Raw genomic sequence first — 113,750 nt, 5'->3', positions numbered from 1 at the left:
CTCTGCTTTAGCATGTATATCCAAATGAGCCATTTATTTAATTAACCTTATATTGACTAATACGCTTTGCAAGCATGAAAATAGTATGAAATCGTGATCGATGCGCTATACAGGTATCGAGCATCTTTTAACAATTACAAAGGTAGTAAAATGAATTCTAAAAACCGAAATATCGATGTTAATGCTACTCTTCGTTTGCTTAGCTCACTTAAATCTTCTGTGTATGACAGAGACCGAGATAAAGCATTAGCTATGATTAATAATATTACCAATCAATTAACTGATGAACCTCATAGTGAGCGTTGTGAGCGTTGTAATTCAGTACTTGAACACCCTCATGCTGGATGGTGTATATATTGTTGGGAGAAACTTACGAGAATTAAGTAATAATTGATGCTGATATTTATTATAAAATCCATGATGTGAAGAAGATAGGATGATGTAAATTTTTAATTTGAATTCTATTTCCTTAGCTAGTTCCAAAAGGTATACCCCAAGAGAACCATTTACTTAACCCTTTAAACCTATTAACAGACCACTTAAAACAGACCACTTAAAACAGACCGCTATAATAGAACCACTTATAACAGACTATAATTCCTATCCATTTATCAACCAGTATCATTCTTCAGCCATAGGCTTATCATTTAACTCGTATAAAAAATCAAACATAGCGCCAACACTGTCTTCGATACCTTATCTTACTTTTATGCTAATTTGTTAGTACTTACTCATATCAATTAGACCATAAAAATAAGAAAAGGTTTTGCTAATGTCTACTGCCTCATCAATTATCTTAGAGCCTGACTGGTTTACACGTCCGACCTGTGTGGTCGCTGCCGATTTGGTAGGTAAGGTGCTTTGTAGAAAGCTGATTGACAGCGACGGATCAGAAAAAGTTTTGCGAATGCGCATCTCTGAGACCGAAGCCTATATTGGTCTGGAAGATCCTGCCTGTCATTCGCATGCAGGGTCACGAACGTCGCGCACAGAGATTATGTATGAGCAAGGTGGTATGTTCTATGTCTATCTGACTTACGGTGTGCATCACATGCTAAATTTGATTAGCGGCCCTCTAGAGTCGCCTGAGTCGGTATTGATCCGCGCTGGGTTTTTGACCGATGATAGTAACCGTTTGATTAATGAGCAACAACTCAGTCCAAATAATCAGCTGACTCACCCCCAGCAGTTTGCAGGGCCGGGTAAGCTGACCAAGCGCTTGCAGATAACTCGCGACTTATATGGTAAACCTATCTCGCCAGACTCAGGCGTTTGGGTCGAAGATGATGGTTGCCAGCCACCCGTGTCAGTGCATCCACGTATCGGTATCGATTATGCCGGTGATGCCAAAGACTGGCTACTACGCTATATATGGACCGATCATCCTTCTTTATCTAAGAACTAGTAGATTGAGATTTAAACCTATTTTGTGAGGTAAGTTCATGTATAAGTTGACGGTTTTTATTCCTGATGAGGCATTAGAGCAAGTAAAATCCGCTTTGTTTGCAGCTGGTGCTGGGAGTATTGGCGATTACGAGCAGTGCTGTTGGCAAGTGCAAGGAACAGGACAGTTTATGCCGTTAGCAGGCAGTACACCGCATATCGGTAAGCAAGATAGTTTACAAACAGTCGATGAATGGCGAGTAGAGATGGTCGTCGATGACGCGTTTATTACTGCTGCTATCATCGCGTTAAAAAAGGCGCACCCGTATGAAACACCAGCGTATGATGTCATCAAAGTACTAGATTTTTGATTTTCTAGGCAAAAATATCATCTCACAATATATAAAAAACCAATTATAAAAAAGCCAAATAAATCATTGAATGACTTATTTGGCTTTGAAGATACGCGATATTTCAACTGGATATAAAAAGAGATTAAATGTATTTAAAAATACTTAATCCTTTTTAATCTTAATAACATTGTAGCTTGGATAGCCCAGTTCGATTTTATAATCGTCGCGACCACGCTCAGCTTTGACCTTGATTTTACGGTCGCCCTTTTTATATTTAACATCTTTGACACGGTATCCCATGCTGCTAACTTTATTGGCAGCTCGACGCTCGATAGCAGCTGAGTAGACGTTTTTATCCGCTTTTTTATGCTTGTCTTTGTGCTTTTTATGCTCTTTGTTATCTTTGTAGACGTCTCCATAGATATCGTCATATACGTTATAGCCGCCAGGTGTGGTGACACAGCCAGTAGTTACCGCTAATAAAGTGGCAATAATACTGCCAGACACTACATTCTTTAGTGTTGAAGATGATAAAGTTTTCATAAAAATGTCCTCATAATCTACTATCGTTGGATAAAGATAGTTTTCTAATATTTCAGTAAAAGGGCGTGTAGAACTGCTCTACTGACAGTAGTGTCAGCGTCATTAGTCTTTTTTAACACTAACAACGTCTAAATTTGGGTAACTGAGCAATATCTCATACTCCTGCGAGCCGCGTCTGGCCTCAATGTCAAAGACACCACGCTTATTCTTTTCTTCAAGATCGATATCCTCGACACGGTAACCCATAGACCTTACTTTATTGATGGCACGGCGCTTGATCGCTGGGTAACGTGACTCTCTTTTAATACTGTCCTCTATATCACCTTTTTTATAGCGCTTGTCATTCTTATATTTACCATTATCTTTATGCTTATCTTTTTTATAGCGGTCATTGTCTTTTTGATACTTGTTATCTTCCCAATTGTTCGACCATGATCTTTTATTTGAGCTGATGAGTCTTAGAGAAGGATAAATATATGTTAGCTCATAGAGCTGATTATTCTTTTTGGCAAAAGCTGTCATTGCGCGATCGCCGCGATAGCTATCAGAGCGAATGTCTATGACTTGATAGCCTTTGCGGCGTAAGTCTTGGCGTAGCTGCTGGCTGACGCGGTTGAAGCTATCGTTCTGCCGATTATTATCACCACGATATATGGGCTGGTTATCATAGCCTGGACCAACGACAGCACAACCGACAGTGGTACCCAATAGAGCAACGATAAGACCAGTAGATATGGCTGTCTTAAAGGAGAACGGTTTTAGAGTTTTCATGATGCAATATCCTATAAGGTTTTAGAGAGCTTGTGATAAGAATGCTCATATGAGTCAAAGGTAGGAGATTCTAAAATATGTTGATACAGCCATAATCAGATAGGTATTAAGAGCTACCATCACTAAAAAAACTATTTTTAGAAATGTTTTCTTACATTATCTATCATAGGATACAAAGCTTTATATTAAGTGTCATTTGCGTTAATAAGTTGTAATTATTGAGAATAATTAAATCGTTGTAAGCATATGCTTACACGCAATGACGTTTACGCGACTTAACATGAGAGTGAGAGTTAGGCATTATGGTTACACGGCATTAGGGAATGTGACTCAAGGATTGAGTTGACCGCATTAAGGATAATGATTCAACTATTAGCATCAGGATGATAATAGTAGTTGAAGTAAGGACACATACCCATTGCTGATAGCAGCAGTTAAGATTAGATGCTGTATGCAGTAATAAGGGCAGGATGCCCAGTATCACAATCACTGAATATTTGTGCAAGGATGCATAGAAGGCAGTCGTGATAGGTAACATGGATAGTTAACAATAAAACCGCATAACAATTTATTGCTATGCGGTTTTATCGTGTTTGGGCGATGCTAATTATTTTTATTAGCTGATATTAGCTTTTAACTGATACCAGATATAAAATGACAGTTATAAAGTGCTGCATCTTTAATTTATGATTTGCATAAAAAAAACCGCATAAATTTCTATGCGGTTTTTATTTTATCTGCTTTGAAAAAGACACTATTTATATTTCTCAAAGAAAATTTATTAGTAATTGTTTTCGCGGCGCCAGTCATCTACTTCGCGCTCGGCGTGGTCTTGAGCATGGCCATAACGCTCTTGTACACGGCCAACTAACTTATCGCGGCTGCCTTCAACTTGATCTAAATCATCATCGGTCAGCTCGCCCCATTTTTGTTTTACTGAGCCTTTTAGCTGCTTCCATTCGCCTTTTAGAGTATTCTCGTTCATAGTTGTATTCCTTTTTCTTTAATTAATATGTGTAATATAATTTTTTAATTACTTTTCATGGTAGTTCTGTTTGCTAATTACTAAACCTACTGATTTATTTATTTTCTTATTTTAGTAGTTCACAAGTATTATTAACTGTTGCCAATATCTTGTGGTATTAAATATAGGACGTTTTAATTCACCTGTCTGTATGTGCTATGTTTATAGTGTTACTTAATTATAGTGAGCGTGCATTATGTGTTATCTGCCGACTCGCTGTAGTAGCAAAGCGTAAATTACGTCTGCCATGCGTAATAAAAATTCTCAAATCAATGAGGATCGCTAAGTACGAATAAGATAAAAAAACCATTATTACGTAAAATAAATAGCCTACGAATAAAAAGCAGAAACCTAAAAATAGGTCATCTGCTTTTTTATTCTGCAATATAAAATAAGAGCCAGCTTATTAAGATACTCTGCTAGAGGTTAGCGAGGTAACGCTGATAACGTTTGGTCAATTTGCTGAGACGGATACGGTCACTAAGTAGTGACAATATTGGCGACGCATTTGGTTTAGGCGGCTTTGCTTTACCCATACGCTGCAGTTGGCGCTTGATGACTGCCATGGTAGCAACGGCACTTAAGGTCTTATCCTTCCACTGTACCATAGGATTATGAGCACTGAGGCTGCCATCTTTTTTCCAGTCATTGGGTAGCGCCGGGTTCATGGCTAATGCCGTTCCCATGCCAACAATATCAATACCTTGAGCCAGTACCTCTTCTGCAACGGTCAATCGTCTGACGCCACCTGTGGTCATCACAGGCATTTTGGCTACTTGTGCAATCTCCTTGGCGAAGTCCAAAAAATAGGCTTCTCGTTGCAACGTGCGACCATCTGCTGTGTTGCCTTGCATGGCTGGGCTTTCGTAACTGCCACCCGACAGTTCAACCAAATCTACTGCTAGCTCGTTCATCGCCAACACAACCACTTTGGCATCATCAGCGTCAAACCCGCCTCGCTGAAAATCTGCTGAATTTATCTTTATAGCGACCGCAAAGGTGGGCGCAACTTGAGCGCGAATGGCTTTAATGACTGCAATCAGCAATCGCATACGGTTTTCAATTGACCCGCCGTATTCGTCTTCTCGTTTATTGGTGAGCGGTGATAAAAACTGAGAAATCAGGTAACCGTGAGCCGCATGAATTTGCACGCCATCAAAACCAGCTTGCTCTACTTTGATAGCACTATCGGCAAATCGTTTTATCAGCTGATCTATATCCTGCTGCGTCATGGCGCGAGGTTTGCTAAATAAATGCGAGTGCTTACCCAAATCAATAGCCACATCAGAGGGTGACAATACATCACCACCCATCGAGGCATAAACTTGACGACCAGGATGGTTTAGCTGCATAAAAACGCGTGTGTTGTTTTGTTTGGCAGCACGTGCCCACGCTTTAAAAGGCGCTATATCGCTGTGTTTATCTAATACGACACCACCCGGACCAGTCATGGCGCGGCCATCGACCATCACGTTTCCTGTGATTAATAAACCAGTACCGCCATTCGCCCAGCTTGTATATAGGCGCAGTAAGGTAGGGCCAGGGATTTGACCAACATCAGCCATATTTTCTTCCATGGCGGCTTTGGCTAAGCGATTGGGCAAGGTGATACCACAAGGCAATATAAACGGTGAAAAAACAGGTGATGTCATGATAGCAGCCTAAAATTATTGTTTTGTGAAGCGTGCGTTCTACTATGAATTTGGCTATAGACTTATCGTTTAAATGACTATAACCTTATAGTCGAAACATAATTAGTAAAAATTGTTGTGGGTTTAAAAATGATGAGTCTAAAAATAGTGAGCGATATGTGCCTATCATCACACTTTTTTAGCACAATAGCACTTCAGGTAACTTACTGGCGTGTTGACATAATCCTTTATCGAGTAGGGATACCTCTGTATTGAATGCATTAGCGCAAAATGAAGCCGTACCTATAGAGTCAAAACGTGAGCTGGCAAAAGCCAAGACGCGGCGTGCCTTATTAAAAAGCGCGTTACGGCTCTATAGTCTAGAAGGCGCTCAAGGCATGAGCATGAATAAAGTGGCCAAAGGGGCGGGTATTGCGCAGCCTAGTTTTTATAATCATTTTGAAAGCTTAGATGCGCTACAGAACGAGCTCAGCGCTCAGTTAAAAGACAACTATCTATCGCCGATGCGGCTGGCATGGGTCAATATGCTCAAGGACTATGACGTACTGACTAAGGATGAGTTTAATCAGCAGTGTCAGCAATGTCTGGTGATGATTTTTGATTCAGCGTTTCAGAATATTGCGCTATTTCAGCATTTGCTCGAAGATCGTCCGCGATTCATTGCCGACATAGAGAACCAATCCTCACTCAATAATGGACTGGGTAATCTAGTCAGCGAAATACAGGAAGAGTGGACGGAGATATTTATTCAAGGATTGCAGCTATCCAATCGTTCTTGTGAACGCAGCGCTGTCAATCTCTGTGTGGATATGGCAGCGGCGCAAGTACATGAGCTGATATTGGGCTGTCATCAGCAGCGTTACTCGAGGGAGCAAGCGATTGCCACCTTGAATGTCAGCTTTGACGCACTGTTCGCCAATTTTTTGCAAGGAAGCAACTATAGCGACTCATGTTAAACATCATGAAAGCTAGGATTTATAAAACACAAAAGGGAGTATGATTATGGCCACCACAGCGGCTAGTACGACGGACAACGAGCAAATCCATTTTAGAACCTGTACATTGTGCGAGGCCATGTGCGGCGTCGAAATCAAGCACGACGGCGAAAAAATCTTATCGATTAAAGGGGATAAAAACGATCCTTTCTCGCAAGGCTACATTTGCCCAAAAGCCACTGCTTTGCAGGATTTGTACGAAGATCCTGATCGTTTACGAGGGCCTGTCGAGAGAACGGCGGACGGTTGGAAGTCGATCAGTTGGATTGAGGCGTTAGATAAAGTCGCTGCAGGGATTCAGTCTGTTCAGCAAAAATATGGTCAAAACGCATTTGGGGTGTATTTGGGTAACCCTAATGTACACAACATGGGCGGGATGTTGACCATCAAACAATTACTGACCAGCCTAAAGACGCGCAGTCGCTTTTCTGCAACCTCAATCGACCAACTGCCACACCATATCGTCAGCATGCATCTGTTCGGTCATATGCTGCGTATACCAGTCCCCGATGTGAATCGTACGCAGTATATGCTCATCATCGGTGGTAATCCGCTGGCCTCTAATGGCAGTATCATGACTGCGCCAAACATGCGCCAAAAGCTAAAAGATATCAAAGCTCGCGATGGTAAAGTGGTGGTGATCGACCCAAGGCGTACCGAAACGGCAGACATCGCCAGCGAACATCACTTTATTCGCCCAGCGACAGACGTATTGCTGCTACTTGCCATGCTCAATGAAATCTATGCACAAGGCTACGCCAAGGTAGATAGCCGAGTGGCAGGTTTGGCACCAGAGATTGAACGTATTGAATCATTTGCAGCAGGGTTCACACCTGAGTCAGTAGCAAATATTACAGGCATTACCGCTGTTGAAATCAAACGTATCGTCAAAGAGTTTTGTGAAGCCGAAAGCTCGGTTTGTTATGGCCGTATGGGTATCTCGGTGCAAGAGTTTGGTCTGCTGAGCCAGTATCTGTCTATGGTCATCAATATCGTCACAGGGCGCTTGGATGAAGTGGGCGGGCTTATGTTCCCGAACCCTGCTGTCGATGTTGTTAATAGCTCGGGCCCAGGCTATTTGGGCAAACGCCACAGCCGCGTGAGTAATCTGCCTGATTTTAATGGCGAGTATCCAGTGGTTGTGATGGCAGATGAGATGCTGGTCGAAGGAGAAGGGCAATTAAAAGGGTTTATGAGTGTCGCTGGTAACCCTGTTCTTAGCACGCCAAATGGCGAAAAATTGGATGAGGCATTATCAGGGCTTGAGTTTATGGTGTCGCTCGATTACTTTGTGACCGAGACCAGCCGTCATGCCAATATTATCCTGCCGCCCGTCTCGCCATTAGAGCGTGACCATTACGATGTTACGTTTAATGGTTTTGCCGTACACAATGTTGCCAAATACTCGCCTGCCTTGTTTAGCAAAACAGAGAATGAGAAGCATGACTGGGAGATTTATCTAGGGCTAGCTGATCGTTTGGATAAAGACGCGCCAGAAGCAACGCAAAAAGAACGTGCCGCGACAAAAGCCTTTGGGCCGAAGTTCTTGCTTGAGCAAGGTCTCAAATATGGACCTTATAAAGACGTTACATTGGATGTGCTGATAGAGAATCCGCACGGTATCGATTTGGGACCATTGCACCGTATGTTGCCAGAAGCTATCAAGCATGCAGATAAGCAAATCAATCTCAATGTTGATTTTTATCAGGCAGATTTGGCACGGGTCAAGGAGATGATGCAGCAGTACGATGATCAAGAGATTTTGCTTATCGGACGTCGCCATGTGCGTAGCAATAACTCATGGCTGCACAATAGCTATCGATTGGTCAAAGGCAAATCTCGTTGTACGTTGATGCTGCATCCACAAACGGCAGAAAAGCACGGTATTGAAGATGGTCAAGACGTAAAAGTAACTTCTCGAGTAAGTAGCGTGGTCATCGCAGCAGAGGTGACCGACGAGCTTATGCCTGGGGTGGTGAGTATTCCGCATGGCTTTGGTCACGGACGCAAAGGGGTGAAGCAAAAGATTGCTCAAGAGCATGCTGGTGTGAGTGTTAATGACTTAACAGACGATACCTTAATTGATCAGTTGAGTGGTAATGCCGCCGTTAATGGCGTACCTGTGCAATTAGAAGCATTGGATATGGATGTAGATAGTTTATCTACTGCTACAGAGACTGTAGCAGAAGGCGCACTAGCATAAAGTTAATCGCAAGTTCATAGATATACAAAAAGGCGCTCACATAAAGTGAGCGCCTTTTTTTTGCAATCTGAATATATTGCTGAGCCGATCAAACGCTCATGCCGATAAAGTCAAAATCAACGTTGGGCGTCTCGCCTTGTATCAATAAGCTAATCGCTTTTGCAGAGCCGCAAGCATGCGTCCAGCCTAATGTACCATGTCCTGTATTTAGCCATAGATTGTCAAAAGTGGCTGAAGTATTGTGGCTACCATGCTTGACTTGACCACAGTGTGCGCGCCCAATCAAAGGTACGTTCGAGGGGGTCATTGGGCGCAGTCCTGTCCAGTATTGCACCGAATTTGCGATGATGCCTTTGGGAAATAATTGCTGCACGCGACGAGTAATGGCCTCACAGCGTGTGGCATTTAAGTCTAAATTATAACCATTGAATTCTGCGGTGCCAGCCACTCTTAATTTGTCACCCAGCCGCGAGGTCACCAGCTTAAACTCATCATCAATCAGGCTGACAAAGGGCGCTAAATGCGGTGCTCGTGGATTGACCGTATAGGTGGCCGAATAGCCCTTTGCTGGAAAAATAGGCACGTGAATGTTCAATGGTTTTAACAGAGGGACGCTATAGCTACCTAACGCGACCACATGACTATCAGCCGTGAAAGTCTGCGCATTTTCGCCTTTTGGGCGAATGGTAATACTGTGTACATGACGACGGGTAGAATCGGTATCGACGTTAAGTGCCAAAATCTCAGTATCATATAAGAACTGTACACCCGCATCTATGCAGCGCTGTGCAAGTCTTTGCGTAAATAGATGCGCATTGCCCGATTCGTCACGGCTGGTGTAGGTCGCTCCAGTAAGTTTGTGCGCAATCGGGTAGAGGGCAGGTTCCAAGTTAACAGCATTATTGATGTCAATCACATGGCGCTCACAGCCCAGCGCTTGCATACGCTCAGTGGGTTCAATCGCTGCATCAAACTCCGCTTGGCTGGTATAAAAATGCATAATACCGCGCGTTTGCTGCTCATAATTGATACCGATGTCTGCGCGTAGTTGCTGCAATGCGTCGCGAGAATACAACCCTAAGCGTACCATTTGCACTAGATTGGCATCGGCAAGATCGGCGCGGCACTCTTGCAAAAACTGCATCGCCCATTTGAGCTGATCCTTATCCGCACGCAGACGGAATAACAGCGGCGCATCCTCTTTAAACAACCATTTGAGCGCTTTCATCGGGGTGGCAGGATTGGCCCACGGCGTCGCATGAGAGACCGATATTTGACCACCATTGGCAAAGGACGTCTGCATCCCTGCCGCCGATTCGCGCTCGATTACAGTCACATCATAGCCTGCTTGACGTAGATACCATGCGGTGGTCACGCCCACCACGCCTGCTCCGAGTACCGCAATATGTGTCATGGGATTCTCTATGCTCATGTTAATCATGATGGTAGCCGTATTTTAGCTTGCCATCACCGTTGCTGCGTCGCCTATTTGTTTCAGCTTGATTTTACTTTGGGCGTGCAACATCCACCTGTAGTGCGGCTGGCAAGTCCAGTATGCTAAGCGTGCTTTCTGCCAAGTGTTCAGGACGCGCCACGACAAGGGCAGTAAAGCCGTCGTTATTTTCTATCGCATTCACCACTTGGATTTTATCGAGTTTGTCGCCTGCTGCGGGGAGCGCGCCGCTACCTTTTACATAGTGTAAAAACGCTTTTGGCGCAGATTTAAAATAAATACGGGCAATGACTTCTTGACCCAAATAGCAGCCTTTATCATAGTCCATACCGCCACGCTGATGCAGGCGCAGCTCTTGCGGCTGAAACTCACCTTGAGTCGCCGCGACAATCCAGTAATTACCAGTCACTAGGCTGCACGCCATCCAAGCCTCAGTATCTTCATTGGTATTGTGATCGTCCTTATGGCTAAAGGTTGGTTCGTCTGCTAACACGCAAGGATAAATCGCGATCGACTCGCTGGTATCAAATTTAGAAAACGCGCCAAACTTTTTTAAATGAGCCTGTAAGGCATCTGCACAATCGCGGCTGATGACCACATCATAGTGCTTTTCGGCTTGTTTCTTAATCCAAATACCAAATTCGATCCGACCTTTTAGATTACAAATAGCAGCGGCTTGATAGCTAAGCCCAAGCTTGGTGACATCACAAGTCAATTGCCCTTGCAAGAATTTTTCGGCATCCTCGCCTTGAATGGTCAGTTGTGAGAACTGCGGAAATGTTGAGGGGTTTGGAGACTGAGTCATTGTTATTATCCTTCTGCTTAATAATTAAAATATATAGATGAAATCGAAGCGATAAAAATTATAGGTGCGCTTTAATATAGACGCTGTTGTTACTGACAGAATGTGTCAGCAAAAATCTAAATAAGGTTAAGAAGAGTACCACAAAAATGGTGTCACAAAAACGTCATCCATAAGTGGGGCGCTTAAGTGTGGGTTAAGCATTAAATTGGGCGTAGCGCGGCATTTTCAACGGTACAAATTGGTTAAAAATGGCGAGTTACGGTACAATGTCCGCTCTACAATAAACCCAACGTCTGATGACTGCCGAGGATATGATGAGCTTACCAAATTGCCCTAAATGTGATGCTGAATATACGTATGAAGATGGTGCGTTACTGGTGTGTCCGATGTGCGCTCACGAGTGGACAGCAGCTGAGACGGATGCGGCGCAAGCGGAAGAGCAAGATGCTGTCATTCGCGATGCGGTTGGTAATGAGCTACAGGATGGCGATGCCGTTACCGTCATTAAAGACCTAAAGGTCAAAGGCTCTTCACTTGTCATTAAAGTCGGGACTAAAGCGAAAAGTATTCGCCTATTGCCAGACGCAACCGATGGCCATGACATTGATTGTAAACTCGACGGTTATGGCCCAATGAAGCTTAAATCTTCTGTCGTCAAAAAAGCGTAAATTGTAAAAATGTCTTGAAAGATTCGATAATAAACAAATATAAGACTGACGATATTTAGAAAACACAGAACTTACAGAATACAGAACCTATAAATAGAGAATAGCTATGAGTACTAAAAACGAACAGCTCTTTGCACAAGCCCGTAAGCATATCCCAGGCGGTGTGAATTCACCCGTCCGCGCCTTTGCAGGGGTCGGTGGTACGCCAATCTTTATGCACCGCGCCAATGGTAGCAAGATTTATGACACCGAAGACAATGCCTATATCGATTATGTTGGCTCTTGGGGCCCAATGATTTTGGGTCACGCCCATCCAAAAGTCATCGATGCAGTCAAAAAAGCGGCCGATGATGGCTTGAGCTTTGGCACACCAACCCCGTTTGAAACCACGGTCGCTGACAAGATTTGTGACATCGTCCCGAGCGTTGAGATGATTCGCATGACCAGCTCAGGAACGGAGGCGACCATGAGTGCGATTCGTTTGGCACGTGGTTATACTCAGCGTGACAAAATCGTCAAGTTTGAAGGCTGTTATCATGGTCATTCAGACAGTCTACTTGTGAAAGCAGGCTCAGGTATGCTCGATATCGGTGAGCCAACGTCGAAAGGTGTACCCGCCGATTTTGCGAAGCACACGATCACGATTCCTTATAATGATCCGCAAGCAGTCAAAGACTGCTTTGAAAAATGGGGTAATGAGATCGCTTGCGTGATCTTAGAGCCGATTGCTGGCAACATGAATATGGTCATTCCAGCGCAAGAGTTCCATGACACGTTGCGTGCACAGTGTACTGAGCATGGCGCAGTATTGATTTTTGATGAAGTCATGACAGGATTCCGCGTGGGTCTTGGCGGCGCGCAAGCACACTTCGGTATCACGCCTGATTTGACCTGTTTTGGCAAAATCATTGGTGCAGGCCTACCAGTTGGTGCGTTTGGCGGTAAAGAAGAAATCATGTCTTGTATCGCACCGCTTGGTGGCGTCTATCAAGCGGGTACGCTATCAGGTAACCCACTTGCAATGCGTGCTGGTATTGCGATGTTTGAAGACTTAACAGCAGAAGGCTTTTATGAAGACTTATCTGCCAAAGTCGATCATCTGGTCGATGGCTTTCAAGCGGCGGCGGATAAGCATGGCATTAATCTGCGCACCAATAAATTGGGCGGTATGTTTGGTATGTTCTTTGTCAAAGACGCTGATACCAAAACCCCAAGTAACTTTGATGATGTGACAGAGTGCGACATGGAGGTGTTCAATACTTTCTTCCACGGTATGTTAGATCGCGGTATCTACTTGGCGCCGTCTGCGTATGAAGCAGGCTTTATGTCAATCAAGCACAGTAATGAAGATATCGATGCATCGATTAGTGCTGCTGATGAAATATTTGCAGAGATGGCAAAGGGCTAAACCACTCTAAATCTCTAAAATCTTAGATATTTAAAAGATAAACCAGCATTCATAATAAATTATGATGCTGGTTTTTTTGTGCGTTTGTCATATTTGCGATCTTTTAGGCTTAAATTGCCACGCAAGACATCGCTATACATCCGAAAATCACTAGCAAAACTTTTTAGTGGAAATTTAAATGAGGCAGGTTTGTTTTTTTCAAAGAAAAAATGTCCGACCCAAGCACAAGCGTATCCGGCAGCAATGCCTTTTGCGAGAGGCTTTGCCGAGCCAGTTTTGATAGATTTTGCCAATCCTAACAAGCCAAAGCTGCTACCTGCGAAATGGAGACGGCGACACGCCATGTTTTGATGCTCGTCTAAATAAAAATCATAAAACGCCTGTTTGGGTGACGCTTCAGTTTTTATCATATCCGTTCTGGTGCTGTTATGGGTATTGGCGGTTTCGGTCGCATTTTTTTCGGTTGTTTGATTCATGCGGTTAGCTTCCTTGCTAGTGGGTTTATCGACTATCCATCGTCGGCAGTTTTTAGGTAAATAACTGATGGGTTTCGATGTGATTTATACCGATGTAAAAGCAGTAAATAACGGTTTTTTATCACAATATTACGAGCTTTCAATGTAGCAAACCGATATGGCTAACACAAGCGCTAGATGTAGGCTTGGTCATTAGCCTTTGATAGAGTGGTTTTACACTTTTGCTATGATTTTACGGCGCTTGCGCGTATTTGGTATAAATGCTTTAATGGCAAAATGGCCCAGATTTGTGTGGCGGCTGCTTTTTCTATACCTATGATTTTATATCTATGTCGTACCTGATTTTGTTAAACTACACACTCTCTCTAACACGGTGACAACTTGCCTTATGCCTACTGACTATCTTACGAACCCGCCACTCGGCGATGATGAAATGATGGCAGCCATTGATATTGGTTCCAACAGTTTTCACTTAGCCATTGCCCGTCTTGATCATGGGGAAGTGCGCAAAGTAGTCTCTATGTCTGAAAAGGTACAGCTCGCTGCTGGACTGGATGAGCATAAAATCTTGAGCGAGACAGCTGAACAGCGTGGTCTGGATTGTTTGAGTCGGTTTGTGGCGCGTTTGGATTCTGTACCGCCAGAGCGTATTCGTGTGGTTGCGACCAATGCCTTGCGCCAAGCCAAAAATGCCAATGATTTTATTTCTCGTGCCAATAAGATTTTGCCCAAGCCCATTGAGATTATCGCTGGTCGCGAAGAGGCACGATTGATTTATTTGGGCGTCTCGCATACCAATGAGAGTAGCGACAAGCGCTTGGTCATTGATATTGGTGGTGGTTCGACGGAGTTTATCATCGGTCAAGAGTTTGATCCTTTATTGACTGAAAGCTTACAAATGGGCTGCGTTGCATTCACGCAGAAGTACTTTGCTGATGGCCTCATTACCAAAGAGGCTTTTAACAATGCGATTTCAGGCGCGCGCAAAGAAGTACTGGCAATCAATGGTCGTTACCAAAAGACTGGTTGGAGCAGTGTGGTCGGCTCAAGTGGCACGATCAAAGCGGTGCGCAACGTCCTTGTGTCCAAAGGCTGGGCCGATGAGCAAGAACGCATTACTTATAAAGGCGTCAAAAAACTAGAGCGATTGCTGCTTAAGATTGGCAATATTGATGATATCGAGCTAGAAGGCGTCAAAGACCATCGTAAAGCCGTATTTCCGGCAGGTGTGGCAGTGTTGCGTGCGGTGATGAAGGTACTAGGCGTTGAAACCATTACCTACTCAGATGGGGCGTTACGTGAAGGCGTGATGTATGACATGCTCGGGCGTTTTGCGAGCGAAGATGTGCGTGACCGCAGTGTGCTTGCGCTCATCAAGCGTTATTCAGGCGACAAAAAGCAAGCCAAACAAGTGGTAAAAACCAGTCGTAACCTGTTTGAGCAAGTAAAAGATAAGCTTGCCCTAACAAGCGATGACTGTGATTTACTCAGACGTGCCGCGTTCTTGCATGAGATTGGCCTTGCAATCAGTCATAGCAGTTATCATAAGCACAGCGCCTATTTGCTTGAGTATTCTGACATTCCAGGGTTCTCGCAAGTGGATCAAAAGCGCATGGCGCAGTTGATGCTTAACCATCGCCGTAAGCTCAAAGCCGATATGTTTGAGCAGACCTGTCAGATTGGCGGAAACCAGCTCGTCTATCTGTGCTTGCTATTGCGTCTTGCCGTACTCGCGCATCATAGCCGTAGTGATTATAAACTGCCAGAGCTGGAATTAAAGGTCATCAGTGATAGCGACTGGCAAATCACGGTTGCTGACAGCAGTGAGCATTATGCGTTTTTGGTTGCTGATTTGCGCACAGAGATTGAGCAGTTTGCCAAATGGGGCGTACAGCTGAGCGTGATGGAGACGCATGAGGCTGAGCCGTTACCATTGTCAGTATCGAGTTAAAGATTAACGTAACAAAAGCAGTGCTGTCGATAATGTCATGCCATATAAGATGTGCTACTATAGCTTCTATTGAGTTTACAACTGTACTTTCATTATCTGAACACCGATAACGATATTATTCTTAAACATAAATACATTAAGTATAATGATTAAAGGGAAGCGTCTATGAGCACTGTCTGGGATAGTGTGCAGCTTGCACGACATGCCAAGCGTCCATTATTTATGGACTATGTTAATCAGCTTTTTACCGAATTTGATGAGTTGCACGGCGATCGTGCTTTTGCCGATGACAAAGCCATTTTGGGCGGTCTGGCACGGTTCAATGATCAACCTGTAATGGTCATCGGTCAGCATCGTGGTCGCAGTACTCGTGAGCGTATCGAGCATAATTTTGGTATGGCCAACCCTGAAGGCTATCGCAAAGTGATTCGCTTAGTCAAAATGGCCGAGCGCTTTAATATTCCTGTGATGACCTTTGTCGATACACAAGGTGCCTATCCTGGTGTTGGCGCAGAAGAGCGCGGTCAAGCACAGGCGATTGCAGAGAGTATCGCGGTATTCTCTAGTCTAAGAGTACCTATCATCGTGACTATCATTGGTGAAGGCGGTTCAGGTGGTGCATTGGCAATTGGCGTTGGTGATAAAGTCAACATGCTACAAAATAGCATCTATTCGGTCATTTCTCCTGAAGGCTGTGCTTCTATCTTATGGAAAACTGCTGAAAAAGCACCAGACGCCAGTGAAGCACTGAAGTTAAACGCCATTAATCTATATCAAATGGGTTTGATCGATGCTGTTATTGATGAAGGTGAGGGCGCACATGTGCAGCCACAACCCGTTATGGAAGCTTTAAAATCACTGATCACTGAGCAGCTTGATGAAATCAAAGATTTGGATGCTCAAGAGCGTTGTGAGCTCCGCTACGAAAAACTAAAGACGTTTAACTCAGAAGTGATGCTGCCTGCTTAAGGCTAAGCATGTGCTAAGCTTTTCATATTAGAGACTGAGTCTTAATGTTAAAATAAAACGTGTCATTTAATGGCGCGTTTTTTTATGTCTATTATGTCTATTAATTTGCTCATGAATTTATCTATCTAAAACTAAGGCTGATTATGACCAGCAGTGCCATCCTCACGCATCCTATTAGACCAGTCAACGATTTGCCGATTGATGAGACGTTGGCAGATGCATTATTGAATAGTATGAAGGAATATAGTGATCAGCTGCATGGTCGTCGCCTGTGGCTAGCCTGTAGTGGTGGGCGTGATTCATTGGCGCTTGCAGCGTTGTGTGTACAGCTCTACCGACAAGGGCGATTGCCCTGCTTACCGCAGCTCCTACATGTCGATCATGGTTTGCAAGCCGATAGTCAGCATTGGGCTGCGCATGTCGCGAATTGGGCTAAGATGCAGCAGATACCTTGTCATATCCTAAGAGCACAAGTGCCAGGTCATGATGAGCAAGCCGCGCGGCAAGCCCGCTATAACGTCATGCGTGCGCATATCAATCAAGACGATGTATTGCTATTAGGACATCACGCCGACGACCAAGCCGAAACGGTGCTGATGCGCTTAATCCAAGGCGCTGGCGTGAATGGTCTGTCAGGCATGCAGCCATGGCGAGTACAAACCCAGCACGGACGACGCAATGTATTATGGCGGCCTTGGCTCACGGTAAAGCGCGCCACGATTAGTAATTATGCCAAGCGCTTAGCATTGCCTTATATCGATGATCCGACTAATGACAGTGGTGATAATGTCCGTAGCGGACTGCGCCGCGATATCATGCCAGTACTGGCAACTTATAACCCAAATGTCATCGATAATATTGCCCGTAGTGCGCAGCTATTAGGCGATGCACAAGCCACTGTCAATGCTCAAGCTGAGCAAGATATGTTGCAGACAGCTGATGAAAATCTACAGCTACCAGCCGCACAGCGCGTGCTCAATATCGATGCATTGCAAGCATTACCTCTGTATCGCCAGCGGCAACTACTGCATCATTGGTTGGGTCAAGACGAGCCGTTACCACCTGCTAAGCAGCTTGTCGATGACGTATGGAACCTTACTCAGCGCAGCGACCATGATCATCAAACTGAACTGTTTTGGCAAGGTCGCACGCATTCCTATACTGTTCGCCGCTATCGTCAGCAGCTCTACCGGCTAAGCAATGAATGGTTGTCTTGGTTAGATAGACCATTGATGGTGCAAGCGCAGCCATTATCGCGTTTGGATTTGACAACAAATGACTCAGTAGACGGTGATTTTTTACTACTGACTGTTTGTCGCAATGAAGACTATATCTGGCAGCTGCAAGTGTATCCAGATGCGCTGGTAAGACTGATAGAAAGTCAGATAGGTGAGACAGTACTCAATGCAGTATTAAAGATAAAGCCATTAGATCGCAAACAGAGTGTGCAGACGGCATTGGCGACACGTCCACAATCAGGCAAAAAGCTGTATCAAACGCTTGGTATTCCATTATGGCTGCGAGAAAGCTTGGTTGTGGTTAGCGTAGCGTTTCTAGATAAAGAACACGCTAAAAATGAGATACCCATCCTATTATTATCGCCTTTTAACAGTTGGGTATTGAAAAATGACTTTTCGATCAATACCAAAAATCTAGGTAGTGATATCGATGATGTTTTTAAGAATGTGCTAAGACAAGCTGAGTAGATGAAACAAAATATTTAGGTAGTTAGAGGGTCGGTATTTTTTATCATTTTAATATCTATTATTTTAGTGTTTTCATATATCTCCTCATGACGCTCTGCGCTCTGCTCAAAGCCGTATTTTTTATAAAAGTTAATGGCGTTGGTGTTGGTTTCTAAAACCCATAGATGAAAGCGAGCCGCGGCATTAGCGGCTGTTATATCTTGCAATGATGCTTGCATAAGTGCGCTGCCCATACCTTGATGTTGATAAGTAGGTAAAATATATAGCGTGGTGATTTCATAGCGCTCATCTTGAGAATAGTAACTGATGAAACCTACGATGGTATTACCATCCTGTGCTACCCAAACCTCTACTTCGGGCTGACGCAATATCTGCTCCCACATGGCTGTTTTTTTAGCTAGATTATTCATCTCATTGATATAAGAGATGGGCAAAAGGCCTAGGTAAGTATCATGCCAACTGTGGACATGTACTTTTGCAATATCTGAGAAGTCTTTTTGAACGGCTTTACGAATAAAAAACATAGTTAACACCTCAAAATATTTTATAAAAATTATTTCTCAATCTAACAGCTAAACCATGTCATAGTCGACGTCAGTTGTGTGTTTTAACTAGGTTTACTACCGTTGTAGACGGCAGGAATTTATCAAACGATACTAAGAGCAGTATGATAAACTGAGTGTCGTTTTATATATCAGTATGTTACGTTGAATACTTTTGAATGTTGTGACTAGGAGACAAATATGTCGGTATTAGATAATAAGAAAATCAGTTTTATTGGTGGCGGAAACATGGCACAAGCGCTCATTAGCGGGCTTGTGGGCTGCGGCATTAAGCCAAACCTTATCACGGTCGCCGATCCTAGCAGCGATATTCGTGAGCAACTAGCGGCTAAAGGGCTAAACACTGTTGATCCAATGGCAGATGCCAAATCTGCTGTGGTCGGTGCTGATATCGTGGTATTGGCAGTAAAACCACAAATGATGAAAGTGGTGGTTGGTGCTTTTGCTGATGCATTGGACAATCAGCTGGTCATCTCGGTTGCCGCAGGTCTGTCAACTGACCTTTTATCTAGCATGCTGGGTGGCTATAGTAATATCGTGCGCGCCATGCCAAACACGCCTTCGATGATTCAGATGGGTGCGACTGGCCTCTACGGTACAGATAATATCTCAGCTGAACAAAAAGCGTTGGCAACCGCGGTGATGGAAGCGTCAGGATTGGTCATGTGGGTCGATAACGAAGAACATATGCATGCTGTTACTGCCGTGTCAGGCTCAGCGCCAGCGTACATGTTTTACTTCATCGAATCGATGGTCGATAAAGGCATTGCGCTAGGACTAGATACCGAGCAGGCGTCGGCACTGGCACTGCAAACCATGATAGGTGCGGCAAAAATGGCGATGAATAGTGAAGATGCGCCTGCTGAATTGCGCCGCAAAGTGACGTCTCCAAACGGTACTACCCAAGCAGCCGTTGAATCCATGCAAGCCAATGAGATTGGTCGCCAAATCGGTGAAGCCATGCAAGCTTGCTATGATCGTAGCCAAGCGCTTAGTGAAGAGATGAGTAAATAGTTATTGATTAGTAATTAGTAATTAATAAGTAACGTCACAAAAAGTAGGTCAGGCTAAACAGCTGACCTACATTGCATGATGATTCGCATCTGATAATGACAGTTGTCATCCTAAAATCTGTCAATAATGTCCCATTGAGTAGCCCTTCATGAACAACATGTTATTTCAAGTTTTTGATCTGGTCACCACATTCGCTATGATGCTGGTGTTTATTCGTTTTATGCTGCAATTTGCAGGGATGGATGCGCGCAACCCGATGATTGCACCTGCCTATAAAGCGACCCATATCGTCGATGTGTTTGGGCGTATCTTCCCAACGGTCGGACAGGGACGTATTAGCATTGCGGCTATCGTTTTGATGTTTTTGATTCGTCTGATTGACATCTCTGGAAAAGCAGCATTGACGCATCAAGGGATTGCCCCTGTGCCGCTATTTTTTACGGGTACGATCAGCCTAGTGTTAGACTTTTTACGCATGTGTCGCTACTTGGTGATTGGGTCGATTATCGTCAGCTGGATCGTGGTGTTTACCCAATCACAGCATCCTATTATTGGTATTATTATGAGCTTAGCGGAGCCGATACTAGAGCCGTTTCGTCGTATTACGCCAAACTTAGGGATGCTTGATTTGTCACCGATGGTTGCTTTCTTTGTGTTTTATTTACTTGAGATATTCATCGGTGGGTTGGCGGCAAACTTCATGCCTATGTTGGGTTAAGCGATATTTTGCAACAGTGAATAAACTATGCATATTGTCAGATCTTTGACTAAAAAGGCGCTTTATACTTTATAGAGCGCCTTTTGTATGTTTGCTGTTAGGACATGTCTCTAATTCAAGCATTTATCACTAAATGTGCTAAAAATGGCTAAATCTTTGACAAACAGCGTCAAATAGCTGGTCAATATCTCGATATTGTCTGCACTATTTTCCTTGTTTGCCTGCGATTTATCTCATTTTTATCACCATTTTTAAAATAGAGACACGCCCTAATGAATGTCTGATAAATATAAGATTACTATTTTATAAACATATCAGGCGCGGACAAAGCGATTGGGTATCAATTGAGCTTGAGCATCTTCAGGGTGCGGCACGTCAGCTGCGCGCAGTGTCTGGGTAATCCAACTATCTGCAGATTTTACCGCATCAATCAAATCATCTCCCATCGCCAGACGCCCAGCGATAAAACTGGCAAGCGAACATCCTGAGCCGTGAAATTCACCCTCTAGGCGCGGTAAGATGCTCTTATGTAACGTCTCTCCTTCTATATATAAATACTGCTCGATATCACCGCTATCAAAATCATGAGAGGTTTTTACCAACACCGCATGAGCGCCTTGCGCGCATAGTTTTTTCGCACCACTGTGCAAATCCTGCTCGCCGCTGAGCGCGCGCAATTCATGCGTATTGGGTGTGATCAAGGTGGCGTAGGGTAGCAGCTGCCTAAACGCGCTCACCAGCGTCTTCTCATCGCCCAAGCTGCCACCGCTATTGGCGACCAATACAGGGTCCAATACAAACGGGGTATCAGTGCTTATTACTTGCTCAGCAAACAAATGCGTCAACATTGCAATATTGTCAGTGGTGCCGAGCATACCTGATTTAATGGCTTTAACGGGTAGATCACCCAGCACCGCAGTGGCTTGAGCCTTAACTAACGCTGCGTTACAAGCTTCAAAGCCAAATACCTGCTGTGAGCTTTGAATCGTGACTGCCGTACAAGCAATGGCAGCATGCGCACCAGATTGACCGATGGCTTCGATATCCGCTTGTAATCCAGCGCCGCCTGAAGGATCCAATCCTGAAAAACACAGTACGACAGGTCGCATAACCGCTCCTTTGAGGTATTTTATAATCAATGATAAATACTATAGCTACCTACTGCCAAAAAATCTATCTCAGTCTAGTACCTGTAGATTAAGTATAAAATATCAAAACACATGAGACTGTTTTGACTCATCAATTTAGCAGTGGCATTTTTTTGCGATATGGCGTAATTTTAAGTATTAAAAGGCGAGAAAAGCATTTATATCGATAATTATGAGAAAAGCTGGATTAAATCGGTAGACAAGGCTTGCAATTCGTTTTGGCTTTGCTATAATACTCGCCCACGGCATAAGACGTATTGTTAGCATCAATACTATGTTTATAGATTTTTTATAGATGTTTTAAATCGTTAGGTGAAGTGGGTGAGTGGCTGAAACCAGTTCCCTGCTAAGGAACCATACGTGTAAGCGTATCGAGGGTTCGAATCCCTCCTTCACCGCCATTTATTCAGTTATTATTAGAGTAGTAACGCAGCATATTGCGTTAAACATTCTTAATAATTAAATCAAAAAATATTTTGTTTTTAATTAAAAAAGATGTTGACACAAGCGATATTATCTATATAATAGCCAACCTAATTTACTGAAATTGTTTTTAACAACTCGGTAAATGATTTGCAAAGTACGCGCTTGTAGCTCAGTTGGATAGAGCACTTGGCTACGAACTAAGGGGTCGGGAGTTCGAATCTCTCCAAGCGCACCATTTGCATAATCAATTAAATCAATCGCCTGTCTTATGACAATTGGCGATTTTTTTATGTCTGCAATTTTTGTTATCTAGCACTGCCTTTTATTTAGTGACTTTAAGGGTTTTGGTTTCGTGATTTTATATTGGCCAAATCATAGCTATCCTATGTGATTAGGATGATTAGACAGTCATTTAGGATAATGTACGATAGGCCAGTCATTTACGGTACAATAGCGTTACTATTCACTGCTTGCTACGAGCTTGTACCATGTCAAAAAGTTTACCTAAACGCCCGTCAAAATCTACTGGCAAATCAAAGCCACAACCCAGCGCTTTTGCGCAGCAAGATCCTAATGAAGAGCCCACCATTGCCAAACCCATGGTTCGAGTCGTGGCTATCCTTTATGATGGCATGTTGATTCTGGCTTTGCTGTTTTTGGTGGGTACGATATTGACCGTAATTGGCACGCTGCTAACGATGGAGACGGGTACCGAGTCTTCACAGGCCCAGTCGCTACCGCTTTGGTATCAAAATGCCATTATGACGCCGTCGTTTGTTCTGACACTGGTGGCATTCTATGGGATATTTTGGCGCCGTGGTGGTCAGACATTGGGGATGCAAACGTGGCGGTTAAAAACCATCAATGATGCTGGTCAGTGGCTCACGTGGGGACAGTCGTTTAAGCGTATCTTGGCTGCTTGTCTGATGCCGTTACTCTTTGGCATTATCGGTAGTCTTATTGATGGGTCACGCGCCGCCTTATTGGCCAGCGCATTTCTTGGATTGGTATTCAACTATGTTTTTTGTCTGTTTAACCCTCGCGGTCTCGCAGTACAGGACATGCTATCCAACACCATTACCCTAAAAATGCCAAAAGTAGCACATGAAGGGTTATGGCGTGGCTTTAGAAATCGTAAGAAAAAGTCTTAGGATTATAAAATAGCCAGCAATGCTCAAAACATACCAGAGTGAAAAATTATATACTAACGCTTTGAATCAGCCATGCCGTATAGCCGACAAAGAAAAGTACCAACGTAGCGCCCGACGTACGACCGAACTGGCGCTTTGTTGTAAAGGCAAACACACACAGAGCAACGAGTAATATCGTCAGTAGCCCCATTGCCATCACATCGCGCGATAAAATCACCGGATCAGCAGAGATAGGGGCAATGACCGTTGCTAGGCCTACGACCGCTAAAGTATTAAAAACATTCGAACCAATGATATTACCTAGTGCCATATCGTGTTCGCCTTTACGTGCTGCTGACAAGCTCGATACCAGCTCAGGCAGTGATGTACCAACCGCCACAATCGTCAAGCCAATGATGAGCTCGCTGAGCCCCCATAGCGTTGCCAATTCAACAGCGCCCCAGACGATCGCCCGCGAGCTGATTACCAGCATCAGCATACCAAGTAGCAAGCTACCAAGTCCACGCGCTATGCTTAGCTCTGTCTCATCTGAATCCGCACTATCAGCAATATCATCTTCGTGCTCATGATAGCCTTCACGGATGCTTAGCACGATCTGTAGCCCTAATACAGCAAACAATAACACCAGTAACACGAGACCATCCGCTTGGCTCAACATGCCATCACGTAGCTGCCATGCGGCGATGGCGGTAATTAGCAGTAGTAGCGGCAGGTCGCGCTTTACGATGCCCTTACGGATGATAATAGGGCTGATCAGTACGGTTGCGCCGAGTACTAAAGCAATATTAATAATATTAGAGCCATAAGCATTGCCCAAAGCCAGCTCAGGGCTACCTTCTAGCGCTGCTAATACTGACACCACCATTTCAGGCGCTGACGTGCCGATACCTAATATCAAAACACCGATTAAGAAACTCGGTACACTAAACTTTTTTGCCAGTGCTGTCGCCCCATCAATAAAGACATCGGCACTCCAAACCAAAATTGCTAACCCAATCAGTATTGCAATCACTGCCAACCACATCGGTATGTTTCCTTGTATATGATGAAAAATATGAGTTTAATAGAGAAAAATCGCATAAAAAAAGCCGAATCTTGATTTAGATTCAGCTTTCCCTTTGGCATCGAGATTTTTAGTAATAATAGCAGTTAATTCAAAGATGTAACTTTGTGTTTATCTTAAATTTACCAAAACCTCACCATCCTGTCATATTAAGCAACTTGTACAGGAATGATATTTGCTGTGTCTTTAACTGTGTTGTCTTCGTTGCAATAGACCAGTTTTGGCTGATAGGTTGACGCTTCGACTTCGTCAAAATGCGCGTAAGCACAAATAATGACGATATCGCCCAAATCTGCCATATGAGCCGCAGCACCATTTAATGAGATAATACCAGAGCCCGCCTCAGCACGGATAGCATAGGTGCGAAAGCGCTTGCCATTGGTCACATTATAGATATCGATAGATTCGTTTTCACGTAGACCAGCTAGGTCTAGTAGATCACCATCGATACCGCATGAGCCTTCATAGTGAAGCTCAGCATGGGTAACGCGAGCACGGTGTAATTTGCATTTAAGCATATTAAGTAGCATAGGTTGCTTCCTTAGCGTAACTGATATTAAATAACTAAATCAAAAGGTTAATGGGGACAAACCTGCCAAAATAAAAGGCTATTACCATAGAGGCAATATTTTATTCAGGTAATTTAAAGCCATTGATTTGTGAACGTGCTTTTTCGATATCACCATCTAGCAATAGTGGGAGCGCGTCAAAAGCCGCCGTCAATGCGCTATCAATGGCGATTTGCTCATCGGGAGACGCTTTTGAGAGGACATGTCCACTGACTTTAGATTTGTGACCAGGATGGCCGATACCCACACGCAGACGATGAAAGTCATTACCGATATGTGGCGTAATATCACGCAGGCCATTGTGACCACCGTGACCGCCGTCGGTTTTGAGTTTGATGCTACCAGCGGGAATATCGAGCTCATCATGAGCAATCAATAACTCGTCGTTTTTGATGCCATAAAAATTTACCATAGGCACGACTGACTGACCAGATTTATTCATAAACGTGAGAGGCATAAGTAAACGCACATCAGAGCCATGAATGTGCCCACGTCCTGTCACCCCATGAAATTTTTTGTCAGGGGAGAGTGTAATGTTGAACTGCTGCGCCAAATGATGGACAAACCAAAATCCGGCATTATGACGCGTAAACATATACTGCTGACCAGGATTACCAAGACCGACAATAAGCTTTATGGCCATAAAAACACCCTGCTTAAATTTGATAAATAAGGATAAGGTTTAAAATATCGATAGATAGTATATTCTCAAACCTTACTTACAAAAACAGCAGGAGATTTCAAATCACCTGCTGTCTTCTTAACTAAACGAGTCTGTTACTAAGTAGCACAAAATAAAGTGCTACCTAGACATAGTATATTACTCGTCGTCTTTGCTTTCTTCAGCATCAGCGTCGTCGTTTTGCTCAGTTGCTGGTACTTCATCAGCATCAACGTCGTCAGCATCTTCATCAACTTCTTCAACCGTTGGTGGCTGCATGTTAACGATAGTACGGTCATGGCCGTCTTCTAGCTCAAGCTCATGAATCACAACGCCTTCAGGAAGTTTGATGTCTGATAGACGGAACAAATCACCGATTTCCATACCAGATACATCTACTTCTAGATATTCAGGTAACTGTGATGGTAAGCAGATAACTTCGATATCAGATACTAGGGTAGATAGTACACCAGCAGCAGCAGTACCTGGCGCTTCTTCACGACCAACAAAATGCACAGGAACGTTCATGTGGATTTTTTGACCTTTTACAACGCGCTGGAAGTCAGCATGCATTGGGAAGCCTTTAGCAGGATGACGCTGCAAGTCTTTGATAACGGCTTGATGCTCGGTACCGTCAACATTGATGGTCAAGATGTGTGAGAAAAATGCTTCAAACTCAAGTGCTTTTACTAGCTCGTTGATTTTGATAGAGATCGCTGTTGGCTCTTCATTACCACCATAGATGATAGCAGGAACTAGGTTCTGCTTACGTAGGCGGCGGCTCGCACCTTTACCTTGGATTTCAGCAGAACGATCAGTAGCGTTTAGTTCAAAATGATTATTGCTCATGGATATAATCCTATAAAAAGAATGATGAAGTGTCTGGTCATAAAAAAGTGGATTTGCGACCAATCCACTAATACGTGATGAGAGCTAATATCTATCGTTGCGTATAAATGACACAACTATCGATGTTAGCCATTTGCTTATAATAATGATTTTTATAGTAAAAATTACCACAATAGCCATTATTGTTCAGCATGATCAGCACTTTTGATAATGCCAACCTGATTGAATAAAACAAAAGGTCAGCACAGGCGCGCATTATACGGGATTTTGTAGTAATAATAAAGACCTACGCAAAGTACCTACATAAAAATAGCGCCAAGTACTGATACTTGACGCTATTATTTTTATTACTAAATTTTTATTGTCACCACAATGCTATTAAAATTTATAGCAATGACTGTCTCATATTAGGCATCAAACATCGCACTAATAGATTCTTCATTATTAATACGGCGTAAGCTTTCAGCAAGCATTGGCGCGATACTCACCTGACGGATTTTGCTACAGGCTTTTGCTTCAGCTGATAATGGAATCGTATCGGTCACGACCACTTCGTCTAACGCAGATTCGCTGATGTTTTTGAGTGCATTACCCGATAGGACAGGGTGAGTGATGTAAGCTAAGACGCGGCGTGCACCATTTTCTTTCAATGCTTCGGCAGCTTTACACAAGGTACCTGCCGTATCGACCATATCATCAACGATAACGCAATCACGGTCACGAACATCACCGATGATGTGCATGACTTGTGACTCATTGGCACGAGCACGGCGCTTGTCGATAATCGCCATGTCGGTATCACCCAACTGCTTAGCCATTGCACGGGCACGAACCACACCGCCAACATCAGGTGAAACCACCATGATATTGTCATAGTCTTGCTTTTGTAGGTCGTTTAGCAATACAGGTGTGCCGTAGATATTGTCTACAGGAATATCAAAGAAACCCTGAATCTGATCTGAGTGCAAATCAACAGTCATGACGCGATCGATACTGACGATGTTTAGCATGTCAGCGACGACTTTAGCCGAGATAGGCACACGAGCTGAACGTGGACGACGATCCTGACGAGCATAACCAAAGTACGGCATAACAGCCGTGATACGACCAGCACTAGAGCGACGCAGGGCGTCTGCCATCATCATGATTTCCATTAAGTTGTCGTTGGTCGGTGCACAAGTAGGCTGCATGATAAACACATCTTTACCACGTACGTGTTCTTTGATTTCCACGGCAATTTCGCCATCAGAAAAACGCGTGATGTCAGCTTTACCAAGAGGTATATGAAGATGATCGGCTACGGTTTTTGCTAATTCTGGGTGGGCATTACCCGTAAAAATCGCCAAATAAGGCATGACAGAAGTCCTATTGATTGACTCAAGCAGCGACCGCTAAGCAGTGACAAACTGCTCAAATTAAGAAAAGAATGGTGAAAAGGGTTGATGACTACTATTACAGTAAAAAATGGCAGGGGTAGCTGGACTCGAACCAACGGATGTCAGGATCAAAACCTGATGCCTTACCAACTTGGCTATACCCCTGTAATGTCTAGGCTATGAACAACCGAAAGCTAATAGCGACTAATAGTCATTCTTAGAATGGTGTCATGACCTGTCAGTTATCTTATAAACGATTGAGCCGTCTAAAACATAACTTTTCCCTAGCGGTGTTCATTGCGAACTATACCGAAACTGGGATAACGTTGTCAATGACAATAGTATAAGAGGTTATCTATAAACCGCTTATACTCAGTGTATTTCTAACGCTTCGTACTAAAAAATGGCAGGGGTAGCTGGACTCGAACCAACGGATGTCAGGATCAAAACCTGATGCCTTACCAACTTGGCTATACCCCTATTGTGGCGACCTATTATAAGTAAATTTTCAGATTTTGCAAGTCATTTGCGGGTTTTTCTGGTATTTATTCATCATAGGTTGTTGCTGGCGCTATTTTAGCAAATTAAAATAGGCAATCCTACCTTTGTCCTTATGCAGATGATAAGAAATCTAAAGGCTATATGTTCTATTTTAAGTTTCTAACAACATACCCCGAACAAGGCGCACTTTCAATCCATGTTACCAACAGCGCTTTATCAGAGGTAATACTCGCATCTAAGGGTAAAAATACTGCACTACCTGAGCCAGTCATGCGTGCGGTACTCATTGCCTGCGTCTCCAACCCTTGCAAATAATTCAAAGCCTCTGCAACAGCAGGAGCGAGGCTCGTCACTACTGGAGTAAAGACATTGTGATAAGGCGTATTCAAATTTTGAACATAATCATTGGATTGATTTTTAATCGTATCAATCGATATAGGAGCGATATCTCGCTGTAGTTTGGGGTGGGCGAATAGTTTGGCAGTATTGACATGCGCCTCAGGCGTTAAGACTAAATACTGCTGGTCAGGTAAATTGATGGCAGTTAATTCTTCACCGATACCCATGGCAAAGGCATCTTGACCAAAGATAAAGATTGGCACATCTGCGCCTACCTTTGCACCAATTTTTATCAGCTCATCGCGAGTAAAGTTAAGCTGCCAAAGCTCATTGAGCATCAGCATAGTCGTTGCGGCATTGGATGAGCCACCGCCCAATCCTGCACCCATAGGCAAATGCTTGTCTAACGTGACATGAACTGGCACTAATTGACTTGGCAATTTATTTGACTCTATGGCAAACGCTAGCAATGCGCGCGCGGCTTTAAAGATTAAGTTGTCTTCTATGTCGGTAGTTATCACCTCGGCACCAGCTAATACCAATAGCTGATGACAGAGGGTGTTGGCATCTGCTTTATTATCAGCCGTTGGTACCAAAGCATTATCCATGAGTGAAAAATGCAAATAATCACCCCAATCAAGCAGGCGAAACACGGTTTGCAAATCATGATAGCCGTCAGCACGCTTGCCAGTAATATGCAAAAATAGATTGATTTTTGCAGGGGACAAACGAGTAATAGTAGTGTCAGATACTTCGGCTATGTTTTTCATCATATTTTTCATCATATACAGCTAGTGCAGTGAGCAATAGGGGCTAATTTTTCAGTGGTGATACACTAGTAATGACGGACTAGTGATTGATCGTCATCACAACTTTATTGCCTTGTGGCTGCACAGCACTGATTTTACTCGGGAGTTTGTCATTCCCTTTGTAAGTAAAGCTGGCACTCCAGTCGCCATTGACTGAGCTTACCAATCGGTTTTGAGCATCAAGCTGCGGGGCGCTATCTGAGGGCGCTGGGCGACCAGAGATCCAATAAGGCATTTGAGAGATGGGCGCTTGCCAGCCAGTGGCTTTTTGTAATAGTTCCTCAGGATCATCGGCGGTCAGTGTGCCTGTTTTCTCACTGACTAACGTCGCGGTTTGACCATTATATTCAATGTTGGTTTTACCAATACCAAGTGCGCCAATCAATTCAATGGCAAAGCGATCGTTCTCTTGTCCCCATGCATAAAACGCACTACCGCCTTGGGTACCTGAGGTGTCATTAGCAGGTGCTGTCACCCCAATTTTACCCGTGATGTTAAAGCTCTCTAGCTTTTTGGGCTGATCAGCGTTTTGACCTTGCATCGTGGTTGGTTGATTGGTCGCGTTGGCTGTTTTTAATGACTGACAGCCAGAGGTAATCACCATTGTAGTAGCTATCGCAGTAAGCAAAGCCAGTTTATTTGGTTTATAAGACATCGTTGATGCTGACATAATGTTTTCTCAAAATGGGAAAATGGACAGGTTAACAAAGATATTAGCTTAAGGGCTATTTGTTGCTCGGTTATGCACGGCTGTTAGCTTCTTATACGTCCCTTGTAATTGATAAGTGCTTTGTCATTTACCAAGCCTGATGGCATCACGCCGCAACAGTTATTTTGAAAAAACAATATCAATATAGCTGTATGCTGTCATTGATATTATGTTGTCCAAAGGAGAATCGCTGTTGCAAGTCTGCAAGTAGTGCTTCGACTTTTTCGTTATTGCCGAGACCTTGATAAGCACGCAGTAATAGAGTGCCTGAGCGCAGAGTTGGGAGCACATCGTAAGGCGTTTGTAGATAGTCGATGACTTGCTTATAGTTTTCTTTGGCCAATGCATTACCCGCCAGTACATTGAGAGCTTGTAGATGAAGGTCATTATCATAGCGCGGATCGTCATAGCGAATCTGAATAATTGCGGTGGCAAGCGCCAGACCTTGCTCAGAGCTACGCTCGTTGGCCAATAGCAACTGTGCATAACTGAGCTGATAGGATAAATTGGTAGGATCGAGCGCCTGTAAATGGTTAAGGAGCGTACGTTTGACGACATAGTCGCTTTTGTCATCTAACAGTTGGACACGGGCAAAGAGTAACATCTCATTGTCAGGATATTTACGAGCGGCCCGCGTCAACAGTCGTAAGGCTTCTTCTGATTCATTTTGCTGCCACAAAATATCGGCTTGCATCACAAAGGTGTCAGGGGCGAATACGGTAAAGTCTTTGCGTAGCTTTTCTAAAGTAGCAATGGCGGCGTCGACGTCGTCATTGAGCAATTCAAACGCGACTACCTTGCGACGTGCTTCTAATACTAAGTCTTCTTGCATCACGCCATTGAGATAGTATTTGGCCTTATCAAACTGTTGCTGACGCTCGGCACTGATACCGAGATAGTAATAAGCTTGGTCAAGGTAAGCGGGGTTTTTGGCAAGCATATTGAGTAGATCATCTGCACTCGCATATTCTTCGATATCCAAGCTCACTAATGCTGCTAGCAAGGTAATTTCAGCATCATCGTTAAAGCGGCTGTGGGCCTCAAGCAATAGTTTCCAAGCTTGCTCGCTTTGTTTTAAGTCTAATAAGTAGCGAATCTCGTACAGGTACAAACTTTTGCTATCAGGATTGCGCAAGCGTGCTTGGCTTATATAGTTGACCACGGTTTCTGCTGTAACGATTTTGCGCAAGATATCAGCCTTTAGGGTGATAAAAGGCACATAATCAGGCTGGCGCTCTAGCGCACGGTTGATATGTACGATAGCGATTTCGGGCTCATTAAATTGGTAAAGTAAACCAGCTTTTAATACGGATAATGAGGCGTTTTGCTCACTATCTAGTGGCTGCAAAGCGGCAAGCAGCTCGCGTTTGTCATCGTCATTATTGGGATAAATACCGATAAGGATTTCGCTCAAATCTGCACGCGGATCGTAGCGCAAGATGCGGTTTAAGGTCTCGCCAGCTAAGATATAGTCGTGTGCCCGTAGTGCCAAATGCGCCACATAGAACCAAGCAGGTACATGATCAGGATTCTGATCTTGCCATGATTTGGCAAATGCTAATGAATCCTCAACCCTTTCATTACGCAGTGATAGAGTCAGTGCCCTCTCAAAGACCGCTGTGGCATCTTCTTTAAAAGATTGTTGTTTATAGATCGTAATCGCACGTTGTTTGTCATCACGATCCGCAGCAAATTCTGCATCTAATAGAGCATATAAACTGGGTTCATTGAGTTCAGGCTGCCATAAGCTAGCTGGCGCTAGACCATCAATGTTGGTCACGCTATCTGTCATTTGGCTGTTTTTATGAACAGTCGTGCTGATAGAGGTGCTAGAAATAACGTTGTTATTTACCCCATTATCGCTAGTAATGACTGATGCTCGTGGCGTTTTTGCGGCCAACTCTGTATCAGCATGGCTGGCATGCGCAGGTACGGCAAGGCATAAACAGACGGCCAATGACAACGCTAGCTTATAACGCTGGCACAAACGATCGATAACGACCTGCAATAAAGCGCGGAGGCTAGATTGCTCGTTATAAAGAGGTTGTGATCTAGATAATGATCCAAAAAACATCATAGATAGCCGTGTTCGCCCATGGTTTACCTACATAGCTGAGGCAATTTTATTTTAATCATTTCAAATCAAATAGTGGTAACGAGTACCCATGACAAACATTATAAGAGCAGATGAACAGTATAAACAATAGCATCCGTGTTACTCATATCTGAGCAATCATCATTCTATTGATACGCTATGACTGATACTTGTTTTAAGCATGAGTTATTTTGCTAATATTTTTATTCAAATAGGTGTATTGATCAGAATACTGTGAAAATATAACAAGTTAGGAGAGACTAAGCGAATGATTTATGGTGGTCTTAGCGACCATTTGCCAAAACACATCCATTGATTTTATCAATCATATCGGTAGTTGATTTGTTACATTTGCGACCAGATACAGAGATATAGCTATCATAGATGGGTGAGTGTTAATTAACGCCAGCAATAATGATATAATAAGCGGTTTTTAGGGTCTTCCTTTCAGCGCTGTCGTCAAAAACTGTCTTTTAAAAATAATGAGATAGCGTGAGTGAGCAGCTGAGCGGCATGTTTATGGTCTATCAATAATGAGATTAGTGGTCATTGGGGTCAATCACAAAACTGCACCAGTCGCTCTGCGAGAGCGCTTGGCGCTGGTGGGTGACGATGTGAATGTTGCGCTTGAGCAAATAGAATCCTTCACTGATGGCAGCGTGATTGTCTCTACTTGCAACCGTACTGAGATTTATGCGCTTGTGCCCCATACGTTGACGCCGCACCACTCACACGCATCAAGCTCGGCAGTCAATGAGCAGACAGACCACGCCATCTCTCATAATGATTTTAGTAGCAGTGCTCATGTCACATCAAGCATGATCAGCGCTCATATCCTCAAGATTAAGACGTGGCTTGCTGAATTCAAACAGCTGCCACTCGATGATATCGACCCTTATCTCTATGTGCACCGCGACACGCACGCATTGACCCACTGGCTAAGAGTCGCAGCGGGGCTGGATTCTATGATACTGGGTGAGCCGCAGATACTTGGTCAAATCAAGCGCTCTGTGCATTTGGCACAAGAGCAAAAAGTATTGAGCAATCAGCTCGGTTGGATCGTTGATCAAGTGTTTGCCGCTGCCAAACGAGTACGTAATGAGACGCAAGTGGGTGCTCAAGCAGTATCGCTGAGTTTTGCGGCGGCTAAATTGGTCACGCAAATATTTGATGACTTGCCCAGTCGGACGCTATTGGTCGTCGCGGCAGGTGAGATGAATCGCTTGGTTGCTACCCATATCGCTGGTCTTGGCGTCGGACGAGTGATTATTTGCAATCGTAATCCTGAGCGTGCTGAGGCATTGGCGGCGGAGTTGCGTAGTCCCAATCGCCGTATAGACGTAAGACCCTTGCAAGAGTTGCCGCAAGTATTGGCAGAAGCCGATATTGTCAGCAGCTGTAGTGGCAGTATGGATTTATTAATTGATAAAACCATGACCATGCAAGCGCTCAAGCGTCGCCGTTATCAGCCAATGTTGATGATAGATTTGGCCGTACCGCGCGATATTGACTCAACCATCAGTCGCATTGATGATGTCTATCTGTATTCTGTCGATGATTTGCAGCATGTGATTGCCGGTAATATTGAGCAGCGTCGGCAAGCGGCGGTCGATGCGGAACTTTTAGTCAGTCAATTAGTCGTTGAAATAGATCGTCGCTTTCAAGTTCGGCAAGTGGGTAAAGACATCCAGCAATACCGTACCTGTACTCAAAATCAAGTAGATAAGCTACTGCATGAGTCCATTACCAAGCTGCAACAAGATGATGTCAGTCCAGAAGACATTCTCATTGAACTGTCACGGCGCCTGACCCAAACACTGACGCACGCACCATCCAAGCTGATGCGCAAAGCCGCCCGCGAAGGTGATAGCGATTTGCTAGATTTTGTGGTCTCTGGACTGCAGGATGCCCATCGCGGGCGTTAAGATTCTCACAGTGTCGATCAATGAATACTTACCAATAAAACTCTAATTGCGCAAGCCGTATCAGTGCCTGAGCGTATCGTTGTCAACCTCTGGTATCAGTGCTACTATCAAATTTTATGGATGATTTGGGTCAAGGCAGTTTGGCTTAAAATAGGGTGCTGGTACTCGCTTATAATGTGACTAGAAATAGTTTCGCTTAATGTTTATGGGCACTATCAGTCTTCATTGTAGTCAGTGCGTTTGCATATCATAAATCTTAAGCATTGATATCAAAACAGCACATGACCTCATCATCAGAGACAATAGCGCTGGGTTAAAGGGCTATCTTGTCTATCCTATATCTTCTTCATTTTGTTCGATATGAGTATTCGGTTGATACCAATCATCTATGGTACTTAACGATATTAGTATCTATATTATTTCCTATCCCGATATTACGGTACAAAGAATTAAGAGATAGTCATCATCTAATCATATACTAGGAGTGTTCAATGCCTGCATTACGTCAAGATATCGATCCAAACGGCTTATTAGAGTATTCAGTGGTTTACACCGATCGCGCGCTGAACCATATGTCAAAGGCCTTTCAGCAAGTGATGAACGACTTATCTAGTGATCTAAAATCTGTCTACAACGCGGATGCCGTGGTGATTGTGCCGGGTTCTGGTACTTATGGTATGGAAGCGGTCGCTCGACAACTGGCAAATGACGAAGATTGCCTCATCATTCGTAATGGTTGGTTCAGCTATCGTTGGACGCAAATCTTAGAAAAAGGTAAAATTGCCAAATCATCAACCGTACTCACCGCCAATCGTGCGGACGATAGCGAGTCACCAAAGCCGTTTGCACCAGTCGATATCGACACGGCGGTGGCTAAGATTAAAGAAGAGCAACCAGCAGTGGTATTTGCGCCGCATGTCGAGACTTCATCAGGGATGATTTTGTCAGATGACTATATCAAAGCATTAAGCGCGGCTGTGCATAGCGTCGGCGGCTTACTGGTTATCGACTGTATCGCGTCAGGCTGTGTCTGGTTAGACATGAAAGACTTGGGTATCGATGTGCTTATCAGCGCCCCACAAAAAGGTTGGAGCAGTACGCCGGGCGCTGGTCTTGTAATGCTAAGCGATGCCGCTGTCAAAAAAGTAGACAGCACCGAGTCTGATAGCTTCAGTATCGATCTAAAGCAATGGCTAAACATCATGCGCGCTTACGAAAATGGTGGTCATGCCTACCATGCGACGATGCCGACAGACAGCTTACGCCAGTTCCGTGATGCGGTTAATGAAGCCAAAGTCGTTGGTTTTGATAAGCTATGTGAGGCGCAGTGGACACTTGGCAAACGTATCCGCGAAGTATTAGAGGCTAAAGGCATCGAGAGCGTTGCGGCTGAAGGCTTTCAAGCGCCTGGCGTTGTCGTGTCTTATACCGATCGTGATGATATGCATAAAGGCAGCGCTTTTGCGGCAGCGGGTGTACAAATTGCCGCTGGCGTACCCTTAAAAGTAGGTGAGCCTGATAGCTTCAAGACGTTCCGTTTGGGTCTGTTTGGCTTGGATAAATTGACCGATATCGATGGTACCGTAGCGCGTTTTGAGTCCGCACTGGATGAAGTACTAAGCCAGTAGAAATATTAATTAAGAAACCTTTTAAAATGATATCGCTACTTTTATAAGTCGTTCTTAAGACGCTTTTATCATCATAAAATACTGAGCCGTTATTATAATCATACGTGCTCAGTATTTTTTTACCCTTTTATTATATTTTATAATATAATATATTTATATAAATCGAAAGTTAAGCAAATACTTAATAAACCTAAATGGGTAGTCCGTTATGAGTATACAAATAGACTGGCAGGCATTTACACCGATATCTTTAGTAGGTGGTCTGATGCTAGGGGTGGCGACAGTTATCTTACTGCTCGGCATCGGGCGTATAGCCGGTATCAGTGGTATTTTTTCAAGCTTGCTAAAACCCAAGCGTGTAGAGATGTGGCAGGTACTGTTTATACTGGGTTTGGTCATATCGCCCGTGCTGTACGGGCTGGCAAGACCGCTACCTGATGTAGAGATCAGCACTTCTTTGCCGCTGTTGATTGTCGCAGGGCTATTGGTTGGCTTTGGCACGCGTCTTGGCTCAGGATGCACGAGTGGTCATGGTATTTGCGGTAATGCCCGCCTATCTCCACGCTCATTGGTAGCGACCGTGACCTTTATGCTGTTTGGTATTGTGACCGTGTATATCGGTCGTCATGTACTAGGGCTACTATAAATGCTTAATGGCAGATTGTTATGAGATTGCTAGTAGCACTAAAGCGCGCACGACATATGATAGTTAATAGAAGATAATAATAGCGAGATACGACGATGCTAAAAAATATAATTGGATTGCTGGCAGGGTTACTGTTTGGATTTGGGTTACTGGTGTCAGGTATGACCGACCCTGTAAAAGTACAAGGGTTTTTGGACATATTTGGCGCATGGGATATCTCCCTTGCACTGGTGATGGGTGGTGGTTTGTTCGTTGCATTTTTTGGTGTGCTGTTGGCCAAGCGTCAACAGAGTAGCTGGATTGGCACGCCAATTGACATGCCAAGTAAAACCATCATCACCAAACAACTGATTATCGGGGCCATATTGTTTGGTATCGGCTGGGGTTTGGTGGGTATTTGCCCAGGGCCAGGCATCGTTTTACTTGGGACGGGTCAATGGCAAGCGTATGTGTTTATCCCTGCGATGATCATAGGGATGCTGGTCTATCAGTGGCTTGAGCCTAAACTTGGCTGATATAGTTAGTTCTCTATAAATTGGATACGGTGTCAGCCTCGCTTAGTCTACTATTTGTAGTACTTTTACTTGGCTTCCTTGTCTCCAAATTATATTGAACCAACTATAGTATAAATAGGCTAGCACTCGAAAAAAGGTCAGCCACGTATATGTGATTGACCTTTTTTATGAATGTTAGTTGATGACATGATTTAATGTATTTTCAGGTCACTTAGCACTGGCGGTTACTTTGGGCATTTCATGTGCCAAGGATTTGGCCGCTTGGCGTAGCTCAAACTTTTGTACTTTACCCGTACTGGTTTTTGGGATTTCAGCAAAGACGATATATTTTGGCACTTTAAAACCTGCTAAATGCTGGCTACAATGCGCCATCACCGTATCGCGTTGCAAGGTACTACCAGCATGAATCTCGATAAAGGCAACGGGCACTTCGCCCCATTTATCATGTGGCGCGGCGACGACCGCACAGCTCTCAATCGCAGGTAGTTTGTATAAGACGTTTTCTACCTCAATGCTAGAGATATTCTCACCGCCTGAGATGATGATGTCTTTGAGCCTGTCCATAATTTTGATATAGCCGTCAGGGTATTTGACACCCAAATCACCCGTGCGGAACCAGCCATCAGCGAAGGCTTCTTCGGTGGCTTTACGACTTTTTAGATAGCCTTTCATCACCATATTGCCACGTAGTGCCAGCTCACCCATCTCTTCGCCATCGGCAGCAACAGGCTCGGTAGTACCTTGTTTAAATACCTCAAATCCTGTCATCAAGTGAGAAGTCATACCTTGACGTGATTTCTTTTGGGCGCGACTGGCGACATCAAGATCATTCCATTCTTCTTGCTCAGCGCAGACGGTCACTGGCCCATAGACTTCAGTGAGACCGTAGACGTGAGAGATATGAAAGCCCATCGCTTCCATTGCTGCTAGCATGGTTTCAGATGGCGGTGCGCCAGCGACCCAGCCTTTGACGGTATGAGTGATGGCTTCTTTGTACTCAGGTTTGCCGCCAGCAATCATATTGTGCACGACTGGCGCAGAGCAATAATGAGTCACTTGATGCTTGGCAATCAGCTGCAATATCAAATCCGCGTCAATTTTACGTAAGCACACATTCACCCCAGCGCGCTCGGCGATGGTCCACGGGAAGCACCAACCGTTACAATGAAATAGCGGCAATGTCCATAAGTACATGGGGTGCTTTGGCATGTCCCAATCTAAAATGTTCGACACCGCATTGAGCGTAGCACCGCGATGATGATAAACGACGCCTTTGGGTTTGCCAGTCGTGCCAGAGGTGTAATTCAGAGCAATGGCATCCCATTCGTCTGCTGGCATCTCCCAATTATCCAAGCTGTCTGAACTGGCAACCAATGCTTCATAGCTCATCTGTCCAAACGGCTCGACATCGATAGCATGATCGGTCGCGTGAATGACAATGAGGTTTGGGAAAGTCTCATCGATGATCTCGGCGTGCTCCGCAAACTCACTGTCCAAGATAAGAACCTTGGCCTCTGAATGCTGCAAACAAAAGGTCAGGGCGTTGATATCAAGGCGCGTGTTCAATGTACAGAGTACGCCGCCTGACATGGGTACGCCAAAGGCGCATTCGACCATTGCAGGTGTGTTTGGCAGCATGACGGCGACTGTGTCATTTTTATCAATACCCAGTTTGCGTAAGCCATCCGCCAATTGACGGCAGCGCGTATAAGTTTGTTGCCACGTCTGGATGAGGTTGTTGTGCGCAAGGTCATCATAAATGATCGCAGTCTTATCGGGATAAACCTGAGCGCTACGGATAATAAAATCAATAGGAGTAAGTGGTTGATAATTGGCGGCGTTTTTGCCGAGACCAGTATGAAAATCTGTCATGATGATAATCCTTTATCGTATTTTTATAACGCGTCAATAGGGTAACGCAGCACCGTAATTTAATACAGAAAGGGTTTAGAATAGTCGATGTTTATCGATTAATCCATTATTCTGTGAGGAGTAATTTATAAAATACCTGTCTTATTATAAAAAGCCATTATAGACAGTCGTTTTAGAAATTTAGAGCGGTTTAATGATACTCACCTAACCATACGCCACAAGTCAACGTTATAGCCAGCGCCTTTCATTATAATTATTCATATAGTGCTCACTCATCAGTCGTTTGTCTGCATAGCTGACGATAATAGCGGTGTGTTACGATACCAGTAACGCTAAATCCCGTAGCACCACTATTTCTACAAAGCCATTTTTAAGAAGCCGTCTCAAAAGACATTCATAAGGAAAATGATATGACCGCCAGCCGTTCTGCCAATACGATCGCAACTGCCAGCACTAACGAATATTATCCGCATTTATTTGAGCCATTGGACTTGGGTTTTACCACGCTAAAAAACCGCATGGTTATGGGCTCTATGCACACAGGGCTTGAAGACCGTTTTTATAATTATGGCAAGCTAGCGGCGTATTTTGCAGAGCGTGCCCGTGGCGGCGTGGCAATGATGATCACAGGCGGTATCTCGCCCAATCGCGAAGGGTGGTTGTTGCCTGCTGGCGGCACGATGAATACCAAAGCTGACGTTATCAATCATCAGCGCGTCACTCGTGCTGTGCATAAGCATGACAGCAAAATCATCATGCAGATATTGCACAGTGGTCGCTATGGCTATCATCCTTTTGCAGTATCCTCTAGCCCAATCAAATCACCAATCTCACCGTTTAAACCGCGCAAGATGAGCATCAAAAATATTGAGCAGACGGTCAAAGACTATGCTCGTTCAGCGCGTCTTGCTAAGCAAGCAGGCTATGACGGTGTCGAAATCATGGGTTCAGAGGGCTATCTGCTTAATCAGTTTTTATCCAGTCATGTGAACAAGCGCAAAGACAGTTATGGTGGTGATATTCAAGGTCGCATGAAGTTTGCCGTTGATGTGGTCAAAGCCGTTCGTGAAGCCGTTGGTGAAGACTTTATTATCCTATTCCGCCTGTCGGTGATCGACTTGGTTAAAGACGGTAACGTTATGGATGAAGTCATCACCGTGGCCAAAGCGCTAGAAGCAGCAGGCGTGACCATTATGAACACGGGCATCGGCTGGCATGAAGCGCGTGTCCCAACTATCGTGACCAGCGTACCACGCGCCGCTTTCGTTGATTTCACCGCTGAGATCAAAAAACATATCAGCATCCCGATGATGGCGGCCAACCGTATCAATATGCCAGACACGGCAGAAGAAATCGTTGCTACTGGTCAAGCTGACATGATTCAAATGGCGCGTCCATTCTTGGCGGATGCACACTGGGTCAATAAAGCCAAAAACGGTCAGACAGACCGCATTAATACCTGTATCGCTTGTAACCAAGCGTGCCTCGACCATACGTTTGAAAACAAACGCTCAACCTGTCTCGTCAATCCGCAAGCGTGCTATGAGACAGAGCTGGTCTACAAAAAAGCGAAAAAGCCGAAAAAAGTCGCCGTTATCGGTGGCGGTGTCGCTGGTATGTCAGCCGCTCATGTCGCAGCCTTACGTGGTCATGACGTGACTTTGTTTGAAGCAAAAGACGTATTGGGTGGACAGTTTAACTACGCCAAAGTCATCCCTGGCAAAGAAGAGTTCTTTGAGACCGTTCGCTACTATATCAATGAGCTTGAGCATTTAGGCGTTGAGATCAAAATCAATACCTTTGTCGATAAAGAGATGCTGGAAAAAGCCAAGTTCCATCATGTCATTGTCGCCACTGGCGTCGTACCTAGAAGTCTCGCAGGTAAGCTTGAAGGGGCTGATCTGCCACAAGTGATCAGCTATGCAGAATTGCTCTCTGGCGAAAAAGCCGTGGGCAACACCGTAGCGGTTATCGGTGCGGGCGGTATTGGCTTTGATGTCAGTGAATATCTGACCGCCAATCATGGTAAATCGCTCGATGAGATCGGGCCTGAAGGTCTAAAAGATCCAGATTATCGCCCTGAACCGCAGTCCATCAGTGAGTGGCGCGAAGAGTGGGGTGTGACCAATGATACTGACTATCAAAGTGATGGCGGACTGGTCAGACCCAAAGCCATCAAGCCTATTCGCCAAGTGTATTTAATGCAGCGTAGCAAAGGTCGTCTGGGTAGTGGTCTGAACAAAACCTCAGGCTGGGTACATCGCGCGCATATCAAATCGCACGGCGTCATCCAAGTCGCTGGCGTGCAGTATGACAAAATCACCAACGAAGGTATTTGGGTGACCAACTCGCAAGGTCAAAGCCAGCTACTCCGTGTCGATAGTGTCGTCGTCTGCGCAGGTCAAGAGTCCGTGGTCGAGCTAATGCCAAATGTCGGCGATGCGCCAGATGCGCAATATCACCTCATCGGCGGTGCCAAACTGGCAGCTGAGCTAGATGCCAAACGCGCGATTCGTGATGGGGCTGAGGTTGCGGCTCAGATCTAAAATTTTTAGCATGAGTGTTAAATAATGGACGGCGAAGGGATATTCCTTGCCGTCCTTTTTTCTTTAGAATGAAAATTTAACTTATTAAATTAGATCTTCAGTTCAGCTTATGTTTATTCTGAGACAATCAAGAGATTTTGTTCACTTACTCTCGTTCTAATATAATCCCGTCAAAATATCCTCGCATACCACAATGCAGTTCTCTATACTGGTTATCAATGTCTCTCAATAACAACTGAGTCCTACCTTTATAAAATGCTGGATATAAACGTAGCTCAACATCTTTGTTTGACTGTTCATCATTAATGACCCAATGATTCTGTGACCATATGGCTTTACTCTCTCCCAAATCACAGGTATGAGCATTGGTAAAAATCAAAACGCCATCGATAATGGAAAGATAAGGCTTATTAGCGACACTATGAATCGATACCGTGTTTTTTGCCTCTCCCGTATCTTCCCAGCGCTGAGTACCTGAATTATATATTGAGATTTGAGAGGTTTGAGAAAACTTACCAAAGGCACTTTTACTCGGTAAATCAGAAGGACTTAATTCATCTGAAAAATTCCGAGCCATACCGTAATTGGTTTGCTCTTCGATATACTCTTTATACTCACGTATCAGACACTCTTCACTTTTACAGGTATTACGCTGAAAATTCAGCCATGTGCGTTGATTAGCAATGAACCTATCTTTAAAAGCTTTGCTGTCTTCATAGTTAGGAGCAGCGTCAAGATCGCTTTTATATTTTTTTGCCATTGTGTCATCAAGCTTAGAGAGCTCAGAGCTTTCGCAAACTGTTTTTTCTACCCACGTAGCAGCCTTGTTGCAATCAAAACTTGCTGAATTTGCATAAGTGGAAAGTAGGCAAGTGCCTAAAATACCGATTGTAGTGATGCATAACTTTTTCATATTGTCCTCAATTTTTAGAGCTTGGTTATATTTTAAGAAAGATATAACTGTGATATACGTGTCATCATCACTTTCTGCAAAAAAAATCAGCCTAGTTAGCCTTACTCACCTACCAACTGCCAATATTTTCCATCGAAATCCAGGGCTCAATAGGTTCTAAGTCTTCACCATTTTGTAGCAGCTCAATTGAGATATTATTAGGGTCTTTAACAAAAGCCATATGGCCATCTCTAGGTGGTCTTAATATCTCGATCCCTGCCTGTATAAAGGTGTCGCACTGCGCGTATATGTTGTCGACTCTAAAGGCAAAGTGCCCAAAATTATCGCCATTGGTATATTCTCTTTCATCCCAGTTGTGCGTTACCTCAATCTCCGGCGCACCCTCATGCGTTGCTAAAAAATATAAGCTGAATCTGCCTGATTCAGAGTCTCTCTTTCTTAGCAGTTGTAAGCCCATAAGGTCACAATAGAAAAACAACGTTTCTTCTAGTTTGTTGGTTCTAATCATTGCATGTAAGTACTTCATGAAAATACCTTAATATTGATTATTCATAAAAAATCGAGTAATAGCAGAGTGCTGGTTATGCATCATTAATATACAAAAGCTCAAATGGCGTATGTATGATATCCATACCATTAACTATATAGAGCGCATTTGTGTCAGTAACTTTTTATCAAGCAGTGCAAGTGACATACCCTGCAATACTTACTAGATTAAATCTGACGTCGCAAAATCTAACCCTCTATCTCCCCAACCAACCACTGCTCAAAATCATTCACCTGTGCTGCCAACTCAGGTTGCGCGTTTGCTAATTCAGCAAGCATATTTTTTATCTCATGCTTATTATATTTCACACCAGTCAATGTCTCTTTGAACAAATCAATCAGCTCAACATTTAGAGCATCGGAAAAGATGACAACTTCTGTAATCACAGCTTGCTTGACATCCATATGCACATCTATCATGCCCCAATCAAAGCGCGTCTCGATATGATGGCTAAACTCAGGTGTCTTGCCAAAACGCCAATCCCAGTCAGCCATCTGCTGATAGTAAGCGTTTAGCGTTGGCTGCTTGGCAAGGCTGGCTTCATCCAACTGCTCAACTGGCGCAGTCTCTCCATAGTATTCACAAAACGCCTCAATAATCGCCTCAGACAACGTCTCATGATTGATGGCATCATTGAACTCCACTAAGTTTGCCACACGTGCGCGTACAGATTTGATGCCTTTGGCTTTAAGCTTTAGCGGATGCGGATTGAGATAGTCGCCAAGCTTTTGCATGTTGGCATTGACCAGTAATGTCCCGTGATGAAAGCTGCGATCGGCGGCGTGTTTAAAGGCGCTGCCCGATATTTTTCTGTCGCCCACTTGCATGTCATTACGACCAGATAAGGTGGCATCTATACCCAGTTTTTTCAGCGCATTGATGATAATGGTAAAATTAGCCGTTTGGTCATAAGAATTTTTTGGGGATAAAAAAGTAAAATTGGTGTTGCCTAAATCATGAAATACCGCGCCGCCGCCACTCTGCCGCCGCGCCAAAAACACATCGTCTGCCGCCATCTTATCCGTCTTGCACTCGACCCATGGGTTTTGCGAGCGACCAATGACTACGGTCTCAGAGTTGCGCCACAAAAATAATGTATGCGAGTCGGCATCGAGTGTATTAAATATCCAATCCTCGGTGGCAAGATTGAACCAAGGATTGGTCACCGCAGACTTTAAGATGCGCAGTTTCATGATGGATCCTTTTTTAATAGTTTTTATAGGGTGAGTGTTATAAATAGGTACAGACATTCTTACCGATGCAGCGTTGGAATTCAATGAGTGTGTGGTAGGGAGGATGGCTTGAGCTTTGAGTAAGATAACGTGATTCGGTAGATTATTTGAATGATTCTTATGTTAGAGCTAAGGCTGATAGAGATAGCTTGTTAGGTTTTGACAACGTTTACTAAAAAGCTGAGTAAAATACTTAGCTTTATGATCTTTTAAGTATCAATACTATCTCATCCTACTCAGCACAGATTTCCCACTGCGATTTGGTACTGAGATAACACTGCATAACCGCTTTGCCAGATTGCGCATAGGCATCACTGACGATACGCTGATTGGTTGGCAGACGATATCTGATGATCGCGGGCTCGTCATTGACTGTGGTCGTCCATCCAGTGATCTCATTACGGTCATTGTAGTTTGCTTGATTAGATGTGGCCATTTTGCCAAATCCTGGCAAGGTATAAGAAACTTGCCTAAAACTATAACTCATCGCTGCACCCTCAACGACATTGTATCGACAAGTCAGCTTTTTTTGTAATGTGTCTTGCTTATAGACGTAACAAATAGTCGCGTCTGAATATTGACCGACGCCGCAAAAACCAGCCGTTGCAACTGTCATACTCCCTATCAAAAAAGCGATTTTCTTCATAATTATTCCTCAATAAATAGTAATGACTGCTCATCCTGTTTGTCAGTTATTTTCTTGACACGGTTAACATCGACTAGCATTACAAATACTAGATAATTAGTAAACAAATATCAGATATTATATTTTTAATGCAGATTGGGATTTGTTAGATAAATTCTGCTCTAATATTGGTGTTATTAAGATTATCTTTTATAGCACCTTGTTGTGATGAGCGTTTGATATCAAAGTGAGTTTGATTTTTATACCTACTAACATAACAGATTACTCAAGGGTGACTTCGGAGTTTGCGAGTATATGAATAGAGAGTCGCTAAAATAAGCTAAAGTAGGCAAGGTAAAGAATAAGAGCTTCTGACGGTGTGGGGCTCAACGAAATGCTAGGCTTAATTTATGTGCATATAGAGCAGCTAGAAACCTGAAAACGGCTTTAAATAAATGAAAAAATAAGAAGAAAACTTACCATAATTTTTATAAAAATCACTCACCAAACCATCAAAAATTTATCGTGATATATTTTGATAGCATGATAATTTCTACCATATATCAGACACTTATGACCGACACGAGTTGGTAAATGCAGTCTACGCGCTTAATAGGATTATCCGATGACCAACCGTGATCTCATCATCTTTGTGACCCTCTCTTTTATGTGGTCACTCTCTTTTGTGTTTTATCGGATCGGCGTGCCTGAGTTCGGTTCATTAGCATTTGCCAGTCTACGAGTGATATTTGCCGGATTGGTCATGCTCGTCTTTGTATTGTTAAAGAAGAAAAACAGAGTCGGTATCAAAGCGCATTGGAAAATGCTCGCGCTGGTTGGTTTGTTCTCGGCAGCGCTGCCATTCGTGTTGTTTTCTTTTTCTGCGCAATCAGTGAACGCAGGCGTACTCGCCGTACTAAACGCTTCTGTACCGATGATGAGCGGCTTTATCGCTCGCGTTTTCTTTAAAGACAGACTGTCCAAAAAACAAGCGCTTGGTTTGGTGATTGGGGTAGTTGGGGTAATTATATTGATGAGCGAAAGCTTATTCGGTGGCGGCGAGCAGGGTAAAGGCTTGGTCGAGGGTTTATTACCAATGGGCTATGCCTTGTTTGCTTGTGTGGGTTATGCGCTTGGCGCGAACATCACCAAAAACTACTTATACAACGTCTCACCCGTTGCCATTACAGCAGGCTCACTCATCATCGGTAGCATCATCATGTTGCCAGTGGCCTTTACTGAGTTTCCTTATGGCAAAGAGATCAGTATAAAAGCATGGGTATCGGTCATTTGTATCGGCGTGTTTTCAACAGCCATTGCTCTTATTTTTATGAATCAGTTGATCAAAAACATTGGGCCGACGCGCGCCACGAGTATTACGTTAGTCATCCCAATTTTTGCGATTATTTTGGGTTATTTATTGCTTGGCGAGGCGCTAAATATACAGGCCATCATTGGTTCAGTCGTGATATTGTTCGGCACATATCTGTCATTAGAGCTGTCTATTAAGAAGATGCTAAAGCCAAAAAGCAAGACTCAGACGAGTAGTATTTAAGGCTTAGTAAACAGTCTTCGTAGTAACCAAACACAAAGATTTGTATAGGTGAATATTGCTGTATCTGTTTGTAAATATTGCTTGGAATAATAAGATCTATCCCCTATAAAGATAGGCGTTAAACGTAGATTTTCTAATAATATCATAAGTATTTCTAAACAGAGTTTGATAGTTCTTACTACCGCTCAATACAATAACGAACAGGATATATCATGGCACACGATAACTTATTTGAACCCGTTAAAATGGGCACCCAAACCCTAAAAAATCGCATCATTATGGCACCGCTCACGCGTCTGCGCTCAGTTGAGCCAGGTGATGTACCGACTGCATTGGCAAGTGAATACTATTCACAGCGCGCAGGGTCTGGTTTGGTCATTACTGAGGCGACACAAATTTCATTTCAGGCAAAAGGCTACGCTGGCGCGCCTGGTGTACACACTCAAGACCAAACCACTGCATGGAAAACGATTGTTGACAATGTCCATGCTAAAGGCGGCAAGATCGTCGTACAGTTATGGCATACCGGTCTTGTCTCGCATGAGAGCGTACAGCCTGAACGTCGCGCACCGATTTCAGCATCAGATGTCGATGTTGGTATCCGCACCTCACTACGTGATAGCGACAACCAAGCGATTCGCGTGGATGCCACGCCACCACGTCCAGCCACGCTTGATGAAATCAAACAAGTTATTGCTGATTTTGCGCAAGCGACTAAGAATGCCAAAGAAGTCGGCTTTGATGGGGTAGAAATCCATGGTGCTCACGGCTATCTGTTACATCAGTTCTGGGTTGAGCAAACCAACCAGCGCGATGATGAGTACGGTGGTAGCCGCGAAAATCGTGCGCGTTTGACCTTAGATGTCATCGATGCGTGTGTGGATGCTTGGGATGCAGACCATGTCGGTATCCGTATCTCACCACTTGGTACATTCAACAATGTAGAAGCGGGCTATAACGAAGATGAAAACGTTTGGATGATTGAGCAAATCAACAAACGCGGTCTAATGTATCTACATTTATCTGAGCCAGATTGGGCAGGTGGTACGCCTTATAGCGACGAGTTCCGTCAGCGCGTCCGTGATGCGTTCGATCAGACCATCATCGCAGCGGGTGGCTACGATGCCGATAAAGCAGAAAGAAATATCAAAGCTGGTTATATCGATGCGGTTGCTTTCGGTCGTGACTATATCGCCAACCCTGATTTGGCTGAGCGTATCCAAAAAGGCGCACCGCTCAATGAGCAGCACCCAGAGTCTTTCTATGGTGGCAGCTCTGAAGGCTATACTGACTATCCGTTTATGGATCAGGCGCAGTAGTTCGTTTATTAGTCGGTTTTGCTGACTAAATAGCTAAATTATGCTTCATAAAAGCCCTCTGACTATTGATAGTTAGAGGGCTTTTTTTACGCATTCATTTTGATTAATGTCCAAAATTCCCTGTTTGGTAATCACGAAAAGTTTGTCTTAGCTCATCTTGGGTATTCATAACAAAAGGGCCATGTCCTGCGACTGGTTCGCCAATAGGCTCTCCACTTAGCAGCAGTAGCTTGGCCGGAGAGTGTTCAGCGTTATCGGTAGAATAGGTAAGCTCAATAGTATCGGTAGCAGCATCAGATAAAGGTACAGGTTGAGAATCTACAGATAGTTTAGTCGGCGCTGCAAACTGAATCAGATTGCCCGCATTGATAGATGTGCCATTGACCAGTACTTGACCTTCTTGTACGAGCAGTAACGTATTGTGCGTGCTAGGTACTTCGAGTATCGTTGTGCCTGCGGTATGTAGCGCGATATCCCACATATTGACTGGGGTAAAGGTCACCGCACTACCTGTGACGCCATGCCAATCACCTGCAATAATGGCAACTTGACCGATGACCGTTTGTTTGTCAGTATTTTGAGCAACAGTATCTTTAGCAACAGTGCCTTGAGAGTCGTCATCGCGATTGTCCATCAATTCTATGATAGGCATCTCACCACGTTTGATAAACTGATATTTAGGATCAGTCAGCTTGTGCGCGCTTGGCAGATTGACCCACATTTGCACCATACTGAACACACCACCGCGCTGCCCAAAGCTTTCAGAATGAAACTCTTCGTGCAGAATGCCGCGACCAGCGGTCATCCATTGCACATCGCCTTCCAAAATATCCCCACGCCCACCGATTGAGTCAGCATGACTGATCTCACCCGAGTACGCGAGGGTGACGGTCTCAAAACCTTTATGAGGGTGTTTGCCAATGCCATGTGGCTGCGTCTGATAATCAGGATTTGGTGCAAACGTCGTCGGCTCACCATAATCAAATAATAAAAATGGATCGGTATGACTGTAATTAAAATCTGGTTGGTCATCGACATAATTGATTAATGTTTTCACAAAAAATCCGTCACCGACCCAATGTGGTGCTTTATCACCATGAATCTGTTTGATTGGGCGCATCGAGTACCTCGCAATTCTATCTAGCATAAATAACAGTAAGTGAATATTATACTATAATTCTATAGTAAAATGAACTTATGTCGTGTTTATTTTATACTATCAAATGCGACTGCTTCTTAAACGACCTCGCCACTGACGAAACCACTGGCCCATGCCCACTGGAAATTATAGCCGCCAAGCCAGCCTGTCACATCAAGTACCTCACCGATAAAGTACAAGCCTTCTTGCAAATTGCTTTGCATGGTTTTTGAAGATACTTCGTCAGTTTTTACTCCGCCGCGTGTGACCTCAGCGGTACGATAACCTTCAGTACCAGACGGCTTGAGCTGCCAGCCGTTGAGGGTAGCGCCAAGCTCTGTGAGTCGCTCATCTTTAATATTGGCAAGCTCGGTATCTTTGATATCGTCCCACAGCTGGGTTTGTAGTGCTGCCAGTAGTTTTTTGGGTAGTGCATTGTCTGTGTTTTCTGCCAATACAGTACGGATCAGTTGGCGTGGATGTGACTTTTTGCGGGCGAGCAAAATCTCGGTGACATCCACATCGGGCAGTAGGTTAATGCTGATGGTCTCACCGCTGTGCCAATAGTTCGATAGCTGTAGCATGGCAGGGCCAGAGAGCCCGCGATGGGTAAACAGTACAGGCAGTTTAAAAGAGATACGCTCGTTACTGGCAATGACTGGCAGGCTGATACCCGCTAAATTACGAATCAGCTCACCTGTTTTGTCCGTGAAGGTAAATGGTACGAGACTGGCATCGGTTGCTATCAGTGTGTGCCCAAACTGCTGCGCTAGCTCATAGCCGATGCCGCTTGCGCCCATCGTTGGAATAGACAAACCACCAGTTGCCACGACTAGCGACTCACAGCTATAGCGCGTCTGCGCAAGTTGACTCTCGCTGGCGACGTCTTTTTTGCCAAGTTTTTTGCTGGTCATTAGCTCAAACCGTTTTGCTTTATCATGGTCAGTCGTCTGTACATGATTGATTTGGGTGTTGAGCTTGACTTGCACACCGACAGCCGTACATTCATCAAGAAGCATGGTGAGGATATCTTGGGCAGAATCATCACAAAATAGCTGACCGTGCTCGCGCTCATGGTAGGGAATCTGATGCGCCTCTACCATGCCGATAAACTCCCAGCTTGGATAGCGACTCAGTGCCGACTTACAAAAGTGAGGGTTGGCACCGATGAAATGCTCAGGCTCGACGAAATAATTGGTAAAATTACAACGACCACCACCGGACATCAAAATCTTTTTGCCCGCTTTATTGGCGTGATCTATGACCAAAACGCGGCGACCACGGCGACCTGCGGTGAGCGCACAATACAATCCTGAAGCGCCAGCGCCGACGATGATGACGTCATAGTGAGTAGAGGGTTGTGCATTGCGGTGATTAGTCATTGTGGTCTCGTAAAACAATAATTTTAAAAAAGGTGATAACAAAACCAATCGTATGTGTTAATAATACAGATCGGCGGTGTTGTCTAAAGCAGTATCGGTAGGGTAGCTATTGTCCATATTTCATTTGAGGTTACAAGGATTAAATGTGATATACGATGAGCTGTGACATGACATCTGCATATCAACAGCACTCTTGATTACGATGTTGCAATAATCCTTACCAATAATTCTTTAATAACCGCTGCTATCAATCACCAAGTATACAGATGTACAGCGAAATTGTTATGATTGGCTGTTGATGCCTTGCAACCGACACGCTTATTTGTCAAACTATCGCTGAGTGTCACGCATTATGGAAGATGACTCTTATTGCCTACATAGGTAGTCGTTATAGACGATTATCTGTATAGGTCATAATAATTAAAAAGGACCAATACTATGACCCAGAAATCATTTCCAATCTCAGCCGAGTTTATGGCTGCTGCCAATACCACCCCTGAAAAGTATCTCGAAGACTACAACCAATCTATCGAATCAACCGAAGCAAATGATGCGTTTTGGGCGAAGCGTGCTGAGCTGATCGACTGGATAAAGAAACCGACTAAAGTCAGCAATGTCAATTATGATTTAGACAATTTTAATATTAAATGGTTTGAAGATGGTGAGCTGAATATCTCAGTAAACTGTCTTGATCGCCATCTTGAAGACAATCCCTATAAGCCTGCCATTATCTGGGAAGGGGATCACCCTTCACTACACAAGATCATCTCTTTCAAAGAATTACATGAAGCCGTTTGTCGTCTGGGTAACTCGCTACGCAAGCTTGGCGTTGAGAAAGGCGATCGTGTCACGTTATACATGCCGATGATACCAGAAGCTATGGTGTCAATGCTGGCATGTGCGCGTATTGGCGCAGTGCATTCTGTGGTATTTGGTGGGTTTTCTGCCGAGAGTCTAGGCAACCGCTTGATAGATAGCCGCTCAAAAGTCGTTATCACGGCTGATGAAGGTTTACGTGGCGGCAAACATACCCCGCTCAAAGCCAATGTCGATCACGCACTAGAGATGGATGGCACTGATAGTGTCGAAAAAGTCATCGTCGTTCACCGCACAGGCAACTCCATCCCAATGAGTGGTCGCCGCGATGTCTGGTATCACAATCTCGTTGATGGGCAATCAGAGATCTGTGAGCCTGAAGTGATGAATGCCGAAGACCCATTATTCTTACTGTATACCTCTGGCTCAACGGGCAAACCCAAAGGCGTGGTGCATACCACAGGGGGTTATATTACTTATGCCTTGTCTACCTTCCGTGATGTCTTTGATGTCAAAGAAGATGACGTCTATTGGTGTACCGCAGATGTCGGCTGGATCACCGGTCATACCTACTCAACGTATGCACCGCTCGCGAATGGTACAACCACAGTTATGTTTGAAGGCGTACCAGAGCACCCAACATGGGCACGTATTGGACATATCATCGACAAGCATGACGTGACTATTTTATATACCGCCCCGACCGCCATTCGAGCGATGATGAAAGAGGGTGATGCCTTTGTACGCGAGTCGGATCGCTCAAGCCTACGCTTGCTTGGCTCGGTCGGTGAGCCGATCAATCCAGAAGCCTGGGACTGGTACTATCATGTCGTCGGTGATGGTAAGTGTCCTATTGTCGATACGTGGTGGCAGACCGAGACAGGCGGTATTTTGATGGCACCTATCCCAGGTACTGTTGATCTTAAGCCGGGCGCCGCGATGACGCCACTATATGGTATTAAACCTGAAGTCGTAAATGCTGAAGGCGCAATCATAGAAGGCGCTGCCGAAGGCAACTTGGTCATCAGTAGTGGTTGGCCTGGGCAAATGCGTACGATCTACAATGACCATCCGCGCTTTTTGAAAACCTATTTTAGCGATTATCCTGGCCATTATTTCACAGGTGATGGTGCGCAGCGTGATGAAGATGGACATTATTGGATCACAGGCCGCGTGGATGATGTGCTAAACGTCTCAGGGCACCGCTTAGGAACTGCGGAGATTGAGAGCGCATTGGTTGCCCATCCGGCTACTGCCGAGGCCGCGATTGTCGGTATGCCGCATGAGATTCGCGGAACTGGCATCTGTGCCTTCATCATTCTAAAATCTGGTGAAGAAAAAACAGACGATCTAAAAGCGGAGCTAAAACGTCATGTGCGTTCTGAGATTGGGCCGATTGCGACCTTAGATGCTATTTATATGGTTGAGGCGCTACCGAAAACTCGCTCAGGAAAAATCATGCGCCGTATCTTGCGTAAGCTGGCAGAAGGTCAGTATGTCGGACTGGGCGACTTATCCACGTTGGCAGATAGCTCAGTGATTAATGATCTGGTCGAACAGGTTAAAGCTAGTCGCGGAGATTAGCTTGCTAAGTAAGTGCGCTTATTAAAGACGTGATTTAAATCCAACCTTTAGTATTTGCCTACCATTAGTACCTGCCATCAAAGTAGAATAAAAGCCATGTTATCGTGAATAGCATGGCTTTTTTACGTAGACGATATTGATATTGCGGCGTTTTGACGGTTCAATATCAATGGTTAATTAACATCGCTACCTACTAGTTGCCTGCCATATAACAATCGTCTTGCCGTTTATAAATGGTAGCGACTCATAAATACTCGATAAGGTTTACTGTCATTATGACTGATCACACTTTGCTATCAACGGATAAATCCTCGCCAAAAATCGCTATCATTGGTGGCGGTCTGACAGGACTGCTAACCGCGACACTACTAGAGCGCGCCTCAAATCAGACACACGGACTATCCAATACACCGCAAATCACTATCTTTGAAAAATCACGCAGTGTTGGCCGGTTAGCGACGCGCTATCGTACCGATAGTGACACAGGTAAAAACTGGCAATGGGCATTTGGCGCACAGTTCTTTACGGCAAAGACTGATAGTTTTCAGCAGTTTATTGCCCCTTGGCTAGATACTGGGCTGCTACAGCCATGGTGTGCCAACGTGGTCGAGTTAACGCCCGCGAATGATCATGGCCAATCACCCGATATCCAAAGTAAAGAGCAATGGGATACCGTGCATGCGCGCTATATCAGCACACCAAAAATGACCAGTTGGGGACGTGAGTTAGCCGCTGGGCTCAAGAATACAAACATAATGTTTAAAACGCGTGTGGCTCCGCTTGATGAGCATACCACTCACTCAAATGATAAAAAAACTGAGCTATTTAATGAAACAGGGGAGAGCCTCGGTTGGTTTGATTGGGTTATTTGTACTGCACCAAACGGTCAGGCAGTAGAGCTGATGGCAGACAGTGGGTTTAGTCAGCAAGATAACATCACCCAGCCGCAAATGCAGGCCTGCTATACGCTGATGCTCGGCTGGGCCAATGTCCAAGAATTACCTGAGACATTGAACTCTCAAACAGCACCGCAGTGGGATGTTGCTTATTTGAATAGTGATGTACTCGATAGGATATTTATTGAACATCATAAACCTGCTCATGATGAGCTATTACCAAGCATTACCATTCATGCACGCAATAACTGGTCAGAAGCCCACGTTGATGAGGATTTGGAGACAGTCAAAGCCGCGTTATTAATGGCAGCGCAGAAAGCCTTAAACTGGAATGACGACCGCGCCCCTAGCCAAACAGATTGTCATCGCTGGCGCTATGCGGCTACTATAATAGATACAGATACTAAAGAGCTAGGTATCTTAGTCGATGAAATCAGACAGTGGATTGTCAGTGGCGACTGGTGCGCTCGCGGCAATATCGAAAGCTGCTATCAGGTGGCGCAGCAAACCGTTGAGGCGATCTATAAGACAAGATAACGGTGCTGTGATGGTCTGTTAGCATCGCTGGTTTATAACTGAGATCTAAAGATACTTTTTATTATATATGAGAGGCTATCGTATCAGCAAAAAGGCAAAAAAAGGCCCACAGAGGAGGTGCTGTGGGCTGAGGAAAACGGGCTGTGCAGATTGGTCACAAGTTCCGTGGTCGTGATTTATTATAGTTATTGGCTTTCTATACACTTATTTATTAGGGCAATAATAACCAATACAATAGGTACATATATTTGCTTACATATTTAAGTGTACAAGTGTTTTGTGACAGTTGCTATCATAACCCGACTGACTGCTATTTGGCTGTTTTGGTTACAGTATATTACGTTATAAAAACACTAAACCGTATGATCAATGCATTAAGCTTTTATTTGGCTAGTAATCTATTTAAGTAGTAAGTCTTATGCCAAGCTATTTAAGTAATACGCTATTAAATCAATGGTAACGTCTTAGCGTTTTTTACTATTAATCTCTATAGAAGCACTCAATGTTTTCAAGAAATTATATCGATATGGAAAGAGACATCTGATATTGATACCTTTGGTGACTCAATCGCTGCAGAGATGGCATGACGGCTTGCCGGAAAAATGCTAAGCTATCTGCCATTATTATGTCTATATTAAACTGGGTTTGCCATGACTGAGAGCACGCATTTGCATACGCAGGAACCGTCAAGTTCGCAAAATACCAAGAGTATTTTTAACTTGCCCAATAATCTTACGATTGCTCGTATCTTGATGATTCCGTTATTTGTTGCAATTGCTTACTGGCCGCCTGCCATGGGTATAGGCTTGCCTGCAATCTCAGACAATGTCATTGCGCGAGTGGGGATGAGCGAATTTAGCGATAGCCTATTGCGCCATTTATTATTAACCAGTGTTTTTATCATTGCGGCGATTACCGATTGGCTTGATGGATACTTCGCTCGTAAATTAAATGTCATGTCAGCGTTTGGGCGTTTTTTGGATCCTGTCGCTGACAAATTAATGGTAGCCGTTGCACTGATCGTTCTTGTGCAGTGGCATCCCAATATTATCATGGCAATCGCTGCGATCGTCATCATCTCACGTGAGATCGCTGTATCCGCATTGCGCGAGTGGATGGCAGAGCTGGGCAAAAGCACCAGCGTCGCCGTGTCCTATGTCGGTAAGTTAAAAACGACGTTTCAGATGGTGGCTATTACGGTGCTCTTATTGAACTGGGAGTCGCTTGAGACGATCGGTTATGCGCTGATGGTCGCTGCTGTTATATTGACGCTTTGGTCAATGATGATTTATCTCAAAGCCGCTTGGCCGTACCTAAAGCAAAGTGGCTAATAGTGAGACAAACAATCATAACCTGTACAAAAAAACGCCAGTGGCTCATGCGACTGGCGTTTTTTATTTGTCTATTCTTACTGTTTTAACGACTGAAGCATTACAGCTCTATCGAAAAATTCTCACCCAAGCTTTTTTCAATGGCGGTATCGGTGACAGCTGCCGCCGCCATTTTGACAGCGCTGGTGATGGCATTACCATTCGCCCAATATTCAGCACCATGTGGAGTAACTTTGATTAGCTGAACGCGTGGGTCCTCTTTGCCTTTTTCAAAATACGCATTGTACATAGGAGACCACAACTCATTGAGTTTTTCTTCGTCTTCAACCAGTTCGGCTGTACCAGCGATAGAGAGATATTTTTTGCCATCTTCACTGACGTAGGCCAAGTTCACTTCTGGGTTCTTTTCAATACTGCTCACGGTTTCACAAGGGCTGTGACCAATAAACCAAATTTCTTTTGCGCCGATACTGGTTTCAGTGGTATTCATCGGGCAAGAATGTAGATGGTTTTCATCATTACGAGTGGTCATCATGGTGTATTTGATGTCTTTTACCATTTCTTGGATGGTGTCCATTTGTTGTTGCTTGCTCATCATAGTTATCCTTTACTATTTGAAATTTGGAGTAAAAATTATTATTCGGTAAGTGTGACCTAGAGTACTAATAAGGTGGTCAATGATGCCTATTAATAGTTATCAATATAGCGATATCACCTAATAGAACGATACGGATAGTCTGTAATACGCTGTGACGGTTTGTAATGCTATAAAAAACGCCAATAAACCGAGGCATATTGACGTTTTGGGCGACTCATTAACTTAACCGTAGATTTATCTGAGCTAAGTCGAGTTATATGTTGCTTCTAAACTATAGCGATACTTCAAATTGCTCGCCGATGTCTTCGGCTGTTTTGCCGTCTTGTAGCGCGGCGGCTGCCATTTTGAACATATTAATAGTAGAGCTACCACCTAACCAGCACTCAACACCATGTGGAACGACTTTGATTAGCTGTACGTTTGGATCTTCTTTACCATGCTCAAAAAACGCATTGTAAACAGGTGACCACAGTTCTTCTAATTTGTTTTTATCCGTTGGTAACTCAGCATTGGCGCTTACAGAGACATAATCTTTTTCATCTTTAGAAGCATAAGACAAGCCAATTTTTTGATTGTTTTGAATGTCTTTGACCACATCTGATGTTTTGTCACCGATGAACCAAATCTCTTTACCACCGATACTTGCTTCGCTGGTTGTCATTGGCCAGGCATGTACATCACCTTTACTGTTGACCGTGCTTAACATCGCAAATTTCACATCTTTGATAACGTCTTGGATTTTGTCGATTTGTTCTTGCTTATTCATAGAGGATTTCCTTTTCTTTATAGTGATTAGATCTTTATAGTGGTTAGATGGTTAATTGTTTGCAGTAATCATTTTATTCAAGGTAGATGTAATTCATCTTTTAGAAAACATCACCTTAACAACTGGAACTAGAATACCGAGTTATGCCTCTAAATTTATATAGGTGCCCAGTAATGCGATGTGAGTGTTTGTAAGGAGTATGAGGGTTAGGTAAAAATTGTGATATCAGGCATCAAAATAATGAGGTCTAAAATGAAGTCTAAGAAGTATCGAAGCAAAACTATAGTGAACAATGGGTCAATTAGACTTGGCATTTAGCACACATGTGATGCTGACAGAAGACAACTTATCGGCAATTTATCTTGGTTTAGACCTGCTTATTATAGGTCTTCTTGTTATAATACCCAGACCATTTACTTAGCATGGCAGAGATGCCTTGATCTTACGGATTATGCCTTTATGATGACCATCGCCGGACAACCGTTTCTTACCGATTTTCAGACGCAGCAACTCATCAGTCAGTTCCAGCAAAAAACCGAGCTAAATGTTAGTCAAATAAGTACTCAGCAAGTATACGTGCTATCACGCGAATTGAGCGGTGATGAGCATAAAAAAGCGCTAGATTTACTGGCGGTTGACGCATCAACAACGCTAGATGCGCCGCAAGACAACCAACGACAAGTCATCGTTGCGCCGCGCTTTGGTACCATCTCACCATGGGCGAGTAAAGCGACCGATATCTTTAATAACTGTGAAATTGAGATCAATCGTGTTGAGCGTGTGGTTGTTTATACGTTAACCCTCGATGAAAAAACAGACGGTGACGCAGGCGAAAAACTACCAGTAGACGCTGAGCAGTTGTTGTTTGACCGTATGACTCAGAGCTTGGTTTATGACTTGAGCGATGTCAGCAAATTGTTTGACGATCAAGCGCCAGCCTCACTGAATCATATCGATGTGATCGGCGAAGGTCAGTCAGCGCTAGAGTCGGCCAATACCGAGTTCGGCTTTGCGTTATCCAGCGAAGATATCGACTATCTGATGAATGCGTATGTCAATGAGTTGAAACGCAATCCAACCGACGTTGAGCTGATGATGTTTGCACAGGCAAACTCAGAGCATTGCCGTCATAAGATCTTTAATGCTCAGTGGACCGTTGATGGCGACGTACAGCCAAAGTCACTGTTCCAAATGATCAAAAACACCTATCAGTCTAATCCACAAGGTATCTTATCAGCGTATAAAGACAACGCCGCTGTGATGGCGGGATCTGATGGCATGCGTTTTTATCCTATCCCAACGGACGCGATGGATGCTAGCTCAATCCATCCTTATGGATTTCATCAAGAAGACATCGATATCTTAATGAAAGTTGAGACGCACAACCACCCAACCGCAATCGCCCCGTATTCAGGTGCGGCGACTGGTTCTGGTGGTGAGATTCGTGACGAAGGCGCAACGGGTCGCGGCGGTAAGCCAAAAGCCGGTCTAGCAGGCTTCCACGTGTCGCATCTGCACATTCCAGAGCTTAGCGAGAAATGGGAGCAGTCAGGTCAGTTGAGCACGCAAGCGTATGGTACGCCAGACCGTATGGCAACCAGCCTTGAGATTATGACCGAAGCGCCATTAGGTAGCGCCAACTTCTCAAATGAATTTGGTCGTCCGAACTTATGCGGTTATTTCCGTAGTTTTCAGCTAGATACCTCTGCGGCAAAAGACGGTAGCGAGATGCGCGGCTATCATAAGCCCATTATGCTGGCAGGTGGTTACGGCAATATCAAACGCAACCTTATCGAAAAAAATGCGATTAAAAAAGGTGACTTGCTCATCGTCTTAGGTGGCCCTGCAATGCAAATCGGTCTGGGCGGCGGCGCGGCCTCATCGGTCGATAGTGGCGAGCTTGATGAAGGTTTGGATTTTGCTTCAGTCCAGCGCGACAATGCTGAGATGGAGCGTCGTTGCCAAGAAGTCATCGATCGCTGTTGGGCCCTCGCTGGTGATGATGTAGACACCAGTAATAACAGTAAAGACGGCAACCCAATTGTCTCACTACATGACGTAGGCGCAGGTGGTCTGTCTAATGCGATGCCAGAGCTGGTCAATGACCATGAAATGGGCGCGCATCTGAACTTGCGTAAGATTCCATCGTTAGAAGCGGGCATGTCGCCAATGGCTATCTGGTCAAACGAAGCGCAAGAGCGTTATGTGCTAGCGATTCGCCCAGAGAGCAAAGATCAATTCGACGCCATCTGTGCCCGTGAGCGCTGCCCATATGCCATCTTGGGCGAGGCGACGGATATCCGCCAGCTAATCGTTGATGATGAGCTATTGGACGAGCAACCAGTCGATATGCCGATGCAAGTACTGCTCGGTGGTACACCGAAAATGCAGCGTAGCTTTGAGCGTACCGAGAGTACATTGCCAGCATTAGAGCTTGGCGATGTGAATCTAGCCGAGTCAATCACCGATGTATTGCGTCACCCAACGGTGGCGAGCAAATCATTTTTGATTAGCATTGGTGACCGCTCTATCACCGGTATGGTCGTGCGTGATCAGTATGTGGGTCGCTATCAAGTACCTGTATCAGACTGCGCGGTGACCGCTTCTGGCTTAGTGGCGCTAGATGGTCAGCCAATGACTGGCGAAGCCATGAGTGTCGGTGAGCGTACGCCTGTTGCGCTTATCAGTCCAAAAGCCTCTGCACGTCTGGCAGTCGGTGAAGCAATTACCAACATCGCTGGTGCGCGTATCGCTCAGTTGTCTGATATTACCATGTCAGCGAACTGGATGGCAGCGTGTGGTGATGATGCAGAAGATGCTGCATTGTTCGATGCGGTACACGCAATCGGTGAAGAGCTATGCCCAGCACTCGGTATCGCTATCCCAGTTGGTAAAGACTCGCTATCCATGCGTGCCAATTGGACTGATGAAGAGGGCGCTGATAAATCAGTCGTATCGCCAATGAGTTTGGTCGTGACGGCGTTTGCGCCTGTCGTTGACGTAGCAAAAACGCTAACGCCTGAGCTAATCAATGGCGACAGTGCGTTTTACCGTATTGACTTGTCTAAAGGTAAATTGCGTCTAGGTGGTTCAATCCTTGCGCAAACGCTTAGCCAATTGGGTAACGACTGCCCAGATTTAGCGCAGCCAAGCGACTTGATCGACTTCTTTAACTTTATCCAAGCGGGTAACGCGCAAGGCGTCATCAGCGCCTATCACGATATCGGTGATGGTGGTCTGCTTGCGACTATCGCAGAGATGCAGTTTACCAGCCGTCAAGGTATCAAGCTGTCATTGAATGATGACAACTTACTCGGTCAGCTGTTCAGTGAAGAGCTGGGCGCAGTCATTCAAGTACTGCCAGAAAACGTCGCGGCGCTCATGCAATTGGCAGAAGAGTTTAACGTCAGCGATATGCTCAGCCTCGTCGGTCAAAGCAGTGAAGAAGATAGCCTGTTAATCCAAACGCCTTTGCACATGGGTGACGACACGCTACGCTTTAGCCGTACTGAATTGCAGCAAGCGTGGACGCAGGTCAGCTATCAAATCGCGCGTCGCCGTGATAATCCAGCGTGCGTACAGCAAGAGTATGACTTGATTAGCGACGCGAGCCATAAAGGTCTGATCGCTGCGCCAAACTTTGATCTGAATCAAAAGGTTGAAGCGCCATATTTAGCTAGTCGTGAAGATAAACCAAGAGTCGCTATTTTGCGTGAGCAAGGTGTCAACGGTCAGACAGAGATGGCAGCAGGCTTTACCCAAGCAGGATTTGAAGCGGTCGATGTGCACATGAGTGATCTACTCAGTGGTCGTATCAATCTACGTGACTTCGACGGTCTGGTCGCTTGTGGTGGCTTTAGTTATGGTGACGTACTCGGCGCAGGCTCTGGCTGGGCAAACTCTATCTTGTTCCATGACGAGCTACGCATGCAGTTTGTGCGCTTCTTTGCCCGTCCAGATACCTTTAGCTTAGGTGTCTGTAATGGTTGTCAGATGATGGCACAGCTCAAAGACCTGATCCCAGGTGCAGAAAACTTCCCACGCTTCATCGCTAACAAATCGGCGCGTTTTGAAGCGCGTACGGTCAACGTAAAAGTTGAGCGTACCAAGTCGATCCTGTTCAAAGGGATGCAAGACAGCATCTTGCCAATCGCCGTGGCGCATGGTGAAGGCTATGCCACGCTGAATAATACCGAAATCGACGGTATGGCAAACCACGGTCAGCTCGCCATGCGTTATGTCGATAGCCAAGGTCATCCAACCGAGACCTATCCGCTCAATCCAAACGGCTCGCTCGGCGGGGTCACGGGTCTGTGTAGCACTGACGGTCGTGTCACTATCATGATGCCGCATCCTGAGCGTAACCTAAAAGCGTATAACCACAGCTGGAAACCAGAAGCGTGGGATGAGGACGGCGCGTGGATGCGTATGTTCCGTAACGCTCGTGCTTGGTTTAGATAGGCTAAGTTGGTTTAGAGTATTGTTGTAAGCATAAAAAAAGGTGGGCGTAATGCTCACCTTTTTTGTGTTTGGGGTTTGGGGTTTGGGTTTGAGTGTTTAGAGCAAGTTACTATGGAGTTTGTAATATCTAATAGTTTCGACAAGGAAGGTTATTCACAGTCCGTGTGAAAAATTGATTATATCTATTATGGTAAAGCTTTATTGACTCAAAGTAATGTATTGATCACAACCTTTTGTATCTCCATTATCACATGCTAGCTTAAACCATTTTTTGGCTATAGTATGATCTTGATCAAAACCTAAGCCATCCTTGTAGATTATACCTAGGTTATATTGAGCATCAGCGTAGTTTTGGTTAGCAGCTTTTTCAAACCATTCTACTGCTTTGACATAATCTTGAGGAACACCTCTATTAAAGGCATACATTGTGCCCAAATTATACTGAGAGATAGTGTCACCTTGAATAGCAGCTTTTTCAAACCATTCAGCTGCTTTTTTTAAATTTTTAGGAACGCCTTTACCATCATTATAAATATTTGCTATGTTACGTTGCGCACCAACATTGCCTTGTTTAGCTGATTTCTGATATAGGTCTATTGCCTTCAAATAGTCTTGGGGAACGCCTCTACCGTTATTGTATAATATTGCTAAATTGTATTGCGCACTAGATTGCCCCTGATCAGCAGCTTTTGTATACCACTGTATTGCCTTCTTGTAATTTGGGGACACGCCTTCACCATCCATATACATTACACCAAGATTATATTGTGCATTAGCGTAGCCTTGATTAGCAGCGCTTTCAAACCACTTTATCGCTTTCACATAATCTTTAAATACACTGTTACTTTCTTCATAAAGCAAAGCGAGATTGAACTGTGCTCCAATATGTCCTCGACTAGCCGCTTTTTGATACCACTTCATACTCTCAGCATAATCTTGAGAAACACCTTGACCCTTATCATACATACATCCAAGATTGAACTGAGCTTCAACATTACCCTGTTCGGCTAATTCCAGTAATTTTGTAAGTTTAAATTTTTTTTCATATGCAAGTTCCGTTACAGAAATTTTCTGACTATCTATACTTTGAGTTTCATAGCTCTCTGCTAATAGCCTAGATGATATAGATAAAAAAAAATAATGATTATTAGTTTAGATACTGAAAAACTCATTTACTAGCTCGCTTATAAAAAATTTATTGAAAATAATATTTTTTTTGGAATCTGGATTAGTGTGTAAAGTTAGTAAATGTAGCGACTCCGAAGCGCCTAACACAGACTATTAGTCCGCATATCTCAGAAAGCGTTTTCTCCAATCGATATAAAACGTTTTTCCACCTTGAGTGATTTCTGCCTCCTCCCCAGAGTATCTTCGAGGAAAAAGGAAATCTTTATCAAATACAATGGCAAACTGCCCTGTTTTATCGATATAGCCTCTTTTATCTTCTGTTGCGACATAAGCCAAACCATTAAAAAAACTATCCGCTAACTGGTAAGGTGAGGATATCGCGTGCTTACCTGTCGTATCAATGTAGTACCAGCCGTCCTCATCGTAAACAGCAGCTAAGCCTTCAGAGAAATTGTAAATATACGGAAAATTGAGCGGCACAATGACGTTGCCTTTTTGGTCTATAACGCCAAACTGGTTGCCTTTAATAACAACGGCTCTGTTATCAGAAAAGTCTTTTGCATCATCATATTTCAATGGCACAATGACCGACCCTGAGGTATCAATATATCCAAACCGTCCATCAATAGAGACAGCAGCCAAGCCTTCGGAGAAATCTTCGGCGATATCATATTGCAGTGCAATGACGACGCTGCCTGTCTTGTCGATATAGCCAGATTTATCGTTCATAGACACACGTGCCAAACCCTCTGAGAAGTCTTCGGCATACTCATAAATAAGCGGTACGATCAATTTACCTGACTTATCAATATAGCCATTTTCGTCATAGTCTGAGACATTCGCTAAACCTTCCGAAAAATAAGCAATATGCCGATAAGTGGGTGGCAGAATGATTTTTCCTGTACTGTCTATCAGACCATACTTACCTGCTTTTTCAATACCAATAATCTCTTCCGAAACCCAATGAGTATTATCATATTCAAAAGGAATAAGGACTGTCCCATTATCATTGATAAATCCATATTTGCCGTCACGCTCAGCAGCCATAAAATGGTCATTAATGCAGGCAATCTCTTCAAAGTCTTGTTTGTATTTTTCCAAATGGGTACAAGTTGCACTGTAAGTCAGTGAGGGAAGTAACAAAAGCGAGGAGATAATACTGAATGTTAGAAGCGATCTTGGATGATTCATTTAGAATTCCTACATGCACGTGTTAAAGCCTCACAAAGTTAGGCAGACATTCGATACGCTCAAACCAACGGCGCAGGTTGTGATAGGGTGATAAATCCAATCCGCCTTCGTCGGCATTGTGGGTATAAGCATACAGGCTGACATCTGCCAGACTCATATCATCGCCCAATATATAGGTTTTATCGCTTAGCTGCCCATCCACGTAGCTGAGAATGTCTTGTGATTTGGCAAACTTCTGATGATATTCGTCCAGTCTACTGGGTATCATATTCTGGAACTTTTTGATAAAACGAACAGAGGCGATATTGGGTCTAACCTCGTTTTGCTCATAGAGTAGCCATTGCCACATTTTTGCATACACTATATCAGACTTAGGGATGAGTGCTGAATCATGAGCCAAGTATCTAATGATGGCGTTGGACTCTAACAGCAGCGTAGGCTGGCTATTGGCTGGCGCATCGTCAGGCTTGATCAGTAGAACGGGCACTTGACCGAGTGGATTGATCCGCAAAAATTCAGGCAGTCGATTTTCTTGCGTTAATATGTCAATCTCGACCCACTGGTATTCAATGTTTAGCAGCGCGCAAGTGAGGCGTGTTTTATAGCTGTTTCCAGAAAATTGATTGCCATATAGGGTGTACATACCTTGTCCTTATTATTGTAATCAAGGGATAATATAGCCCTCATAACCATCGAGCGCTAGCGCAAAACACATTTAGGAGTAAAAATATGTCAGGTATCACAGATGTAAACGAGTTGCTCGGTTCTATGCAGTCAGCATTGGTTGATGAGTCATTTGTATTTTGTACCGTTAAAGGTCAACTGGCTGACTACATAGCTTTAGATCCCATCGCGATGTTTAGAGAGTCTGAGGGGCTGACGTTGGTGTTGTCACAAACGGCGGCGGATAAGGCAGTTTTTGACTATGAGAGCGTGTTTAGACAAATCACGCTGACCGTTCATTCAAGCTTGGAGGCGGTAGGGCTTACCGCAGCCGTGTCCACCGCACTTGCCGCAAAAAACATCAGTGCCAATGTAATAGCGGCCTATTATCATGATCATGTTTTTGTGCCCTGTGCGCAAGCAGAACAGGCTTTATTAGCGTTAGAAGCGCTGAGTCATAAATAGATATATCTAAAGTGTTTTAGCGCGAACAATGAGAGAACTTTAATGCTTATATCAGTAATACAAGAAGAAGCGACAGGGTGCGGCATAGCCTCAGTGGCTAATATCGTCGGCAAAACCTATGCAGAAATGAAAGCAATAGCCAATACCATGAACATCTACGCTTCTGATGAGTCGCTATGGTCAGATACTCAGTATGTCCGAGAGATGCTCTATCATGAAGGATTTAAAACGTCTAACAATGAGATCGTCTTTGAGTCTTGGGAAACATTGCCCGATATTGCATTATTATCAATTAAGCATCATGAAAAAGATGGCGTTAGTTTTTGGCACTGGGTGGTATTTAAACGAGTAGATGGTCAGCCTTTCGTACTAGATTCAGCCAGCTATTTACCATCTAATGTGCGAACAGATTTTACCGCCATGCAGCCAAAATGGTATATAGAGGTGAGTCATCTCTAATGGATTGCCATTATCAGGTTTTTGAAAACGACGGCGATATACTGCCGATAAAAGTATCGTCATCTACATCTGGAATCAACATCAATAGGTCTGTTTCCCCAATATCCATATCCATCTGAGACAGTAAGGTTGTGACTTGACCACGATGATGGGTTTGATGATTAAAAAAATGCTGTAGCAGCATCGAAAAGGGTTTGCTAAAGGTCTTATTTTTAGTGTTTTGGTACGTCAGGTTTTTTAAATAGTCGCTCTCATCTGTTTCTGCAATAAAGCTGATAATCATCTGATCTAAAGCGTGGCAGGTGCTGGGAAGTCTTTGAGCGATGTTAACGCTTCAAATCCTGCTGGATAACTGGGGTGCTGATTGAGGCGGCCCAGCCAAATCAAATCACCGACCATCAAATGATTTAGCGTACCTAATATAGAACCAAAAAAGGCCTTTTTGTTTGCCCACAATTCGTCATTAGACAACGCTGAGATACGGTCACATATTTTTTGATTCATCAGCGCATTGTATGCAGCCATAAGTTCAAAGTGAGGTTTTATCATAGTATTTACGCCACAGATTTTTTCGGGTGTGAGAGTTTTCATATTGCCACAGTATTTACAACGCTATCTAGCTAACGCGCACATTATTGTTTGCCTTCTGTCTAAGTCTCAGCAATCAACTCATAAATCTTATCAATTTCTAATATCCAAAAAAAACGGCACTGAAATCAGCACCGTTTTATAAGTCTTGATAATTTAAAAGTTAACTAGGAATTATTAAAATCAATCCCAGCTTAAAATCACCTTACCGCATTGCCCACTTTCCATGATATCAAAGCCTTCTTGAAAGTCATCAATATGCATACGATGGGTAATGATTGGTGTCAAATCAATACCGCTAATCAGCATTTGCTCCATCTGATACCACGTCTCCCACATCTCGCGGCCATAGATACCTTTTAGGGTTAACGCCTTAAAGATAATCTTGCTCCAATCCACCGTGGTGGTGTTGGGTAAAATACCCAAGAGCGCAATTTTAGAGCCGTTATACATGTTACTAATCATCGAATCAAAGGCCTGAGGCGAGCCTGACATCTCAAGCCCAATATCAAAACCGTGCATTTTTAACTCATCGATAGCGCCTTCGATGGTTTCACCCTTGGCTGGGTTGATGGTCATCGTCGCGCCCATTTTTTTGGCAAGTTCTAGGCGATAATCACTGATATCACTGACTACAATATTACGCGCTCCTGCGAAGCGGCAAATCGCCGTTGCCATTGACCCAATCAGCCCCGCACCCGTAATCAGCACATCTTCACCCAGTACAGGGAATGAAAGGGCAGTATGAGTGGCGTTGCCAAAGGGGTCCATAATGGCGGCCATCTCATCGCTGATACGCTCATCGAGTTTGATGACATTATCGGCAGGTATCACCAAATATTCGGCAAACGCGCCATCGCGGTCAACGCCCACGCCTATAGTGTTTTCGCACACATGCAGCTTACCTCGGCGGCAGTTACGGCAATGCCCACAAGCGATATGACCTTCGCCTGTGACGCGGTCACCCACTTCAAGATGCTTGACGCCATCGCCCATTTCACTGATGACACCGACGTATTCATGTCCGATAATCATCGGCGTCTTGATGGTGTTTTGTGACCATTCATCCCACTTATAAATGTGCAAATCTGTGCCACAAATGGCGGTTTTTTTAATTTTAATTTTTACGTCATTGATACCGACGGTCGGTTCTGGTACGTCTTGCATCCAGATGCCTTTTTTATCATGGGCTTTAACCAGTGCTTTCATACTTTTCTCTTATTTAGCTGCATTTCATTGTTGAATCTAGATAACTATCGAACGACGCTTAATCAATCACCTTCATTTGCTTAGCGACTTTGATAAAGGCGGCGATACACTGGTCGAGCTGCTCGCGCGTATGGGCAGCAGAGAGCTGGACACGAATGCGAGCCTCGTCTTTGGGGACGACAGGGTAGAAGAAGCCAATCACATAAATGCCTTCCTCAAGCAGTGCCTCTGCCATTTGTTGCGAGACATTGGCGTCATAAAGCATCACCGCGCAGATTGCCGATTCGGTGGGTTTGATATCGAAGCCCGCATCTTGCATTTGCTTGACAAAATAGGCGGTATTTTCATGCAGTTTGTCTTGTAGGGTATTATCTTTTGACAGCATCTCAAACGCTTTTAACCCAGCGGCTGCGATCATGGGCGGAATGGAGTTGGAAAACAAATATGGGCGTGAGCGTTGACGCAGCATCTCAATCATTTCTTTTTTACCTGTGGTAAAGCCGCCAATCGCACCGCCAAATGCTTTGCCTAAAGTACCTGTGATCAGCTCAATATCACCGCGCAGATCAAACAATTCAGTCACGCCGCCACCAGTGCGACCGACCACGCCTGCTGAATGACACTCGTCAATCATGATCATGGCATCATATTTTTGTGCCAGCGCATAAATCTCATCCATCGGAGCCACATTACCATCCATTGAAAACACGGCATCGGTGACAATCAAACGAAAACGCTGTGCTTGCGCCGCTTGTAGCTGAGCCTCTAAATCTTGCATATCCGCATTGGCGTAGCGATAACGCGCAGCTTTACACAGGCGCACACCATCGATGATTGAAGCATGGTTTAACGAATCAGAAATAATGGCGTCGTCGCTGGTCAGCAGTGGCTCAAAGACACCGCCATTGGCATCGAAACAGGCTGCATAAAGAATCGTATCTTCGGTATTAAAAAATTGAGAAATCGCGGCCTCTAACTGCTTATGCAAATCTTGCGTACCACAAATAAAACGTACCGATGACATGCCATAACCTGAGTCTTCAATGGCTTCTATAGCCGCTTTTTTAATCTCAGGATGGTCAGACAATCCAAGGTAATTATTGGCACAGAAGTTAAGCATTTCACGGCCGTCGGCGATGGTAATGAGCGCATCTTGCGGAGAGGTGATAACGCGCTCGTTTTTATACAGCCCTGCGTCGCGGATATCGCTGATTTCTTGTTGTAGATGTTTTTGAAAGGCTTGGTACATAATGGTTCCTTTTTTACTATTATTGGCGTTTGCTTAGGGTTTGTTGATAGAGCCAAATTATTTGCTTATTGATGCGAGTTAAGCACAGATGTCTAAATACTGACGCACCACATTATCCATGCCTTGCTCTAGTGATTCAATCGTAAACGCATGACCGATAGACACCTCAGCGATATTACCAAGACCGAGCAATTGGGCTAAGTTCTCTAAATTTAAATCATGACCGGCATTGACGCGAATGCCGTTGTCACTGGCGAGGGTAATACAGTCGTCAAAGCGTTGCTTGACCTCATCGAAGTCAATATTGTCATCGTTCTTACCATTACTGTAGGCGCGCGCCCATTCTTCGGTATACATCTCGATCGTTTGCACGTCGCTGTCGATGACGGCTTTGATTTGCTCGATATCAGGATCGATAAATACCGCGCAGCGTGTGCCAAACCCTTGCAGCTCATGACTCAACGCTGACAGCATGTCTTTGTGTTTGATGATGTCGAAACCATGATCGGAGGTCAGTTGATCTTCGCTATCGGGCACGAGGGTACATTGATGCGGTTTGACTTCGCGAATCAAAGATAAAAACTGCTCGTTTGGGTTGCCCTCGATATTGAACTCGATGTCTTTATAATCCTTTAAAAACGCACTGATATCATAGACATCTTGGTATCTGATATGACGCTCATCAGGTCGCGGATGTACAGTAAAGCCTTTGACACCCAGATCAATGAGTTTCTTTACGAAGTACAGTAGGTTGGGATAATCTGTGCCGCGAGAGTTTCTGATTAAAGCGAGTTTGTTTAAATTGACGCTAAACAAGGTGCTCATAATATGTCCTTTTTCATTGTTGTTATGGATAGATTGTTGGTTATTAATACTTAATTTTAGTAGAAGTCATCACGGTTAGCATACTTCATATTCAGCGCCTGCAATATCGCATAGGTTTCGCTATCCATATTACCCGTTGGCTGCTGCGGTCTGAAATGCAGTTGAAACGCATAGATGACATCGCGGCTGGGCTTGTCCCACTCGTCGCTATTATTGATTTGATAGCCGTATTTTCGAAAGGCTTGCTTGATCTCCTGCACGCTTGGCGCGACCAAGGTACGCCGATTCATAATTTCTTGCTTGTCCGCTTCATCATACCAAGCGCCGATACCGTACTCTTTATACAGTCGCTCCCATGGGAATTTTGCACCCGGATCGATCTTGCGCGAGGGTGCTATATCTGCATGACCGATGATGTTTTTTGGTGAGATGTCATAGCGTCTAGCGATATCTTGCACCAGCTCCGCAACTTTTTTAATCTGCAATTCATCAAACGCCACATAATGATCATAAGGGTGGTAATCCATATTGCCATTCTTTAGCGCGTCTCGATATTCAGGCTTGACCCCTGCATTGACGATTTCGATACCGATAGATGTGTCATTTAATATCGTTCGACCTGAAAAGCCACCGTCGCCTGCATGCCACGCACGCTCGGACTCTGGTACGAGGTTATAAATTTTATCATCGTCACTGTCTAAGACCAGATAGTGCGCGCTCACATTGCCAGTGGTCAATGTCTTTATCGAGCGCTCGTTGTCTGAGACTGTATAGTGCAGGACGATGGTTTTGATACGCTGGCTTTTGCCAGTCGATTGATAGGTGTCGCTGTCGACGCTGTAGTTTTTGGTTGTTGCCACTGGTGAGGTCGTCGTCACGCAACCAATCAAAGGCAGGGTTAAGACAAGTGCTAAGAAGATTTTTTTTACCATGAAATGCTCTATTTGAGAGTACCAAGACATTAATTGAAAATACACTAATCTATGGAAATGTACGTTTACTTAAAAAAATTCATGAACTTTAATGATAGCTATATTTTGGTTTGGGTCTTCTTGTAGAGAAACATCTAGGCCATTTGCAACCTCCAAACCACACCTATTATCGTCATTAATTAAAAAAAACTCTTCACCTGTGATGCTTCTTTCAAGTACACCAAGCTCAGAAATATGCTTTAATTTGTCTCCAAGACCATACTTTCCAAATATCTTGCCTTGATATTGACTTGGCGTTCTTGTGATATAAACCATAATAGAGTTCAATATCATTTGTTCATTGAAAAATAATTTCATCAACAAATCTTTCTCACCAACATTGACTTTATCACTACTATAAATATCAAAGCTGTCACCATTGTCTCTGACGTGAAAATTATTATTATCTGACTTTTTTAAAAGTACTTTTATATCTTGATGGCTATATTTTGAAATTTCTAAATTAGCAATACTTTTACCTGGAATAATATCTGCATACCAGTCTATTTCATTCTTATCCATCTTCTTGCTCACTTACAATATCGAATCGATTTAAAGAATTTTCTTTGCCAACACCTTTTTCCAACTCGCCTCCAAACACTCAATCGCCAGCCACGGCTCAATCACCTCAGCGTCAAACTTTTCTTTTGAATTAGATAACTGCCAGAGTTTCTCAAGCGTAGCAAATGGATAAGGACGTTCGACTAAGTAGACTGGCAAATCAGCGTTAATCATGCCATCACGCACCACTTGGAAATACCAGCCCGAGATGCCTTGCTTGCTGACCCATGCTGCAATATTTGGCACTTTGGTAAACTGACCAATCTGATCGTTGATTTTGTAGCACGGGCGGCGTGGTTGGACGATGCGCAGTTGCACGCTATCTTCACCGTTTATTTTGTCGTCGCCATACTGATAAACGTCGCCAATACAGACGTTAGACTCATCCATCTCAGGCAAGCCATCAACGGCTGCAGTGGTCAGGTTTTCACCGAGTGTGCCGACACGTACTTTTAGGTCAAATTCTGTATTAATTTTTTCATAAGTGGCTGTTGGTAGTTGATGCACGGCCTTGAGTGGGCCGCCATGATGTTTGCGGTCGGCTTGCTCGTCAGTGGTCAATCCCATAAAATTGACGGCGACAGGTGCTACAACAGGTGCTTTGTCAATGGCGCTCATTTCTTCACGAGTGAACGGCATGGCTTTGCCCGTGCGGACACATACCAAATTTGCCACGTGCAAGGGTAGGTTAATCTCAGGGTTTGAGCGGTGAGTAGCAGACATGGGCAATCCTTAATAGTAGGCGAGAGCAGGACAAAATTTGCGCAGCAATAGTGGTAAGGATGATAGCAATCTATCCGACAATTATCCATTCTAATGGCTGTTTATCATGATAGATATGTCTAAATATCGGCACAAAAAAAGACCAGAATAACAATTCTGGTCTTTTTGATTTCATGCTTTTAGTATGACAAGATTATTGTACTCAATAATCTTATTTGTTCTTGTTGCGACGACCTGCGGTTTTCTTTTCACGCGGCGTGGCGACCAGCTCAGCCAACTGATCCGGTGATGACCATAGGCCTTCTAAGTCATAGAACTCGCGCGCTTGCGGGGTCATGATATGAACGACAACCGCGCCCAAGTCAATCAGTGTCCAATCAGAATCGATACCGCCTTCGCGGCCAAGTGGCATAAAGCCTGCCTGTTTGGCTTCAGCGCCGACGCTATCCGCCATCGCGCGTACATGACGTTTTGAGGTACCATCAGCGATGACGATACGTTCGGTGACGTCAGTTAAGTCTTCTACATTCATTACAGTGATGTTCTTTGCTTTCATATCATCTAGCGCGCTTTGTACAAGGTTCAAGCACACGGTTAAGCGTTCTTCGGTCATGGTATTGATCATAAATTTTAATCTCTTCAATCGTAACTATTAAAAATAAAGGGGTAAAACGTCAATTTGTCTGAGTCGACTGATCATATGTCGTCAGTCACGTATAGAGACAGGATAGGCAAAATGACATAGATAAGGCGATTTTAACGGAATTGAGCAGCAGAATATAGCTGATGGGCGATAATATAGTGATAAACGGCAGGATTGAGCCATTTAGCTAATGAATTGGGGTGAGTATTGCTCATAATATCATTTATTGGTGCGATAGATGCGATTTGCCTCTCAGTGACGGGCATTTTATTTGTTTCAGTCGCCAATATTTGTAGTTGCTCGCGTATTTGCGTGCTTGATACGGCAGTGATCGGTCGCGTATCTATATAAATGCGTCCTTTAATAGCGCTTTTCAAGTCAGTGCTATTTACGTCAAGGCTATTTATTTTTGAGCTGTCGGCCTCCGTGTTATCTATCAAGCGATGTGGAGTTGGGGTTAATAGCTCAATCGGTGAGTCGGTTACGTGTGGGTGTAATGGCAGCGGTAATTGCGATTGTAAGGTCGCTAGATATTGCGAGGTCGCTATACTGTTTTCAAGTGATGTTGCATTGTCAGAAACTCCCTCATTGATATGATCGCTATCCTCACGATTAAACACCCACAGATTGACATAGTCCGTCAGTTGTAACCCGTCCTTCCATTTATCCAAACTGCGTGCGCTGTCCATACCCATGATAAATATCAAACAGTCATTAGGGTATTGCTGCCTAAGTGTGCGTACACTATCAATCGTATAGACAGGTGGCGCTTGCCATAGCTCAAGCTCATTGATTTGTATCGGTGTGTCTTGCGTCGCGAGTTGCAACATGGCCAAACGATGCGCAGGATCTGTGCTTTGCGTTTTAAAGGGTGAGCGTGCATTGGGCAATAAGGAGACGTGCAAGGGGCGGTTTTGCTGCTTTGCGATTGGCAACAAGTCCTGATAGACGTGTAGAGCCACTTCTAAATGACCACTATGTACCGGATCAAATGAGCCGCCAAGATAAGCACGGATGGCAGGGGCAGTTGTTTTTTTTTGAGGATTGATGCTCGTATTTGACATAAATAAATGCGTAAAAAGAGATGAAGTATCTGTTGGTATCAATACACCTTACTCTTTTATCCGCTAACCTTTTTATATTAACTGAATCATAGCACTATTGTAGAGGGCGGGCGAGTATCTGTCATCACTATCTATCACCACCTATAGTCAGTGAAAATTAATACCGCTACATTATGCACTGCTAAATCAATTTTTTTGCTTGCTGTGCCTGCGCAGACAGAGGCTGCAAAAATTGATATTAGCAGTACCGTATCGTTTTTGAGATACTTTGACTATACCACCACAGCACCAATAAAAAACCGACCATCATGATGATAGTCGGCGGTATAACGGACTCTAATTAGCAAGTATGACAGCGATTAAATCAGGTCGCTATACGCTTGGATGGCGGTTAGCGCGATGGTATAGACGATATCATCAACGAGCGCGCCACGTGATAGATCATTGACTGGCTTATTTAATCCTTGCAGCATCGGTCCGACACTAATGACGTTGGCGCTACGCTGCACTGCTTTATACGTGGTGTTACCCGTATTGAGATCAGGGAAAATAAAGACGTTGGCTTGACCTGCGACAGGAGAGTCAGGCGCTTTTTGTTTACCCACGCTCATGACCGAGGCGGCATCATACTGTAGTGGGCCGTCGACTTTGAGGTTTGGCGCACGCTCACGGACGATTTGGGTGGCACGGGCAACTTTTTCGACATCAGCGCCTGCGCCTGATGAGCCCGTAGAATAGCTGATCATCGCGACTTTTGGATCGATACCAAAGGCAGCAGCAGACTGTGCCGATTGGATGGCAATTTCTGCCAACTCTTCAGCATTCGGATCAGGATTGATCGCACAGTCACCATAGACAACCACTTGCTCAGGCAACAGCATAAAGAACACTGACGATACGAGCGAGTACTGCGGCGCGGTTTTGATTAATTGAAACGCTGGGCGTACGGTATTGGCAGTGGTATGAATCGCACCTGAGACCAGACCATCGACCTCATCTAGCTGGAGCATGATGGTGCCAAGATATACCGTATCTTTTAAATATTCAGCGGCGACGTCCGCGCCAGTTTTGCCTTTGCGGCGCTCCACGACAGCAGCGATATATTTGCTCATATCAAGGGTGTCGGGGTCGATGATTTCTAGACCTTCTGGCAACGTCAAATCGCGATTTTTGGCGACTTGCTCGACATCGCTACGCTTGGCCAGTAGTACGCAGTTGGCAATACCGCGGCTTTGACAGATACAGGCCGCTTCGACGGTACGTGGTTCAGAACCTTCTGGCAATACGATACGTTTTTTGGCGTGCTGTGATTTTTTGACCAACTGGTGGCGAAACGCAGATGGGGACAAGCGCGGTTCATGATTACGGCTAAAGTATTCTTTAATCCAGCTCAAATCCAAATGAGCAGCGACGTAACGCGCTACTTCTTCCGCACGCTCAGTGTCATCGCTTGGAATCTCAGAACTCATATGCATCAGGCTCTGCACCGTCTGATAGCTGTCGCTCTCTACGCTCATGACAGGGATGCCGGTTTTGAGTGCTGATTGCCAAAGCTCAGCGACCGTTTTGCTTGGGGTGATACCGCCAGTGAGTACCAGACCTGCTAATGGAATCCCATTAATACAGGCCAACCCAGCAGCCAGCAATAAATCATCACGGTCACCAGGCACCACCATTAACGTACCGCGCTTAAAAACTTCGTTGACGCGTGCTACCGAGCGCGCCGTTAGACTGATGCGATTGATGCGACGTGTTTTTGCTTCACCGATATTGAGCCAAGTAGCATCCAGCTCTGTGGCAATATCCCATGTGCGCGGCACTGATAACGAATCGCTGAAAGGAACGACACCGATGAGGCGGAACGCGTCAGTATTGAACGAAGGCGATAGGCGCTGCACTTCTTGCAAAAAGGTTGGATCTAAGCTGACGACCGCCTCACCTGGAGCGACTGGTTGATTTTCAAAGGTATTAGGTACGTCTTGTACCCGCATCAATATCACGCCAAGCGTACGCGCATCCATGACACCGCCGAACTCGCGAGCATGTACATCTAATTTGTCTGCTAAATAGGCAGGCTTGCTGATATCAGCCGTACTGACAAATATAATCTTGGCATCTAAAGCATGGGCAAGCGCACGGTTGATTTGTGAGGCGTAAGAGGTCTCAGTGGTCGGCACTAGACCTTCACAGATGATGACGTCAGGGCCATCATCAATTGTATGATAATTGGCAATCACTTCTTCCATCAAATCATCAAGATTGCCATCGCCTAGCATCCGCTCGACGTGCTGACGGCTGATCGATTTGGGCGGCTTTAGACCAAAAGCATGCATGGTTAATGCACTTGAGCTGTCTAAGCTGTGCTGCTTATCTAGTGTATCGTCTTGCAAAAACGGCTTCATAAAGCCCGCTTTGATACCGTTGTAATCAAAGGCGCGAATTAGGCCAAGCGCGGCTGATGTCACACCGATACCGCGGCTAATGGGAACAAGTAAAATGGTCTGCATAGTGTATCCTACGGTTTATTTTATTATTAAGTTCAATTCACCCTTGGCAGAATGAGCAATGTATTGAGTATTTACGCCATAGCTTTATAGCAAATGTTAATTATATAGATATGGCGTATCAAACACGCTCACGCTTATATTAAATTCAATGCCTGACGCGTCTCTTGAGCAATACGGTACTCTTCGTCAGTTGGGACGACCCATAGCTCGATACTGCTGTCATCTGCGTGGAAGCTGCCTTCTTTACCACGAACCAAACTGGCATTTTTGTCAGCATCTATTTTGATACCGAAATGACGCATCACTGCCAAAATTTTGGTACGTGTAATGTCGGAGTTTTCACCGATACCGCCAGTAAAGACAATACCAGTAAACTCTGGTAACGCACAGCTAAGACTGGCCAGATATTTACCAGCACGATAGCAGAACATCTCGATAGCGAGCTGTGCATCTTCGTGACCTTCACTGGCTGCTTGCTCAATGGTACGTAAGTCGTTAGACAGTCCTGAGATGCCGAGTAGACCGCTGTCATTATTAAGCATTTTGTCGGTCTCTTCTAAGCTCATATCGAGCTGGCGTTTTAGATGCATGTGCAAGCTAGGATCTACATCGCCACTACGCGTACCCATCATCAGCCCTTCAAGTGGGGTCAGTCCCATGCTGGTATCGAGACTTTTGCCATCGTATACCGCCGCGATTGAACAACCATTACCCAAATGCGCGGTCAACCAACCATGCGGGCCTTTTGCCTGAGTGATTTGGCTGGCACGCTCTGAGACATAGGCGTGAGACGTACCATGAAAACCATAGCGACGGATTCTATGTTCTTCGTATAGATATTTTGGTAGCGCATAGCGAAAAGCAACGGGCGGCATGGTCTGGTGAAAAGCGGTGTCAAATACCACCACTTGAGGCATATCAGGATAGATCGCCTGAACCGCTTCGATACCTAGGGCGTTTGCAGGGTTGTGTAGCGGAGCTAGTATTTTGAGACGTTTCACTTCTGCCAATGCATGCTCGTCAACGCGAACAGCTTTAGAATATTCGCGACCACCATGTACCACGCGGTGCCCAACGGCGATGAAGTGGTACTGCTCTAGTAGCTCAAGGATTTTTTGTAGTGCCAGCTTATGGCGACCACCAGGGATAGAGATTTCAAGCTTTTCACCGTTTAGAGTCGTGTGTTTGATACGAGCCGTATCAAGACCTAGGTTTTCGGCAAGACCGGTGATACGAGTAGAGTTGTCATCGCTAATCAACGCGTATTTGATGGAAGACGAGCCGCAGTTTAAAACCAAAGTTGGGCTGGTCAGGGTTGATGTTTCAGAGTTCTTATCATCAAAAGTGGTCGTTAGGCTGGCGCTCATACTCTATCCTTAGATTGGTTTTTATAGGTGGGTTTTTATAGGTAGAAAATCATCATATCGTCAGATTACTATGATAAAAATGACACTGACATCGCATCGTGTTCATATTAAGGTGATGATAGATTGATCGTGTTTAACACAAAATTAGCCATATCCATGCTGATCTATCAAACAAGTATATGATCGATCTTAGTCATACTGAGGCTGATGGTTGTATCTTATTACTATATAGCAGTACCGCCGAATCGCAGGCCTGCGCCTCATCATAGCCGTAAGGTCGCGGTATAATGTAACATATTTTTGTAGCTATACCGCGATAACGGTAAGGTTTAAAATTGGTGTCTATCAAGCGTTCAAAATATTGGTACATCTGTTATAGCTAGTGGCTCCTAGGTACTTTAGCCATTGATTATTGGCTGTTGTGGAGCAACCTTATAAATATCAAAAATTGTAAGAAATATTGTCTAAATGCTTATCAGATATGTTTTTATGCACAAATTATCAAGCGATATCGTCAGTAAATTATGATGAAAGCATCAAACCAATCCCCACTATAAGCCAAATTTATTGGCCAATGCTGTTCAGTATGCGTACAGCTTTGTGTCATAATGCTATGATTAAAACTTTGATATTGGCTATGCTTTGGCTGCCTTTTTCGCTCTTTATTTATTACGATTTTTAATCGCACTTACACCGCTACACGCTCACAGGTTATCCACTCTATGTCTACTATACTTCGCTCATCAAAAACTGGGCATATCGCCTTATGGAGACCTGCCAGTCGCCGCGCCATTATTACTTTAGTGATTGGCAGTGCGATGATGGTAGGGTTGTCAGGCTGCGGACAAAAAGGCGCTTTGTACTTAGCTGACTCCAGTAGCCAAACGATAGAGGGTAGCCCATCTGTACTAAATAGTACGAGCCATCCACAAGATGCTGCTTTTGCGGGCATTGATGGTGATACCTATCAAAAAAATGACTATCTAGATGAACAGCAAATACTGCCCGAGCCGAGTACGGATCCTAACGATTATTAATTTTTATTCTTACCCTTGATACCCTGATTATATTAGAGATGTTTATATGAGTCATTCTGAACTATCTGCTGACGTAACCGATTCTGCCACTGGCGAGTCTGTCACTATTCAAACCGAGCACGGTCTATATGTTGATCCTAAAGCGTTAAGCGCTCATCTGCCCGCGCTGAGCTATCGCGACGATGCACTATATATGGAGCAGGTCAGTGTTGATGAGTTGGCGAAACAATATGGTACGCCATGCTATGTCTACTCAAAGCAGGCGATACTGGATGTTTATAAAGCCTATACCGATAGCTTCGCCAGTCTCAATCATCAGGTATGCTATGCGGTAAAAGCAAACTCGAATCTTGCAGTGCTTGGGGTGCTTGCGCAGGCAGGCGCTGGGTTTGACATCGTCTCTCGTGGTGAGCTGATGCGTGTATTGGCTGCAGGCGGAGCGGCAGCGCGCGTTGTCTTCTCAGGTGTTGGCAAAACTTGCGGCGATATCGAATACGCACTGACCCAAGGTATTGGCTGCTTTAACGTCGAGTCGATCAGTGAGTTGACCTTAATCAACGAGGTAGCGGCAGCACTTAATAAGCGTGCGCCAATCTCATTACGCGTCAATCCTAATGTCGATGCCAAGACGCATCCCTATATCTCAACGGGTCTTAAAGATAACAAGTTCGGTATTACCCACGAAGACGCCCTAGCGGTCTATCAGCAAGCGGCAGATTTATCGCATATCGATATCGTTGGTATTGATTGTCATATTGGCTCGCAGTTGACTGAAGTGGAGCCGTTTGTCGCCGCATTAGACAAAGTTATTGAGCTGATACATAGCCTGCGTGACCATGATATTGAGCTGCGTCATATTGATTTGGGTGGCGGTCTAGGCGTGCGTTATATTGATGAGACGCCTGTATCTATCGATGAGTTTGCCGAGGCTTTATTACCAAAGCTTAGCGAGCTTGGTTTGACTGTATTCTTTGAGCCGGGTCGTAGTATCGTTGCCAATGCTGGCGTGCTCCTCACCCAAGTCGATGTACTCAAGCCGACTGAGCACAAAAACTTCGCGATTGTCGATGCCGCGATGAACGACTTGATTCGTCCTGCTTTATATCAAGCGGAGATGGCTGTGATTCCAAGTACATTGCCGAGCGATGGGATTGAAACAGATGGTACAAAGCCGTGGGACATCGTTGGCGCGATTTGTGAGACAGGGGATTTCTTAGCAAAAGACCGCCTACTATCACTAGCTGAAAGTGATGTGCTGGCTATGACAGGTGCAGGTGCTTATGGCTTTACCATGAGTAGCAACTACAACTCGCGTCCGCGTGCCAGCGAAGTGATGGTATCAGGTAATAACCATCAGCTCATCCGCAAACGTGAAACGGTTGAAGCCTTATATGCTGACGAAATACTGTGGCAGGATAAATAAAAGCGCCAAAGCTGAAACTGTTTTTGCATAATAAATAAAACCCACCGTGATAATGACGGTGGGTTTTTTATGGCAAACTCGAATGACGTATATTGATTTTGAGGTATAACGATAAGTTGGTATTTGATGGCGGTGATAATTATGATTGTATCTGACAGCGTGCTAATATAAGCCATACATAAAAATAGGATAGGACATCAAAGATATGCTAATAGAATTTACTAAAATGCATGGGCTGGGCAATGATTTTATGGTTATCGATTTGGTGACCCAGCGCCTAGATTTGACCAAGGAGTTGGTAGAGTTATTGGGAGATCGTCACCTAGGTATTGGCTTTGATCAATTGCTTGTGGTCGAGCCACCGATGCGCCCCGATGTTGATTTTAGTTACCGTATTTTTAATACGGATGGCACCGAGGTCGAGCAATGCGGCAATGGTGCGCGCTGTTTTGCTCGTTTTGTGCAAGCACGTAAACTGTCATTTAAGCAGCGTCTGCGTGTTGAGACGGCCAGCGGCATTATCTCTTTGACCACTGATCGGTTTGGTTGGGTAGAAGTCGACATGGGTAAGCCCAAGTTTGAGCCAAATGAGATTCCCTTTAGCCCAAGAGCCACGACCAAAATACAAAACACTTATCACCTCGATGTAAATGGCACACCTGTACAGCTATATGTCGCCAACATGGGCAACCCACATGCCGTTATCAAAGTCGATGATGTACTTGACGCTGAGGTTGAGACGTTGGGCAAGGCCATTGAGTCCCATCCAGCATTTCCAGATCGCGTCAACGTGGGCTTCATGCAAGTGATGAATCAGCGTCATATTCGTCTGCGCGTGTATGAGCGCGGTGTTGGCGAAACGCAAGCTTGCGGCACGGGCGCCTGTGCAGCAGTTGCAGTCGGTATAAGAGAGGGCTGGCTCGATGAAGGCGAAGAAGTACGGGCGCAGCTCTATGGTGGCAGCATGATCATCAAGTGGCAGCCAGGCTATTCAGTCATGATGACAGGTCCGACTGCTTTTGTTTATGAAGGAGTCTTTAGTCCGGATGGTTTGATGGCGCAAGCAGGTATTAAGCCAAGTTCTGAAGGCTGATATCTGTCATTAGGCAACTGATATCAATAACATGGGTGCTTCTGATATGGTTATGTCCACTCATCAAGACGGACAGACAACGCAAACGGCACCTTGGCTATCAGCTGAGCTGGCGGCGAATATAGAGTCAGATGCCGCGCTACGAGCGTTATTAGCACCTGTCCATCGTTGGCTTGATACGCTGTCCGTGCGTAATCACTCGCCGCATACGCTGACCGCTTATTTTGCTGGCTTAAACCAACTGGCACTGTTCTTACGCGGTAAGCGTCTGACGTGGACGCGCTGTGATAAGCGCCAATTGGCTCAGCATATTAGTCAGCGTCTCGATGAAGACAAGCTTGCGCTTGCTAGCGTTCAGCAAGAGCTGTCAGCGATTCGGCATTTTTATGGTTGGCTCATAGAGGAGGATTTGGCGCGTATCAATCCAACGACTGGCTATCAGCTCAAGCGTAGCCCCAGACCATTACCTTCGATTGCTGATGTGGATTTATTGACGCAGTTACTCGATCAACAAATCCCTGACACGCCAGAGCAGGCGCGCTTGTGGTTGCGTGATAAAGCCATGTTTGAGCTGCTCTATAGTAGTGGTCTACGTGTTGGCGAGTTGGTCGCACTCGATATGGCTGATGTGGACTTGTCTGATTTACGGGTGCGAGTCACTGGTAAGGGTAATAAAACTCGCTTAGTACCATTAGGCGCAAAGGCAGCAGAGGCGATTAGCCGCTATCTTCCGCATCGCAATCTATGGGTCGAACAGATGGACAGCGCCTTGTTTATTAGCGAAAAACTGGGTACTAGACTATCAACACGGGCCGTACAGCAACGCTTAAAAGTTGCTGCAATTCGTGCAGGTATTGCGCAAAACATGTATCCACATCTACTGCGTCATTGCTTTGCCTCACACATGCTGTCAGGTAGTGGTGACTTGCGTGCTGTGCAAGAGATGTTAGGACATAGCGATATCAGTACCACGCAAATTTATACCCACGTTGATTTTGCCAAATTGACACAAGTCTATGATCGCGCCCATCCACGAGCCACCCATACTCAAAATGATGAAAATCCTACCTAATTAAGTAATCTACGGTTTAAGCAATCCACGTTATTTCCTAAACTACGCCAAACGATGACAATCAAAGATAGGTAATTTCTGTCGACCTTGCACTTGAGCTTGCTTGTCTAATGATGCCATGACGACGGCGTATCCTTTATCTATGTCAGATGTCGTAGACAGATTTAGCTCACTGCTATCATGACTCGCAATAACGCTGCCGTCAAAAGCAGTAATGGCGGTATGTCCCCACGTCTGGCGAGTATTGCCATCTTTATACGCATGATCGCCGCCCTGTGCTGCCCCAATCACCATACACTGACTGTCCAAAGCACGTGCCTGTAACAACAGCGACCAATGCGCTTGCCCAGTCAGATAAGTAAAAGCAGAAGGCGCGCTTAATATATCAGCACCTGCTTGACGTAAGCGCTGCGCTAGAGCAGGAAAGCGCAAATCAAAACAGACCATCATACCCAACTGATAGACAGCGTCGCCAGACTCAAGAGGCGCAACCACGGTCTGCGTACCAGGCTCAAACGTCGCTGCTTCATTGTAGCTGCCTTGCTTGTCGGCCACGGTCGCGGTGAACAAATGGATCTTGTCGTATCGTGCCACTCGCGTCCCATCTGGCGCAAACAACTGACTAACTTGGCGCAGCCGACCATCAGGAACGACCATGCCATCAGGCCGATAAGGGCAAGGCAGTGAGCCTGCCAGTAGATAGACACCATGGGTGCGCGCATACTCTGCCATCGTCGTTGATAGCGCGTCAAAACGCTCTGCAGTCGCAAACTGCTGGCCCATGCTACAGCAATTTTCAGGTACGACAACGAGTTCAGCCCCTTGCGATTTGGCATCAATGATCGCCGCTTTTATATTCGCTAAATTGCCATCAACGTCTTGCTGGCTGTTCATTTGAATGGCAGCTGTGGTAAATTGAGGGATATTTGTTTGGTCATGCATGACAATATTCTCCGTAAATGTTGAGTATTGATGGTCGCTCATTACGTTATTTTTATAATAAAATTTTGATGATCGTGAACAGGCCATTCATATTTATTGGTTGGCTATTGGGATAAAAGTGATAGGTTTATATAAGAAACATACCAATCGTATCTGGGTAGAATATAAATTATCGTAGCAAAATTGTCACAAAAAATGCTATCGTCATGTCCTGATTAGGTTATGTCACGGCCTCAATTGGCAAAATAAATATAATATCACCAAAATTGGAGTGTAATAAGCCGCCCATGAGTATGTCATTCGGATTGGCGAGCACGCTAAGCACCTCACAAAAACTGACACCGCAAATGCAGCAAGCCATTAAATTGCTGCAGCTCTCTAGTCTTGAGCTCGCACAAGAGGTTCAAGCCAAACTGGATAGTAATCCGCTGCTTGAACGTATCGAAGAAGATGATGACGAGTACGAGAGTAACCGTGACGATAGAGTAGATGAGCTAAGTGAGTCATTAACACTTGATAGCTGGAACCAAAGCAGCAGTGACGCATCTAGCGCAGGATCTGATAACCATACAGACTATGGTGACGATAGCACTGACAGTTGGGAGAAACTGCAGCAATCTAGTATTGATGACGGGGCGATGGATAGTGACAGCAGTTTTGACACTGATAGCTTCGATGCTAGCAGCTTTGATAAAGATAATTACGCTTCGACATCAACAGGTTCAGGCAATAATAAAGGCGATGAGGATTTTGATAGTTATCAGGGCGGTACTTCGTCGACTATCCAAGATCACGTACGCTGGCAGCTCAACTTTAAGCGCCTATCAGAAGCAGACACCCTGATTGCAGAGTATTTGATGGACTCTATGGATGACATGGGATTCATACGAATTGATATCGATGAGCTGCTACAGAGCTTTGATACCATGGCCAACTTTTATCAGTGGGATGAACGCGTTGAGTACGACGAGGTCATGGCCGTGTTGCGTATGATCCAATCTTGCGATCCGATTGGCGTTGGCGCACGTCATTTGAGTGAGTGTCTAGCGATTCAGTTATCCAAGCTAGATACTAATACCCAATATCTCAAAGAAGCAAAAGCGCTGCTCACAGCGGGCGAGCATTTAGTCAGTAACAATATCAAAGCGCTTACTGAACGGACAGGCCTTGCCCCTGAGAAAATCACTCCTGCGCTTACCTTACTGCGCACCTTAAATCCTTCACCCGGATTACTCTTTCAGATCAACCAGCCTGATTATACCCAGCAGCCCGACAGTTACGATATTCCAGATGTGTTAGTCACACCTATTAGGAGTCGTAAAGCCACTGCCAATGCTGAGGCACTAGAAGACGGTTGGCATGTACGCCTCAATCCTGATACCTTGCCGAAGCTACGGGTCAACCAAGAGTATGCCAATTTAGTCAAACGCGGTGATGACAGCCCGGACAACCAATATCTACGTGAAAACCTCACCGATGCGCGACTCTTTATCCGCAGTATCGAAGAGCGCAATCAAAACCTATTAAAAGTAGCAACCAGTATTGTGCGTTATCAGCAGGAGTTTTTGCAGCACGGTGCGACGGCCATGCAACCACTTATTCTAAAGGCAATCGCAGAAGAAGTGGATCTACACGAGTCCACCGTCTCACGTCTCACTACCAGTAAGACGATTTTGACACCGCAAGGACTATTTTCACTAAAGCACTTTTTTTCTTCACACGTCAGCAGTTCGGATGGCGATATCTCATCAACGGCCATTAGTGCCATGATTAAAAAGCTAATCGCTGATGAAGATCCCAAAAAACCGCTATCGGATAGCCGTATTCAAAAAGAATTATTGGCAGACGGTATCGATATTGCCAGAAGAACCGTTGCCAAATATCGTGAAGCCATGAATATAGGTTCATCCACTCAGCGCAAACAGAAGTATTAATCGTTTAAATACAGTATTCTGCAACAATTTTGAGTAATCATTGATATTTCTGTGTCAAGATATAAAAAATAAAATTTTTTGATTATATAGAAACATGATAGAAACAACAGGTATTGTTACACTTAATTACAATTTAACGTCTTGCTACTATCCGTCTTTCATGACAAATTAGAGTCATACCAACAACGAAATCTAAGTGCCAATCTATAGTATTTACTTATAATGAATAAAGGAGACGATAAAAGGATACGTCGAAATCTTACTAGAGGCATTAGATAGATTATTGGTAAGGCAGGATGATAAGAGCAGGAATGCGACTTCATCTGTTGAATGTAAGTTACAAATACAAGGACAATAATATGAATGTTTCTATCAGTGGTCACCATATCAGTGTTACCGAAGCTATGGACACAGCAGTTCGTGAAAAGCTTGAAAAAGTAGAGCGACACTTTGATCAGATACAGAGTATTAAAGTGATATTATCGCTAGACAATAGTGGCGCAAATGATGGCGGTAAAAAAAGCCATAAAGCTGAAGCAATTATGCGCGTCTCAGGTCAAGAAATGTTTGTCCAAGCATTAGAAGATGATATGTATAGAGCCATTAACGAGATGGCAGACAAACTTGATAGACAAGTACGTAAGTACAAAACCCGTCAAGAGCGCAAAAAGACTCAGGGTGCTGGGCGTGATGAGCGCTATCAAGACACCACTCCTGCTGAAGCAGTACCAGCAGCTTAATGATACGTTTGAATAACGTTGATTAAGTGGGCAATCAGATCATCAAGAGCGTCTGAACAAGCTAAAAAATAAGAAATTTGACAAACAGCTATTTCATTCATTGGTGATCTACAAAAGAAAAAAGACCTCGAACGTTCGATACGTTGAGGTCTTTTTTAGTATGTCTTTAATACTGCGGTCAGGAATTCATAAAACATAAAAGCTAATGACAGACTGAAATATAAAAAATCAGCCTCCGCCCACAGCCTGTACGACTTCTATATTCATCCCTTCTTCAATACGCAATTGAGCCAGCTCACTCTTTGGTATCAGCTCGCCATCCACTTCGACGGCGTAGCGTCCTTGACTGAGTCCAAGTTCATTGATGACTAATTGCACTGTCTGATGAGTGGTTTGTAAGTTTTTACCATTAACACTAATGGTGCTCATATAAAATCCTCCTTAATCATTTGAAATTCCTTATATTAGCCGTCCTCTTGTATTAATCGCAATATAGGTGCTTTGAATATTATGGGCGACTATTTTTATCCATACTCATAATATCAATCAATTTTCAGCAGGTATGAGTAAAATGGATTAATCCATTGAGCTCTCAAGTCGAAATGTAGAGATAGCAAGCCATAACCAACCTGCAATCATAAGAACCCCGCCAATGGGCGTAATCGCGCCAAACCAACGCGGTGCCCCAAGCGTCATGGCATACAGACTACCAGCAAATATAATAATACCGATTTGCAATAACCAAGCCGTAGTTTGAGTGGTATATTTTAAGCGTATCAGTAAGCCCACGACTAATAGACCCAGCGCATGTATGAACAAATACAGCGTCGCGGTATGCCACCATTCAAGCTGTTGTGCGCTGACAATATTCTCTAAACCATGAGCACCAAATGCGCCCAAAGCGACAGCAATAGCCATATTAATTGCGGCAATACCGATCCAATTTAGCATGGCATAACTCTTATGATTATAAGACTATTGAATATCATCTGGTAAGATAACACTATCGATAGTCATGGCATCGCGAATTTTATCCATCGCATTTTTTTCGATCTGACGCACACGTTCAGCAGAGATAGAGTAAACCGCTGCCAGCTCGTGTAAAGTAGATTTTTGCTCAGAGAGCCAACGCTGCTCGACGATATCGCGTGAACGGTCGTCTAATGTTCCCATAGCAGCGATCAACGCTGATGAGTTGTTTTCTTCCCAGTCTTCTTCTTCCAACTGCTCAGCAGGATCGATGCCATCTTCCAAAAACAGCTGCGGCGCATAGCGACCATCATCATCGTCACTTGACTGTGCTTCAAATGAGGCATCATAAGAAGTCAGGCGTGACTCCATCTCTAGCACTTGCTTGCGCGTAACATTCAAGTCTTTGGCAATCGCGTCTGCTTCTTCTAGCGTAAGCTGATTATTGGTTTTCTTTAAACTACGTAAATTAAAGAATAACTTACGATGTGCTTTAGTGGTCGCAACTTTTACTATGCGCCAGTTACGGATGACAAATTCGTGAATTTCAGCTTTGATCCAATGTACGGCAAAAGACACCAAGCGCACACCTTTGTTGGGATCAAAACGTTTGACCGCTTTCATCAGTCCCAGATTACCTTCTTGGATTAAATCAGCTTGTGGCAGTCCATAACCTGAGTAGCTACGTGCAATATGAATGACAAAACGCAGATGCGACATCACCAGCAGACGTGCTGCTTCAACATCGCCTTCATCATAATAGCGATGGGCGAGTTCTTGCTCTTGTACAGTAGTCAAGATAGGGATTTGATGAACAGTATTAATGTACGCACCCAAATTGACCCCTGGCGCTGACAAATGGGTTGGCATTGCTGGCACCAAATCACGCGTACTGGTATTGCCTAATGTACTGGCGTCATAAGGTGGGCGCTGTGCAGCTGCCTTTAGTGCAGCATCGCGCGCATCGTTTTTTATAGGAGCTGTGCTGTCTTTTTTATTCGCATTCGCAGCATCAGAAGTAGTAGTAGCCATATTCTTGACCTTGGTTAAATAGTTAAGCAAATAGTCAGATAAAAATCTCTATAGTTGTAATTGTAAAGGACAGCAGCGTTTAGTTGCTATCAGTTTTGGTAATGATGAAGTGATATATTGTAGCGAAACGCTGCAATGATGTGCTATTGCCTGACAAATCAGTAACTTCGTTGACGATTAACGCTAAGTAGTCGTTTGTCTGTGTTTGCTGACTCTGACGACAAAACGCTGTGATATCAGCTTGCGAATTAGGATCCGTCGCGACCACATATAATGATTCACCAGCGGCTACATCACGCAACGCAACCTTGGTTTTCAGCAGGGGCATTGGGCATGCAAGCCCGCGACCATCGACGAAACACTTGATATTTAGTAAAGGTTGCTCTTTATCTATTTTGGTCTCAGTGTCAACATCTGAGCCATCATTCTCTACTGGCAACAAGTCTAACAGATGACTGATCTCTTGCTGTTCTAGATCGGATAAGCTCGCTGATAAATAAATAGAGTGTGATGCACGTTTGATGGGTAATTGGCTATCAGCGGACATAATACAAACCTTACAAGTATCAATATTTCGGTTTCTTTATCAAAAAAGGCTCTAACAATTATTTTTGATTATCGTAAATATATTTACGACAACCATGAGCTTACTATTATTGTGTTTAACCATTATACCAAATAGCCGATGTATAATTGCATTTGAATATAATCAACGTCATGTTCGGTTCATTAGAATCACACAGTCATGTTGCACAATCGTGACGGGTGGCTGAGTGATTGGTAGCTAAACGAATAGTAGAATTGACCTTATACAAACAAGCTCGTATAGTCAAAAAGATGTCGTCAACAATCTGATAGGATACGAATTTGTACCACGCTAATAGACCGCCACGACTTACTAAAGCCACCAGCCATTCGATGAATAAGCTGTCGGAAAGCTCGCTATCTAAACTATTTGGGCAAACAGATAGCCGCAACTCTGTGGTTTTATCTTTTTCAAATAGTATCAAAATTGGACTGTCAGTGACATTGCTGGTAATCGCTACAAGTGCTCATAGCAAGGATGGTGATGATAGCCAAGCTATACCATTTGCCAATCATTCATGGCAAACAGTAGAGTCACAATCGTTAGAGCTACCCAATTTGCGCGGGCAAGGACTGAGCTTTGCTGAGCAGTATCAAAACAAAATGCTGGGTGAGTGGTCATTACAGAACATCAATGGTCGGGTCAAAATGGAGCACGACCCTTGGGTGCAAGAGACGGTAAAAGACATGACGTGGCGACTCAATGCCCAAGCCCGTCAGCAAGCACCACTTGGCTTAGTTATCCTTGATAATCCCAGCATCAATGCTTTTGCCGCACCTGGCGGAGTCATCGGGATCAATACAGGGACGATATTGGCAGCCAAGAGCATGGATGAGCTGGCAAGTGTCATCGCCCATGAAGTGGCGCACATCAGTCAACGTCACTACGAGCACAGCGCAGACGAGCGCAAAAAAGCCTTACTTATGCAAGTAGGCGGTATGTTGGCTGCGATTGCCGCATCAGCAGTCGATGGTGACGCAGCGGCTGCTGTAATGGCGGGTAGCCAGACAGCCTCTATGAATAGCAGCATGGCTTTTAGCCGTAACAACGAGCGCGAGGCTGACCGAGTAGGGATGCAAATCATGACTCAGGCAGGCTATGACCCTCGGGCAATGCCACGGTTTTTTGCCACGATGAATCAACAAAGCCAGCTCAATCAGGTTCAAAATCGCTTTTTACCAAGCTTTGTGCGCTCGCATCCGCTCAGTGATGAGCGACTGAGTGAGTCGCAGAGCCGTGCTGGGCAGTATCCCACACTGTCATTGAGCCAGCAGCAGCGTCATCAAGCCTTGTTTGATTTGCTCTATTGGCGTGTACAAATTACTGGCAAACATGCTTCTGAAGTGACGCTCACAACCGCTGCTAAAAATAGTCTGGGTGCCAAACTTGCCTTAGTGAGTTGGTATGGAGAACAGCAGCGTATCAAAGAGGCTAATGAGGTATTGGCTGAGATACATAAACTCCCAAGTACGCAGCGTCAAAGCCTAGAACCTTTGCTATCGATTACTCATAGTCAGCTTTTAAGTGGACAAGGCAAATGGCAACAAGCTACAGATATATTAGAGAGTCAGCAGCGTCTGTATCCTGAGCGCCGTGACTTACGTCTGTATTTGGCGGAAGCACTGACCAATAGCAATCAGCCATCAAGGGCACAAGCACTGCTAAAACCACTCACAGAGCAACAACCAAGCGATCGCTACGCATGGCAAAGTTTGCAGCTTGCTAATGAAAAGCTCGCTAAAACCGCAACGTCACCACAACTGGCTAATATTGCAACGATCAACGCATTGCGTTATCGCAGTTATGATCAACTTTGGAATGGGCGCTATGAGAGTGCGTTGACATCACTGACGCAAGCCAAGCAATTGACTGAAAACCTGCAAGCCACAGCACAAAGCAATAGTGCGCGCCCGTTGCTAGCCAATATCAATGCAGAAATCAAAGCAATAAAAACCGCCAAAGACTTTGAGCCTTAGGCGGTTTTTCAATAGTCAGTTTTTTGTACAACAACGAGTGCGCTTGACGACATCATTCTCAGTAATAGCAGCTCATATGCCATTTGCTACCTAAAATGAAAAATTAGCCTTGTAGCGCATCTTTAACCATTTTAGATATCAACGCAGGATCAGCGCGACCAGCGGTCTTGTTTTTTAGTACACCCATCACGCTGCCCATATCACGCATAGAAGTGGCGCCTTGCTCTGCGATTTCAGCGTTGACCAATGCCATAATTTCATCATGACTCATTTGCTGCGGCATAAACTCATTGATAATATCAATTTCAAACTGCTCTTTGGTCGCCAAATCATCGCGGCCATTTTCAGTAAAAATAGTGAGCGACTCTTGACGTTGTTTGAGCTGCTTTTGTAGCACTTCTAATACTTGCGCGTCATCAAGTTCTGTCTGACGATCAATCTCAATTTGTTTGACCACTGACTGTACGTTGCGCAGTATTTTGACACGCTCAAGCTCACGAGCTTTCATTGAAACTTTGATATTGTCTGATAACGTCTGTTTAAGTTGGCTCACTGCTATTATCCTTATTCGTTTGTTAAATGCTATTTGTTAGGTACTGTTTAATGAGTTTTTTTTGGGTAAAACCTGCTGAGAGCGGGCTTTGATAAAAAAATGCGTCAGCAGTAACAACGAAAATTGTAGCATAAAAAACGCCACTGATATCGATGGATAACAGTGGCGTTAGTGTAGCACTTGTACTTAACTAACCAGATTATTGATTAGTACATACGAGTAGTACGAATAGTTTCGCGTTGTAACTTCTTCTTATAACGCTTTACGGCAGCAGCTTTTTTGCGCTTACGTACTTGCGTTGGTTTTTCATAAAACTCACGCTTACGTACGTCTGATAATACACCAGCTTTTTCACAAGCGCGCTTGAAACGACGAATAGCGATATCAACTGGTTCGTTTTCTTTAACCTTAACTGCAGGCATGAAGACTCCTCGATTAGGATGAGATATAAGGGCATTAGTTTGGCTGTGTGTTAGTATTTAGCCGTAATATCTCAAGATTACTGGCATCAGCTCAAACTAGGACAATTCTCACGCATGGGCGTAAGGGCGGTTATTTTAATAAAAAATATCAACAAAGTCAATGATTTTAACGATTTATTGTTTATTTATCACTCGTTTAGAGCGGTATTTAAATTAAACACTCTTATTTTGAGTGACGTCAAAACACAAATTTTACGGTCAATAAAAAGTCCCTACAGTCTATAACGGTTTAGTAGGAGTTTATGCTATGATATTTCCCATATTATAGGGTCTGTTTGATATTCAAATGTTAGGGCTGCTGATGGCTAAAATGGCACCAAACTAGGCGAAAACCGACGATAATGTCGCGACCTTAGCTAGGTTTTCAACAACGTTTGGGGAATCTTAGCATCAGCCTTGAGAACGGATCGAGCAAAGCACTGCTTTGCCCGTTCGCAAGACAAGAGCTGTGCTCGAGTGGAGGGCAGTACTCTTTTTTGCCACTATATGGCGAACTTGTTTAGCCTAGAATGACTAGGCATCAACCATTTCACTACATATTGTCTAAAAAATAGTGACTGCCAGCGCCATATTTGAATATCAAACAGACCCTAATAAGCATATAAACCGTTTTGTGCGTATTTTATTGAGGATGTTGGAATGAAAAAAACAGTATTGAACACGGTGTTGAGCGCAGCTTTTATCGTGGCGTTGGGTGCGGGCGTGAGTGCTTGTAGCGGCGGCGAAGAGCATGAAGAAGTATTGGCGATCGATATGGTAGATGAAGCGGCTGAATTGGCACGCGAAAACGCGCCTGAAGCAGAAGACATGGAGTTTCCAGAGACTTCTGCAACTGCAGTGGCAGACAATGCGACGGCAGCTGATGAAGCAGGTGCGACTGAATCTGAAGCGATGAGTGTTGAGCAAGAAATAACAGGCGATACCGAAGCGGATAGTGCTGATACCGCGGCTGCGCCTGCTGCCACTGACAGCGCCGATATGGCAACACCTGCAGATGCTGCTGCAACACCTGCTGAATAAGCCATTAATTAGACTTAGCAACATAGTATTGCGAGCTTATCGGCTGATGCAAATAGCTGGCCACAGACGCATCAAATAAAGGTAAGGTCATGATTGATATACAGCAGCACATAAAGAGACTGAGCTTATCTGTCATCAGCCTGAGTGTGTTATTAGTATTGAGCGCTTGTAGTGGTGATAACGCGACTACGGAAGCGTCTACCGCAGCCAACGAACCTGCTGCTACGAATGTTGAAGAAACAGTTGCAACAGAATCTGAAGCTACGGTGCCTGAGCCTATGGTTGAACCTGAGTCTGCCGACATGGTGGTTGAAGAAGAGAGTGCCGCTGAGCCTGAAATGCTCGCTGCAGATGCTGGTGCTAAACTTTACGAGTCAAACTGTAAAGTTTGCCATACGGCGGGTTTATTGAATGCGCCGAAATATGGTGACACAGCCGCTTGGGCGACTCGTTTGACCAAAGATAAAGAAACGCTGTATATGCACTCTGCTAAGGGTTTCAATAAAATGCCAGCACAAGCGGTAGATGGTGTCAGTGAGGCACAAGTCAAAGCCGCTGTTGATTATATGCTCGCGTCAGTAAGCTGATACGGTATATATAGAGTATATCAGTTATTGAAATTTGTTAAACTGACCGTCATTGTGACTGACAATGGCGGTTTTTCTATGCGCGTTTTCTATTACTATCGATTTTAACAATATGACTGGCTGTGCGAAGCTGATTTGATTCGCCACTCAAAATTTTAAAATGATATACAATAAAAACGCGGCAAAAAATAGTCCGAAAACAAAAGCATAAAGGCAAAAGTATGAAGGTATTGGGTTTAGAGACGTCTTGTGATGAAACTGGGCTTGCGATCTTTGATAGCGCGCAGATCAATAGTGAGAATCAAGGGTTGGTTGGGCAAGTCCTGTACTCACAGATTGAGCTACATGCGCTCTATGGTGGCGTCGTGCCTGAGCTTGCTAGCCGCGATCATATTCGTAAGCTTGTGCCATTGCTCAACGAGCTGCTTGAGCAGTGCGATATGAAAAAAAGCGAGATCGATGCGATCGCCTTTACCAAAGGCCCAGGCCTCATAGGTGCGTTAATGACTGGTGCATTATTTGGGCGTAGCTTAGCCTATGGTTTGGATATTCCTGCCATCGGCATTCATCACATGGAAGGGCACTTGCTCGCGCCGCTTATGGGCGCCAATCCACCCGCCTTTCCATTTGTCTCGCTGTTAGTCTCTGGCGGTCATACCTTACTTATTGCCGCTCATGGTGTGGGACAGTATGAGATATTGGGTGAGTCGATAGATGACGCGGCGGGCGAGTGCTTTGATAAAGCTGCTAAGATGCTGGGCTTGCCTTATCCCGGTGGCCCTAATATTGCCAAACTGGCAGAAGCCGGTAATCCTGATGCTTATGCGCTGCCAAGACCGATGCTTCATCGAGGTTTGGACTTTTCATTCAGCGGTATGAAAACAGCGGTACACAATCTGATTAAAGACACTGATGGTTCTAATAGCGATCCGCAAGTTCGTGCGGATATCGCCGCGAGCTTCCAGCATGCGGTGGTCGACACATTGGTGAAAAAATGTGTCAAAGCACTCAAGCAAGCAGGTATGAGCCGTCTGGTCATTGCAGGCGGTGTCAGTGCCAATACACATCTGCGCGAGATGCTAGAGGCAGAGCTAGCTAAGATCAATGCGACGGTCCACTATGCACCGCCCGCGCTGTGTACAGACAATGGTGCGATGATTGCTTATGCAGGATTTGAGCGCTTGCAGGCAGGACAGTCTGATGACTTAGCCGTTAGCTGTATTCCGCGCTGGCCAATGACAGAGCTACCGGCCGTATAGCTGCTTTATTTGGCCATACATTTATTAATGGTTATTTGATTTAGGAACCGTCTATGCAGTGGCTCGCTATTGGTTTGGGAGCAGCATTTGGTGCTTGTTTGCGTGCGTGGCTATCGCGCTTCAACGCTTTAAATAGTTGGATACCACTTGGGACTCTGAGCGCCAACATACTGGGCGGGCTTCTAATTGGGCTTGCGCTGGTGTGGTTTGAACGTATGGGAAGTAATCTATCTGATCATGTGCGTGTCTTTGTGATTACTGGCTTTTTAGGCGGGTTAACTACCTTTAGTACGTTTAGTGCCGAGACCTTTACCTTGATTAATGATGGTCGCTTACTATCGGGTTTGGTTTTAGTAGGTTTGCATGTTGGACTGACATTATTGGCAACCGCCATTGGTTTTTATTTATTTAAGCTTATTTTATAACTGTTGATAGATATTACTCGTTTAATGGTCTGATTTAAGTAGTTACTAAAATATAGTCTATTTTAAGTGGTCTGTTAATGAGTTTAAAGTGCAAAATGACTGGTTCTGGTGGGTTATACCCATAAAAAACTATTATTATCTTACTGGCATCTTTGAGATCGCCATTTCAATAACGGCTGGGCAAAAATCAGGGTTTTCTACAGTTGACGCTTTCATTTCATCATAGGCATAACAAATAACTACTAAATGGTTAAGCTTAAATAAATTTCTTTGATTCGTATTTAGTGTGTAAATACCCTCGTCGCGTGAGTTACCCTCTTCATCTAGATATTCAAAAGAGTTGACTTGCCCTAAGCTTTCCATCCCAGCTGCATAAGTTCTCGTAATTACACCAGATTTAATTTCACTAGGAATCACTCCATCGTGAATATTATTCCACCACTCTTGTGTGGCAAACAACCCTTTATCACCTCTGATACCCATAAAAGGTCGACTTTCATCTAATGTTAGTTTATGAGTATCTTTTATCATATCTGAATTATTTAGCATATCTTTGGAAAACTCATAGACTAATTCTAATTCAATTGGATAACTTGATAAGTCTATATACATATTGAATCCTGTTTTTAATAGCTATACAACTAATTAACACTATACATGTGCTTAGCTGAAGAATTATTTACCCAAGATAGTATGGCAATTTTTACGTGCTCTATGTATTTTATAGTTTGATGCCTGTATAGCGCATCAATCACCATTTATACCACTCTCGAGGAAAATAACAATTATGCAAGCACTGAGCAAGATACTTACTAATGGGCTGTTAATTTTAGGGATATCATTTGGGTTGATAGTGTCCCCATTCGCAGCAAGTTATATTGAATGGGTTAAAATACAAGCAGAGCAGGGTGACGCAAGAGCTCAATCTGTACTTGCATCTAGTTATAGTTTAGGTAGAGATGGTTTACGTCAGAATTATAGTAAAGCGTTTTACTGGCATAAAAAAGCAGCTGATCAAGGTGATGCAATAAGTCAGTATTTACTTGGAGATGCTTATGCGGACGGTGAAGGTATTCGCCAAGATTATAGCAAAGCAGTTTATTGGTTAAAGAAAGCAGCTGATCAAAACAATGCTGCAGCCCAATATAGTCTTGGAACAATGTACTATTTCGGTAAAGGTGTACGCCGAAATAAAGCCCAAGCTAATAAATTTTTTAAAAAGTCTTGTGATAATGGAATACAGTCTAGTTGTAAAACCTACCAGAAATTAGATGAAGAGAGTCATTGAGATAAAAACTCCTATTTCAGTTAGTTTAGAAACCACTTGCTGGTACTAGCAAAAATTATGCTTATAAAATACTATGAAAATTAGGTTATAGCCGTCTGTTTACTTCTTACAGTGCCGCCCATACTCAAAATCTCACCTGAAAGCCTAGCCAAAAAACCATCGAACCAAGCCCATTAAATACACTCAGATGTACATTGATTCAATATAAAAGCTTATATCTATTGATACCATTACCCTACAGCCAAATATTCAAGTCCTCACTAGGAAACCATCATTTCTCCCAACGCCTATCATAACGTCAAAAGTAGACAGTATTTTATAACCAAAAAATGTAATAAACAGTGAAATATTAAACTGGCTTCACTATCCCTTCCAATAAATTGGCAAACCCCTGCATATACGCCGTATCTTGGCTGGCCGTGCGCGTTGCCGCATACAGCTGACAATGTACTCCGTTCCCGAGTGGCCGCGAGACGACCCAGCCTTTTTTCTCATATTCAGCCACCACCCAATCAGGCAGTGCGGACACGCCGCGTTCACTCGCGACCAGCTGGATCAGCATTGCCGTCAGCTCTGTCGTACGAACACTCTCAAAGCTGACTTGCGCTGGTGTCATAAAGTTAGCAATAATATCGAGACGTTTGGCTTCTACCGGATAGGCGATCAGGGTTTCATTGACCAAATCAGTTGGCTCAATAAATGTCTGTGCTGCTAGATCATGCGTGGGTGACAGCACCAAACGACTCTCATACTCAAACAATGGCTGATAGCTGATACCGTCGAGCGGTAAATCACTGGTAGTGATAAGCAAGTCAATATCACCTTCCATGAGTAGATGATGCGGCTCAGGCTCAAACCCTGTGGCAAAATCTAGCTCAACATCCGACCATTCACGGCGATAGTGGTTAAGTATCGGCATGAGCCAATCAAAGCAACTATGGCACTCTGATGCTAGACGCAACCTGCCTGCTTGACCATGCGCTAAGCGTTTAAGGTTGGATTTGGTGCGGGTCACTTGCGGCAAGATATTATCTGCCAATGCCAATACTGTTTTGCCCGCAGGCGTGAAGCTGAGCGGGCGAGTTCGACGATTGACTAAGCTGATGTCGTAATAGTTCTCTAGCTCTTTCAATTGATGCGAAACGGCAGAAGCAGTGACGTGTAGCTCATCGGCCGCTGCTGCAAGTGAACCATGCGCTCGTAGCGCGGTTAATGTATTAAGATGACGAAGCTCAAGCATAATAGTACCTAACCGCTAAGGTGAGAAAAATTCATTATAGTCAATATGGAGCTGACTTTCACTCATAGTCTGCTACTAGTGAGAAGTTAATAAATAATCAACGTTTAGCGCTTGCGCAATAGTAACTGTGAGATGACTACCAATACTAGCGAGGCAACCAATAATAACGTACCTATCGCGTTGACTTCTGGCTTGAGACCGACGCGCACCATAGAATAAATACGCAGCGGTAAAATCTCATAACTAGGCCCTGTGACAAAGGTCGATACCACCACATCATCAAGCGATAAAGTAAAGGCGAGTAACCAACCTGCCATGACCGCTGGCAAGATAACGGGGATCAATACCGTGCGTACCATCGTTGATTCGTTAGCACCCAAATCACGTGCCGCTTCCATCAAACGCTCATCCAAGCTACTCAATCGCGCAAAGACAGTAATCACAACAAAGGGTAGGCAAAAAGTAATGTGCGCCAGTAGCAATGAGACAAACCCTAGCTGCAAACCAATCAACAAAAACAGGGCGAGCAAAGAGATAGCCAATACAATCTCAGGCGACATCATCAGCACAAACAGCAAACCGTTTAATAAACCTTTACCGCGAAAGTTATAACGATGTAAGGCGAGGGCAGTGAGCGTCCCTATAAGAGTCGAAACGGTAGCCGCGACTAGCCCCAAGACAATAGAATGCCAAAACGCATCGAGCATCGCTTGGTTGTTAAACAGTGATTCGTACCACTTTAAGCTAAAGCCGCCCCAGTTGTAGCCGATTTTTGACTTGTTAAATGACATCACCACCAAAACAATGATGGGTAGATATAACAAAGTATAAATAAGACCGAGATAGCCTTTGGCAGCGATACTGCCAATCCTGAGTGTACGCGAATGAGACATTAGGCCACCTCGTTAAAGTCAGTCTTGCCAATGCGGCGACTACTGGCACGGTAGGCTAGTAATAATACCGCCATTGCCACTGTCAATAACACGCTAGCAGCAGCACCAAACGGCCAGTCACGGGCGTCTAGGAATTGGTTTTTGATGATATTACCGACCAATAAATTGCGAGAGCCGCCCAAAATATCCGCCACATAAAACATACCCATCGCAGGCAGTAGCACGAGCAGTACTCCAGAGATAATCCCCGGCGTCGTCAAAGGCAGTACCACATGCCAAAAGGTCTGTGTCTTTGATGCACCCAAATCCTGCGAGGCGAGTAGCATGTCATTGCGTAAATCAGTAAACACGGCATATAACGGCAGTACCATAAACGGAAATAATAAGTAAGTTAGGCCTGCAATCACCGCGCCTTGCGTATATAAAATATCGATAGGAGCATCAATGGCACCGATTGCCAGCAGTGACTTATTAATCAAGCCATTATTCGCAAAGAGCAGTTTTAGCGCATAGGTGCGTACCAAAGAGTTGGTCCAAAAGGGCAGGATCAACAGCAGCATGAGTAACGGCTGCCATCGCACTTTTACCTTGGACACGAGCCACGCAAAAGGGTAGCCAAGCAGTAGACAGATAGCCGTTGTGATACTTGCCATCCATAATGAATGAACAAATACCTCAAAATATAACGGATCAACCATGCGCACATAGCTGTCAATACTAACAGGCAAGCTAATAAAGGCGCTGCTATCACGGGTTAAAAAACTGACCGCAATGACCAATATGTTTGGTAATAGCGCAAAGATGAGTAGCCAACCCCAGATCAGCCAGAGCGTTGCCGTACGAAACGGACTTTTGCTGCCTAAGTGGTTGCGGGCCATCAGCTACCATCCTTTTGTGCAGTCGCATTGTTTGTATGGTCAGCGTCTTCTGGCAATACCCACTCCCAGCCATCGACCCATGAGACTTTGACGCCTTCGTTGAGTTTGTAATCAAAGCTTGGGTCGTCTTCATCAAAAAACTCAGAAGCCTTAATGATATGGCCATTTGCCAATTCGATAATCGAATCTAACGTACTGCCTTTGTAATTACTCTCGATGACCCGTCCCAACAGTCCGCTATGCTCGTTATCTTTTGGATCATATATTCGCAGGTCTTCGGGACGAAGTAGTAAATTAACGATGTCACCTACTTGTACATCATTGGCAAAATTGGGTCGGCGCAAATTACGTAGCGTTGTTGGTCCTTCTTGCGCTTGAGCCTCACAGACTTCGACTTCGATGCGTCCATTGGTCACTTTGCCATCGCGATCGGGAAGGTCTGGATAAACACCCTTGACCTCAGCTCTAAACAGATTGGTCTCACCGATAAACTTGGCAGTAAACAAGTTGGCAGGGGTCTCGTAAATCTCGATAGGCGTACCGATTTGCTGGAACGTGCCGTCTTTCATTACTGCAATACGATCTGACATTGACAGCGCTTCTTCTTGATCATGCGTAACAAACACAAAGGTAATGCCCAGCTCGCGTTGCAAGCGCTTAAGCTCAGACTGCATTTGCAAGCGTAGTTTGTGATCGAGCGCGGATAATGGCTCATCGAGCAGGAGGAGCTTGGGGCGGTTGATCACTGCGCGAGCAATCGCCACACGCTGCTGCTGACCACCAGATAAATCCTGCGGTTTGCGATTGGCTAAATGCTCTAGCTGCACCATGGCAAGCATCTCGCTGACCCGCGTTTGGATCTCATCTTTTGGCACTTTTTTTATTTTTAGGCCATAAGCAACATTTTGCGCGACACTCATATGTGGAAACAATGCATATTGCTGAAAGACCGTGTTGATCGGACGTTTATCAGCGGACAAGCCTGCCATCTGTATACCATCTAAATGTATGGTCCCCGCATTTGGTTGCTCAAATCCTGCAATCAAGCGCAGCAATGTCGTTTTGCCACAGCCTGAGGGTCCAAGCAAGGTCAAAAATTCGCCATGCTTGATATCAAGGTTGATGTCTTTTAAGACTTCAGTTTGATCGTAGGTTTTTTTGACACCAGTCAGTTGTAGCAGCGTTTTGTCATTTTGAGGCGACGCAGAGGTTTTGTGCGTGTTTGGCGATGGGTCGGTCATAATATCTGTTCCTAAGCGTCCAATAGATCAGATCAGTAAATCAGTGCAGCCATCAAGGTATCTCGCTGTCATCAAAAACTGGCAGGAGCGTAAGCACGATTTGATTACTGTCTGGTTGTTGCCTGATTGCTGCACATTATAGCAAACCCTTACTATAAATCAGTGCAACTTCGTTATCGATTACGCGAGTCGTACCGTCATGGCAGTGCCAGATATCGCTGTGTTTGTAGTGAGAAATGCTTGTGTATAATGACCTTTAAACAAAGTTTTTTGTCATTTTTTGGTCTTTATTCCTATACAATTACAGTATGGCTGACCCAGATAATAGGCCTGATAAGCCAGTCACTATTCGCACACTTAGATTTGAATATATACAAAGCCGTTTAACATTCTCATATTATTGATAATAAAGGATCTCTCATGTCTAACGATACACGTCCAACTACCGGTCAAGAAGCGCTTGAGTTGTTGAAACAAGGTAACGCCCGTTACGTGGATAGTCTCACCAGTACCGATGAATATATGCAGCGTCGTCCAGAGTTGGTCAAAGATCAAAATCCATTGGCCATTATTTTGGGCTGCTCGGATGCACGAGTACCTGTTGAGATTGTTTTTGATCAAGGCTTGGGTGATTTGTTTGTCATACGTGTGGCGGGCAATGTGGTCGCGCCCTCGCAGATCGGTTCAATTGAATTTGCGGCCGAAGCTTTCGGTACGCAGTTGGTGGTGGTCCTTGGACATTCAAAATGCGGCGCGGTCACGGCTTGCGTTGAGACCCTGATCAATCCAGAGCAAAACTATTCACCTAATTTGCAATCTATCGTTGATCGAATTCGTCCAAGTGTTTATAACTTGCACGAGCTGGCAACGGCCAATGGTCAAGACGTCGATGCCGATGAGCTGGTTGATCGCTCTATCCGTGCCAACGTGCGCATGTCAGTGAGTCAGCTCAGACATGGGTCGCGTGCACTAGAGGACTTGACCAATAGTGGACAGCTACTTGTTGTTGGTGCTGAGTATGACCTAGAGACGGGTAAGGTAAGGTTCTTAGACGGCTAATATATCTGTAAACATGAACACACCTTATTCATATTCTTACAAAACCCTATCAATTATTTTGCCAATTTTTATTATGATTAAAGAACCAAGCGAATTGCGACCGTCGTGATTCGCTTATTTATAACTGCATTTTCTAAATCATATTAGGATAATTATGTCTACTCCATCTAATAATAATAACGCAACCATCGCACAGCCTGCGAGCAGCATCAGTGCAGATGGTGTACAGTCGATTTCAGCACAAACGACAGGCTTTACCTTTAATCACACCATGCTACGCGTCAAAGATCCTGCCAAGTCCTTGGCATTTTATACAGGCGTGTTGGGTATGACGTTGCTAGCGGTCAAAAAATTCCCTGATATGGAATTTGATTTGTATTTCTTGGCAAAGCTGACCGAGAGCGAGCGTGAGAATCTGCCCGCTGGTGATGATTTAGAAATATTTGCGTTCCGTCAACGCGGTATCTTAGAGCTGACCCATAATTATGGCACTGAGACAAAAGCTGACTTTAGCTATCATGATGGCAACCAAGATCCTCAAGGCTTTGGACACATTTGCTTTAGCGTACCGAACCTAGATGAAGCCATCGCTTGGTTTGATAAGAACGATGTCGAGTTCAAAAAACGTCCAGAAGATGGCAGTATGAAAAACATTGCCTTTATCAAGGACATTGATGGCTACTGGATTGAAATTGTACAAGCTGATTTGATGTCATAACTGGCAAAACAGCAGTGAGATATTCATTTATTTATCCTCTTAAACGCGCGCTAACACAGCAATAGGAGCAACCCTTTATGCCCACCCCCGACGTGAGTCGCATATCGAATACGCTAACCGATGGTGTAACCATCTATCAACAAGTGGTCTATACCACGCAAGATTTGGCAAGTGGCTTTATTGAGCGCATTCCATATTTTGTGGCGGCGCTCATTGTGTTGGGGATTTTTTGGCTATTGTCGATTATTTTCAAAAAAGTCGTGCATAAAACCTTAGGCGCGCGCGTGCGTCACCAAAACTTAGTCAAGGTGTTTCAGCGGATAGGTGGGGCACTCATTCTGTTTATTGGCTTTATGATCGCCATGGTTGTTGCTATTCCTGGATTTACACCAGCCAAATTAATCGGCGCGCTAGGTATTGGTTCGGTTGCGATTGGTTTTGCTTTTAAAGATATTTTTCAAAACCTACTCTCTGGCATTTTATTGCTGATCTCAGAGCCGTTTCGTATCGGTGACCAAATCGTCTCAGGGGACTACGAAGGAACGGTTGAGGACATCAAGATCCGTGCAACGACCATCAAGACCTATGATGGCAGGCAAGTGGTTATTCCAAACTCGGAGCTGTATACCTCAGCATTGACAGTCAATACCGCTTATAAACAGCGCCGCTTGCAAGTGGCAGTGGGCATTGGTTATGAAGACGATATCGAAACAGCAAAAGCTGAGATTCTACAAGCTTTGGATAAAGTTGAAAGCGTATCGAAAAAAGCGACACCAAGCGTGATTGCTACAGGGTTTGGCGGCTCGTCCATAGATCTGATGGTACGCTGGTTTATTGAAGATGGCACACAAGCCAACAAGGTTACCTCAATCCATCAGGTGATTGTAGAGATCAAAAACGCCCTTGATGCGGCAGATATCAATATTCCATTCCCAATACGTACGATAGATCTAAGCGATCCTTCGGTGAAATCTATCGTTAAGCAGATAAATAAGCAGCAAGATGATAATATTAATGTTAATGTTAATGTGAATGATGATGCTAATAATGCCAAAAAAATAGAGACAGAGTAATTTACTCAGAGCGTTATTTCAAAGAGCTGCCTTGACGTAATATTTTTTGAGCAATAAAAAACCGCCATATCATTGAATATGGCGATTTTTTTATCTTTCTACAAACTACTAGGCCAGTATAAAAAGTTAGTCATTCTTTGCTCTAAATTCGGTATGGCACGATTTACAGCTTGCGCCCACTTCACCAAAGGCAGGCTGAACGTCTTCGACACTAGTGGCCGATTGCGCAGCAGCATTTAGCTCAGCAGTCACTTTTTGAAAGTTGTCAGCTTCAGCACTGAATCCGTCAGCATTTGACCAAACAGCTTCAGCGGCATTACCCATGGCTTCTTGGTTTTCAAAATGACTCCAAGGGCTTGAGGCGTCTTCTGCCAAGAATGCCGCTTGTTCTTTGAAAACCGCCGCATCAAAGGTATCTGGTGATTTGACCATATCACCCATGACGCCCATTGCATCGCCCCAGCTTTTCATACTGTCTTGGCGCGCTTTGATATCAGGGTCGTCGCCTGCACCACTACACGCTGTCAAACCGAGCGCCGCTGCCATTAAGGTGATTCTAAAAAAAGACTTCAAAGATTTTTTGGTATAAACCTGTGCCATATGACTTACTCCTTTAAACTTGGCTAATCGCAGGCGCCACTATAAACGCGCACTTTGCCTCAAATATTATTATAAAAATACTGCCGAACATTCTTTTACGGACAGTAGCCGCCAAAGAACTTCTCTTATTGTAGCGGTTATCTACAAAATGGTAATGAGATAGTTGTTATATCCTCGTAATCATCAGATGATACAAACTCCTTTAGCAAATCGTTTGTTAGATATAAAAAAGGCCAGCGATAATCGCTGACCTACACTCTCAAACCTAACATTCTTGAGCTCTAAAAAAGCTTAGAGAGCCAACCAATCACGCGGCTTGAGATAATAATCAGTCAACTCAAATTCAGGTGTGCCCTCAGTCGGCTCAAAACGATAATGCCAGCTAGCAAGTGGCGGCATACTGACTAGGATAGACTCGATACGTCCGTTACTTTGTAGTCCAAATAAAGTCCCGCGATCGTAGACCAGATTGTATTCAACATAACGCCCACGGCGATAAAGCTGAAACTCACGCTGTGCTTCGGTATAAGGCATATCTTTACGCTGCTCAAAAATCGGCATGATACCGTCAAGATAACCGTTGCCCACGGCTTTCATAAAATTAAAGCAAGTTTCAAAGTCCCAGCCTCGACTCTCGGTACTGACATCATCATAAAACAGACCACCAATACCGCGCTGCTCATCGCGATGACGCAGATGAAAATACTCATCGCACCACTGTTTAAAGTCAGCATAAATATTGTCCCCAAAAGGCGCGCATAGATCGTGACAGACTTGATGCCAGTGTACACAATCAGCGAGTACTGGATAGAATGGCGTCAGATCAAAGCCGCCGCCAAACCACCAAATAGGTGCCTCGCCTTCCGCTTCTGCGACAAATAAACGCACATTGGCATGGCTGGTCGGCACGTTTGGATTTCTGGGATGGACAACCAGTGACACGCCCATCGCTTGAGCTTTACGCCCAGCGATATTGGGGTGACGCGCGGTCGCCGAGGCGGGTAGGTTATGTACATGAATATGGCTAAACATGACGCCCGCTTTCTCAATGACCTCGCCATCTGTCAATACGCACGAACGACCGCCGCCGCCTTCAGGACGCTCCCAGTCATCGGGAACGAAGGTTGCATGCTCGTTGCTATTAGTGCTGCCATCGCGCTCTTGTGCTTCTAGAGATGCACAGATGCGTGCCTGTAAATCAACCAAAAACTCGCGCACGCGCATGATGTCATTATTGGTTGGCGTCGTCACTGACGCTACGGTTGACAAGTCTGTTTCGTTATTTGTATTTGTAATACTCATAAGATATCTATTTATTCAGGTGTATGGCGGTATTAAGGTCTGTATCGAGAGAAGCATCTATATCAAGATTGATGTTTTTATCGAACAGGTGTCCCATGCGATCACGTTTGGTTGCTAAATATTCAGCGTTCATATCGTTCACACCAACCAACAATGGTACTCGTTCGACAACGTCAATACCGTGCTCAGTCAAATAAGCAACTTTGTTTGGATTGTTAGTGATGAGTCTGACAGCGTTGACACCGATATGGGCAAGCATCGGACCACACATATCATAGATGCGCGCATCAGCAGGCAAGCCTAACATGAGATTGGCATCCAGCGTATCATGTCCTTGATCTTGTAGAGCATAAGCGCGAATCTTATTGGTCAAACCGATACCGCGACCTTCTTGACGCAAGTACAAAATAGCACCGCAACCAGCTGCTTGTATCGCTTGCATGGCAGTATTGAGCTGTGGCCCGCAGTCACACTTCAATGAGCTAAAGGCATCGCCTGTTAGGCACTCAGAATGAATCCGAACCAATGGGACTGGTCTTTGCGACGACGTGTCATCTGAGCTAGGTACTGTCATTTTGCCTGTCGTTTGATCGACCACAGACAGACCAACGGTCAGCATAACATGCTCTTGGCCTTCGTCGTTTTCAAAGATATGAATATCAAACTCGCCGTGACGAGTGGGTAGTTTGGCACTAGTGATAAATTGATATGACATTACTGTCCTGCATAAGCCTAAAGTCGTGGCGGTGAAGGGTTTGTGATAATGTTATTAAACCCGCGATAACATTCTAGCCTAAACGGTAAGGCCAAGATGATAGCAGTATAACCCTTTCATAAAGAGCGCGTGCTTATTGTATTTATTATAAAAACACACAAAGTTCACAGACGACGCACGATGATTAAAGCGACAATTAAAAAAAAATGCTATTATGCCATACTATTTTGATGGATACAGTGACAAGTCTTTATCCTTACATTACTATGTCGTCACTAACATCCGATATTGATGCAAAATAATAGGGCATAATAATAGTCCTTTGTATTAAAGCACGTAATTTTGAGGCACGATCTACTGTGGTAGCGTGTTCATATGATACGTAGCGCAGCTATATACACGTAAAGTTGCATGAATAATTATATGGTCGATTACATCAATAATGATGTAGATATTATTGACGTCTCTCAGTTGTAGCTATTGCTATATTGGAGACACGTCTTGTCAGCAGATTGGTAGGTATCGTACGGTTTATGCAGCAGTCACTTCATTCCCCAAAGTCTCAGTCTTCATCTGCATCAGTATCTGATTCTGCCGCCCAGCTATCGAGCTTACAGCAGACTTATACTGTGATTCCTCGCGTGCGTCCGCATACGCCATTGCTTGATGCTATTGACACACCTTCTGATATGAATGCGCTTTCAACCACTCAGCTGATTACGCTGGCTGATGAACTGCGTCTTTTTTTGTTGTATTCAGCTGGTCAAAGCGGCGGGCATTTTGGCGCCAATTTGGGTGTGATTGAGCTGACGATTGTATTGCATTATTTGCTAGATACACCGCAAGATCAGATTGTATGGGATGTAGGTCATCAGGCCTATGCGCATAAAGTCCTGACAGGTCGCCGTGAGCAGTTGGCAACGATCAGATCAAAAGATGGTCTAACTGCATTCCCAGAGCGTGCAGAGTCTATCTACGATACGTTTGGCGTTGGGCATTCATCAACCTCTATCTCAGCCGGCTTGGGCATGAGCTTGGCGCTGCGTTATCAAGGCCGCGCGCAAACCGTTGCCTGTATCATTGGTGATGGCGCGATGACTGGTGGTATGGCTTTTGAGGCCATGAATGATGCAGTCCAACAAGATGCTGATCTGTTGGTTATTTTAAATGACAACGATATGTCGATTTCTTGTTCTATCGGTGGTTTTTCGCGGCATTTAGCGATGCTTTGGGAGTCGGGCTACCAAGTCGATATCTCTGAGTCAGGCAAGCCAGTGCTTTGCCAGCGTCCTGATATGCAAGCATTTGATCGCCGTAAACGTCACAAAGAGATGCGCGATGTACCGCAGTTAGAGGACAACTTATTCAAGGCGATTGGCTTTACCTATTTTGGTCCGTTTGATGGGCATAATATTCCTGAGCTACTGCGTGTGCTGTCAATTGCCAAGCAAGTCAAAGGGCCTGTGTTGGTGCATATCTATACCACTAAAGGTAAAGGCTTCGCGCCAGCAGAACTAGATCCGGTCGGCTATCACGCGATTAGCAAGCTGCCAGCAGAGATTCATAGTGAGTCTCAGAGCAAATCTACAGAAGCACCAAAACAGAATACAAAACCTGCGTTAAAATACTCGCAAGTGTTCGGCAAATTCTTATGTGATAAAGCGGCCGAAGACGATAAGTTGCTCGCGATAACACCTGCGATGGAAGAAGGCTCGGGTATGATTGACTTTGCTCGTCATTTTCCAACACGCTTTTTTGATGTGGCTATTGCTGAACAACATGCGGTCACGCTAGCGGCCGGTATGGCAACGCAAGGTGTCAAACCTATTGTGGCGATTTACTCGACGTTCTTGCAGCGCGGATACGATCAACTGATTCATGACGTGGCATTACAGAATCTCGATGTCATGTTTGCCATTGATCGAGCGGGCCTCGTTGGTGAAGATGGTTCCACGCATGCAGGCGTGTTTGATTTTAGCTTTTTACGTTGTATCCCGAATATAGTGATTGCTGCGCCAAAAGATGAGAATGAATGCTACCATCTGCTCAATACTTGCTATGAACATCAGGGATGTACGGCAGTTCGTTATCCACGCGGCACCGGTACAGGTGCAGCTATCGAGCAGCCAGCACAGAATTATAAAATCGGTGAAGCCGTTATTGAGTCTGTATTGGGCAGCAATGATGCGCCTTATAAGCTAGCAATATTGGCTTTTGGGACGATGGTGGCGACCGCTCAGCAAGCCGCCGAGAGTCTAACCAATGATGATGCAGTGATAGAGTGTCAGGTACATGTGGTCAATATGCGCTGGGTAAAACCGCTAGATACTGCAATGCTTGAGAGCTTACTGGCGCAAGGCGTGACGCATATCGCAACTTTAGAAGAGCATATGGTTATGGGCGGTGCGGGTAGTGCGGTCAACGAGTACTTACTCAATGAGTCGGCTGCTTTTAAACGTCAGCGTCCAGCTGTTAGCAACATAGGTATTGCTGATCGCTTTATCGCGCATGGCTCACAAGCAGAGCAGTGGGCTGATTGTGGTTTAGATGTTGCTGGTGTGATTAAACAGCTTAAGCAACTGTTGTCTTAATTTTTATTTTTAGATTTACAATATTATTCAAGAATTATTGTTTTAAAAACGTATTAGTTCAAACAGATATAAGCTCTTTGAATGGAGCAAACGCCTGCTAGCCGTAGGTGCTGACTTTTTTACAACTTGCGCAGTTTGTATGACCACCAAAATACTGGCTTGGTCAGCGTGACGGTTTTTTCGTTTTTATCGAACAATTTTAGTATAATGCGGTTGTCGTTTATAAGTTTTTATTTATAAAAGACACGTTTTTAATCGCATAGATGTGGTGTGATGCGGCGGCTGTTTGGCATGTTGTGGGCACAGAGTTGGTCTTATTTTTTATATTCATTCATCAAGCAAATAGGTTATTTATGGAACCCATGGTCGTCATCGCAGCGCGTACTGCTGAAAAAGTTGGTAAAGAGATTTTATATGCGCATCAAAACCGTCACAAAATCGAGTTAGATATCGAGTCTAAAGGACTTGATGGTTTGGTGACGCGCATCGATCGCTTTAGCGAAGAGCTCACGATTGAGACGCTAAAAGCCAGCTATCCCAATCATTCGTTTTTGGGTGAAGAGTTTGGTATGCAAGAAGGTCGCGGCGAAGACGCTGACTGGTGCTGGATTATCGATCCGCTAGACGGCACTAAAAACTTCGTTCATGGTGTACCGCAGTTCTGCGTATCTATCGCTGTACAGCACAAAGGCGTGACGCAGCACGGCGTCATTTATGACCCAGTCCGTGATGAGATGTTCTCTGCTAGCCGTGGTAAAGGCGCACGTTTAAACCAGCGCCGTATTAATGTCAGCGAACGCAAAACGATTGATGGTGGGTTTTTTACCACAGGTCATCCGCTTGAGCGTAAGCGCAATGGTGAAGTGATCTCTTATGCCAAGCAGCACTTTGAGAGCTTACAAAAGATCTCTGAAGCTGGTGGTCAGGTACGTCGTCTGGGTTCAGCAGCGCTTGATTTGTGTTATGTTGCTGCTGGTCGCTTTGATGGCTATTTTGAGATGTCGATCAAGCCTTGGGATATCGCAGCAGGTGAGCTTATCGTCACCGAAGCGCGCGGCGTTGTGGTCGATCATACTGGCGCGCACAACTCTATGACTTCAGGTTCTATCTTTGCTTGTAACGTCAAACTACTCAAGCCATTGATGCAAACTGTCGTGCCAATCTGGGGCGATGTGATCTAATCACAAAATAAGCAGGCTTGAACGCCGAGCGATTTAAATATTAAAAAGCTGGTTCCGTTATGGAGCCAGCTTTTTTGTTTTCTTAACAGGTTTGTCTTCGACGGTGATACCTTTAAATGCCAATTCTTGACTGACAGTCTCTAGCAACTGTAGCTCTTCTTCTATCAGCATGAGCATGTCTTGGACACGCGGTAATGCTTTACTACAAGCAGTGATGCCAAACTCAATTCTATCCAAATAACTGGCCAAAGTGATATTCATTGCTTGACCGTTGAATACGATAGAGGCGGGATACAGTGATTGTAAGCGTGCACCATTCCAATATAGCGGCTTCTCAGAACCAGGAACGTGAGAAATAATGAGGTTAAAGGCCTGCTTTTTTGGAAATACACCAGTCGCCAAGTTTATACCTTGCCATGCATAGGCGATGACACTGTAATTAATGACTTGCGCTTGATTCATGCGGCGAAAGCGACGTTTGCCATTATTCATACTGCGATGGATAAGCTCTATCCTGCGTAATGGGTTGTCTAAATGTGTTCCCAAATTCGCCAATACAAATGATAGCTGATTGCCTGATATACTATCATCAGTACGCAGTGACATCGGTACAAACGCAATCAGCGGCTTGCTGGGTAGTGCATCCATCGAGATCAAATAACGACGAATGGCGCCAGCACAGACAGCTAATACCACATCATTTCTACTGATTTTTAGTCTTTCGGCAATTTTATTAAAGCGTTGTATGTCGTAAGACTGCGCCGAGATACGACGTGATGCGGAAATGCGCCTGTTTAAAATACTCATCGGCGCGTCAAACGTACCAACATAGCCTTCATCACCATAGTTTTTCAGATTGTCTATCAGTTCTGTAAATACCGGTTTGATGGTAGATATTTGCTCTTTCATGATGCGCCTGATAGATCTTTCGGCAGGCAAAATAGCATTCACTTGATTACGATGACGCGCCATCAGTGACCATACCGGTAGCGAGACGGGCTCAGTAGGGGATTGTGATAAGGATTTTTTTACCAAACGCATGGCAGCGATACCATCAACGAGCGAGTGATGGATCTTAAAATACCAAGCAAAACGTTCAGGCCCGCCTTCTACTTCTGGCTCAATCCCTTCTATGACGTGACATTCCCATAGAGGCATCGCACGATCTAGCAGTCGTCCATGCTCTCTTGAAACATACATCAAAAGTTCACGTATACGTCCAGGACTTGGTAGCGCCACATGGTGAAAATGATGCTCAACATCAAAATCTTTGTCTTTTTTCCAAAACACCAAATGCTCTAGCACCTGATTGAACGGAAAGCTTGGCGGTACATCAGATTCTTGCATTTGTTTTACCAGCTGATAGACAAAATCACTATCAGCGCCTTCGGGTAATTCAAATAAAAACAGTCCGCCAACGTGCATTGGCTGTTTACGCGACTCAAGAAGTAAGAACAACTGGTCGACTGCTGTGAGAAGTCGCATAATAAATCCTTTTATGACGATAATGAATAAAAATTATAGTTGTCGGAGTGCTGACCCAACCAGATTTCCGTCTTATTATTTTATAATCGGTTTTTTGTTAGGGCTGACCCGAGCAAGCGCCTACTGGAAAAAGTATCCCGTCTGCGGTGAGCTGGCAGTTGCCATTTTTCGCATCGGCATACGACCTGCCAAAAATGCGGCGCGGCCTGCCCATACGGCATGTTTCATGGCATGTGCCATCATCACAGGGTTTTGCGCATTCGCGATCGCTGAGTTCATCAGAACGCCATCACAGCCAAGCTCCATGGCAATCGCAGCATCAGATGCTGTACCGACACCTGCATCGACCAATACGGGCACTTTGGCGTTTTCGATGATGAGGCTGAGGGTATGGCGATTGAGTAAGCCAAGCCCAGAACCAATCAAGCTCCCAAGTGGCATGATGGCGACACAGCCCATGCTTTCTAGCTCTTGGGCGACGATAGGGTCATCTGAGCTATAGACCATGACTTCAAAGCCATCATCAACCAGTACTTGAGCCGCTTTTAAGGTCTCAGTGATATTAGGATAAAGGGTTTTTTCATCGCCCAATACCTCAAGCTTAACCAAATTGTGTCCGTCCAATAACTCGCGAGCAAGCTTACAAGTACGAATGGCGGTTTCGGCATCGAAGCAGCCAGCCGTGTTCGGCAAAATCGTGTATTTGTCAGGAGAGATGACATCAAGCAAATTTGGCTCGTCACTGTTTTGTCCAATATTGGTACGGCGAATAGCGACAGTCACGATTTCTGCTGCCGAAGCGGCAATGGCTTCTCCAGTCTCGCTTATGTCTTTGTATTTGCCCGTACCGACCAGCAGGCGAGAGGAAAAGGTACGACTACCAACGGTAAAAGTATCTTGCAAAAGTGGTGTCGGGTGAGTAGCAGTGCTAACGTTCTCTGACATAACTAAAAATCCTAATGGCGAGCGGGCAAGGTGGACAGAAAAAATATAACGAGATTTCTAAGTAATATTAAAAAAATGCAGTAGACAATAATAGCGCACTGTTAGCAAAATAAAAAATCGCATGATAAGTTGGCTATACATACCGTAAAAATAGGCGAGTGGCGATACGTAAAAAACGCCGACCACATAAAATAATACGCGTCTAAAACAAAATGTTATTATAACAAACTCATGCAATTTTACTTGCAATCTTTTTGGGCTTGGTCAGTCAAGCTCAGTGTATTTACAGTGCTTTGGCGTTATTTTCTATTTGACACTATCTCTATTTATTAGGTTGTCTTTATGATGCAGTTGCCGTACAGCTTTGCGAAACGCCATCAGATTTTGGCCATACTTGCCATTGATCCTGAGTTGCCGCCAACTTTGGTATTGACGAAAGCCACACCATTATCCGCAATCAATGAAGCGGTGCGGTTTTTACAGCAGCAAGGTAGTCGCGGCGTACCAACTTATGAAAGTGTCAGCTCGGATGATTTTGAAAAACGTATGAACGCGGCTTACGCTGGTAATACCGGAGAGTCGCAGCATATCGCTGCTGGTCTTGAGGATCATCCGGATCTTGATAGCTTAGCAGATAGCGTCCCTGAGACTGAAGACTTGATGGATCAGCAAGACGATGCGCCGATTATTCGTCTGATTAATGCGCTGTTATCAGAAGCCATTCGCCTAAATGCCTCAGATATTCATATCGAAACTTTTGAAAAACGCTTGGTGGTTCGTTTTCGAGTCGATGGTGAGCTTAGAGAAATTATCACGCCAAAACGTCAACTGGCTCCGTTATTAGTTTCGCGTATCAAAGTCATGGCCAAGCTGGATATCGCTGAAAAGCGTGTACCGCAAGATGGGCGTATTAGCTTACGACTGGCAGGGCGAGAAGTTGATGTGCGTGTATCGACACTGCCGTCGAGCTTTGGCGAGCGCGTGGTGATGCGTCTACTAGACAAGCAAGCGGGACGTCTTAACATGACGTATTTGGGGCTATCTGATAATGACTATACCGAGCTGAAGCGCTTGATTCATCGTCCGCATGGGATTATTTTGGTCACAGGGCCGACGGGTTCGGGTAAGACCACCACGCTATATTCGGCATTGACTGACTTGAATGACCAAACGCGCAATATCTTGACCGCCGAAGATCCCATTGAGTTTCAGCTCGATGGTATCGGACAGACACAGGTTAATAATAAGGTGGATATGACCTTTGCCAAAAGTCTGCGCGCGATGTTGCGTCAAGATCCGGACGTGGTGATGGTTGGTGAGATTCGTGATTTAGAGACGGCGGAGATCGCTGTACAGGCATCTTTGACAGGGCATTTGGTCTTATCAACGCTGCATACCAACACCGCTATTGGCGCGGTCACTCGCTTGCAAGACATGGGTGTTGAGCCGTTTTTATTATCGTCGTCACTGATCGGCGTGGTGGCACAGCGCTTAGTGCGTACTTTATGCTCACATTGTCATGGCTGGCAGGCAGCGGATACAGAACAAGCCAAGCTTTTTACCGAAATTGGTATTGAGCCAGTATTGGACAGCGATGTTGAAAATGCAGCAAGTAAGGCGATTCGTCTACCCAAGCCAGTTGGCTGCGATAAATGCAATCAGTCAGGGTTCAAAGGACGTACGGCGATATATGAAGTCGTACCAGTTGATGATACGCTGCGCCGCATGATTCATAGTAATACCGCTGAGTATGAGTTAGAAGCGTATGCTCGCCAGCAGACACCATCGATTCGCGCGGATGGTCTACGTAAAGTGATAGAAGGGCGAACGACGCTAGAAGAGGTACTGCGAGTGACGAAAGAAAGTGCCTTAACGGATGATACGATACTGGTATAAGCGCTTAGCTATAAACGATGAGAAACAGTATTTGGAGAACCGTGTCTAGAGAGCAATGTCTGAAAAGTAGAAAAAGATAACTGAGCGAAATAGCCAGTTATCTGCTCTTTTTTTCTGAAATTAACAGGGTAACGTTTTCAACTGCTATTATTTGACAGCGATGCACTCAATTTCAACGCTCGCTCCTGCGGCTAACTCCGATACGCCAAACGCTGAGCGTGCAGGATAAGGCTTGGACAGTTCTGCCTTATAGACTTTGTTAAAATCATCAAAGTCATCCATATCAGTCAGCATGGCCATACATTTGACGATATCAGATTTTCGGTAGCCGTATTTTAGTAGCGTGCTATGGATATTATCTAGTGTTTGTTTGGTTTCAGCGTCGATACCGCCTTTGACCAATTTGCCGTCTTTAACACCAATTTGTCCCGACATATATAATGTATTGCCAACACGTACGGCTTCTGAAAAAGGATAAGGACTGCCATCACCCAAAAAAGTCGGGCTAGATTTAGTATTAGCGGCAGGAGCTGTCGCCGGACTGGCGTTAGCACCAACAGCCAAGCTTAATGAGCACATAGCAACCAGTGGTACGATAGATAAATAGGTGCTAAGTTTGGACATCCTTGTCTCCTTATTGAGTTGATTGATCACAAATATGCTAGATGCGCCATAAAATGCAAATAGCAAATTTTATGTCGGTTTAATCGATTATTTGT

At 44.5% G+C, this 113,750-nt stretch carries 104 protein-coding genes and 4 tRNA genes (1 of these 108 only partly in view); 46 read left to right on the top strand and 62 right to left on the bottom strand.

Annotated elements, in window-relative coordinates; all coding sequences use genetic code 11:
• The first annotated feature begins 150 nt into the window (after nt 1-150).
• From ACTXGK_RS29025 to ACTXGK_RS29015, 3 genes are all read left to right on the top strand, one after another.
• Nucleotides 151-387: a hypothetical protein gene (locus tag ACTXGK_RS29025; protein ID WP_443514681.1), complete on the top strand. Its 237-nt coding sequence runs from the start codon at nt 151-153 to the stop codon at nt 385-387.
• Between the two features lie 385 nt (nt 388-772).
• Nucleotides 773-1,405 (top strand): DNA-3-methyladenine glycosylase, encoded by a 633-nt coding sequence (locus ACTXGK_RS29020; protein ID WP_443514680.1) that lies wholly within the window; start codon nt 773-775, stop codon nt 1,403-1,405.
• 37 nt (nt 1,406-1,442) lie between these two features.
• Nucleotides 1,443-1,754 (top strand): YqfO family protein, encoded by a 312-nt coding sequence (locus ACTXGK_RS29015; protein ID WP_443514679.1) that lies wholly within the window; start codon nt 1,443-1,445, stop codon nt 1,752-1,754.
• A gap of 144 nt (nt 1,755-1,898) precedes the next feature.
• Here ACTXGK_RS29015 and ACTXGK_RS29010 read toward each other — a convergent pair whose 3' ends face one another.
• The 4 genes from ACTXGK_RS29010 to ACTXGK_RS28995 all read right to left on the bottom strand — a co-directional run bounded on the left by ACTXGK_RS29010 (nt 1,899) and on the right by ACTXGK_RS28995 (nt 5,726).
• A complete protein-coding gene (locus ACTXGK_RS29010; protein ID WP_443514678.1) occupies nt 1,899-2,279 on the bottom strand; it encodes a hypothetical protein in 381 nt (126 codons plus the stop codon).
• Nucleotides 2,280-2,381: 102 nt separating this feature from the next.
• On the bottom strand, nt 2,382-3,050 hold the full coding sequence (locus tag ACTXGK_RS29005) for a hypothetical protein (protein ID WP_443514677.1): 669 nt from the start codon (nt 3,048-3,050) through the stop codon (nt 2,382-2,384).
• A gap of 781 nt (nt 3,051-3,831) precedes the next feature.
• Nucleotides 3,832-4,035, bottom strand: a complete 204-nt coding sequence (locus ACTXGK_RS29000) for a CsbD family protein (protein WP_201600796.1) — start codon at nt 4,033-4,035, stop codon at nt 3,832-3,834.
• A 458-nt stretch (nt 4,036-4,493) separates the two neighbouring features.
• Nucleotides 4,494-5,726 carry an NADH:flavin oxidoreductase/NADH oxidase family protein gene (locus ACTXGK_RS28995; RefSeq protein WP_443514676.1) on the bottom strand — a complete coding sequence of 411 codons (1,233 nt, stop codon included), beginning with the start codon at nt 5,724-5,726 and terminating at the stop codon, nt 4,494-4,496.
• Between the two features lie 251 nt (nt 5,727-5,977).
• On the opposite strand from ACTXGK_RS28995, the gene ACTXGK_RS28990 reads away from it, so the two are divergent.
• Together ACTXGK_RS28990 and ACTXGK_RS28985 are read left to right on the top strand one after the other, a co-directional pair.
• Nucleotides 5,978-6,682 carry a TetR/AcrR family transcriptional regulator gene (locus tag ACTXGK_RS28990; protein ID WP_443514675.1) on the top strand — a complete coding sequence of 235 codons (705 nt, stop codon included), beginning with the start codon at nt 5,978-5,980 and terminating at the stop codon, nt 6,680-6,682.
• A gap of 46 nt (nt 6,683-6,728) precedes the next feature.
• Nucleotides 6,729-8,924, top strand: a complete 2,196-nt coding sequence (locus ACTXGK_RS28985) for a molybdopterin oxidoreductase family protein (RefSeq protein WP_443514674.1) — start codon at nt 6,729-6,731, stop codon at nt 8,922-8,924.
• Between the two features lie 88 nt (nt 8,925-9,012).
• Here ACTXGK_RS28985 and ACTXGK_RS28980 read toward each other — a convergent pair whose 3' ends face one another.
• Both ACTXGK_RS28980 and ygfZ read right to left on the bottom strand, forming a co-directional pair.
• On the bottom strand, nt 9,013-10,338 hold the full coding sequence (locus ACTXGK_RS28980) for a D-amino acid dehydrogenase (protein ID WP_443514673.1): 1,326 nt from the start codon (nt 10,336-10,338) through the stop codon (nt 9,013-9,015).
• A 91-nt stretch (nt 10,339-10,429) separates the two neighbouring features.
• Nucleotides 10,430-11,182 carry a CAF17-like 4Fe-4S cluster assembly/insertion protein YgfZ gene (gene ygfZ / locus ACTXGK_RS28975; protein ID WP_443514672.1) on the bottom strand — a complete coding sequence of 251 codons (753 nt, stop codon included), beginning with the start codon at nt 11,180-11,182 and terminating at the stop codon, nt 10,430-10,432.
• Between the two features lie 314 nt (nt 11,183-11,496).
• Here ygfZ and ACTXGK_RS28970 point away from each other — a divergent pair, with 314 nt between their 5' ends.
• Both ACTXGK_RS28970 and hemL read left to right on the top strand, forming a co-directional pair.
• Complete coding sequence (locus tag ACTXGK_RS28970; RefSeq protein ID WP_058025320.1) at nt 11,497-11,850, top strand: zinc ribbon domain-containing protein YjdM; 354 nt, start codon at nt 11,497-11,499, stop codon at nt 11,848-11,850.
• Nucleotides 11,851-11,956: 106 nt separating this feature from the next.
• Nucleotides 11,957-13,258: a glutamate-1-semialdehyde 2,1-aminomutase gene (gene hemL / locus ACTXGK_RS28965; RefSeq protein WP_443514671.1), complete on the top strand. Its 1,302-nt coding sequence runs from the start codon at nt 11,957-11,959 to the stop codon at nt 13,256-13,258.
• A 59-nt stretch (nt 13,259-13,317) separates the two neighbouring features.
• Here the strand turns inward: hemL and ACTXGK_RS28960 are convergent, their stop codons facing one another.
• Nucleotides 13,318-13,668: an Mpo1-like protein gene (locus ACTXGK_RS28960; RefSeq protein ID WP_301449814.1), complete on the bottom strand. Its 351-nt coding sequence runs from the start codon at nt 13,666-13,668 to the stop codon at nt 13,318-13,320.
• A gap of 454 nt (nt 13,669-14,122) precedes the next feature.
• On the opposite strand from ACTXGK_RS28960, the gene ppx reads away from it, so the two are divergent.
• The 3 genes from ppx (at nt 14,123) to tilS (ending at nt 18,360) form a co-directional block, all read left to right on the top strand.
• Complete coding sequence (gene ppx / locus ACTXGK_RS28955) at nt 14,123-15,685, top strand: exopolyphosphatase (protein WP_443514670.1); 1,563 nt, start codon at nt 14,123-14,125, stop codon at nt 15,683-15,685.
• 165 nt (nt 15,686-15,850) lie between these two features.
• Nucleotides 15,851-16,654, top strand: a complete 804-nt coding sequence (locus ACTXGK_RS28950) for an acetyl-CoA carboxylase carboxyltransferase subunit alpha (protein WP_443514669.1) — start codon at nt 15,851-15,853, stop codon at nt 16,652-16,654.
• Between the two features lie 143 nt (nt 16,655-16,797).
• Nucleotides 16,798-18,360, top strand: coding sequence for a tRNA lysidine(34) synthetase TilS (gene tilS, locus ACTXGK_RS28945; RefSeq protein ID WP_443514668.1), 1,563 nt, complete (start codon nt 16,798-16,800; stop codon nt 18,358-18,360).
• A gap of 14 nt (nt 18,361-18,374) precedes the next feature.
• Here the strand turns inward: tilS and ACTXGK_RS28940 are convergent, their stop codons facing one another.
• Complete coding sequence (locus ACTXGK_RS28940; RefSeq protein ID WP_443514667.1) at nt 18,375-18,884, bottom strand: GNAT family N-acetyltransferase; 510 nt, start codon at nt 18,882-18,884, stop codon at nt 18,375-18,377.
• A gap of 219 nt (nt 18,885-19,103) precedes the next feature.
• Between ACTXGK_RS28940 and proC the strand changes: the two genes are divergently transcribed.
• Together proC and ACTXGK_RS28930 are read left to right on the top strand one after the other, a co-directional pair.
• Nucleotides 19,104-19,937, top strand: a complete 834-nt coding sequence (proC, locus tag ACTXGK_RS28935) for a pyrroline-5-carboxylate reductase (RefSeq protein WP_443514666.1) — start codon at nt 19,104-19,106, stop codon at nt 19,935-19,937.
• A 148-nt stretch (nt 19,938-20,085) separates the two neighbouring features.
• A complete protein-coding gene (locus ACTXGK_RS28930; protein ID WP_075105771.1) occupies nt 20,086-20,655 on the top strand; it encodes a YggT family protein in 570 nt (189 codons plus the stop codon).
• A 314-nt stretch (nt 20,656-20,969) separates the two neighbouring features.
• Here the strand turns inward: ACTXGK_RS28930 and ACTXGK_RS28925 are convergent, their stop codons facing one another.
• The gene (locus tag ACTXGK_RS28925; protein WP_443514665.1) at nt 20,970-21,764 is read right to left on the bottom strand and encodes a hydroxymethylpyrimidine/phosphomethylpyrimidine kinase; all 795 of its coding nucleotides are present in this window, start codon (nt 21,762-21,764) and stop codon (nt 20,970-20,972) included.
• A 350-nt stretch (nt 21,765-22,114) separates the two neighbouring features.
• Between ACTXGK_RS28925 and ACTXGK_RS28920 the strand changes: the two genes are divergently transcribed.
• The 3 genes from ACTXGK_RS28920 to ACTXGK_RS28910 all read left to right on the top strand — a co-directional run bounded on the left by ACTXGK_RS28920 (nt 22,115) and on the right by ACTXGK_RS28910 (nt 23,380).
• Nucleotides 22,115-22,204: transfer RNA gene (locus ACTXGK_RS28920), tRNA-Ser, on the top strand.
• Nucleotides 22,205-22,387: 183 nt separating this feature from the next.
• A tRNA-Arg gene (locus tag ACTXGK_RS28915) sits at nt 22,388-22,464 on the top strand.
• Nucleotides 22,465-22,717: 253 nt separating this feature from the next.
• Nucleotides 22,718-23,380, top strand: coding sequence for an RDD family protein (locus ACTXGK_RS28910; RefSeq protein WP_443514664.1), 663 nt, complete (start codon nt 22,718-22,720; stop codon nt 23,378-23,380).
• 46 nt (nt 23,381-23,426) lie between these two features.
• Here ACTXGK_RS28910 and ACTXGK_RS28905 read toward each other — a convergent pair whose 3' ends face one another.
• The 10 genes from ACTXGK_RS28905 to ACTXGK_RS28860 form a co-directional block, all read right to left on the bottom strand.
• Nucleotides 23,427-24,404 carry a calcium/sodium antiporter gene (locus ACTXGK_RS28905; RefSeq protein ID WP_443514663.1) on the bottom strand — a complete coding sequence of 326 codons (978 nt, stop codon included), beginning with the start codon at nt 24,402-24,404 and terminating at the stop codon, nt 23,427-23,429.
• Nucleotides 24,405-24,592: 188 nt separating this feature from the next.
• Nucleotides 24,593-24,973: an aspartate 1-decarboxylase gene (panD, locus tag ACTXGK_RS28900; RefSeq protein WP_010196068.1), complete on the bottom strand. Its 381-nt coding sequence runs from the start codon at nt 24,971-24,973 to the stop codon at nt 24,593-24,595.
• Nucleotides 24,974-25,073: 100 nt separating this feature from the next.
• Nucleotides 25,074-25,655, bottom strand: a complete 582-nt coding sequence (gene pth, locus ACTXGK_RS28895; RefSeq protein ID WP_093067285.1) for an aminoacyl-tRNA hydrolase — start codon at nt 25,653-25,655, stop codon at nt 25,074-25,076.
• A 177-nt stretch (nt 25,656-25,832) separates the two neighbouring features.
• Nucleotides 25,833-26,522, bottom strand: coding sequence for a 50S ribosomal protein L25/general stress protein Ctc (locus tag ACTXGK_RS28890; RefSeq protein ID WP_201601199.1), 690 nt, complete (start codon nt 26,520-26,522; stop codon nt 25,833-25,835).
• 407 nt (nt 26,523-26,929) lie between these two features.
• Nucleotides 26,930-27,877 carry a ribose-phosphate pyrophosphokinase gene (locus tag ACTXGK_RS28885; RefSeq protein ID WP_057758042.1) on the bottom strand — a complete coding sequence of 316 codons (948 nt, stop codon included), beginning with the start codon at nt 27,875-27,877 and terminating at the stop codon, nt 26,930-26,932.
• Between the two features lie 110 nt (nt 27,878-27,987).
• Nucleotides 27,988-28,063, bottom strand: a tRNA-Gln gene (locus ACTXGK_RS28880).
• A gap of 239 nt (nt 28,064-28,302) precedes the next feature.
• Nucleotides 28,303-28,378, bottom strand: a tRNA-Gln gene (locus ACTXGK_RS28875).
• 167 nt (nt 28,379-28,545) lie between these two features.
• On the bottom strand, nt 28,546-29,511 hold the full coding sequence (gene ispE, locus ACTXGK_RS28870; RefSeq protein ID WP_443514662.1) for a 4-(cytidine 5'-diphospho)-2-C-methyl-D-erythritol kinase: 966 nt from the start codon (nt 29,509-29,511) through the stop codon (nt 28,546-28,548).
• 76 nt (nt 29,512-29,587) lie between these two features.
• Complete coding sequence (gene lolB / locus ACTXGK_RS28865; RefSeq protein ID WP_443514661.1) at nt 29,588-30,217, bottom strand: lipoprotein insertase outer membrane protein LolB; 630 nt, start codon at nt 30,215-30,217, stop codon at nt 29,588-29,590.
• Between the two features lie 178 nt (nt 30,218-30,395).
• On the bottom strand, nt 30,396-32,333 hold the full coding sequence (locus ACTXGK_RS28860) for a tetratricopeptide repeat protein (RefSeq protein WP_443514660.1): 1,938 nt from the start codon (nt 32,331-32,333) through the stop codon (nt 30,396-30,398).
• A 551-nt stretch (nt 32,334-32,884) separates the two neighbouring features.
• Between ACTXGK_RS28860 and hemA the strand changes: the two genes are divergently transcribed.
• The 4 genes from hemA to ACTXGK_RS28840 all read left to right on the top strand — a co-directional run bounded on the left by hemA (nt 32,885) and on the right by ACTXGK_RS28840 (nt 37,065).
• Complete coding sequence (hemA, locus tag ACTXGK_RS28855; RefSeq protein WP_443514659.1) at nt 32,885-34,276, top strand: glutamyl-tRNA reductase; 1,392 nt, start codon at nt 32,885-32,887, stop codon at nt 34,274-34,276.
• Nucleotides 34,277-34,767: 491 nt separating this feature from the next.
• Nucleotides 34,768-35,904, top strand: coding sequence for an aminotransferase class V-fold PLP-dependent enzyme (locus ACTXGK_RS28850; protein ID WP_443514658.1), 1,137 nt, complete (start codon nt 34,768-34,770; stop codon nt 35,902-35,904).
• Between the two features lie 208 nt (nt 35,905-36,112).
• Entirely contained in the window at nt 36,113-36,550 is a 438-nt protein-coding gene (locus ACTXGK_RS28845; RefSeq protein WP_443514657.1) for a YeeE/YedE family protein, read from the top strand.
• Nucleotides 36,551-36,645: 95 nt separating this feature from the next.
• Nucleotides 36,646-37,065, top strand: coding sequence for a DUF6691 family protein (locus ACTXGK_RS28840; RefSeq protein ID WP_443514656.1), 420 nt, complete (start codon nt 36,646-36,648; stop codon nt 37,063-37,065).
• A gap of 207 nt (nt 37,066-37,272) precedes the next feature.
• Here ACTXGK_RS28840 and ACTXGK_RS28835 read toward each other — a convergent pair whose 3' ends face one another.
• A complete protein-coding gene (locus tag ACTXGK_RS28835; RefSeq protein ID WP_443514655.1) occupies nt 37,273-38,937 on the bottom strand; it encodes an AMP-binding protein in 1,665 nt (554 codons plus the stop codon).
• A 410-nt stretch (nt 38,938-39,347) separates the two neighbouring features.
• On the opposite strand from ACTXGK_RS28835, the gene ACTXGK_RS28830 reads away from it, so the two are divergent.
• The gene (locus tag ACTXGK_RS28830) at nt 39,348-41,483 is read left to right on the top strand and encodes a 2,4-dienoyl-CoA reductase FMN-binding domain-containing protein (protein WP_443514654.1); all 2,136 of its coding nucleotides are present in this window, start codon (nt 39,348-39,350) and stop codon (nt 41,481-41,483) included.
• A 145-nt stretch (nt 41,484-41,628) separates the two neighbouring features.
• On the opposite strand, the gene ACTXGK_RS28825 is transcribed toward ACTXGK_RS28830, so the two are convergent.
• The 4 genes from ACTXGK_RS28825 to ACTXGK_RS28810 all read right to left on the bottom strand — a co-directional run bounded on the left by ACTXGK_RS28825 (nt 41,629) and on the right by ACTXGK_RS28810 (nt 44,821).
• Nucleotides 41,629-42,396, bottom strand: a complete 768-nt coding sequence (locus ACTXGK_RS28825; protein ID WP_443514653.1) for a lysozyme inhibitor LprI family protein — start codon at nt 42,394-42,396, stop codon at nt 41,629-41,631.
• A gap of 109 nt (nt 42,397-42,505) precedes the next feature.
• The gene (locus tag ACTXGK_RS28820; protein ID WP_238036164.1) at nt 42,506-42,922 is read right to left on the bottom strand and encodes a VOC family protein; all 417 of its coding nucleotides are present in this window, start codon (nt 42,920-42,922) and stop codon (nt 42,506-42,508) included.
• Nucleotides 42,923-43,131: 209 nt separating this feature from the next.
• Nucleotides 43,132-44,136 (bottom strand): lipoate--protein ligase, encoded by a 1,005-nt coding sequence (gene lplA / locus ACTXGK_RS28815; protein WP_443514652.1) that lies wholly within the window; start codon nt 44,134-44,136, stop codon nt 43,132-43,134.
• Nucleotides 44,137-44,407: 271 nt separating this feature from the next.
• Entirely contained in the window at nt 44,408-44,821 is a 414-nt protein-coding gene (locus ACTXGK_RS28810; protein ID WP_443514651.1) for a hypothetical protein, read from the bottom strand.
• Between the two features lie 604 nt (nt 44,822-45,425).
• Between ACTXGK_RS28810 and ACTXGK_RS28805 the strand changes: the two genes are divergently transcribed.
• Nucleotides 45,426-46,355: a DMT family transporter gene (locus tag ACTXGK_RS28805; protein ID WP_443514650.1), complete on the top strand. Its 930-nt coding sequence runs from the start codon at nt 45,426-45,428 to the stop codon at nt 46,353-46,355.
• A 212-nt stretch (nt 46,356-46,567) separates the two neighbouring features.
• On the top strand, nt 46,568-47,674 hold the full coding sequence (locus ACTXGK_RS28800) for an alkene reductase (RefSeq protein ID WP_443514649.1): 1,107 nt from the start codon (nt 46,568-46,570) through the stop codon (nt 47,672-47,674).
• A 103-nt stretch (nt 47,675-47,777) separates the two neighbouring features.
• Here ACTXGK_RS28800 and ACTXGK_RS28795 read toward each other — a convergent pair whose 3' ends face one another.
• Nucleotides 47,778-48,794 (bottom strand): pirin family protein, encoded by a 1,017-nt coding sequence (locus ACTXGK_RS28795; RefSeq protein WP_443514648.1) that lies wholly within the window; start codon nt 48,792-48,794, stop codon nt 47,778-47,780.
• Between the two features lie 116 nt (nt 48,795-48,910).
• Complete coding sequence (locus ACTXGK_RS28790; RefSeq protein ID WP_443514647.1) at nt 48,911-50,194, bottom strand: BaiN/RdsA family NAD(P)/FAD-dependent oxidoreductase; 1,284 nt, start codon at nt 50,192-50,194, stop codon at nt 48,911-48,913.
• Between the two features lie 438 nt (nt 50,195-50,632).
• On the opposite strand from ACTXGK_RS28790, the gene acs reads away from it, so the two are divergent.
• From acs to pgsA, 3 genes are all read left to right on the top strand, one after another.
• Nucleotides 50,633-52,594, top strand: a complete 1,962-nt coding sequence (acs, locus tag ACTXGK_RS28785; RefSeq protein ID WP_443514646.1) for an acetate--CoA ligase — start codon at nt 50,633-50,635, stop codon at nt 52,592-52,594.
• A gap of 275 nt (nt 52,595-52,869) precedes the next feature.
• Complete coding sequence (locus tag ACTXGK_RS28780) at nt 52,870-54,027, top strand: NAD(P)/FAD-dependent oxidoreductase (RefSeq protein ID WP_443514645.1); 1,158 nt, start codon at nt 52,870-52,872, stop codon at nt 54,025-54,027.
• 650 nt (nt 54,028-54,677) lie between these two features.
• Nucleotides 54,678-55,358 carry a CDP-diacylglycerol--glycerol-3-phosphate 3-phosphatidyltransferase gene (gene pgsA, locus ACTXGK_RS28775; protein ID WP_201601155.1) on the top strand — a complete coding sequence of 227 codons (681 nt, stop codon included), beginning with the start codon at nt 54,678-54,680 and terminating at the stop codon, nt 55,356-55,358.
• 100 nt (nt 55,359-55,458) lie between these two features.
• Here the strand turns inward: pgsA and ACTXGK_RS28770 are convergent, their stop codons facing one another.
• Complete coding sequence (locus ACTXGK_RS28770) at nt 55,459-55,956, bottom strand: pyridoxamine 5'-phosphate oxidase family protein (RefSeq protein WP_343828834.1); 498 nt, start codon at nt 55,954-55,956, stop codon at nt 55,459-55,461.
• A gap of 271 nt (nt 55,957-56,227) precedes the next feature.
• Nucleotides 56,228-56,722: a pyridoxamine 5'-phosphate oxidase family protein gene (locus tag ACTXGK_RS28765; protein ID WP_058024383.1), complete on the bottom strand. Its 495-nt coding sequence runs from the start codon at nt 56,720-56,722 to the stop codon at nt 56,228-56,230.
• Between the two features lie 459 nt (nt 56,723-57,181).
• On the opposite strand from ACTXGK_RS28765, the gene purL reads away from it, so the two are divergent.
• On the top strand, nt 57,182-61,183 hold the full coding sequence (gene purL / locus ACTXGK_RS28760; RefSeq protein WP_443514644.1) for a phosphoribosylformylglycinamidine synthase: 4,002 nt from the start codon (nt 57,182-57,184) through the stop codon (nt 61,181-61,183).
• 198 nt (nt 61,184-61,381) lie between these two features.
• Here purL and ACTXGK_RS28755 read toward each other — a convergent pair whose 3' ends face one another.
• The 3 genes from ACTXGK_RS28755 to ACTXGK_RS28745 form a co-directional block, all read right to left on the bottom strand.
• Nucleotides 61,382-62,200, bottom strand: coding sequence for a tetratricopeptide repeat protein (locus ACTXGK_RS28755; protein ID WP_443514867.1), 819 nt, complete (start codon nt 62,198-62,200; stop codon nt 61,382-61,384).
• A 264-nt stretch (nt 62,201-62,464) separates the two neighbouring features.
• Nucleotides 62,465-63,502: a WG repeat-containing protein gene (locus ACTXGK_RS28750; RefSeq protein WP_443514643.1), complete on the bottom strand. Its 1,038-nt coding sequence runs from the start codon at nt 63,500-63,502 to the stop codon at nt 62,465-62,467.
• A 22-nt stretch (nt 63,503-63,524) separates the two neighbouring features.
• Nucleotides 63,525-64,145 (bottom strand): glutathione S-transferase family protein, encoded by a 621-nt coding sequence (locus ACTXGK_RS28745; RefSeq protein WP_443514642.1) that lies wholly within the window; start codon nt 64,143-64,145, stop codon nt 63,525-63,527.
• An 86-nt stretch (nt 64,146-64,231) separates the two neighbouring features.
• On the opposite strand from ACTXGK_RS28745, the gene ACTXGK_RS28740 reads away from it, so the two are divergent.
• A complete protein-coding gene (locus tag ACTXGK_RS28740) occupies nt 64,232-64,630 on the top strand; it encodes an ACT domain-containing protein (protein WP_443514641.1) in 399 nt (132 codons plus the stop codon).
• Nucleotides 64,631-64,672: 42 nt separating this feature from the next.
• Complete coding sequence (locus tag ACTXGK_RS28735; RefSeq protein ID WP_443514640.1) at nt 64,673-65,089, top strand: hypothetical protein; 417 nt, start codon at nt 64,673-64,675, stop codon at nt 65,087-65,089.
• Nucleotides 65,090-65,102: 13 nt separating this feature from the next.
• Here the strand turns inward: ACTXGK_RS28735 and ACTXGK_RS28730 are convergent, their stop codons facing one another.
• The 12 genes from ACTXGK_RS28730 to ACTXGK_RS28675 form a co-directional block, all read right to left on the bottom strand.
• Nucleotides 65,103-65,372, bottom strand: a complete 270-nt coding sequence (locus ACTXGK_RS28730; RefSeq protein ID WP_443514639.1) for a DinB family protein — start codon at nt 65,370-65,372, stop codon at nt 65,103-65,105.
• 5 nt (nt 65,373-65,377) lie between these two features.
• Nucleotides 65,378-65,638, bottom strand: a complete 261-nt coding sequence (locus tag ACTXGK_RS28725; protein WP_443514638.1) for a DinB family protein — start codon at nt 65,636-65,638, stop codon at nt 65,378-65,380.
• A 222-nt stretch (nt 65,639-65,860) separates the two neighbouring features.
• Nucleotides 65,861-66,886 (bottom strand): L-threonine 3-dehydrogenase, zinc-binding type, encoded by a 1,026-nt coding sequence (tdh, locus tag ACTXGK_RS28720; protein ID WP_443514637.1) that lies wholly within the window; start codon nt 66,884-66,886, stop codon nt 65,861-65,863.
• 58 nt (nt 66,887-66,944) lie between these two features.
• A complete protein-coding gene (gene kbl, locus ACTXGK_RS28715) occupies nt 66,945-68,135 on the bottom strand; it encodes a glycine C-acetyltransferase (RefSeq protein WP_443514636.1) in 1,191 nt (396 codons plus the stop codon).
• Nucleotides 68,136-68,213: 78 nt separating this feature from the next.
• Nucleotides 68,214-68,960 carry a pyridoxine 5'-phosphate synthase gene (locus tag ACTXGK_RS28710; RefSeq protein ID WP_443514635.1) on the bottom strand — a complete coding sequence of 249 codons (747 nt, stop codon included), beginning with the start codon at nt 68,958-68,960 and terminating at the stop codon, nt 68,214-68,216.
• A gap of 56 nt (nt 68,961-69,016) precedes the next feature.
• Entirely contained in the window at nt 69,017-69,892 is an 876-nt protein-coding gene (locus ACTXGK_RS28705) for an N-acetylmuramoyl-L-alanine amidase (protein ID WP_443514634.1), read from the bottom strand.
• Between the two features lie 69 nt (nt 69,893-69,961).
• Nucleotides 69,962-70,453, bottom strand: coding sequence for a hypothetical protein (locus tag ACTXGK_RS28700; RefSeq protein WP_443514633.1), 492 nt, complete (start codon nt 70,451-70,453; stop codon nt 69,962-69,964).
• 30 nt (nt 70,454-70,483) lie between these two features.
• Entirely contained in the window at nt 70,484-71,215 is a 732-nt protein-coding gene (locus ACTXGK_RS28695; RefSeq protein WP_443514632.1) for an MOSC domain-containing protein, read from the bottom strand.
• A gap of 211 nt (nt 71,216-71,426) precedes the next feature.
• Complete coding sequence (rsfS, locus tag ACTXGK_RS28690) at nt 71,427-71,840, bottom strand: ribosome silencing factor (protein ID WP_201601366.1); 414 nt, start codon at nt 71,838-71,840, stop codon at nt 71,427-71,429.
• Nucleotides 71,841-71,971: 131 nt separating this feature from the next.
• A complete protein-coding gene (locus ACTXGK_RS28685) occupies nt 71,972-72,922 on the bottom strand; it encodes a nicotinate-nicotinamide nucleotide adenylyltransferase (protein WP_443514631.1) in 951 nt (316 codons plus the stop codon).
• Between the two features lie 359 nt (nt 72,923-73,281).
• Nucleotides 73,282-75,429 carry a phosphate acetyltransferase gene (gene pta, locus ACTXGK_RS28680; protein WP_443514630.1) on the bottom strand — a complete coding sequence of 716 codons (2,148 nt, stop codon included), beginning with the start codon at nt 75,427-75,429 and terminating at the stop codon, nt 73,282-73,284.
• Between the two features lie 134 nt (nt 75,430-75,563).
• On the bottom strand, nt 75,564-76,796 hold the full coding sequence (locus ACTXGK_RS28675; protein WP_443514629.1) for an acetate/propionate family kinase: 1,233 nt from the start codon (nt 76,794-76,796) through the stop codon (nt 75,564-75,566).
• A 722-nt stretch (nt 76,797-77,518) separates the two neighbouring features.
• On the opposite strand from ACTXGK_RS28675, the gene lptM reads away from it, so the two are divergent.
• From lptM to ACTXGK_RS28655, 4 genes are all read left to right on the top strand, one after another.
• Nucleotides 77,519-77,833, top strand: coding sequence for an LPS translocon maturation chaperone LptM (lptM, locus tag ACTXGK_RS28670; protein WP_443514628.1), 315 nt, complete (start codon nt 77,519-77,521; stop codon nt 77,831-77,833).
• A gap of 46 nt (nt 77,834-77,879) precedes the next feature.
• On the top strand, nt 77,880-79,256 hold the full coding sequence (lysA, locus tag ACTXGK_RS28665; RefSeq protein ID WP_443514627.1) for a diaminopimelate decarboxylase: 1,377 nt from the start codon (nt 77,880-77,882) through the stop codon (nt 79,254-79,256).
• 205 nt (nt 79,257-79,461) lie between these two features.
• A complete protein-coding gene (dapF, locus tag ACTXGK_RS28660) occupies nt 79,462-80,349 on the top strand; it encodes a diaminopimelate epimerase (protein ID WP_058025622.1) in 888 nt (295 codons plus the stop codon).
• Between the two features lie 46 nt (nt 80,350-80,395).
• Nucleotides 80,396-81,421: a tyrosine recombinase XerC gene (locus ACTXGK_RS28655; protein WP_443514626.1), complete on the top strand. Its 1,026-nt coding sequence runs from the start codon at nt 80,396-80,398 to the stop codon at nt 81,419-81,421.
• A 42-nt stretch (nt 81,422-81,463) separates the two neighbouring features.
• On the opposite strand, the gene ACTXGK_RS28650 is transcribed toward ACTXGK_RS28655, so the two are convergent.
• Complete coding sequence (locus ACTXGK_RS28650; RefSeq protein WP_443514625.1) at nt 81,464-82,363, bottom strand: nitrilase-related carbon-nitrogen hydrolase; 900 nt, start codon at nt 82,361-82,363, stop codon at nt 81,464-81,466.
• A 287-nt stretch (nt 82,364-82,650) separates the two neighbouring features.
• Between ACTXGK_RS28650 and rpoN the strand changes: the two genes are divergently transcribed.
• Both rpoN and hpf read left to right on the top strand, forming a co-directional pair.
• Nucleotides 82,651-84,297, top strand: a complete 1,647-nt coding sequence (gene rpoN / locus ACTXGK_RS28645; RefSeq protein WP_443514624.1) for an RNA polymerase factor sigma-54 — start codon at nt 82,651-82,653, stop codon at nt 84,295-84,297.
• A gap of 359 nt (nt 84,298-84,656) precedes the next feature.
• Nucleotides 84,657-85,037, top strand: a complete 381-nt coding sequence (gene hpf, locus ACTXGK_RS28640; RefSeq protein ID WP_443514623.1) for a ribosome hibernation-promoting factor, HPF/YfiA family — start codon at nt 84,657-84,659, stop codon at nt 85,035-85,037.
• A 228-nt stretch (nt 85,038-85,265) separates the two neighbouring features.
• Here hpf and thiS read toward each other — a convergent pair whose 3' ends face one another.
• The 4 genes from thiS to ACTXGK_RS28620 all read right to left on the bottom strand — a co-directional run bounded on the left by thiS (nt 85,266) and on the right by ACTXGK_RS28620 (nt 87,585).
• A complete protein-coding gene (gene thiS, locus ACTXGK_RS28635; protein ID WP_075105726.1) occupies nt 85,266-85,466 on the bottom strand; it encodes a sulfur carrier protein ThiS in 201 nt (66 codons plus the stop codon).
• Nucleotides 85,467-85,613: 147 nt separating this feature from the next.
• Complete coding sequence (locus ACTXGK_RS28630; RefSeq protein WP_443514622.1) at nt 85,614-85,988, bottom strand: DUF423 domain-containing protein; 375 nt, start codon at nt 85,986-85,988, stop codon at nt 85,614-85,616.
• 24 nt (nt 85,989-86,012) lie between these two features.
• The gene (rpoH, locus tag ACTXGK_RS28625) at nt 86,013-86,876 is read right to left on the bottom strand and encodes an RNA polymerase sigma factor RpoH (RefSeq protein ID WP_201601468.1); all 864 of its coding nucleotides are present in this window, start codon (nt 86,874-86,876) and stop codon (nt 86,013-86,015) included.
• A gap of 241 nt (nt 86,877-87,117) precedes the next feature.
• The gene (locus ACTXGK_RS28620) at nt 87,118-87,585 is read right to left on the bottom strand and encodes a sulfurtransferase TusA family protein (RefSeq protein ID WP_443514621.1); all 468 of its coding nucleotides are present in this window, start codon (nt 87,583-87,585) and stop codon (nt 87,118-87,120) included.
• A 320-nt stretch (nt 87,586-87,905) separates the two neighbouring features.
• Between ACTXGK_RS28620 and ACTXGK_RS28615 the strand changes: the two genes are divergently transcribed.
• Nucleotides 87,906-89,600: a M48 family metalloprotease gene (locus ACTXGK_RS28615; protein WP_443514620.1), complete on the top strand. Its 1,695-nt coding sequence runs from the start codon at nt 87,906-87,908 to the stop codon at nt 89,598-89,600.
• 103 nt (nt 89,601-89,703) lie between these two features.
• On the opposite strand, the gene ACTXGK_RS28610 is transcribed toward ACTXGK_RS28615, so the two are convergent.
• Both ACTXGK_RS28610 and rpsU read right to left on the bottom strand, forming a co-directional pair.
• Entirely contained in the window at nt 89,704-90,153 is a 450-nt protein-coding gene (locus ACTXGK_RS28610; protein WP_201601395.1) for a GatB/YqeY domain-containing protein, read from the bottom strand.
• A gap of 206 nt (nt 90,154-90,359) precedes the next feature.
• Nucleotides 90,360-90,575 carry a 30S ribosomal protein S21 gene (gene rpsU, locus ACTXGK_RS28605; RefSeq protein ID WP_010195908.1) on the bottom strand — a complete coding sequence of 72 codons (216 nt, stop codon included), beginning with the start codon at nt 90,573-90,575 and terminating at the stop codon, nt 90,360-90,362.
• A 699-nt stretch (nt 90,576-91,274) separates the two neighbouring features.
• On the opposite strand from rpsU, the gene ACTXGK_RS28600 reads away from it, so the two are divergent.
• From ACTXGK_RS28600 to crcB, 4 genes are all read left to right on the top strand, one after another.
• Nucleotides 91,275-91,655, top strand: coding sequence for a hypothetical protein (locus ACTXGK_RS28600; RefSeq protein WP_443514619.1), 381 nt, complete (start codon nt 91,275-91,277; stop codon nt 91,653-91,655).
• 89 nt (nt 91,656-91,744) lie between these two features.
• The gene (locus tag ACTXGK_RS28595; protein WP_443514618.1) at nt 91,745-92,242 is read left to right on the top strand and encodes a c-type cytochrome; all 498 of its coding nucleotides are present in this window, start codon (nt 91,745-91,747) and stop codon (nt 92,240-92,242) included.
• 221 nt (nt 92,243-92,463) lie between these two features.
• The gene (gene tsaD / locus ACTXGK_RS28590) at nt 92,464-93,501 is read left to right on the top strand and encodes a tRNA (adenosine(37)-N6)-threonylcarbamoyltransferase complex transferase subunit TsaD (RefSeq protein ID WP_443514617.1); all 1,038 of its coding nucleotides are present in this window, start codon (nt 92,464-92,466) and stop codon (nt 93,499-93,501) included.
• Nucleotides 93,502-93,554: 53 nt separating this feature from the next.
• On the top strand, nt 93,555-93,926 hold the full coding sequence (gene crcB / locus ACTXGK_RS28585; RefSeq protein WP_443514616.1) for a fluoride efflux transporter CrcB: 372 nt from the start codon (nt 93,555-93,557) through the stop codon (nt 93,924-93,926).
• A 135-nt stretch (nt 93,927-94,061) separates the two neighbouring features.
• Here the strand turns inward: crcB and ACTXGK_RS28580 are convergent, their stop codons facing one another.
• The gene (locus ACTXGK_RS28580; RefSeq protein WP_443514615.1) at nt 94,062-94,538 is read right to left on the bottom strand and encodes an immunity protein RhsI2 family protein; all 477 of its coding nucleotides are present in this window, start codon (nt 94,536-94,538) and stop codon (nt 94,062-94,064) included.
• 175 nt (nt 94,539-94,713) lie between these two features.
• Between ACTXGK_RS28580 and ACTXGK_RS28575 the strand changes: the two genes are divergently transcribed.
• Entirely contained in the window at nt 94,714-95,214 is a 501-nt protein-coding gene (locus tag ACTXGK_RS28575) for a tetratricopeptide repeat protein (RefSeq protein WP_443514614.1), read from the top strand.
• Between the two features lie 349 nt (nt 95,215-95,563).
• Here ACTXGK_RS28575 and ACTXGK_RS28570 read toward each other — a convergent pair whose 3' ends face one another.
• The 4 genes from ACTXGK_RS28570 to potA form a co-directional block, all read right to left on the bottom strand.
• Nucleotides 95,564-96,454, bottom strand: coding sequence for a LysR family transcriptional regulator (locus ACTXGK_RS28570; protein ID WP_443514613.1), 891 nt, complete (start codon nt 96,452-96,454; stop codon nt 95,564-95,566).
• Nucleotides 96,455-96,558: 104 nt separating this feature from the next.
• Nucleotides 96,559-97,347, bottom strand: coding sequence for a spermidine/putrescine ABC transporter permease PotC (potC, locus tag ACTXGK_RS28565; protein ID WP_443514612.1), 789 nt, complete (start codon nt 97,345-97,347; stop codon nt 96,559-96,561).
• Nucleotides 97,347-98,225, bottom strand: a complete 879-nt coding sequence (potB, locus tag ACTXGK_RS28560; RefSeq protein ID WP_443514611.1) for a spermidine/putrescine ABC transporter permease PotB — start codon at nt 98,223-98,225, stop codon at nt 97,347-97,349. The genes potC and potB overlap by 1 nt, the downstream gene beginning before the upstream one ends.
• Nucleotides 98,225-99,466, bottom strand: coding sequence for a spermidine/putrescine ABC transporter ATP-binding protein PotA (potA, locus tag ACTXGK_RS28555; RefSeq protein ID WP_443514610.1), 1,242 nt, complete (start codon nt 99,464-99,466; stop codon nt 98,225-98,227). The genes potB and potA overlap by 1 nt, the downstream gene beginning before the upstream one ends.
• Before the next feature lie 420 nt (nt 99,467-99,886).
• Between potA and ACTXGK_RS28550 the strand changes: the two genes are divergently transcribed.
• From ACTXGK_RS28550 to ACTXGK_RS28540, 3 genes are all read left to right on the top strand, one after another.
• Nucleotides 99,887-100,525 (top strand): carbonic anhydrase, encoded by a 639-nt coding sequence (locus ACTXGK_RS28550; protein ID WP_394210041.1) that lies wholly within the window; start codon nt 99,887-99,889, stop codon nt 100,523-100,525.
• A gap of 154 nt (nt 100,526-100,679) precedes the next feature.
• A complete protein-coding gene (gene gloA / locus ACTXGK_RS28545; RefSeq protein WP_443514609.1) occupies nt 100,680-101,243 on the top strand; it encodes a lactoylglutathione lyase in 564 nt (187 codons plus the stop codon).
• 77 nt (nt 101,244-101,320) lie between these two features.
• Entirely contained in the window at nt 101,321-102,316 is a 996-nt protein-coding gene (locus tag ACTXGK_RS28540) for a mechanosensitive ion channel family protein (RefSeq protein ID WP_443514608.1), read from the top strand.
• A 126-nt stretch (nt 102,317-102,442) separates the two neighbouring features.
• Here the strand turns inward: ACTXGK_RS28540 and ACTXGK_RS28535 are convergent, their stop codons facing one another.
• From ACTXGK_RS28535 to ribA, 3 genes are all read right to left on the bottom strand, one after another.
• Nucleotides 102,443-102,916, bottom strand: coding sequence for a c-type cytochrome (locus tag ACTXGK_RS28535; RefSeq protein WP_443514607.1), 474 nt, complete (start codon nt 102,914-102,916; stop codon nt 102,443-102,445).
• A gap of 291 nt (nt 102,917-103,207) precedes the next feature.
• Nucleotides 103,208-104,218: an oxygen-dependent coproporphyrinogen oxidase gene (gene hemF, locus ACTXGK_RS28530; protein ID WP_443514606.1), complete on the bottom strand. Its 1,011-nt coding sequence runs from the start codon at nt 104,216-104,218 to the stop codon at nt 103,208-103,210.
• Nucleotides 104,219-104,225: 7 nt separating this feature from the next.
• Nucleotides 104,226-104,933, bottom strand: a complete 708-nt coding sequence (gene ribA / locus ACTXGK_RS28525) for a GTP cyclohydrolase II (RefSeq protein WP_443514605.1) — start codon at nt 104,931-104,933, stop codon at nt 104,226-104,228.
• A 533-nt stretch (nt 104,934-105,466) separates the two neighbouring features.
• Between ribA and dxs the strand changes: the two genes are divergently transcribed.
• Both dxs and ACTXGK_RS28515 read left to right on the top strand, forming a co-directional pair.
• Entirely contained in the window at nt 105,467-107,524 is a 2,058-nt protein-coding gene (gene dxs, locus ACTXGK_RS28520; protein WP_443514604.1) for a 1-deoxy-D-xylulose-5-phosphate synthase, read from the top strand.
• Nucleotides 107,525-107,877: 353 nt separating this feature from the next.
• Nucleotides 107,878-108,705 (top strand): inositol monophosphatase family protein, encoded by an 828-nt coding sequence (locus ACTXGK_RS28515; protein WP_075105898.1) that lies wholly within the window; start codon nt 107,878-107,880, stop codon nt 108,703-108,705.
• A 57-nt stretch (nt 108,706-108,762) separates the two neighbouring features.
• Here ACTXGK_RS28515 and ACTXGK_RS28510 read toward each other — a convergent pair whose 3' ends face one another.
• Both ACTXGK_RS28510 and ACTXGK_RS28505 read right to left on the bottom strand, forming a co-directional pair.
• A complete protein-coding gene (locus ACTXGK_RS28510; protein WP_372863979.1) occupies nt 108,763-110,190 on the bottom strand; it encodes a WS/DGAT/MGAT family O-acyltransferase in 1,428 nt (475 codons plus the stop codon).
• A gap of 120 nt (nt 110,191-110,310) precedes the next feature.
• Entirely contained in the window at nt 110,311-111,093 is a 783-nt protein-coding gene (locus ACTXGK_RS28505; RefSeq protein ID WP_443514866.1) for a thiazole synthase, read from the bottom strand.
• Nucleotides 111,094-111,477: 384 nt separating this feature from the next.
• Between ACTXGK_RS28505 and gspE the strand changes: the two genes are divergently transcribed.
• Nucleotides 111,478-113,031: a type II secretion system ATPase GspE gene (gene gspE / locus ACTXGK_RS28500; protein WP_443514603.1), complete on the top strand. Its 1,554-nt coding sequence runs from the start codon at nt 111,478-111,480 to the stop codon at nt 113,029-113,031.
• A 147-nt stretch (nt 113,032-113,178) separates the two neighbouring features.
• Here gspE and ACTXGK_RS28495 read toward each other — a convergent pair whose 3' ends face one another.
• Both ACTXGK_RS28495 and ACTXGK_RS28490 read right to left on the bottom strand, forming a co-directional pair.
• Nucleotides 113,179-113,655 (bottom strand): RidA family protein, encoded by a 477-nt coding sequence (locus tag ACTXGK_RS28495; RefSeq protein WP_443514602.1) that lies wholly within the window; start codon nt 113,653-113,655, stop codon nt 113,179-113,181.
• Between the two features lie 87 nt (nt 113,656-113,742).
• Nucleotides 113,743-113,750, bottom strand: the 3' end of a protein-coding gene (locus ACTXGK_RS28490) for a DUF4442 domain-containing protein (protein WP_443514601.1). It continues 721 nt past the right edge of the window; the window shows 8 of its 729 coding nt (coding positions 722-729); the start codon falls outside the window, past its right edge; the stop codon is at nt 113,743-113,745.

Source organism: Psychrobacter sp. T6-5 (assembly GCF_052258485.2).
Taxonomy (GTDB): Bacteria; Pseudomonadota; Gammaproteobacteria; order Pseudomonadales; family Moraxellaceae; genus Psychrobacter.
Note: the sequence above shows the minus strand (reverse complement) of the source record. Positions and strands in the feature narration are given on the sequence as shown.

Coding starts and splice junctions, on each gene's coding strand:
- ACTXGK_RS29025 (WP_443514681.1), top strand. CDS start 151: ATGAATTCTAAAAACCGAAATATCGATGTTAATGCTACTCTTCGTTTG.
- ACTXGK_RS29020 (WP_443514680.1), top strand. CDS start 773: ATGTCTACTGCCTCATCAATTATCTTAGAGCCTGACTGGTTTACACGT.
- ACTXGK_RS29015 (WP_443514679.1), top strand. CDS start 1,443: ATGTATAAGTTGACGGTTTTTATTCCTGATGAGGCATTAGAGCAAGTA.
- ACTXGK_RS29010 (WP_443514678.1), bottom strand. CDS start 2,279: ATGAAAACTTTATCATCTTCAACACTAAAGAATGTAGTGTCTGGCAGT.
- ACTXGK_RS29005 (WP_443514677.1), bottom strand. CDS start 3,050: ATGAAAACTCTAAAACCGTTCTCCTTTAAGACAGCCATATCTACTGGT.
- ACTXGK_RS29000 (WP_201600796.1), bottom strand. CDS start 4,035: ATGAACGAGAATACTCTAAAAGGCGAATGGAAGCAGCTAAAAGGCTCA.
- ACTXGK_RS28995 (WP_443514676.1), bottom strand. CDS start 5,726: ATGACATCACCTGTTTTTTCACCGTTTATATTGCCTTGTGGTATCACC.
- ACTXGK_RS28985 (WP_443514674.1), top strand. CDS start 6,729: ATGGCCACCACAGCGGCTAGTACGACGGACAACGAGCAAATCCATTTT.
- ACTXGK_RS28980 (WP_443514673.1), bottom strand. CDS start 10,338: ATGACACATATTGCGGTACTCGGAGCAGGCGTGGTGGGCGTGACCACC.
- ygfZ (WP_443514672.1), bottom strand. CDS start 11,182: ATGACTCAGTCTCCAAACCCCTCAACATTTCCGCAGTTCTCACAACTG.
- ACTXGK_RS28970 (WP_058025320.1), top strand. CDS start 11,497: ATGAGCTTACCAAATTGCCCTAAATGTGATGCTGAATATACGTATGAA.
- hemL (WP_443514671.1), top strand. CDS start 11,957: ATGAGTACTAAAAACGAACAGCTCTTTGCACAAGCCCGTAAGCATATC.
- ACTXGK_RS28960 (WP_301449814.1), bottom strand. CDS start 13,668: ATGATAAAAACTGAAGCGTCACCCAAACAGGCGTTTTATGATTTTTAT.
- ppx (WP_443514670.1), top strand. CDS start 14,123: ATGCCTACTGACTATCTTACGAACCCGCCACTCGGCGATGATGAAATG.
- ACTXGK_RS28950 (WP_443514669.1), top strand. CDS start 15,851: ATGAGCACTGTCTGGGATAGTGTGCAGCTTGCACGACATGCCAAGCGT.
- tilS (WP_443514668.1), top strand. CDS start 16,798: ATGACCAGCAGTGCCATCCTCACGCATCCTATTAGACCAGTCAACGAT.
- ACTXGK_RS28940 (WP_443514667.1), bottom strand. CDS start 18,884: ATGTTTTTTATTCGTAAAGCCGTTCAAAAAGACTTCTCAGATATTGCA.
- proC (WP_443514666.1), top strand. CDS start 19,104: ATGTCGGTATTAGATAATAAGAAAATCAGTTTTATTGGTGGCGGAAAC.
- ACTXGK_RS28930 (WP_075105771.1), top strand. CDS start 20,086: ATGAACAACATGTTATTTCAAGTTTTTGATCTGGTCACCACATTCGCT.
- ACTXGK_RS28925 (WP_443514665.1), bottom strand. CDS start 21,764: ATGCGACCTGTCGTACTGTGTTTTTCAGGATTGGATCCTTCAGGCGGC.
- ACTXGK_RS28910 (WP_443514664.1), top strand. CDS start 22,718: ATGTCAAAAAGTTTACCTAAACGCCCGTCAAAATCTACTGGCAAATCA.
- ACTXGK_RS28905 (WP_443514663.1), bottom strand. CDS start 24,404: ATGTGGTTGGCAGTGATTGCAATACTGATTGGGTTAGCAATTTTGGTT.
- panD (WP_010196068.1), bottom strand. CDS start 24,973: ATGCTACTTAATATGCTTAAATGCAAATTACACCGTGCTCGCGTTACC.
- pth (WP_093067285.1), bottom strand. CDS start 25,655: ATGGCCATAAAGCTTATTGTCGGTCTTGGTAATCCTGGTCAGCAGTAT.
- ACTXGK_RS28890 (WP_201601199.1), bottom strand. CDS start 26,522: ATGAGCAATAATCATTTTGAACTAAACGCTACTGATCGTTCTGCTGAA.
- ACTXGK_RS28885 (WP_057758042.1), bottom strand. CDS start 27,877: ATGCCTTATTTGGCGATTTTTACGGGTAATGCCCACCCAGAATTAGCA.
- ispE (WP_443514662.1), bottom strand. CDS start 29,511: ATGATGAAAAACATAGCCGAAGTATCTGACACTACTATTACTCGTTTG.
- lolB (WP_443514661.1), bottom strand. CDS start 30,217: ATGTCAGCATCAACGATGTCTTATAAACCAAATAAACTGGCTTTGCTT.
- ACTXGK_RS28860 (WP_443514660.1), bottom strand. CDS start 32,333: ATGATGTTTTTTGGATCATTATCTAGATCACAACCTCTTTATAACGAG.
- hemA (WP_443514659.1), top strand. CDS start 32,885: ATGAGATTAGTGGTCATTGGGGTCAATCACAAAACTGCACCAGTCGCT.
- ACTXGK_RS28850 (WP_443514658.1), top strand. CDS start 34,768: ATGCCTGCATTACGTCAAGATATCGATCCAAACGGCTTATTAGAGTAT.
- ACTXGK_RS28845 (WP_443514657.1), top strand. CDS start 36,113: ATGAGTATACAAATAGACTGGCAGGCATTTACACCGATATCTTTAGTA.
- ACTXGK_RS28840 (WP_443514656.1), top strand. CDS start 36,646: ATGCTAAAAAATATAATTGGATTGCTGGCAGGGTTACTGTTTGGATTT.
- ACTXGK_RS28835 (WP_443514655.1), bottom strand. CDS start 38,937: ATGACAGATTTTCATACTGGTCTCGGCAAAAACGCCGCCAATTATCAA.
- ACTXGK_RS28830 (WP_443514654.1), top strand. CDS start 39,348: ATGACCGCCAGCCGTTCTGCCAATACGATCGCAACTGCCAGCACTAAC.
- ACTXGK_RS28825 (WP_443514653.1), bottom strand. CDS start 42,396: ATGAAAAAGTTATGCATCACTACAATCGGTATTTTAGGCACTTGCCTA.
- ACTXGK_RS28820 (WP_238036164.1), bottom strand. CDS start 42,922: ATGAAGTACTTACATGCAATGATTAGAACCAACAAACTAGAAGAAACG.
- lplA (WP_443514652.1), bottom strand. CDS start 44,136: ATGAAACTGCGCATCTTAAAGTCTGCGGTGACCAATCCTTGGTTCAAT.
- ACTXGK_RS28810 (WP_443514651.1), bottom strand. CDS start 44,821: ATGAAGAAAATCGCTTTTTTGATAGGGAGTATGACAGTTGCAACGGCT.
- ACTXGK_RS28805 (WP_443514650.1), top strand. CDS start 45,426: ATGACCAACCGTGATCTCATCATCTTTGTGACCCTCTCTTTTATGTGG.
- ACTXGK_RS28800 (WP_443514649.1), top strand. CDS start 46,568: ATGGCACACGATAACTTATTTGAACCCGTTAAAATGGGCACCCAAACC.
- ACTXGK_RS28795 (WP_443514648.1), bottom strand. CDS start 48,794: ATGCGCCCAATCAAACAGATTCATGGTGATAAAGCACCACATTGGGTC.
- ACTXGK_RS28790 (WP_443514647.1), bottom strand. CDS start 50,194: ATGACTAATCACCGCAATGCACAACCCTCTACTCACTATGACGTCATC.
- acs (WP_443514646.1), top strand. CDS start 50,633: ATGACCCAGAAATCATTTCCAATCTCAGCCGAGTTTATGGCTGCTGCC.
- ACTXGK_RS28780 (WP_443514645.1), top strand. CDS start 52,870: ATGACTGATCACACTTTGCTATCAACGGATAAATCCTCGCCAAAAATC.
- pgsA (WP_201601155.1), top strand. CDS start 54,678: ATGACTGAGAGCACGCATTTGCATACGCAGGAACCGTCAAGTTCGCAA.
- ACTXGK_RS28770 (WP_343828834.1), bottom strand. CDS start 55,956: ATGATGAGCAAGCAACAACAAATGGACACCATCCAAGAAATGGTAAAA.
- ACTXGK_RS28765 (WP_058024383.1), bottom strand. CDS start 56,722: ATGAATAAGCAAGAACAAATCGACAAAATCCAAGACGTTATCAAAGAT.
- purL (WP_443514644.1), top strand. CDS start 57,182: ATGATGACCATCGCCGGACAACCGTTTCTTACCGATTTTCAGACGCAG.
- ACTXGK_RS28750 (WP_443514643.1), bottom strand. CDS start 63,502: ATGAATCATCCAAGATCGCTTCTAACATTCAGTATTATCTCCTCGCTT.
- ACTXGK_RS28745 (WP_443514642.1), bottom strand. CDS start 64,145: ATGTACACCCTATATGGCAATCAATTTTCTGGAAACAGCTATAAAACA.
- ACTXGK_RS28740 (WP_443514641.1), top strand. CDS start 64,232: ATGTCAGGTATCACAGATGTAAACGAGTTGCTCGGTTCTATGCAGTCA.
- ACTXGK_RS28735 (WP_443514640.1), top strand. CDS start 64,673: ATGCTTATATCAGTAATACAAGAAGAAGCGACAGGGTGCGGCATAGCC.
- ACTXGK_RS28730 (WP_443514639.1), bottom strand. CDS start 65,372: ATGATTATCAGCTTTATTGCAGAAACAGATGAGAGCGACTATTTAAAA.
- ACTXGK_RS28725 (WP_443514638.1), bottom strand. CDS start 65,638: ATGATAAAACCTCACTTTGAACTTATGGCTGCATACAATGCGCTGATG.
- tdh (WP_443514637.1), bottom strand. CDS start 66,886: ATGAAAGCACTGGTTAAAGCCCATGATAAAAAAGGCATCTGGATGCAA.
- kbl (WP_443514636.1), bottom strand. CDS start 68,135: ATGTACCAAGCCTTTCAAAAACATCTACAACAAGAAATCAGCGATATC.
- ACTXGK_RS28710 (WP_443514635.1), bottom strand. CDS start 68,960: ATGAGCACCTTGTTTAGCGTCAATTTAAACAAACTCGCTTTAATCAGA.
- ACTXGK_RS28705 (WP_443514634.1), bottom strand. CDS start 69,892: ATGGTAAAAAAAATCTTCTTAGCACTTGTCTTAACCCTGCCTTTGATT.
- ACTXGK_RS28700 (WP_443514633.1), bottom strand. CDS start 70,453: ATGGATAAGAATGAAATAGACTGGTATGCAGATATTATTCCAGGTAAA.
- ACTXGK_RS28695 (WP_443514632.1), bottom strand. CDS start 71,215: ATGTCTGCTACTCACCGCTCAAACCCTGAGATTAACCTACCCTTGCAC.
- rsfS (WP_201601366.1), bottom strand. CDS start 71,840: ATGATCAATACCATGACCGAAGAACGCTTAACCGTGTGCTTGAACCTT.
- ACTXGK_RS28685 (WP_443514631.1), bottom strand. CDS start 72,922: ATGTCAAATACGAGCATCAATCCTCAAAAAAAAACAACTGCCCCTGCC.
- pta (WP_443514630.1), bottom strand. CDS start 75,429: ATGCAGACCATTTTACTTGTTCCCATTAGCCGCGGTATCGGTGTGACA.
- ACTXGK_RS28675 (WP_443514629.1), bottom strand. CDS start 76,796: ATGAGCGCCAGCCTAACGACCACTTTTGATGATAAGAACTCTGAAACA.
- lptM (WP_443514628.1), top strand. CDS start 77,519: ATGTCTACTATACTTCGCTCATCAAAAACTGGGCATATCGCCTTATGG.
- lysA (WP_443514627.1), top strand. CDS start 77,880: ATGAGTCATTCTGAACTATCTGCTGACGTAACCGATTCTGCCACTGGC.
- dapF (WP_058025622.1), top strand. CDS start 79,462: ATGCTAATAGAATTTACTAAAATGCATGGGCTGGGCAATGATTTTATG.
- ACTXGK_RS28655 (WP_443514626.1), top strand. CDS start 80,396: ATGGTTATGTCCACTCATCAAGACGGACAGACAACGCAAACGGCACCT.
- ACTXGK_RS28650 (WP_443514625.1), bottom strand. CDS start 82,363: ATGCATGACCAAACAAATATCCCTCAATTTACCACAGCTGCCATTCAA.
- rpoN (WP_443514624.1), top strand. CDS start 82,651: ATGAGTATGTCATTCGGATTGGCGAGCACGCTAAGCACCTCACAAAAA.
- hpf (WP_443514623.1), top strand. CDS start 84,657: ATGAATGTTTCTATCAGTGGTCACCATATCAGTGTTACCGAAGCTATG.
- thiS (WP_075105726.1), bottom strand. CDS start 85,466: ATGAGCACCATTAGTGTTAATGGTAAAAACTTACAAACCACTCATCAG.
- ACTXGK_RS28630 (WP_443514622.1), bottom strand. CDS start 85,988: ATGCTAAATTGGATCGGTATTGCCGCAATTAATATGGCTATTGCTGTC.
- rpoH (WP_201601468.1), bottom strand. CDS start 86,876: ATGCCAACCCATTTGTCAGCGCCAGGGGTCAATTTGGGTGCGTACATT.
- ACTXGK_RS28620 (WP_443514621.1), bottom strand. CDS start 87,585: ATGTCCGCTGATAGCCAATTACCCATCAAACGTGCATCACACTCTATT.
- rpsU (WP_010195908.1), bottom strand. CDS start 90,575: ATGCCTGCAGTTAAGGTTAAAGAAAACGAACCAGTTGATATCGCTATT.
- ACTXGK_RS28600 (WP_443514619.1), top strand. CDS start 91,275: ATGAAAAAAACAGTATTGAACACGGTGTTGAGCGCAGCTTTTATCGTG.
- ACTXGK_RS28595 (WP_443514618.1), top strand. CDS start 91,745: ATGATTGATATACAGCAGCACATAAAGAGACTGAGCTTATCTGTCATC.
- tsaD (WP_443514617.1), top strand. CDS start 92,464: ATGAAGGTATTGGGTTTAGAGACGTCTTGTGATGAAACTGGGCTTGCG.
- crcB (WP_443514616.1), top strand. CDS start 93,555: ATGCAGTGGCTCGCTATTGGTTTGGGAGCAGCATTTGGTGCTTGTTTG.
- ACTXGK_RS28580 (WP_443514615.1), bottom strand. CDS start 94,538: ATGTATATAGACTTATCAAGTTATCCAATTGAATTAGAATTAGTCTAT.
- ACTXGK_RS28575 (WP_443514614.1), top strand. CDS start 94,714: ATGCAAGCACTGAGCAAGATACTTACTAATGGGCTGTTAATTTTAGGG.
- ACTXGK_RS28570 (WP_443514613.1), bottom strand. CDS start 96,454: ATGCTTGAGCTTCGTCATCTTAATACATTAACCGCGCTACGAGCGCAT.
- potC (WP_443514612.1), bottom strand. CDS start 97,347: ATGTCTCATTCGCGTACACTCAGGATTGGCAGTATCGCTGCCAAAGGC.
- potB (WP_443514611.1), bottom strand. CDS start 98,225: ATGGCCCGCAACCACTTAGGCAGCAAAAGTCCGTTTCGTACGGCAACG.
- potA (WP_443514610.1), bottom strand. CDS start 99,466: ATGACCGACCCATCGCCAAACACGCACAAAACCTCTGCGTCGCCTCAA.
- ACTXGK_RS28550 (WP_394210041.1), top strand. CDS start 99,887: ATGTCTAACGATACACGTCCAACTACCGGTCAAGAAGCGCTTGAGTTG.
- gloA (WP_443514609.1), top strand. CDS start 100,680: ATGTCTACTCCATCTAATAATAATAACGCAACCATCGCACAGCCTGCG.
- ACTXGK_RS28540 (WP_443514608.1), top strand. CDS start 101,321: ATGCCCACCCCCGACGTGAGTCGCATATCGAATACGCTAACCGATGGT.
- ACTXGK_RS28535 (WP_443514607.1), bottom strand. CDS start 102,916: ATGGCACAGGTTTATACCAAAAAATCTTTGAAGTCTTTTTTTAGAATC.
- hemF (WP_443514606.1), bottom strand. CDS start 104,218: ATGAGTATTACAAATACAAATAACGAAACAGACTTGTCAACCGTAGCG.
- ribA (WP_443514605.1), bottom strand. CDS start 104,933: ATGTCATATCAATTTATCACTAGTGCCAAACTACCCACTCGTCACGGC.
- dxs (WP_443514604.1), top strand. CDS start 105,467: ATGCAGCAGTCACTTCATTCCCCAAAGTCTCAGTCTTCATCTGCATCA.
- ACTXGK_RS28515 (WP_075105898.1), top strand. CDS start 107,878: ATGGAACCCATGGTCGTCATCGCAGCGCGTACTGCTGAAAAAGTTGGT.
- ACTXGK_RS28510 (WP_372863979.1), bottom strand. CDS start 110,190: ATGCGACTTCTCACAGCAGTCGACCAGTTGTTCTTACTTCTTGAGTCG.
- gspE (WP_443514603.1), top strand. CDS start 111,478: ATGATGCAGTTGCCGTACAGCTTTGCGAAACGCCATCAGATTTTGGCC.
- ACTXGK_RS28495 (WP_443514602.1), bottom strand. CDS start 113,655: ATGTCCAAACTTAGCACCTATTTATCTATCGTACCACTGGTTGCTATG.